Source organism: Janthinobacterium sp. TB1-E2, from assembly GCF_036885605.1.
Lineage (GTDB): Bacteria > Pseudomonadota > Gammaproteobacteria > Burkholderiales > Burkholderiaceae_D > Janthinobacterium > Janthinobacterium aestuarii.
In genome coordinates this window covers 4,579,896-4,695,238 of the sequence record NZ_CP142523.1, presented here as the reverse complement: position 1 = coordinate 4,695,238, position 115,343 = coordinate 4,579,896, and the positions used below count along the sequence as shown (strand labels likewise).

101 protein-coding genes and 1 riboswitch (1 of these 102 only partly in view) are annotated in these 115,343 nt (G+C 62.7%); of the genes, 67 read left to right on the top strand and 34 right to left on the bottom strand.

What is annotated here, in order from left to right; all coding sequences use genetic code 11:
- The 19 genes from OPV09_RS21090 to OPV09_RS21000 all read left to right on the top strand — a co-directional run.
- A protein-coding gene (locus OPV09_RS21090) for an NADH-quinone oxidoreductase subunit D (protein ID WP_034749992.1) crosses the window boundary here: on the top strand, positions 1–449 show its 3' end. Its footprint begins 805 nt before the window's first position; only the last 449 of its 1,254 coding nucleotides appear in the window; the start codon falls outside the window, past its left edge; it ends in the stop codon at positions 447–449.
- 12 nt (positions 450–461) lie between these two features.
- Positions 462–941 (top strand): NADH-quinone oxidoreductase subunit NuoE, encoded by a 480-nt coding sequence (gene nuoE, locus OPV09_RS21085; RefSeq protein WP_034749989.1) that lies wholly within the window; start codon positions 462–464, stop codon positions 939–941.
- Entirely contained in the window at positions 938–2,233 is a 1,296-nt protein-coding gene (gene nuoF, locus OPV09_RS21080; RefSeq protein WP_010399729.1) for an NADH-quinone oxidoreductase subunit NuoF, read from the top strand. The genes nuoE and nuoF overlap by 4 nt, the downstream gene beginning before the upstream one ends.
- 22 nt (positions 2,234–2,255) lie before the next feature.
- Positions 2,256–4,589 (top strand): NADH-quinone oxidoreductase subunit NuoG, encoded by a 2,334-nt coding sequence (nuoG, locus tag OPV09_RS21075; protein WP_338679302.1) that lies wholly within the window; start codon positions 2,256–2,258, stop codon positions 4,587–4,589.
- Entirely contained in the window at positions 4,589–5,671 is a 1,083-nt protein-coding gene (gene nuoH / locus OPV09_RS21070; RefSeq protein WP_034749983.1) for an NADH-quinone oxidoreductase subunit NuoH, read from the top strand. Before nuoG ends, nuoH begins: the two co-directional genes overlap by 1 nt.
- Before the next feature lie 14 nt (positions 5,672–5,685).
- Entirely contained in the window at positions 5,686–6,174 is a 489-nt protein-coding gene (gene nuoI, locus OPV09_RS21065; protein ID WP_010399726.1) for an NADH-quinone oxidoreductase subunit NuoI, read from the top strand.
- A gap of 65 nt (positions 6,175–6,239) precedes the next feature.
- Entirely contained in the window at positions 6,240–6,872 is a 633-nt protein-coding gene (locus OPV09_RS21060) for an NADH-quinone oxidoreductase subunit J (RefSeq protein ID WP_034749981.1), read from the top strand.
- The gene (gene nuoK / locus OPV09_RS21055; RefSeq protein WP_010399724.1) at positions 6,869–7,177 is read left to right on the top strand and encodes an NADH-quinone oxidoreductase subunit NuoK; all 309 of its coding nucleotides are present in this window, start codon (positions 6,869–6,871) and stop codon (positions 7,175–7,177) included. Before OPV09_RS21060 ends, nuoK begins: the two co-directional genes overlap by 4 nt.
- Positions 7,178–7,223: 46 nt before the next feature.
- Positions 7,224–9,323: an NADH-quinone oxidoreductase subunit L gene (gene nuoL, locus OPV09_RS21050; RefSeq protein ID WP_338679301.1), complete on the top strand. Its 2,100-nt coding sequence runs from the start codon at positions 7,224–7,226 to the stop codon at positions 9,321–9,323.
- A 29-nt stretch (positions 9,324–9,352) separates the two neighbouring features.
- Positions 9,353–10,852, top strand: a complete 1,500-nt coding sequence (locus OPV09_RS21045; protein ID WP_034749975.1) for an NADH-quinone oxidoreductase subunit M — start codon at positions 9,353–9,355, stop codon at positions 10,850–10,852.
- 16 nt (positions 10,853–10,868) lie between these two features.
- Positions 10,869–12,371, top strand: a complete 1,503-nt coding sequence (gene nuoN / locus OPV09_RS21040) for an NADH-quinone oxidoreductase subunit NuoN (protein WP_070302186.1) — start codon at positions 10,869–10,871, stop codon at positions 12,369–12,371.
- Between the two features lie 3 nt (positions 12,372–12,374).
- Positions 12,375–12,698 carry a DUF2818 family protein gene (locus OPV09_RS21035; RefSeq protein ID WP_034749970.1) on the top strand — a complete coding sequence of 108 codons (324 nt, stop codon included), beginning with the start codon at positions 12,375–12,377 and terminating at the stop codon, positions 12,696–12,698.
- Positions 12,699–12,755: 57 nt separating this feature from the next.
- On the top strand, positions 12,756–13,328 hold the full coding sequence (locus tag OPV09_RS21030; RefSeq protein ID WP_338679300.1) for an NUDIX hydrolase: 573 nt from the start codon (positions 12,756–12,758) through the stop codon (positions 13,326–13,328).
- A gap of 8 nt (positions 13,329–13,336) precedes the next feature.
- A complete protein-coding gene (locus OPV09_RS21025) occupies positions 13,337–14,032 on the top strand; it encodes a hypothetical protein (RefSeq protein WP_338679299.1) in 696 nt (231 codons plus the stop codon).
- Between the two features lie 12 nt (positions 14,033–14,044).
- Positions 14,045–14,746 (top strand): 2-C-methyl-D-erythritol 4-phosphate cytidylyltransferase, encoded by a 702-nt coding sequence (ispD, locus tag OPV09_RS21020; RefSeq protein WP_338679298.1) that lies wholly within the window; start codon positions 14,045–14,047, stop codon positions 14,744–14,746.
- Between the two features lie 17 nt (positions 14,747–14,763).
- Positions 14,764–15,264 carry a 2-C-methyl-D-erythritol 2,4-cyclodiphosphate synthase gene (ispF, locus tag OPV09_RS21015; RefSeq protein WP_338679297.1) on the top strand — a complete coding sequence of 167 codons (501 nt, stop codon included), beginning with the start codon at positions 14,764–14,766 and terminating at the stop codon, positions 15,262–15,264.
- Positions 15,265–15,425: 161 nt separating this feature from the next.
- Positions 15,426–17,474 (top strand): PKD domain-containing protein, encoded by a 2,049-nt coding sequence (locus OPV09_RS21010; protein ID WP_338679296.1) that lies wholly within the window; start codon positions 15,426–15,428, stop codon positions 17,472–17,474.
- A gap of 113 nt (positions 17,475–17,587) precedes the next feature.
- Positions 17,588–18,763 (top strand): PQQ-dependent sugar dehydrogenase, encoded by a 1,176-nt coding sequence (locus OPV09_RS21005; protein WP_338679295.1) that lies wholly within the window; start codon positions 17,588–17,590, stop codon positions 18,761–18,763.
- A 57-nt stretch (positions 18,764–18,820) separates the two neighbouring features.
- Positions 18,821–19,123: a hypothetical protein gene (locus OPV09_RS21000; protein ID WP_070302176.1), complete on the top strand. Its 303-nt coding sequence runs from the start codon at positions 18,821–18,823 to the stop codon at positions 19,121–19,123.
- 4 nt (positions 19,124–19,127) lie between these two features.
- On the opposite strand, the gene OPV09_RS20995 is transcribed toward OPV09_RS21000, so the two are convergent.
- A complete protein-coding gene (locus tag OPV09_RS20995; protein ID WP_338679294.1) occupies positions 19,128–20,342 on the bottom strand; it encodes an MFS transporter in 1,215 nt (404 codons plus the stop codon).
- 90 nt (positions 20,343–20,432) lie between these two features.
- On the opposite strand from OPV09_RS20995, the gene OPV09_RS20990 reads away from it, so the two are divergent.
- On the top strand, positions 20,433–21,053 hold the full coding sequence (locus OPV09_RS20990) for a TetR/AcrR family transcriptional regulator (RefSeq protein ID WP_338679293.1): 621 nt from the start codon (positions 20,433–20,435) through the stop codon (positions 21,051–21,053).
- On the opposite strand, the gene OPV09_RS20985 is transcribed toward OPV09_RS20990, so the two are convergent.
- Entirely contained in the window at positions 21,054–21,392 is a 339-nt protein-coding gene (locus OPV09_RS20985; RefSeq protein ID WP_072452751.1) for an MmcQ/YjbR family DNA-binding protein, read from the bottom strand.
- Between the two features lie 514 nt (positions 21,393–21,906).
- Between OPV09_RS20985 and OPV09_RS20980 the strand changes: the two genes are divergently transcribed.
- Positions 21,907–22,563 carry a CCXG family PEP-CTERM protein gene (locus tag OPV09_RS20980; protein ID WP_072454057.1) on the top strand — a complete coding sequence of 219 codons (657 nt, stop codon included), beginning with the start codon at positions 21,907–21,909 and terminating at the stop codon, positions 22,561–22,563.
- A gap of 73 nt (positions 22,564–22,636) precedes the next feature.
- Here OPV09_RS20980 and OPV09_RS20975 read toward each other — a convergent pair whose 3' ends face one another.
- From OPV09_RS20975 to OPV09_RS20950, 6 genes are all read right to left on the bottom strand, one after another.
- Positions 22,637–23,617 carry an FHA domain-containing protein gene (locus OPV09_RS20975; protein ID WP_338679292.1) on the bottom strand — a complete coding sequence of 327 codons (981 nt, stop codon included), beginning with the start codon at positions 23,615–23,617 and terminating at the stop codon, positions 22,637–22,639.
- Entirely contained in the window at positions 23,614–25,005 is a 1,392-nt protein-coding gene (locus tag OPV09_RS20970; RefSeq protein ID WP_338679291.1) for a serine protease, read from the bottom strand. Before OPV09_RS20970 ends, OPV09_RS20975 begins: the two co-directional genes overlap by 4 nt.
- Positions 25,006–25,079: 74 nt before the next feature.
- Positions 25,080–25,733 (bottom strand): GTP cyclohydrolase II, encoded by a 654-nt coding sequence (ribA, locus tag OPV09_RS20965; RefSeq protein ID WP_034749940.1) that lies wholly within the window; start codon positions 25,731–25,733, stop codon positions 25,080–25,082.
- A 220-nt stretch (positions 25,734–25,953) separates the two neighbouring features.
- A complete protein-coding gene (locus OPV09_RS20960) occupies positions 25,954–28,197 on the bottom strand; it encodes a PhoX family protein (protein WP_139089900.1) in 2,244 nt (747 codons plus the stop codon).
- 157 nt (positions 28,198–28,354) lie between these two features.
- The gene (locus OPV09_RS20955; RefSeq protein ID WP_070224091.1) at positions 28,355–28,741 is read right to left on the bottom strand and encodes a DoxX family protein; all 387 of its coding nucleotides are present in this window, start codon (positions 28,739–28,741) and stop codon (positions 28,355–28,357) included.
- A 29-nt stretch (positions 28,742–28,770) separates the two neighbouring features.
- Positions 28,771–29,472: a pirin family protein gene (locus OPV09_RS20950; protein WP_034749933.1), complete on the bottom strand. Its 702-nt coding sequence runs from the start codon at positions 29,470–29,472 to the stop codon at positions 28,771–28,773.
- Positions 29,473–29,639: 167 nt separating this feature from the next.
- Here OPV09_RS20950 and OPV09_RS20945 point away from each other — a divergent pair, with 167 nt between their 5' ends.
- Together OPV09_RS20945 and OPV09_RS20940 are read left to right on the top strand one after the other, a co-directional pair.
- A complete protein-coding gene (locus OPV09_RS20945) occupies positions 29,640–30,566 on the top strand; it encodes a LysR family transcriptional regulator (protein WP_034749931.1) in 927 nt (308 codons plus the stop codon).
- Between the two features lie 165 nt (positions 30,567–30,731).
- Positions 30,732–32,888: a putative bifunctional diguanylate cyclase/phosphodiesterase gene (locus tag OPV09_RS20940; RefSeq protein ID WP_034749929.1), complete on the top strand. Its 2,157-nt coding sequence runs from the start codon at positions 30,732–30,734 to the stop codon at positions 32,886–32,888.
- Between the two features lie 11 nt (positions 32,889–32,899).
- Here OPV09_RS20940 and OPV09_RS20935 read toward each other — a convergent pair whose 3' ends face one another.
- Positions 32,900–33,433, bottom strand: coding sequence for a DUF4256 domain-containing protein (locus tag OPV09_RS20935; protein WP_338679289.1), 534 nt, complete (start codon positions 33,431–33,433; stop codon positions 32,900–32,902).
- A 64-nt stretch (positions 33,434–33,497) separates the two neighbouring features.
- Complete coding sequence (locus tag OPV09_RS20930; protein WP_072452767.1) at positions 33,498–34,406, bottom strand: LysR family transcriptional regulator; 909 nt, start codon at positions 34,404–34,406, stop codon at positions 33,498–33,500.
- Positions 34,407–34,503: 97 nt separating this feature from the next.
- Between OPV09_RS20930 and OPV09_RS20925 the strand changes: the two genes are divergently transcribed.
- Positions 34,504–35,736, top strand: coding sequence for an MFS transporter (locus OPV09_RS20925; protein WP_338679288.1), 1,233 nt, complete (start codon positions 34,504–34,506; stop codon positions 35,734–35,736).
- On the opposite strand, the gene OPV09_RS20920 is transcribed toward OPV09_RS20925, so the two are convergent.
- Positions 35,701–36,594 carry a LysR family transcriptional regulator gene (locus tag OPV09_RS20920; protein WP_338679287.1) on the bottom strand — a complete coding sequence of 298 codons (894 nt, stop codon included), beginning with the start codon at positions 36,592–36,594 and terminating at the stop codon, positions 35,701–35,703. The two genes, OPV09_RS20925 and OPV09_RS20920, sit on opposite strands and share 36 nt — an antisense overlap.
- Positions 36,595–36,692: 98 nt before the next feature.
- Between OPV09_RS20920 and OPV09_RS20915 the strand changes: the two genes are divergently transcribed.
- Together OPV09_RS20915 and OPV09_RS20910 are read left to right on the top strand one after the other, a co-directional pair.
- Entirely contained in the window at positions 36,693–37,799 is a 1,107-nt protein-coding gene (locus tag OPV09_RS20915) for an alpha/beta hydrolase (RefSeq protein ID WP_338679286.1), read from the top strand.
- Positions 37,796–38,980 carry an MFS transporter gene (locus tag OPV09_RS20910; RefSeq protein WP_338679285.1) on the top strand — a complete coding sequence of 395 codons (1,185 nt, stop codon included), beginning with the start codon at positions 37,796–37,798 and terminating at the stop codon, positions 38,978–38,980. Before OPV09_RS20915 ends, OPV09_RS20910 begins: the two co-directional genes overlap by 4 nt.
- Positions 38,981–38,999: 19 nt before the next feature.
- Here OPV09_RS20910 and OPV09_RS20905 read toward each other — a convergent pair whose 3' ends face one another.
- The gene (locus OPV09_RS20905) at positions 39,000–39,893 is read right to left on the bottom strand and encodes a DMT family transporter (protein ID WP_319992866.1); all 894 of its coding nucleotides are present in this window, start codon (positions 39,891–39,893) and stop codon (positions 39,000–39,002) included.
- Between the two features lie 76 nt (positions 39,894–39,969).
- Between OPV09_RS20905 and OPV09_RS20900 the strand changes: the two genes are divergently transcribed.
- Positions 39,970–40,458 carry an Lrp/AsnC family transcriptional regulator gene (locus OPV09_RS20900; protein ID WP_338679284.1) on the top strand — a complete coding sequence of 163 codons (489 nt, stop codon included), beginning with the start codon at positions 39,970–39,972 and terminating at the stop codon, positions 40,456–40,458.
- 55 nt (positions 40,459–40,513) lie between these two features.
- Positions 40,514–41,191 carry a GNAT family N-acetyltransferase gene (locus OPV09_RS20895; protein WP_338679283.1) on the top strand — a complete coding sequence of 226 codons (678 nt, stop codon included), beginning with the start codon at positions 40,514–40,516 and terminating at the stop codon, positions 41,189–41,191.
- Here OPV09_RS20895 and OPV09_RS20890 read toward each other — a convergent pair.
- On the bottom strand, positions 41,188–41,703 hold the full coding sequence (locus OPV09_RS20890) for a hypothetical protein (RefSeq protein ID WP_331777977.1): 516 nt from the start codon (positions 41,701–41,703) through the stop codon (positions 41,188–41,190). The genes OPV09_RS20895 and OPV09_RS20890 overlap by 4 nt on opposite strands.
- Before the next feature lie 125 nt (positions 41,704–41,828).
- Here OPV09_RS20890 and OPV09_RS20885 point away from each other — a divergent pair, with 125 nt between their 5' ends.
- Positions 41,829–42,212 (top strand): glutaredoxin domain-containing protein, encoded by a 384-nt coding sequence (locus OPV09_RS20885; RefSeq protein WP_034749913.1) that lies wholly within the window; start codon positions 41,829–41,831, stop codon positions 42,210–42,212.
- A gap of 20 nt (positions 42,213–42,232) precedes the next feature.
- Here the strand turns inward: OPV09_RS20885 and OPV09_RS20880 are convergent, their stop codons facing one another.
- Complete coding sequence (locus OPV09_RS20880) at positions 42,233–42,469, bottom strand: DUF3820 family protein (RefSeq protein ID WP_034749909.1); 237 nt, start codon at positions 42,467–42,469, stop codon at positions 42,233–42,235.
- 250 nt (positions 42,470–42,719) lie between these two features.
- Here OPV09_RS20880 and OPV09_RS20875 point away from each other — a divergent pair, with 250 nt between their 5' ends.
- The 17 genes from OPV09_RS20875 to OPV09_RS20795 all read left to right on the top strand — a co-directional run bounded on the left by OPV09_RS20875 (position 42,720) and on the right by OPV09_RS20795 (position 75,541).
- Complete coding sequence (locus tag OPV09_RS20875; RefSeq protein ID WP_338679282.1) at positions 42,720–44,612, top strand: alpha/beta fold hydrolase; 1,893 nt, start codon at positions 42,720–42,722, stop codon at positions 44,610–44,612.
- Between the two features lie 242 nt (positions 44,613–44,854).
- On the top strand, positions 44,855–46,066 hold the full coding sequence (locus tag OPV09_RS20870) for an MFS transporter (RefSeq protein ID WP_338679281.1): 1,212 nt from the start codon (positions 44,855–44,857) through the stop codon (positions 46,064–46,066).
- An 86-nt stretch (positions 46,067–46,152) separates the two neighbouring features.
- Positions 46,153–47,370 carry a YeeE/YedE family protein gene (locus OPV09_RS20865; RefSeq protein ID WP_338679280.1) on the top strand — a complete coding sequence of 406 codons (1,218 nt, stop codon included), beginning with the start codon at positions 46,153–46,155 and terminating at the stop codon, positions 47,368–47,370.
- 81 nt (positions 47,371–47,451) lie between these two features.
- Positions 47,452–48,930: a sodium:solute symporter gene (locus OPV09_RS20860; protein WP_338679279.1), complete on the top strand. Its 1,479-nt coding sequence runs from the start codon at positions 47,452–47,454 to the stop codon at positions 48,928–48,930.
- 63 nt (positions 48,931–48,993) lie between these two features.
- Entirely contained in the window at positions 48,994–50,868 is a 1,875-nt protein-coding gene (gene sppA, locus OPV09_RS20855; protein WP_338679278.1) for a signal peptide peptidase SppA, read from the top strand.
- Positions 50,869–50,942: 74 nt separating this feature from the next.
- Entirely contained in the window at positions 50,943–51,482 is a 540-nt protein-coding gene (locus tag OPV09_RS20850; protein ID WP_338679277.1) for a GNAT family N-acetyltransferase, read from the top strand.
- 438 nt (positions 51,483–51,920) lie between these two features.
- Positions 51,921–53,288 (top strand): efflux RND transporter periplasmic adaptor subunit, encoded by a 1,368-nt coding sequence (locus tag OPV09_RS20845; RefSeq protein WP_338679276.1) that lies wholly within the window; start codon positions 51,921–51,923, stop codon positions 53,286–53,288.
- The gene (locus OPV09_RS20840) at positions 53,285–56,404 is read left to right on the top strand and encodes an efflux RND transporter permease subunit (RefSeq protein ID WP_070302136.1); all 3,120 of its coding nucleotides are present in this window, start codon (positions 53,285–53,287) and stop codon (positions 56,402–56,404) included. The genes OPV09_RS20845 and OPV09_RS20840 overlap by 4 nt, the downstream gene beginning before the upstream one ends.
- Complete coding sequence (locus tag OPV09_RS20835; RefSeq protein ID WP_338679275.1) at positions 56,401–59,640, top strand: efflux RND transporter permease subunit; 3,240 nt, start codon at positions 56,401–56,403, stop codon at positions 59,638–59,640. The genes OPV09_RS20840 and OPV09_RS20835 overlap by 4 nt, the downstream gene beginning before the upstream one ends.
- Complete coding sequence (locus OPV09_RS20830) at positions 59,637–61,058, top strand: efflux transporter outer membrane subunit (protein ID WP_338679274.1); 1,422 nt, start codon at positions 59,637–59,639, stop codon at positions 61,056–61,058. The genes OPV09_RS20835 and OPV09_RS20830 overlap by 4 nt, the downstream gene beginning before the upstream one ends.
- A gap of 138 nt (positions 61,059–61,196) precedes the next feature.
- A complete protein-coding gene (locus tag OPV09_RS20825; protein WP_219327373.1) occupies positions 61,197–63,791 on the top strand; it encodes a chemotaxis protein CheB in 2,595 nt (864 codons plus the stop codon).
- Positions 63,788–65,902: a PAS domain S-box protein gene (locus OPV09_RS20820; protein ID WP_338679273.1), complete on the top strand. Its 2,115-nt coding sequence runs from the start codon at positions 63,788–63,790 to the stop codon at positions 65,900–65,902. The genes OPV09_RS20825 and OPV09_RS20820 overlap by 4 nt, the downstream gene beginning before the upstream one ends.
- A gap of 86 nt (positions 65,903–65,988) precedes the next feature.
- Positions 65,989–68,136, top strand: coding sequence for a S46 family peptidase (locus OPV09_RS20815; protein ID WP_425324000.1), 2,148 nt, complete (start codon positions 65,989–65,991; stop codon positions 68,134–68,136).
- A 143-nt stretch (positions 68,137–68,279) separates the two neighbouring features.
- The gene (locus tag OPV09_RS20810) at positions 68,280–71,054 is read left to right on the top strand and encodes a type VI secretion system Vgr family protein (protein WP_338679271.1); all 2,775 of its coding nucleotides are present in this window, start codon (positions 68,280–68,282) and stop codon (positions 71,052–71,054) included.
- Between the two features lie 25 nt (positions 71,055–71,079).
- Entirely contained in the window at positions 71,080–73,134 is a 2,055-nt protein-coding gene (locus tag OPV09_RS20805; protein WP_338679270.1) for a phospholipase D-like domain-containing protein, read from the top strand.
- 2 nt (positions 73,135–73,136) lie between these two features.
- Positions 73,137–74,735: a tetratricopeptide repeat protein gene (locus OPV09_RS20800; RefSeq protein ID WP_338679269.1), complete on the top strand. Its 1,599-nt coding sequence runs from the start codon at positions 73,137–73,139 to the stop codon at positions 74,733–74,735.
- Positions 74,736–74,998: 263 nt separating this feature from the next.
- Positions 74,999–75,541: a hypothetical protein gene (locus tag OPV09_RS20795; RefSeq protein WP_338679268.1), complete on the top strand. Its 543-nt coding sequence runs from the start codon at positions 74,999–75,001 to the stop codon at positions 75,539–75,541.
- 11 nt (positions 75,542–75,552) lie between these two features.
- Here the strand turns inward: OPV09_RS20795 and OPV09_RS20790 are convergent, their stop codons facing one another.
- The 3 genes from OPV09_RS20790 to OPV09_RS20780 form a co-directional block, all read right to left on the bottom strand.
- Positions 75,553–76,014, bottom strand: coding sequence for a hypothetical protein (locus OPV09_RS20790; RefSeq protein ID WP_139143316.1), 462 nt, complete (start codon positions 76,012–76,014; stop codon positions 75,553–75,555).
- 115 nt (positions 76,015–76,129) lie between these two features.
- Positions 76,130–76,744: a class I SAM-dependent methyltransferase gene (locus OPV09_RS20785; RefSeq protein WP_338679267.1), complete on the bottom strand. Its 615-nt coding sequence runs from the start codon at positions 76,742–76,744 to the stop codon at positions 76,130–76,132.
- 40 nt (positions 76,745–76,784) lie between these two features.
- Entirely contained in the window at positions 76,785–77,420 is a 636-nt protein-coding gene (locus tag OPV09_RS20780; RefSeq protein ID WP_070302120.1) for a TetR/AcrR family transcriptional regulator, read from the bottom strand.
- Positions 77,421–77,487: 67 nt separating this feature from the next.
- Between OPV09_RS20780 and OPV09_RS20775 the strand changes: the two genes are divergently transcribed.
- The 3 genes from OPV09_RS20775 to OPV09_RS20765 all read left to right on the top strand — a co-directional run bounded on the left by OPV09_RS20775 (position 77,488) and on the right by OPV09_RS20765 (position 79,252).
- Positions 77,488–78,006, top strand: coding sequence for a DUF2867 domain-containing protein (locus tag OPV09_RS20775; protein ID WP_338679266.1), 519 nt, complete (start codon positions 77,488–77,490; stop codon positions 78,004–78,006).
- An 86-nt stretch (positions 78,007–78,092) separates the two neighbouring features.
- On the top strand, positions 78,093–78,704 hold the full coding sequence (gene pnuC / locus OPV09_RS20770; RefSeq protein ID WP_338679265.1) for a nicotinamide riboside transporter PnuC: 612 nt from the start codon (positions 78,093–78,095) through the stop codon (positions 78,702–78,704).
- Complete coding sequence (locus tag OPV09_RS20765; RefSeq protein WP_338682330.1) at positions 78,704–79,252, top strand: ATP-binding protein; 549 nt, start codon at positions 78,704–78,706, stop codon at positions 79,250–79,252. The genes pnuC and OPV09_RS20765 overlap by 1 nt, the downstream gene beginning before the upstream one ends.
- Here the strand turns inward: OPV09_RS20765 and OPV09_RS20760 are convergent.
- Both OPV09_RS20760 and OPV09_RS20755 read right to left on the bottom strand, forming a co-directional pair.
- Positions 79,249–81,396, bottom strand: coding sequence for a TonB-dependent siderophore receptor (locus tag OPV09_RS20760; protein ID WP_338679264.1), 2,148 nt, complete (start codon positions 81,394–81,396; stop codon positions 79,249–79,251). The two genes, OPV09_RS20765 and OPV09_RS20760, sit on opposite strands and share 4 nt — an antisense overlap.
- An 85-nt stretch (positions 81,397–81,481) precedes the next feature.
- Positions 81,482–81,579, bottom strand: a riboswitch (TPP riboswitch).
- 67 nt (positions 81,580–81,646) lie between these two features.
- Complete coding sequence (locus tag OPV09_RS20755) at positions 81,647–82,804, bottom strand: iron-containing alcohol dehydrogenase (RefSeq protein ID WP_338679263.1); 1,158 nt, start codon at positions 82,802–82,804, stop codon at positions 81,647–81,649.
- Positions 82,805–82,947: 143 nt separating this feature from the next.
- Between OPV09_RS20755 and OPV09_RS20750 the strand changes: the two genes are divergently transcribed.
- Complete coding sequence (locus OPV09_RS20750) at positions 82,948–83,253, top strand: hypothetical protein (RefSeq protein ID WP_034750230.1); 306 nt, start codon at positions 82,948–82,950, stop codon at positions 83,251–83,253.
- A 125-nt stretch (positions 83,254–83,378) separates the two neighbouring features.
- On the top strand, positions 83,379–83,858 hold the full coding sequence (locus OPV09_RS20745) for an Imm26 family immunity protein (protein WP_070302110.1): 480 nt from the start codon (positions 83,379–83,381) through the stop codon (positions 83,856–83,858).
- 98 nt (positions 83,859–83,956) lie between these two features.
- On the opposite strand, the gene OPV09_RS20740 is transcribed toward OPV09_RS20745, so the two are convergent.
- Both OPV09_RS20740 and ompR read right to left on the bottom strand, forming a co-directional pair.
- Positions 83,957–85,315 carry a sensor histidine kinase gene (locus OPV09_RS20740; protein WP_338679262.1) on the bottom strand — a complete coding sequence of 453 codons (1,359 nt, stop codon included), beginning with the start codon at positions 85,313–85,315 and terminating at the stop codon, positions 83,957–83,959.
- A 13-nt stretch (positions 85,316–85,328) separates the two neighbouring features.
- Entirely contained in the window at positions 85,329–86,030 is a 702-nt protein-coding gene (gene ompR / locus OPV09_RS20735; protein ID WP_223278807.1) for a two-component system response regulator OmpR, read from the bottom strand.
- A gap of 263 nt (positions 86,031–86,293) precedes the next feature.
- Here ompR and OPV09_RS20730 point away from each other — a divergent pair, with 263 nt between their 5' ends.
- Complete coding sequence (locus OPV09_RS20730; protein ID WP_139248196.1) at positions 86,294–86,683, top strand: hypothetical protein; 390 nt, start codon at positions 86,294–86,296, stop codon at positions 86,681–86,683.
- 160 nt (positions 86,684–86,843) lie between these two features.
- Complete coding sequence (locus OPV09_RS20725; protein WP_338679261.1) at positions 86,844–88,703, top strand: flagellar assembly protein A; 1,860 nt, start codon at positions 86,844–86,846, stop codon at positions 88,701–88,703.
- Here the strand turns inward: OPV09_RS20725 and arfB are convergent, their stop codons facing one another.
- Positions 88,704–89,102: an alternative ribosome rescue aminoacyl-tRNA hydrolase ArfB gene (gene arfB / locus OPV09_RS20720; protein WP_034749850.1), complete on the bottom strand. Its 399-nt coding sequence runs from the start codon at positions 89,100–89,102 to the stop codon at positions 88,704–88,706.
- 196 nt (positions 89,103–89,298) lie between these two features.
- Between arfB and OPV09_RS20715 the strand changes: the two genes are divergently transcribed.
- Positions 89,299–89,781, top strand: a complete 483-nt coding sequence (locus OPV09_RS20715; RefSeq protein ID WP_338679260.1) for a chemotaxis protein CheW — start codon at positions 89,299–89,301, stop codon at positions 89,779–89,781.
- A 36-nt stretch (positions 89,782–89,817) separates the two neighbouring features.
- Here OPV09_RS20715 and OPV09_RS20710 read toward each other — a convergent pair whose 3' ends face one another.
- From OPV09_RS20710 to dapC, 8 genes are all read right to left on the bottom strand, one after another.
- Positions 89,818–91,809, bottom strand: coding sequence for an ATP-binding cassette domain-containing protein (locus tag OPV09_RS20710; RefSeq protein WP_070302106.1), 1,992 nt, complete (start codon positions 91,807–91,809; stop codon positions 89,818–89,820).
- 135 nt (positions 91,810–91,944) lie between these two features.
- Complete coding sequence (gene prmB, locus OPV09_RS20705) at positions 91,945–92,835, bottom strand: 50S ribosomal protein L3 N(5)-glutamine methyltransferase (protein WP_219327359.1); 891 nt, start codon at positions 92,833–92,835, stop codon at positions 91,945–91,947.
- Between the two features lie 56 nt (positions 92,836–92,891).
- Positions 92,892–94,028: a succinyl-diaminopimelate desuccinylase gene (gene dapE, locus OPV09_RS20700; protein WP_034749837.1), complete on the bottom strand. Its 1,137-nt coding sequence runs from the start codon at positions 94,026–94,028 to the stop codon at positions 92,892–92,894.
- Positions 94,029–94,074: 46 nt separating this feature from the next.
- Positions 94,075–94,431 carry an ArsC family reductase gene (locus OPV09_RS20695; protein ID WP_219327357.1) on the bottom strand — a complete coding sequence of 119 codons (357 nt, stop codon included), beginning with the start codon at positions 94,429–94,431 and terminating at the stop codon, positions 94,075–94,077.
- A gap of 133 nt (positions 94,432–94,564) precedes the next feature.
- The gene (locus tag OPV09_RS20690) at positions 94,565–96,112 is read right to left on the bottom strand and encodes an FAD-dependent oxidoreductase (RefSeq protein WP_338679259.1); all 1,548 of its coding nucleotides are present in this window, start codon (positions 96,110–96,112) and stop codon (positions 94,565–94,567) included.
- Positions 96,113–96,167: 55 nt separating this feature from the next.
- Positions 96,168–96,608: a hypothetical protein gene (locus OPV09_RS20685; protein WP_338679258.1), complete on the bottom strand. Its 441-nt coding sequence runs from the start codon at positions 96,606–96,608 to the stop codon at positions 96,168–96,170.
- Positions 96,609–96,707: 99 nt separating this feature from the next.
- Positions 96,708–97,535 (bottom strand): 2,3,4,5-tetrahydropyridine-2,6-dicarboxylate N-succinyltransferase, encoded by an 828-nt coding sequence (dapD, locus tag OPV09_RS20680; protein WP_035820379.1) that lies wholly within the window; start codon positions 97,533–97,535, stop codon positions 96,708–96,710.
- A 23-nt stretch (positions 97,536–97,558) separates the two neighbouring features.
- Positions 97,559–98,791 (bottom strand): succinyldiaminopimelate transaminase, encoded by a 1,233-nt coding sequence (dapC, locus tag OPV09_RS20675; RefSeq protein ID WP_338679257.1) that lies wholly within the window; start codon positions 98,789–98,791, stop codon positions 97,559–97,561.
- A gap of 186 nt (positions 98,792–98,977) precedes the next feature.
- Between dapC and tsaB the strand changes: the two genes are divergently transcribed.
- The 4 genes from tsaB to OPV09_RS20655 are packed head-to-tail and all read left to right on the top strand — an operon-like array spanning position 98,978 to position 102,018.
- Positions 98,978–99,703, top strand: a complete 726-nt coding sequence (gene tsaB, locus OPV09_RS20670) for a tRNA (adenosine(37)-N6)-threonylcarbamoyltransferase complex dimerization subunit type 1 TsaB (protein ID WP_338679256.1) — start codon at positions 98,978–98,980, stop codon at positions 99,701–99,703.
- Positions 99,703–100,191: a ribosomal protein S18-alanine N-acetyltransferase gene (gene rimI, locus OPV09_RS20665; RefSeq protein ID WP_425324061.1), complete on the top strand. Its 489-nt coding sequence runs from the start codon at positions 99,703–99,705 to the stop codon at positions 100,189–100,191. The genes tsaB and rimI overlap by 1 nt, the downstream gene beginning before the upstream one ends.
- The gene (locus OPV09_RS20660) at positions 100,188–101,087 is read left to right on the top strand and encodes a uracil-DNA glycosylase (protein WP_338679254.1); all 900 of its coding nucleotides are present in this window, start codon (positions 100,188–100,190) and stop codon (positions 101,085–101,087) included. The genes rimI and OPV09_RS20660 overlap by 4 nt, the downstream gene beginning before the upstream one ends.
- Complete coding sequence (locus tag OPV09_RS20655) at positions 101,080–102,018, top strand: DUF1853 family protein (protein WP_338679253.1); 939 nt, start codon at positions 101,080–101,082, stop codon at positions 102,016–102,018. The genes OPV09_RS20660 and OPV09_RS20655 overlap by 8 nt, the downstream gene beginning before the upstream one ends.
- 35 nt (positions 102,019–102,053) lie before the next feature.
- On the opposite strand, the gene lplT is transcribed toward OPV09_RS20655, so the two are convergent.
- The gene (lplT, locus tag OPV09_RS20650; protein ID WP_034749808.1) at positions 102,054–103,316 is read right to left on the bottom strand and encodes a lysophospholipid transporter LplT; all 1,263 of its coding nucleotides are present in this window, start codon (positions 103,314–103,316) and stop codon (positions 102,054–102,056) included.
- Between the two features lie 248 nt (positions 103,317–103,564).
- Here lplT and alr point away from each other — a divergent pair, with 248 nt between their 5' ends.
- The 4 genes from alr (at position 103,565) to fliD (ending at position 108,186) form a co-directional block, all read left to right on the top strand.
- Positions 103,565–104,656 carry an alanine racemase gene (gene alr, locus OPV09_RS20645; protein ID WP_338679252.1) on the top strand — a complete coding sequence of 364 codons (1,092 nt, stop codon included), beginning with the start codon at positions 103,565–103,567 and terminating at the stop codon, positions 104,654–104,656.
- Positions 104,657–104,742: 86 nt separating this feature from the next.
- Positions 104,743–106,119 (top strand): DNA repair protein RadA, encoded by a 1,377-nt coding sequence (gene radA, locus OPV09_RS20640; RefSeq protein ID WP_034749799.1) that lies wholly within the window; start codon positions 104,743–104,745, stop codon positions 106,117–106,119.
- Between the two features lie 75 nt (positions 106,120–106,194).
- Positions 106,195–106,569: a PilZ domain-containing protein gene (locus OPV09_RS20635; RefSeq protein WP_307788848.1), complete on the top strand. Its 375-nt coding sequence runs from the start codon at positions 106,195–106,197 to the stop codon at positions 106,567–106,569.
- Between the two features lie 231 nt (positions 106,570–106,800).
- Positions 106,801–108,186 (top strand): flagellar filament capping protein FliD, encoded by a 1,386-nt coding sequence (gene fliD, locus OPV09_RS20630; RefSeq protein WP_034749793.1) that lies wholly within the window; start codon positions 106,801–106,803, stop codon positions 108,184–108,186.
- On the opposite strand, the gene OPV09_RS20625 is transcribed toward fliD, so the two are convergent.
- The gene (locus OPV09_RS20625) at positions 108,183–108,983 is read right to left on the bottom strand and encodes an AraC family transcriptional regulator (protein ID WP_034749790.1); all 801 of its coding nucleotides are present in this window, start codon (positions 108,981–108,983) and stop codon (positions 108,183–108,185) included. The two genes, fliD and OPV09_RS20625, sit on opposite strands and share 4 nt — an antisense overlap.
- Before the next feature lie 100 nt (positions 108,984–109,083).
- Here OPV09_RS20625 and OPV09_RS20620 point away from each other — a divergent pair, with 100 nt between their 5' ends.
- The 3 genes from OPV09_RS20620 (at position 109,084) to OPV09_RS20610 (ending at position 111,624) form a co-directional block, all read left to right on the top strand.
- Positions 109,084–110,319: an MFS transporter gene (locus tag OPV09_RS20620; protein ID WP_051991020.1), complete on the top strand. Its 1,236-nt coding sequence runs from the start codon at positions 109,084–109,086 to the stop codon at positions 110,317–110,319.
- Between the two features lie 32 nt (positions 110,320–110,351).
- Positions 110,352–110,846, top strand: a complete 495-nt coding sequence (gene rraA / locus OPV09_RS20615) for a ribonuclease E activity regulator RraA (protein ID WP_034749787.1) — start codon at positions 110,352–110,354, stop codon at positions 110,844–110,846.
- A gap of 136 nt (positions 110,847–110,982) precedes the next feature.
- Complete coding sequence (locus OPV09_RS20610; protein ID WP_254671511.1) at positions 110,983–111,624, top strand: choice-of-anchor C family PEP-CTERM protein; 642 nt, start codon at positions 110,983–110,985, stop codon at positions 111,622–111,624.
- Between the two features lie 57 nt (positions 111,625–111,681).
- Here the strand turns inward: OPV09_RS20610 and OPV09_RS20605 are convergent, their stop codons facing one another.
- Positions 111,682–112,110, bottom strand: coding sequence for a DUF4952 domain-containing protein (locus OPV09_RS20605; protein ID WP_338679251.1), 429 nt, complete (start codon positions 112,108–112,110; stop codon positions 111,682–111,684).
- Positions 112,097–112,480, bottom strand: coding sequence for a MerR family transcriptional regulator (locus OPV09_RS20600; RefSeq protein ID WP_070302076.1), 384 nt, complete (start codon positions 112,478–112,480; stop codon positions 112,097–112,099). The genes OPV09_RS20605 and OPV09_RS20600 overlap by 14 nt, the downstream gene beginning before the upstream one ends.
- Positions 112,481–112,563: 83 nt before the next feature.
- On the opposite strand from OPV09_RS20600, the gene OPV09_RS20595 reads away from it, so the two are divergent.
- Together OPV09_RS20595 and OPV09_RS20590 are read left to right on the top strand one after the other, a co-directional pair.
- Positions 112,564–113,007, top strand: coding sequence for a hypothetical protein (locus OPV09_RS20595; protein WP_338679250.1), 444 nt, complete (start codon positions 112,564–112,566; stop codon positions 113,005–113,007).
- Positions 113,008–113,063: 56 nt separating this feature from the next.
- Complete coding sequence (locus tag OPV09_RS20590; protein WP_338679249.1) at positions 113,064–114,908, top strand: DUF4153 domain-containing protein; 1,845 nt, start codon at positions 113,064–113,066, stop codon at positions 114,906–114,908.
- Positions 114,909–115,343 lie beyond the last annotated feature (435 nt).

The window sequence follows — 115,343 nt, the reverse complement described above, 5'->3', positions numbered from 1 at the left end:
ACATTCCTATCGGCACCAACGGCGATTGCTACGACCGCTACCTGGTCCGCGTGGAAGAGCTGCGCCAGTCGAACCGCATCATCAAGCAATGCGTGGAGTGGCTGCGCAACAATGAAGGTCCTGTCATGACCAGCAACCGCAAGGTGGCGCCTCCAGGCCGCGTCGACATGAAGACCAACATGGAATCCTTGATTCACCACTTCAAGCTGTTTACGGAAGGTTTCCACGTGCCGCCAGGCGAGGCCTACAGCGCCGTGGAACACCCGAAGGGCGAGTTCGGCGTGTACCTGGTGTCCGATGGCGCCAACAAGCCGTACCGCATGAAACTGCGCGCGCCAGACTACGCCCACTTGCAGTCGCTCGACGAAATGGCGCGTGGGCACATGCTTGCCGACGCCGTGACCATCATCGGGACGCAAGATATCGTGTTCGGCAGTATTGACCGCTAAGAGGCAAAAAGTATGTTGTTATCAGAGCAATGCTATAAGAAAATTGACCGCGAGCTGGCCAAGTACCCGGCCGACCAGCGTCAGTCGGCCGTCATGGCCGCGCTGGCCCATGCCCAGGATGAACTGGGCTGGCTGGCGCCGGAAACCATGAAGGAACTGGCCGATTACATCGGCATGCCGGCGATTGCCGTGCAGGAAGTGGCCACGTTCTACAATATGTACAACGTGAAACCCGTGGGCAAGCACAAGATCACCGTGTGCACCAACCTGCCATGCGCCCTGTCGGGCGGCGTGCGCGCTGCAGACTACCTGAAGCAGAAACTGGGTATCGATTTCCGCGAAACCACCGCAGACGGCCAGTTCACCCTGGTTGAAGGCGAGTGCATGGGTGCTTGCGGCGATGCGCCTGTCTTGCTGGTCAGTAATAAAACCATGTGCAGCTGGATGTCGAACGAGAAAATCGACGCCATGCTGGAGGAACTCAAGAAATGACGTCACTCCACAACCGCCATATCGATCCATTGATCCTGAAGGATCTGGATGGCAAGAACTGGCATTTGCAAGATTATGTGAACCGCGGCGGCTACAGCGCCCTGCGGCGTATCCTGGAAGAGAAAATCACGCCGGAACAGATCATCGCCGACCTCAAGGCGTCGTCCTTGCGCGGCCGTGGCGGCGCGGGTTTTCCTACCGGCTTGAAGTGGAGCTTCATGCCGCGCCAGTTCCCGGGACAGAAATACCTCGTCTGCAATACAGATGAAGGCGAACCGGGCACTTTCAAGGACCGCGACATCATTCGTTACAATCCCCATGCGCTGATCGAAGGCATGGCCATTGGCGCTTATGCGATGGGCATCACCGTGGGCTACAACTATATCCACGGTGAAATCTTCCAGGAATACCTGCGTTTCGAAGAAGCGCTGGAAGAGGCGCGCGCCGCCGGCTTCCTGGGCGACAAGATCATGGGCAGCGAGTTCTCGTTCCAGTTGCATGCGCACCATGGTTATGGCGCCTACATCTGCGGCGAAGAAACGGCCCTGCTCGAATCGCTGGAAGGCAAGAAAGGCCAGCCGCGCTTCAAGCCGCCTTTCCCTGCCTCGTTTGGCCTGTACGGCAAGCCGACGACGATCAACAACACGGAAACCTTCGCGGCCGTGCCATTCGTGCTGAATATCGGTCCAGAGAAATACCTGGCGATGGGCAAGCCGAACAATGGCGGTTCGAAGATCTTCTCGATCTCGGGCGACGTGGAAAAACCGGGCAACTATGAAGTGCCGCTCGGCACCCCGTTTGCGACCCTGCTGGAACTGGCAGGCGGCATGCGCGGTGGCAAAAAGATCAAGGCCGTGATCCCTGGCGGTTCGTCCGCTCCGGTGATCCGCGGCGACATCATGATGCAGACCGACCTGGACTACGACTCGATCGCGAAAGCCGGTTCGATGCTGGGTTCGGGCGCCGTCATCGTGATGGACGAAACACGCTGCATGGTAAAGGCGCTGGAACGCCTGTCCTACTTCTACTTTGAAGAATCGTGCGGCCAGTGTACGCCTTGCCGTGAAGGCACAGGCTGGATGTACCGCATGGTGCACCGCATCGAGCAGGGGCAGGGTCGTCCAGACGACCTGGACATGCTCAACTCGATCGCCGACAACATCCAGGGCCGCACGATTTGCGCGCTGGGCGATGCGGCTGCCATGCCGGTACGGGCCTTCATTAAGAATTTCCGTGAAGAATTTGAATATCATATCGAGCACAAGCATTGCTTAGTGCCCGCATATATCTAAGCTGCGTCAGGTAACGATCACCATGGTTGAAATCGAAATAGACGGCAAAAAAGTCGAAGTCCCTGCTGGTAGCATGGTGATGGACGCCGCCAACAAATTGGGAACCTACATTCCGCACTTCTGCTATCACAAGAAATTGTCGATCGCAGCGAACTGCCGCATGTGCCTGGTCGAAGTGGAAAAGGCGCCCAAGCCTTTGCCCGCTTGTGCGACCCCGGTCAGTGCCGGCATGATCGTGCGTTCCGCCAGCGATAAAGCTGTGCAGGCGCAAAAGTCGGTCATGGAATTCTTGCTGATTAACCACCCGCTCGATTGCCCTATCTGCGATCAGGGCGGCGAATGCCAGTTGCAAGACTTGGCAGTGGGTTACGGCAAGAGCGAATCGCGCTACAAGGAAGACAAGCGCGTCGTCACGCCGAAGGAGGCCGGTCCGCTGGTCTCCATGCAAGAGATGTCGCGCTGCATCCAGTGCACCCGCTGCGTACGCTTTGGCCAGGAAGTGGCCGGCGTGATGGAGCTGGGCATGATCGGCCGCGGCGAACACTCGGAAATCGTGTCGTTCGTCGGCCAGTCGGTCGACTCCGAACTGTCGGGCAACATGATCGACCTGTGCCCGGTTGGCGCACTGACCTCGAAGCCGTTCCGCTACAGCGCCCGTACGTGGGAACTGTCGCGCCGCAAATCGGTCAGCCCGCATGACGGTCTCGGTTCGAACCTGATCGTGCAAGTGAAAGCTGGCAAGGTCAAGCGCGTGCTGCCGCTGGAAAACGAAGCCGTCAACGAGTGCTGGATCTCGGACAAGGACCGTTTCTCGTACGAAGCGCTGGACAGCGCCGAACGCCTGACTTCCCCGATGCTGAAACAAGGCAACGAGTGGAAAGAAGTCGATTGGCAAACCGCGCTGGAATACGTGGCGCACGGCCTGAAAAACATCAAGCACGAACATGGTGCCGACGCCATCGCCGCGCTGGCAACGCCGCATTCGACGGTCGAAGAGCTGGTCCTGCTGCAAAAAGTGGCCAACGGTCTCGGTTCCGAGAACGTCGACTTCCGCCTGCGCCAGACCGACTTCGCGCTGGACGCCGGCGTCAAGCCATGGCTGGGCATGCCGATCAGCGAATTTGGCCAGATCAAGCGCGCCTTTGTCATCGGCTCGTTCCTGCGCAAGGATCACCCATTGCTGGCCACGCGTTTGCGCGCGTCCGTCAAGGGCGGCGCCAAGCTGTCGATCCTGCACGCCTCCGACGATGATCAATTGATCACCATCGCCAACAAGATGATCGTCGCACCAAGCGATTGGCTGGCGGCCTTGTCGGAAGTGGTCGCCGCTGTTGCGAAAGCCAAAGAAATCGCCGCGCCAGCCGGTTTTGAAGCGGTTGCCGCTTCGGACGTGGCAGTGGCCATCGCCGCCAGCCTGATGGCTGGCGACCATGGCGCCGTGCTGCTGGGTAACGCGGCAACGCAACACCCGCAAGCGTCGCAACTGCATGCTGCCGCGCAATGGATCGCCGAACAGACGGGCGCCAAGCTCGGTTACCTGACGGAAGCGGCCAACACGGTTGGCGCGCACCTGGTCGCCAAGCCGCGCGCCAATGTGCAAGCTGCGTTTGCCGTACCGAAAAAAGCCTACGTGCTGTTGCACGCCGAGCCGGAACTCGATGCCGCCAATCCACAAGCGGCCCGCGCCGCCCTGGATGGCGCCGATATGGTCGTGGCCATGTCCGCCTTCAAGCACGGCATGGATTACGCCGATGTCTTGCTGCCGATCTCGCCGTTCGCTGAAACCTCGGGCACCTTCGTCAATTGCGAAGGCCGCGCGCAAAGTTTCAACGGTACCGTGAAACCGCTGGCGGAAACCCGTCCAGCCTGGAAAGTGCTGCGCGTCCTGGGCAACATCCTGGGCCTGGCCGGTTTCGACTACGACACTTCCGAAGCGATCCGCGACGAAGCGTTTGGTGCCGGCGTGACCGATCTGTCGGCACAGCTGAACAACATCGCCAAGAACGCACCGGAAGCGGCAACGTACGCACCGGCTTCGCCAGCGCTGCAACGCATCGCCGACGTGCCGATCTACTTCGCCGACGCGCTGGTACGCCGCTCCGAACCGTTGCAACGCACGGTCGATGGCGCCACGCCGCAAGCACACCTGTCCGCCGAACTGGCTGGCAAGCTGGGCATCAAGGCGGGCGACAAGGTCAAAGTGGCGCAAGGCTCCGGCAGCGCCATTCTGGTGGCGGCAATTCACGCCGGCCTGCCAGCCAATGTGGTCAAGGTGTCGGCGGCGCATGCCTCGACGGCTGGCCTGGGCGGCATGTTCGGTGACATCACAGTTGAAACAGCAGAGGGGAAAATCTGATGGCTCTGCCTGAATTTGTAAACGTCATCAACAGCAGTGGCCAGGATTTGCTGGGCGGTTCTTGGCCGTTCTTCTGGACCCTGATCAAGATCCTGTGCGTGCTGTTGCCGCTGATGGGCCTGGTTGCCTACCTGACCTTGTGGGAACGCAAGCTGATCGGCTGGATCCAGATCCGCGTCGGCCCGAACCGCGTGGGTCCGCTGGGCTTGCTGCAGCCGATCGCCGATGCGCTGAAACTCTTGTTCAAAGAGATCATCATCCCGTCCAAGGCCGCCAAGGGCCTGTTCGTGATCGGTCCGATCATGACCATCATGCCGGCCCTGGCCGCCTGGTCGGTCGTGCCGTTCGGTCCGCAAGCCGTGCTGGCCAACGTCAACGCGGGTTTGCTGATGCTGCTGGCGATTACCTCGATGGAAGTCTACGGCATCATCATCGCCGGCTGGGCCTCGAACTCGAAGTACTCGTTCATGGGCGCCATGCGCGCGTCGGCGCAGATGATTTCGTATGAAATCCCGATGGGCTTCGTGATGGTCATCGTGCTGATGGTCTCGGGCAGCCTGAACTTCATCGACATCGTTGGCGGCCAGCAGATCGGCTACTTCGCCGACAAGGGCGTGAACTTCCTGTCGTGGAACTGGCTGCCGCTGCTGCCGATGTTCGTCATCTACATGGTGTCGGGCCTGGCTGAAGCCAACCGTCACCCGTTCGACGTCGTCGAAGGCGAGTCGGAAATCGTTGCCGGCCACATGGTCGAGTACTCGGGCATGGCCTACGCCATGTTCATGCTGGCCGAATACGCCAACATGATCCTGATCGGCGCGCTGACTTCGCTCATGTTCCTCGGTGGCTGGTCCGCACCATTTGCCTTCCTCGAGTTCTGGGGTGGTTTCGGCGGCTTCTTCTGGCTGTTCGCCAAGACCTTCTTCATCGTGTCGGTGTTCATCTGGGTGCGCGGTACTTTCCCACGCTACCGTTATGACCAGATCATGCGCCTCGGCTGGAAAGTGTTTATCCCGTTGACGCTGGTCTACCTGGTCTTCGTCGCTGCCTGGATGCAGACATCCTGGAATATTTGGAAGTAAGAGAGTGCATACGAATGGATAAGGTAAAAGATTTCTTCAGCAGCCTCTTGTTAGGCGAGCTGATCAAGGGCATGGCGTTGACAGGCAAGTACATGTTTTCGCGCAAGATTACGGTGCAATTCCCGGAAGAGAAGACACCGATCTCGCCGCGTTTCCGTGGCTTGCACGCGCTGCGCCGCTACCCGAACGGCGAGGAACGTTGCATCGCCTGCAAACTGTGCGAAGCGGTTTGCCCGGCGATGGCCATCACGATCGAATCGGAACAGCGTGACGACGGTTCGCGCCGCACCACGCGTTACGATATTGACTTGACCAAGTGCATCTTCTGCGGTTTCTGCGAAGAGTCCTGCCCGGTCGATTCGATCGTCGAGACGCAAATCCTGGAATACCACGGCGAGAAACGCGGGGATTTGTATTACACGAAAGAGATGTTGCTGGCCGTGGGTGATCGTTATGAAAATGACATCGCCGCTGCGCGCGCCGCCGACGCACCTTATCGCTGATGGATGCGCCGTAGCCACTGGCTGCGGCGCGCCCCTCGTTCATCTGTACGTCTATTGGGTTTTTTATGGACTTTAAAACAATTTTGTTTTACGCCTTCGCGCTGATCTTGATTCTGGCAGCGACGCGCGTTATCACGGCCCGTAATCCGGTCCACGCAGTACTGTTCCTGGTACTGTCCTTCTTTTCCGCAGCGGGCATCTGGATGCTGCTGCAAGCTGAATTCCTGGCCATCGTGCTGGTATTGGTGTACGTCGGCGCCGTGATGGTGCTGTTCCTCTTCGTCGTCATGATGCTCGATATCAATATCGACCGCATGCGCGAAGGCTTCTGGGGCTACCTGCCTTTGTCGGTGACGGTGGGCGTGATCATCGTGCTGGAAATGGCCGCTGTCCTGTGGCACGGTTTCCGCAACTTTGCGCCTAGCATCGCGCCGGTCAACGTCAACCTGGGCGGCACCAAGGAACTGGGCCTGCTGATCTACACGGAATATGTGTTCGCCTTCGAGATCGCCGCCGTCGTGCTGCTGGTGGCCATCGTTGCCGCAGTCGCGCTGACCCTGCGCAAACGCAAGGACACCAAGCACTTTGCTCCAGGCGATGCCGTGCGCGTCAAGCGTAACGACCGCCTGAAGATCATCAAGATGGACGCGGTTGTCGAGCGTCCTGCGGCTGAGCCGGAAGTTAAGGAGGCACCATGACATTATCGCTCACACATTTTCTGGTCCTGGGCGCGATCCTGTTCGCAATCTCGATCGTCGGTATTTTCCTGAACCGCAAGAACATCATCGTATTGCTGATGGCAATCGAATTGATGCTGCTGGCGGTGAATATGAATTTCATCGCGTTCTCCCATTTCATGGGCGACGCGGCCGGTCAGATCTTCGTTTTCTTCATCCTGACGGTTGCCGCCGCTGAGTCGGCTATCGGTCTGGCTATTCTGGTGGTGATGTTCCGTAATCTGGATACCATCAACGTCGAAGACCTGGACAGCCTCAAAGGCTGATGTTTTTCAGACTCGATCTCTCGAATAATAACGATTAAGGTTCATCATGGCGGGGCAACTCCTCAACCCTAACCTCCTTCTTGCCGTACCGCTGGCGCCGCTGGCCGGTGCCGCGATTGCAGGCTTGCTTGGCACCCAGTTCCTGGGTAATTTGGTCGGACGCAAGACGTCGCATACCGCGACGATCCTGGGCGTACTGATTGCGTTCATCCTGTCCGTGCAGACACTGCTGGCAGTGATGGATGGCGCGACATTCAATGGCACGATCTATAACTGGATGACGATCGGCACCCTGAAGATGGAAGTGGGCTTCCAGATCGATTCGCTGTCGGCGATGATGATGTGCGTGGTCACCTTCGTCTCCCTGATGGTGCACATCTACACGATCGGCTACATGAAGGACGACGAAGGCTACAACCGCTTCTTCGCCTACATCTCGCTGTTCACGTTCTCGATGCTGATGCTGGTCATGGCCAACAACTTCCTGCAACTGTTCTTCGGTTGGGAAGCCGTGGGCCTGGTCTCTTACCTGCTGATCGGTTTCTGGTACCAGCGTCCGACGGCCATCGTGGCCAACATGAAGGCTTTCCTCGTCAACCGCGTGGGCGACTTCGGCTTCATCCTGGGCATCGGCTTGCTGCTGGCTTACGCCGGCACCATGAACTACCAGGAAGTGTTCGCCAAGAAGGACGAACTGGCGCTGTTGAGCCTGCCAGGTACCGACTGGGCCCTGCTGACCGTAGCCTGCATCTGCCTGTTCATCGGCGCGATGGGCAAATCGGCGCAGTTCCCGCTGCACGTGTGGCTGCCTGACTCGATGGAAGGTCCTACCCCGATCTCGGCACTGATCCACGCCGCGACGATGGTGACGGCCGGTATCTTCATGGTTTCGCGCATGTCGCCGCTGTTCGAACTGTCCGACACGGCACTGTCCTTCATCCTGGTGATCGGCTCCATCACGGCGCTGTTCATGGGCTTCCTGGGCATCATCCAGAACGACATCAAACGCGTCGTTGCTTACTCGACCCTGTCGCAGCTCGGCTACATGACCGTGGCGCTCGGTTCGTCCGCGTACTCGGTAGCCGTGTTCCATCTGATGACGCACGCATTCTTCAAGGCACTGCTGTTCCTGGGCGCCGGTTCCGTCATCATCGGCATGCACCACGATCAGGATATCCGCAACATGGGCGGCCTGCGCAAGTACATGCCGATCACGTGGATCACGTCATTGGTCGGTTCGCTGGCCCTGATCGGCACGCCGCTGTTCTCCGGTTTCTACTCGAAAGACAGCATCATCGAAGCCGTTGAAGCGACGCACATCTGGGGTGCTGGCTTTGCCCAGTTCGCCGTGCTGGCTGGCGTGTTCGTCACCGCCTTCTACTCGTTCCGCATGTATTTCCTCGTCTTCCATGGCAAGGAACGTTTCGGCCAGGCGCATGCGCACGGTCACGACGACCATCACGCACCGAAAGCGGCCCATGGCGCGCACGGCGATGCACATGACGATCACCACGAGGAAGAGGAAGACGACCACGCGCACCACGGTCTGGAACCTGGCCAGAAGCCGCACGAGTCCCCATTCGTCGTCTGGCTCCCGCTGGTGATGCTGGCGATCCCGTCGCTGATCATCGGTTACCTGACGATCGGCCCGATGCTGCATGGCGATTTCTTCAAGGGCGTGATCTTCGTCGGCGAAAACCATCCAGCAATGGAAGAGTTGTCGCATGAATTCCACGGCGCAATGGCGATGGCGATCCATGGCCTGTCGACAGCACCGTTCTGGCTGGCATTGTCCGGCGTGGTGGCAGCCTACTACTGCTACATGGTCAACCCGCGTGTACCGGCCTGGTTCTTTGCCAAGTTCCACGCGATCCACACCCTGCTGGACAACAAGTACTACATGGACAAGTTCAATGAAGTCGTGTTCGCCGGCGGTGCCCGCTTGCTGGGTAATGGCCTGTGGAACTTCGGTGACAAGAAGCTGATCGATGGCCTGCTGGTCAACGGTAGCGCCAAGGTCGTCGCCTGGCTGTCCTCGCTGTCGCGAGTGCTGCAGACCGGCTACATCTATCACTATGCATTCGTGATGATCCTGGGCGTGCTGGGCTTCCTGATCTATTTCCTGCCATTCTGGCCCGCTAAGTAAGCTGACCTGATAAAAGAATACTGAGAACCATGATGCAGTCTACGATTTCTACATTACCTCCTTACCTGAGTCTGTCGATCTGGGTGCCGATCATTTGCGGCGTCCTGATCTTGGCTCTCGGCCGTGACAGCAAAGCGGGCTTTACCCGCTGGCTGTCGCTGGCTGGCGCCGTGCTCAGCATGCTGTGCACCTTGCCGCTGATCCAGCATTTCGACAACGCCGCACACGGCATGCAATTCGTCGAAAAAGCACCGTGGATTGAAACTTTCAATATCTGGTACTCGCTGGGTATCGACGGCCTGTCGCTGTGGTTCGTGCCACTGACGGCCTTCATCACGGTCATCGTCGTCATTTCGGCCTGGCAAGTGATCGAGAAGCGCATCGCCCAGTACATGGGCTCCTTCCTGATCCTGTCGGGCCTGATGATCGGCGTGTTCTGCGCGCTGGACGGCTTGCTGTTCTACTTCTTCTTTGAAGCAACCCTGATCCCGATGTTCATCATCATCGGTATCTGGGGCGGTTCGAACCGCGTGTACGCGTCGTTCAAGTTCTTCCTGTACACCTTCTTCGGTTCGCTGCTGACCCTGGTTGCCATCATCTACCTGCGCAATGTGTCGGGCACCTTCGACATCCTGGCCTGGCATGCGTTCAAGCTGACGATGAACGAACAGATCTTCATCTTCCTGGCCTTCCTGATGGCGTTTGCCGTCAAGGTGCCGATGTTCCCCGTCCATACGTGGTTGCCGGATGTCCACGTGGAAGCGCCTACGGGCGGTTCCGCCGTGCTGGCCGCCATCATGCTGAAACTGGGCGCCTACGGCTTCCTGCGTTTTTCGCTGCCGATCACGCCGGACGCCAGCCACTACCTGTCGGGCTTCATGATCGCCTTGTCGCTGATCGCCGTCATCTACATCGGTCTGGTTGCCCTGGTGCAAACCGACATGAAAAAACTGGTCGCCTATTCGTCGATCGCGCACATGGGTTTTGTGACCCTGGGCTTCTTCATGTTCAACGACATCTCGGTGCAGGGCGGTATCGTGCAGATGGTCTCGCACGGCTTCATCTCCGGCGCGATGTTCCTGTGCATCGGCGTGCTGTATGACCGCATGCATACCCGCAACATCGCCGACTACGGCGGCGTCGTGAACCGCATGCCGAAATTTGCCGCCTTCTTCGTGCTGTTCTCGATGGCCAACTGTGGTCTGCCAGCGACGTCCGGCTTCGTCGGCGAGTTCATGGTGATCCTGGGCGCGGTGAAATACAACTTCTGGATCGGCCTGCTGGCTGCAACGGCACTGATCTGGGGCGCGGCGTACTCGCTGTGGATGGCCAAGCGCGTAGTGTTCGGCAAGATCAAGAACAAGCATGTGGCCGAACTGACCGACATCAACAAACGTGAATTCTTCATGCTTGCTGTACTGGCCATCGCCGTGCTCGTGATGGGTCTGTATCCAGCCCCGTTCACCGACACGATGCAAACTTCGGTTGCTGACCTGCTGCAGCATGTCGCCACCAGCAAGTTGCCTTAAATAGAAGACCGATAACATGACTAATGCACCTAATCTGGTACCGCTGTACGCGGAAATCTTTCTGCTGATCGCCACGTCGGCGCTCTTGCTGATCGATATGTTCTTGCCTGCGGCGAAGCGTTCGATCACCTATGCGCTGTCCTTGCTGACCTTGGCAGGCTGCGCCTTGCTGACCGTGGGCGACTTCAACGCGGGCACCACCGTCTACACGTTCCATAACATGTTCGTGTCGGACCCGATGTCGCAGCTGCTGAAACTGTTCTCGTACGGCGCCGTGGCGCTGACCCTGATCTACTCGCGTGCCTATGCCACCGACCGCAACATGCTGTCGGGTAACCTGGGCGGCGAGTTCTACGTGCTGGCCCTGTTTGCACTGCTGGGCCAGATGATCATGATCTCGGCCAACAACTTCCTGATCATCTACCTGGGTCTGGAACTGATGTCGCTGTCGCTGTACGCGCTGATCGCTCTGCGCCGTGACAATGCCAAGGCCACGGAAGCGGCCATGAAATACTTCATCCTGGGCGCACTGGCTTCCGGTTTCATGTTGTACGGTATCTCGATGCTGTACGGCGCCTCCGGCACGCTGGATCTGGGCGAACTGCGCGTGGCGCTGGAAAACGGCAAGACCAACGGCACCATCATGGTCTTCGGCCTGGTGTTCCTCGTAGCCGGCCTGGCCTTCAAACTGGGCGTCGTGCCATTCCACATGTGGGTGCCTGACGTGTATCAAGGTTCGCCGACGGCCGTGACCCTGCTGCTGGGCGGCGCGCCGAAACTGGCCGCGTTTGCCATCACCCTGCGTTTGCTGGGCGAGGGCTTGCTGCCGATGGCGCATGACTGGCAGCAAATGCTGCTGGTGCTGGCCGTGATGTCGCTGGCCATCGGTAACTTCACCGCCATCGCGCAAACGAATCTGAAGCGTATGTTGGCGTACTCGACCATCGCGCAAATGGGCTTCGTTCTGCTGGGCCTGCTGTCCGGTACCGTCGACGCACCGAACAACACCCTGAACGCGGCTGGCGCAGCCACCGCCTACGGCGCTTCGATGTACTACGTCATCACCTACGTGTTCACCACCCTGGGTACCTTTGGCGTGATCATGTTGTTGGCACGCAGTGGTTTCGAAGCGGAAGAACTGGCCGACTTCAAGGGCCTGGGCAAACGCAGCCCGATCTTCGCGCTGGTGATGACCCTGTTCATGTTCTCGCTGGCTGGCGTGCCGCCGCTGATGGGCTTCATGGCCAAGTACTCGGTGCTGGCCTCCGTGCTGGCCACGGGCCAGCTGTGGCTGACGATTGCCGCCGTGCTGTTCTCGCTGATCGGCGCCTTCTACTACCTGCGCGTCGTGAAAATGATGTGGTTCGACGAGCCGACCGATACCAACGCGCTGGTCGTGCATGGCGACATGCGCGTCGTGCTGGCACTGAACGGCGTGTTCGTCCTGGCGCTGGGCGTGATGCCTAACAGCATCCTGGCGGCCTGCGCTTCGGCCATCACCAAGACCCTGGCGTCCTGACCGATGGATGTCACCGTCTCGAGCTGGCTGGTGATCGCCTTGGGTATCCTGGGCGCCAACCTGCCTTTCCTGAACGAGAAACTGTTTGCCGCCGTGCCCCTGAAAAAGGCGGCGCAGGCGGAGCAGGGCTGGCGCAAGCCGCTGGCGCTGCGACTGCTGGAGATGGTGATTCTGTACTTCATCGTCGGCGCCGTGGCCTTCGCGCTCGAAGCGCGCATCGGCAACGGTTTCCCGCAAACGTGGGAGTTCTATGCCATCACCGGCTGTCTGTTCCTGGTGCTGGCTTTCCCAGGCTTTGTCGGACGCTACCTGCGCAAACGCCGTTAGCAACAACGACCGAAATCGGCGCCTCTGGCGCCGTTTTTTATTGAATAAAGGAATTCCATGGATACCCAAGCCACTGATACGCAATTGATTGAAACCAAGGTCGATGGCGAGCTCGTCTACCAGGGCGGCTTCCTGCGCGTGCAGCGCGACCGTGTTGCCCTGCCGGACGGCAAGATCACGGCGCGCGAATTCGTCCTGCATCCGGGCGCCGTCGTGATCCTGCCGCTGCTCGACGATGGCACGGTGCTGATGGAGCGCCAATACCGCTATCCGCTGAACCGGGTCTTCATTGAATTCCCGGCCGGCAAGATCGATGCGGGCGAATCGCACCTGGCGTGCGCCCAGCGCGAGTTGCTGGAAGAAACAGGCTACACCGCCAGCGACTGGCAATTCGTCTCCACCATCCACAACGCCATCGCGTATTCCGATGAACATCTGGAACTGTTTTTGGCGCGCGGACTCGTGGCCGGCGAACGCCAGCTCGACGAAGGCGAATTCCTCGAGACATTTACGGCCACGGTGCCGCAGCTGCTCGACTGGGTCAAGGATGGCACGATCACGGACGTGAAAACCGTCATCGGTATCTTCTGGCTCGACAAGATCACCAGCGGCGTGTGGCAGCCGGCCTGATACAGCGCATGCGCACGGCAATCTTCCTGCTGCTGGCGGCCGCCAGCCTGGACACGCTGGCGGCCGCGCGCACGCCGTTCCAGGTGCGCTGCGAAGACACGATCAGCAAGACGGTGTCCGTGCTGACGACGCAGCAGAATGGCTATTCCATCGACACGCATCTGCCGTACAAGGCCCTGACGGTGATGAAGGGCATGGCGCGCGCCAATACCTGGGTACTGGGATTGACCAAGACGGATTCGCGCGTGGCCATCGCCCTGGCCGGCCCCATGCTGCAAGACCCGGCCAGCGGCTATGAATGCGTGGCGCCGCAGATTACCGTGAGCCTCACGTATGCGCCCGTGGTGATCTATATCGGCCGCGAGTTTACCCCCGGCACTTGCGCGTATGATGAGATACTCGCGCACGAGCTGCGGCACATGAAAACGTATATGGAACACTTGCCGCGCGTGGAAAAGACCGTGCGCGCCGCGCTGGCCAAACGCTTCGAGGCGCGGCCCCTGTACGCGCCCAGCGGCACAGCCAAGGCGGCGCTGGCGCGCGAGATCGACACGGGCTGGTTGCCGTATATCAAGGCAGAAATGCGCAAGGTGGAAACCTTGCAGGCGGCCATCGATTCTCCACAAGAATATGCGCGCCTGGGCAAGGCGTGCAAGGGCGAAATCCAGAACATCCTGGCGGGCAAGGCAGCGCCCGCCAACTAGACAAGGAATGGCATGACAGCAGCACCGAATACCGTCCGCTACTTTGCGCTGATCCCCGCCGCCGGCGTGGGCGCGCGCATGGAAGCGGGCAGTCCCAAGCAGTATTTACCCATCGCCGGCAAACCCATGCTGCGCCATGCGCTCGACGCCTTTCTCGCCAGCCCCCTGATCGCGCACACCTATGTCGTCGTCAGCGCCGACGATGGCGTGATCGACACGGTCGTGCCGGAACAGGGCGTGACTGTGCTGCGCTGCGGCGGCGCCACGCGCATGGAAAGCATCCTTAATGGCTTGCACGCCATGCACGGCAGCATCGCTGCCCACGACCAGGTGCTGGTGCACGACGCGGCCCGTCCCGGCCTGACGCCGGCGCTGATCGAAAAGCTCATCACCGAAGTCGGTGAGCATGCGGCCGGGGGCCTGCTGGCCTTGCCCGTGGTCGACACCGTCAAGCGGGCGGGGCAGGGCGCCTTGTCGGCGCAGACGGTGCCGCGCGACGGCCTGTGGCTGGCGCAGACGCCGCAAATGTTCAGCTATGGCTTGCTGCACAAGGCATTATCCGAAGCGCCCGATCCGCAAGCGATCACGGACGACGCCAGCGCCGTCGAAGCGCTGGGCCTGGCGCCCAGGCTCGTCGAAGGCCACCCGCGCAACCTGAAGGTGACCTTGCCGCGCGACATACACACGGCCGAGCTGTATTTGGCCCATCCTTGAATTCCTGAGAGACACGCATGAACCCAACGACTCCCGACCTCCCATTTCGCATCGGCCAGGGCTATGACTGCCACGCGCTGGTGGAAAACCGCGACCTGATCATTGGCGGCGTGAAGATTCCCCATCACCTGGGCTTGCTCGGCCATTCCGACGCGGACGTGCTGCTGCACGCGATCACGGACGCCATCTTCGGCGCGGCCGCCCTGGGCGACATCGGCCGCCACTTCCCCGACACGGACGCGCAATTCAAGGGCGCCGATTCGCGCACCCTGCTGCGCGAAGCTGTGCGCCGCGTGCAAGCCACCGGCTATGTGATCGGCAACATCGACGCCACCATCATCGCCCAGCGCCCGAAAATGGCGCCGCACATCGCCGCCATCTGCGCCAACGTGGCAGAAGACCTGGGCGTGAGTGTGGGGCAGGTCAACATCAAGGCCAAGACGAATGAAAAACTCGGCTACCTGGGCCGGGAAGAGGGCATCGCGGCGGAAGCCGTGGCCTTGCTGCTGCGGGCCTGAGCGTACCCGGCAGCGCTGTTTTAATGATTCCTGAAAATTAATATTTCTAAAGTGAAATTTGGTGAAAATTTAACGTTATTGTCATGATAATATTTGTCCGCTTTTTGGACGCGACAAGACGTCACCTTATAACCACGGGAATATTGAGAGAACGGAATCATATGCGCAGTCGTATGCAAGGGCCAGTCGTGCGCTGGTTGGGCGTTGGGATGCTGGTCATGGTCATGCTGGCCGGGTGTGGCGGTGGTGGAGGTGGTGGTGGCGGCGGAAACGATACTATATCGCCTCCGCCGGTCAATACGGCACCAAAAGCCGCTGTCTACTTTGCTGGCACGGTCAGCAATGGCAGCAACGGTGCCGACGCTACCGCCACCACAGGCGCCGATGTGGTGCTTGATGCGTCTGGTAGCAGCGATGCGGAAGGCGATGTACTCAGCTATATTTGGAGCCTGGTCGCCAAACCTGCTGGCAGCGCCTACGTGCCCGTTACTCCCACCGGTGTCAAGCTCAGTATCAAGCCCGATGTACTGGGTAACTATGTATTCAATTTGCGTGTGACAGACAGCAAGGGTGCGTTCTCAGACAAGAGCGTAACTGTGATTGCCGACAATACCCCACCGAATGCGGTCACTGTGATTCGGGCTACCTTTACGGCGGTGCCAGTGAATCAGCCGCCCCTGACCGTGTCGGTCGGTTCTGGCGTGGCCCTCGACGCCTCAGGCAGTACGGATGTCGACGGCGACGTCGTCAGTACGACATGGCAATTGATAACAAAGCCGGTCGACAGCATGTCCACGCTGTATGCCACGGGACAAGGCGCCGTCTTCTCACCCGATGTGATGGGCATGTACCAAGTGCGCGCCCACACTACCGATGGCAAGGGCGCATATGCAGACACGGTGTACCAGATCAGTGCCGCCAACAGGGCACCGGTCGGCGTCATCCGCGGTACGGTGGCTGTTATCAGCCGCGACACGCAAATGGTGCCGATAGGCCAGCCGGTGGTCACCAGCGGCATCCTGAGCTATGACGAGGGTGGTGCTCCGCTGAGCTATGCCTGGGCGGTCGATACCCGTCCGTCCGGTTCTGTTGCCGTTGTAGGTGCAGCGATGGCGGCGATTCCTGCATTTACGCCGGACGTGGCTGGTGCTTACGTATTGTCGCTGACAGTGAGCAACGGCCGCCAGACGGCCGTCGCTTACCTGAAGCTCAATGCGGTCACGTCGACTTCGAGCGTGGTCGCATTGCCGTTCAAGCCGGTTGAAATGCGTTATAGCCAGGCTGTTGACCGCCTGGTCGTGGTGACTGCGGAGCCGTACACAATCAAAGTCATCAATCCGGTCGATGGTGCGACCACCAGCATTGATCTGCCGACAGCGGTCAAGACCTTCAATCTGAGTCCGGACGGCAAACTGGCTGCTGTGTTGCATGATGGCGTGGTCAGTCTGGTTGATCTGGTGTCGGGGAGCCTGTTGAAATCGTCCGGCACCGGTGGCATGCAAACGGAAGTATTCGTTACCAACGCCGGCGTGGTATTTCTCTCGGGCCAATCGACTGTTTCATACGCACGGCCCGCTGTTGCTGTTATCAACGCACGTACGGGACAGGCGATGCCTTCGCTTGAGTTTGGCAATAGCGGTTTCTATGGCGCCCTGCGCGGCGTGTTTGCGGCATCGAAGAACAAGGCATTTCTCTCGCAGGGTAATTACGCGACTCTCTCGTATTTCACCATTGACCCGCAAACGCACGCCATCCTCACCAACGGCACTGTGTATAGCGACTATTACATTTCGTCACCGTTCTTCCTGTCTCCGAAGGAAGATTTGTTGTTTACCGCAAACGGTACCTACTTTAGTACCGATACGTTGCAATACATGGGGCGCTTTACCTTTGGTTCAAGCAGCAGCGGCGGCAGCAACAGCATGCAAGCGATGAGTTATTCGCCCGCCAGAGCGGAAGTGCTGCTGATGGAAAGTTCGCTTGACTACGCTTATCCAGCCAACGATACGGTATATCAGACCAGCTACAAGAAATATAGCGGTGAACTGCTGTTCCCTGCAGGCAGTGTTAGCCTGCCGGTGATTGGCGGCGAACAAAGTTACGGCATCGGCATCTTCCACACGGCCGCTGGCGACCCCGTGGCGCTGGTGCAGACGGGTGGCGCACAGAAGGGCACCGCGCGCGCCAAGTACTATCTGGTGTATCGCTGATCGCATGAGACGGCGGCGCGTCCGCCGTGTAATTTGTGCTATTTTTAAAGGCGGCGCGATGGCAAAGACCATCCCGGCCGCCTTTTTTCATTGACGACACAGGAGAATTTCCGATGCCAACCATCAAGCGCACACGCCTTGCCACCGCACTGTTGCTGGGAGCTTTCGCCGCTTGCGCCATACCCGCCCACGCCGAACTGCAAGCCACGGGCGAACCGCCCGCCGCCAGACAGGGCTGGAAGGCCGAGACCGTCGCGCAGGGCGTGCGCCAGCCGTGGGGTATTGCCTGGCTGGGCGAGGGACGCGCGCTTGTCACCAGCAAGCAGGGAACCTTGCATCTGCTTAATGGCAAAAAGTTCGAGGACGTTGCGCTGGAAGGCATGCCCAAGGTGTTTACGGGCGGTCAGGGCGGCCTGCTCGACATCGTCGTTCATCAACAGGATGCGGCCAAGCCGAATCCGCGTGTGTACATGACGGTATCGACAGGCAACAACGACGCCAACCGCACGACCCTCGTGCGCGGCGTGTTCGACGGCAAGAAGGTGACGGGCATCCAGACCCTGTTCAAGGTGGCAACCGACAAGAGCGGCGGCCAGCATTTCGGTTCGCGCCTGCTGTGGCTGCCGGATGGCACTTTGCTGATGAGCGTGGCCGATGGTGGCAACCCACCGCTGCGCATCGGTGACCGGCTGGCGCGCGAGCAGGCGCAAAACCTGGCCACGCACCAGGGCTCCATCCTGCGCCTGACGGACGAGGGAAAACCGGCGCCCGGCAATCCGCTGGCGGCCAAGGGGGCCTTGCCGGAAATCTGGTCGTATGGCCACCGCAACGTGCAGGGCCTGGCGCTCGATCCTGTTTCCGGCCGCGTGTGGGCCACGGAACACGGGCCGTATGGCGGCGACGAGCTGAACCTGGTGACGGCAGGCGGTAATTACGGCTGGCCTTTGCAAAGCTATGGCGCCGACTACAAGACGCATGAGCCCGTTGGCAAGCACGAAGTGGCGGGCATGCTCAATCCGAGCGTGGCCTGGGTGCCGTCGCCGGCGCCGTCGGGACTGGCCGTCTACACAGGCGACAAGATCACCGCCTGGCGCGGCAGCATCTTCAGCGGCGGCCTGGCAGCCAAGGATATCCGCCGCATCGCCGTTGACGCGAACGGCAAGGTGATGGGACAGGACCGTCTGGACATCGGCGCGCGCGTGCGCGACGTGCGCCAGGGGCCGGACGGCTATCTGTATGCGTTGACCGATGAAGACAATGGCCGCTTGCTGCGCATCGTGCCGCGGTAACACGCCAGGCGCCCACTTCGCTTAAGATGGCGCCTTTACTTTATTCAAGGTGGCGGCATGGCCCGTGATACTTATGCATACCGGCACGTTGCCGTCGAATCGCGCGCCATAGATGGCCACGTGGAAATCCGCCCCGTGCCGGGCCAGGCTTTCTCACCCGAGCTGGCCGTGCAGTGTTCGCGCCGCCTGGCCGACCTGCAGCGCTATCCGTTGGGCAGCCGTTTTTTACTGTTTGCCAAGCTGACGGACCGCTTGGGTGGCACGCCTTTCCTGTATGCATATCACGGCGACGCGGACGTCGTGATGACGCCGGCCGAAGTGACGAAATTCCTCGGCGAATTTCGCCGCGGCCGCATCTGATTTTCTACGAGGCGACGCAGGCCGCGCCAGCCTTGGCATTGGCTTGCGGCTTGCCGAAGATCGCGATCGTCAAGGCGCAGCCGAGGGCGAACAGGCCACCGACCACCATCGCGCTCGATACGCCCAGCCGGTCGACGGCCATGCCTCCCAGCAACGCTCCCGACGCCAGCGACACTTGCACGATGGCGACAAACAGCGCGCTGCTGCCTTCCATCAAATGCGGCGCCGCCTTGAACATCCAGGTCTGCACGGCGATCGGCATGGCGCCGAAACCGAAGCCCCACACGGCCACCAGCAGCATGGCGGTGAGTGCATGGCTGCCGAACGCGGCCAGGGCCAGGGTGGACAAGCCCAGCACGGCGCCCGTCACCATCAGCGCGGCCCGTTCGTAGCGGCCGGCGGCCCAGCCGCCCACGAGGTTGCCGATGAAACCGGAAGCGCCGTACACGAGCAGCATCGCGCTGACGGTGCCGGCCGCCAGGTGCGACACTTGCGTGAGGAAGGGCGCGATATATGTGTAGGCGGCGAACTGGCCCGTGAAGATCAGGGCCGTGGCGATCAGGCCCAGCCTGGCTTTACGGATGCCGAAAATCATCGGCAACTGGCGCAAGCGGATGGCCTGTGTCGGCGGCAGCCTGGGCAGCAGCAATAGCTGGCCGATGAAGACCAGCACGGCAATGGCGCTGGCCGCGCCGAAAGCGACCCTCCATCCCACCAGTTCGCCTACCAGCGCGCCGGCCGGCACGCCCGCCACCGTGCCCAGCGAGACGCCGGCGAAGATGATGGACATGGCGCGCGACGCATGCTGCGGCGACACGAGGCGCGGGCCGATGGCGCTGCCGATGGCCCAGAAGCCGCCCACGCCCACACCCAGCATGGCGCGGCCCAGCAGTATCCAGCCATATGACGGCGCCAGCGCCACCAGCAGGTTCGAGGCGATCAGCAGGGCGGTGAGGGCCAGCAGCACGATGCGGCGGTCCAGGCGGCCCGAGCCGACGGTGACGAAGATGGCGGCAAACGCGGCAACGATGCCGGGCGTGGTGATCATCAGTCCCGCCTGGCCCTTGCTGATGGCCAGTTCGGCGGCCATGGCCGGCAGCAGGCCGACGGGCAGGAATTCGGAGGTGACGAGGGCGAAAGCGCCGATGCCGACCGACAGGACGGCCAGCCACGGCGCCACGGTGGTATCGTCGCCAGTAGTGTTGGAGGGTGTGTGCATAGGGGTTCCTGAAAAGCCCGGAGGTTTTTAACCGGTCGGTATATAATATCTGGAAACGAACATCGTTGTCATAATTTTTTACCGATCGGTATGAAACAAGAAAAAACAGCTGAGACAGCCAAGGCAAAAACGGGCCGCCCACGCACCTTTGACGCGGACGAGGCGCTCGATTGCGCCATGAAAGTGTTCTGGGGAAAGGGCTATGAAGGCAGTTCCCTGCCGGAATTGACGAAGGCCATGGGCATGAACCGGCCCAGCCTGTATGCCGTCTTCGGCAACAAGGAGCAGCTGTTCCACAAGGCGCTCGAGCGCTACAGCGATACGCGCATGCGGTTTTTCGATGCGGCACTGGAACAGCCGACGGCGCGCCAGGTGGTGGAAGCGTTGCTGACGCAGTATGTCGACGCGCAAACCATGCCGGATGGCCCGCACGGCTGCATGGGCGTCAATGCGGCGCTCGCCTGCAGCGACGATGCCCTGCCGATCCGCGATGAATTGTTCGCGCGCCGGCTGCGCGGTGAAATCAAGCTGCGCGACCGCTTGCGGCGCGCCAAGGAAGAGGGGGATTTGCCGCCCGATTCCTGCCCGGAGCAGCAGGCGCGCTTTGTCGTGACCCTGTCGCAGGGCATGGCCATCCAGGCGGCGGCCGGCGTCTCGCGCGAGCAATTGCAGCAGATGGTGGGTTTGCTGCTGCGTAATTGGCCGATGTAACTATCCTGTCGGGGCGATGGTCTTGGCCAGGTCGCTGGGCGCCTTGCGCCGCCAGGCGGCCGTCAGGGCGGCGGCCAGCATGTCGAGCTCGGCGTCCGCCAGGCACACCGTGATGCCGGCCAGGCGTTCGCCCCACCATAGTTTCTCGCAGCCCGCTGGCGTGATGACGGTGGCGATATGCGCCGCTTCCGCATCGAGCAGCACATTGATGTGCTCGTCGTCGGGCAGGGTGGCGAAGATCTTCCCGCCCACGCGGAATGATGGACGGTCGTGGTGTTCTTCCTCGGTAGTGTCGGGAAACGACAGTGCCAGATAGCGTAGTTCTTCCAGGTCGACCATTCCTCTTTCCCCCTCATCGGACAGATAGCAGCGTGACTACATTTTGCCATGCTGTTTCGCCCCGTGGTGCAGCGGCATGCGAAAAGAAATGCGCAAGATGCGACACTGACGGACTGGTCTGTGGTGCCGCCGCGACACGCCGCGCACCGCGCACGGTCGTTGCGACAGAGTGGAAGATGGTGCTTTTCTGCCGCTGGACAGACGCTTGCCAGAAAAATATCTTTCATGGCTAAAAGAAAAATACTTTTCTTCCTGGAAATTTAAGCTAGAATAGCTCCAACGTCTTACCTGACCCGTCAATTGTCTGGCCTTGTCCCGGGAACCCGAACCCTTTCCAGGACGCTTGCAGTGCCGCCATGGCACGCCGCAAGTCCGCGCTGTTTTGTGGAAGCCACGTCCCCGACCGCTCATTCACGCAATCCCTAGCGCTACGCCGACACGCCTCAATGCAGCGTGTATTCAGCTCCAGCGCCCCTTGCTGCGCCCACTGAATACTTACTTACTGGATACCATCATGAAAAACCTGCCTAAAATCGCCCTGTCCCTGATCGCCGTCGGTGTGTTTGCCCACGCGAACGCCAGTACCATCACCGTCTCCACCGGCTATTCGGGCGCCGGCGCGCAAAGCTCGGCCGCCGACTACCAGTCCGTCGTGAATGCCGCCGTGGCCACGCCAGGCGCCGGCTATGGCTCGACGACGATCGCCAGTTACGACAACGTCAGCAACAGCGGCCTGTTCGGCAGCGGCTCGAACATCGCCTTCAAGTCGGTGATCAACTTTGGCGTCAGCGCGGCCGATGCGGGTGCCTGGAGCTTCCGCAGCGGCGTCGACTTCGGCAAGGGCGGCGCCCTGTTCCTCGACGGCGTGGCGCTGGACTTCAAGAGCAACGACATGTGGTGGGCAGGCAACTACAACAATGGCAGCCAGTTCTTCAGCGGTTCGAGCGCCTTGTCGGCCGGTAACCACACCCTGAGCATCTACGGCCTGGAAGGCTGCTGCGATGGCGGCCAGCAAGCGCAGTTCAAGGCGGGCAACAACAATTTCGCCAGCTTCGGTGCCAATGACGGCTTGATCTCGGCCGTTCCTGAGCCAAGCACCTATGCCATGCTGCTGATCGGCCTGGGCTTGCTGGGCTTTACGGCGCGCCGCAAGCAGGAAGCTAAGTTCTAAGCAGAGTTTCCAAGCAATAATAAAAAGCCCGCCGGTCTGTCAAGACACGGCGGGCTTTTTGCATGTCGGCCTCTTAATCGCCGCTGTCTTCGTCTTCGTCGGCGCCCTTGGCCGCCTTGCCCCGTTCGGCATCGACGGCGCGCTGCAGGCCGGCCGCGTCGCGGAAGAAGGCGTCCGTCGTGTGATCCGGGCTCAGGCGCAAGGCCGGCGGGTAGATCACGGACATGTAGGTCTCGTCGGCCAGGCGGCCGCTGGCCTGCAGGTTGCTCAGCAGGATCAGGCTCGAGCCGAGGGTGGCCAGCACGACGGCGACGAGGCCGAAGCGGCGCGGGTGCTGCGGTTTGATCGTGCACAAATGGTAGTAGATCATGGCGCACACGATGATGATGAACATATGCCGTCCGTAGCGCGTCAGCGCTTCCAGCGACAGCGCGTACGCCGCCACGTTGCTGGCCAGCTCCCACACTTCCATGGCTAGCAGGCCGCAGCCGATGATGAACAGGTGGCGGCCGAAGCGCGCCACATGGCCGAACAATCGGTTTGCCACGGCCCAGATCGACGCCCATACGAGGCCGCCGGCCAGCGCATAGGCGACGATCATCAGGTAGGAAATCGGCTCGAAGGCGTCCGCATCGCTGAGCCAGTTGCTGAAGGCGGCCGAGGCGCCGATCATGGCCAGGCCGGCGACGGCGGGGCGCAAGCCTTCCCAGTCGTGCCGGGTCGTGTCGCCCAGTTCGGGCGCCACCGGATGATCGCTGGCACGCACGCGCAGGCGCGTGTGGCCGAGGCGCACGATGCTGTTGCCACTCAAGGCCACTTGCGGTTGCCGCTGTCCCCGGTGGATCACGCCGTTCTGGCTGCCCAGGTCGCGCAGCAGCAGGCCGTTTGCGCCGTCGTCTTCCACAATGGCGTGCTCGGCCGCCGTATGCGGGTCGTCGAGGATGAAGTCGTTGCCGTAGCCGCGGCCGATGCGGATCGGCAGGGACTCGATCCGCTGGCGCCGCTGCACTTCGCCATTCTCGGCGAGGATTTCAAGGTAATAGGGTGGCTTCATGGCTTGCGGCCGCTTTCTCGCGACAGCGCTTCGAGGAAGGTGCGCGTGACGCGCATGCCGTTGGCGTAGGACACGCCGCGCGCGTCGATGCGGCTTTGCAGGCTCATCAGTGGCTCATCGGTGCTGGCGGCCAGCAGGGCAAAGTCGTACAGTCCCGTAAATTTGCGGTAGGCGCGCACGCACAGGACGGCGCGCAGGGGCAGCGTCTTGTTCTTGACGAACTGTTCGGTGCATTGCGGGCCCGTCAGATTCACGCTCTTGTAGCTGCCGAAACTTTCATTCTTGAACGAGGCGCTGGCCAGCTCGGAAAAGCGCAGGGCGCCCAGTTCGCTGCTGCGCAAAAATTCGTGGCGCATCGACACTTGCCCGGTCTGCAGGGCGCCGGAAATGAAGATGGCCGATTCCATGGCACAGCTGGTGTTGTCGAGCATGTAGGGCTTGTCGGACTTGACGTTGGAGCGGCCCCAGCAGCGCATCTGGTCGGACTCGCGCACGGGTACGCGGTACGGGCCCATGGCTTTCAGGCTCAAGGGCGTGTCGAGCAGGCGCGCCAGCATGACTTCCTGGTGCGCCAGCAGCTGCGCCGTCACCAGCGGCTTGAAGTCTTTCGGCGGCTTGCCTTGCTGCGCCACCTTGGCCAGCAATTGCTGGGCATAGCGGGCCGGCACGAGAAAACTGACGAGTTCGCCATCGAGGCGTTTCGACACGTTCACGCCGGCCACGTCGCCATTCGCCGTGACGCTGGGGCCGCCGCTCATGCCGGAATTGATCGGCCCCGTAAACATCAGCTGGTCGTAGAAGCTGCGCGTGACGACGCCGTTGTACGAGCCTTCCGAAATGGCGAAGCCCAGATCCAGCGGATTACCCATCGAATACAGGTACTGGCCTTGCGTCAGCGGCGCCAGCGTTTCCGGCATCTTGAAGAAACCCGTGCCGTGGCGGTTGACGCGCAGCACGGCCAGGTCGTGCAGCACGTCGACGGCCAGCAATTCCACGTTACCGCGCTGGCCGCTCGTGTCGACCCATTCGCCCACATAGGTATCGGGGTCGAGCGCGAACTGGGACACCACGTGATAGTTGCTCACCACCAGGTCGCCCGTGCCGATCAAGAAGCCCGAGCCGACCGACGACTGCGTGCGGCCGTTTTTCAGCAGCACGCGCACTTGCAGGATGTCGGCACGCGCGGCCGTGTACAGTTTTTGCGCGGCCGACGAGGGTGGCGGCAGGGCCGCATGTTCGGTGGCGGCGGGCGCGGCGGTGGCCGGCGGCGGTTTGGCGGGAGGAGTCGAAGCGGCGGGGGCAGCGGCTGGCGCAGGCGCCGGGGCCGCGTGTGCGCCTGCGCCAGCGCACAGGCTGGCCAGCAGGAAGGCGTAGTCAGATAATTTCATGCATCCTTTGTGCGTGAGCAGGAGCGCGGCGGACGAGGGCCGGCATGCGCCGGCCCGGCAAGCCGGAGCGGCAATTACAGGGCGCCGTCTTCCAGCGCCGGGGCCGTTTCCGGCGTCATCATGTGACCCAGCTTGCTTTGCTTGGTATTCAGGTAGTGCTGGTTGAAGGCGTTGCGGTTGACCAGCAGCGGCACCCGTTCGGCCACCGTGATGCCCAGCGCTTCCATTGCCGCGATCTTGCGCGGGTTGTTCGTCATCAGACGCAGGCTGTGGATGCCGAATTGCGCGAACATGGGCTTGCACAAGGTGTAGTTGCGCGCGTCGGCCTTGAAGCCCAGCTGTTCATTCGCCTGCACCGTGTCGGCGCCCGCTTCCTGCAGGCGGTAGGCGCGGATCTTGTTGATCAGGCCGATGCCGCGCCCTTCCTGGCGCAGGTACAGCAAGATGCCGCGGCCTTCTTCGGCGATGCGTTTCAGGGCGCCCTCGAGCTGCGCGCCGCAGTCGCAGCGCTGCGAAAACAGCACGTCGCCCGTCAGGCACTCGGAATGCACGCGCGCCAGCACCGGTTCGCCGTTGCCGATATCGCCGAGCACCATGGCCAGGTGTTCCTTGCCCGTGGCATGTTCGACAAAGGCGTGCAAGGTGAACTGGGCCCACGGCGTCGGCAGTGCGCAGGAAGTCGTGTAATCCAATTCGCCTGTCGCCAGGATGTCTGCGCCGCTTTGCATGGTTGTGCTCATATAAGTAATTATCAAAAATAAAAGGCGCGCGACACCACTCCGGTGCCGGCGCGCCTTGCCATCATACCAAAAAGCAGGGAAACGTTTTCCCTGGCTGCCATTCGGTCGTTGCAATGTCTGGTGATAAGCCTTACTTAGGGGCACTTCCTCCTTTTACAAGGTGAATTGCTGGCTTTGCCTGGCGGATGCCGCCGCCAGGCACGGGACATCAGCTGCCGATGCGTCCACCGTCGTTCTTGGTGATCACGATGGTGGCTGAACGAGGGCGCTTGCCGGCGCCATAGCCGGCGTTGGCCGGCCACTGGCTCGTGTATTTGGACGGATCGCCGATATTCGCCAGCGAGGTGTTTTCGCCCGGGTGCTGGATGTTGATGAACATGGTCTTGCCGTCTGGCGTTTCGCTGATGCCCGTGATTTCCGAGCCGACCGGTCCCACCAGGAAGCGCTTGAGCGTGTCGGCCGTGGGTTTCTTGCCGATGAAGGTGTCGACCGCTAGGTTGCCGCCGGCCGCTGTCGCGTAGTTCAACGTGGACTTGGCGCCGTCGCCGACCTTGCCGGGAATGGCGGCCAGCATCATGCAGTTGGTCACATCCGTGTACGCGCCATCGTCCGTCTGGATCCAGCAGATGCCCGTGTACGGGCTGAAGGCCAGGCCGTCAGGGCTCGAGAAATCCTGGTCGGCCGTCAGGTTCGACAGGTTGATCTTGCTGGCGTCGGCGCCGCTCTCGGCGCCAAACAGGTAGACGTCCCACGTGAAGCTGGTGGCCGCGGCCGCGCCCGTGCCTTCCTTGAAGCGGATGATGTGGCCGTTCGGATTGCCGTTCTGCGCGCTGCTGCCCTTCATGTCCGTGTAGGCGCGCGGATTGGCGCTGTCCGGCGCCAGCTGCGACGAGCCGCTCGGATTGACGGTGCGGTTCGAGTTATTGGTCAGCGTGTAGTAGATCTCGCCATTGGCCGGGTTGACCGAGCACCATTCCGGACGGTCCATTTTTGTGGCGCCCACGGCGTCGGCCGCCAGGCGGGCGTTGACCAGCACGTCGGCCAGGTCGGCGAACTTGTAGGCGCTGTAGGCCTGGATCAGCGCGTTCGACATGGCCAGCTCGATCCACTGGCCCGTGCCGTCGGCGGCCAGCTTGGCCACGTACAGCTTGCCCGAATCGAGGTATTTGTCGCCGGTGGCGATACGGTCGGCCGGATTGGCATCGGCGGCGGCCCAGACGGCCGTCGTGACGAACTTGTAGATGTATTCGTTGCGCGAATCGTCGCCCATGTAGACGGCCAGCTGCTGGCCCACGGCCGGCACGCTGAAGGCGGCGCTTTCGTGCGCGTAGCGGCCCAGCGCCGTGCGCTTGCGGATGGCTTTGGTCTTGTCGTACGGATCCATTTCGACGATGTAGCCCATGCCGTTCAGCTCATTGCGGTAGTCGTCGCTGCCGTTGGTCGACGCGCCGATCTTGCTCAGATTCCAGCGCGCGTACTTGTCGTCGCTGCCGCCCGTTTCCCAGCCGTGACGCGAGGCGCCGCCCTGGCTGCGGCCATAGCGGTTCAGCGACACGACGGACTTGTCGCCGCGCGCCGCGTTGTCGGTGGACGAGCGCGTAAAGTAGCCGGCCCAGTTTTCTTCGCCGGACAGGTAGCTGCCCCAAGGAGATTTGCCCGTGCCGCAATTGTTGATGGTGCCGCGCGTCTTGGTGCCGGTTGGCGAATACTTGGTGACCACGAGGGCGTTGCCGCGCACGGGGCCGGCGATCTCGATGTCCGTCAGCGGCGTGACGCGGCGGTTGAAGGCGGAATCGTTGACGGTGGCCCAGGCGCTGCCCGTCTTCTTGACTTCCACCACGCTCAGGCCGTGGACGGCCACTTCCTTGTCGACTTCGGCCGCAGGGCGCGGCAGCGAGGTGGTGCCGCCATTCACGTGCAGGAAGTGCGAGGACAGTTTTTCGTCCGTCGTCGCTTCGTGGTTCATCGCCAGCAAGCCCCGTTCGGCGCCGGATGCCAGCGGTGCGCCGGCGGCGGACAGGCCGTAGTATTCCATGCCGTCGTGGTGGTCGCCGGCGCGGTTGTCGAAATCGGTATCGCTGCCGTCATTCTTGTACGCTGGCGTGGCCGCGCGCAGCGAGTCGCCCAGCGCGTACAGGGCCGTGGCCGTGTAGCCGGCCGGTACCGACACGACGTCGGCCAGGCTTTTTGGCACGGCCGTGAAGGCCAGCAGTTTTTCAGGCGTTGGCGTCGGCGTCGGCGTGACGGCGACCGCATCGCTGCCGCCGCCGCAAGCGGACAGGCCCATCGACCCCATGACGGCGGTAGCGGCCGTGACGGCACTGCCGCGCAGCCAGTTGCGGCGGCTCAGGCGGGCGTTCAGGATGCTGTTGAAATGGTTGTCGTGGGACGCGTTGCTGTCAATGTCGTTCAGATCGGTGGCGCTGATGGCCAGATCGTTGGGCTTGTTCATGGGCTGCGATGTCCTGTGGTTGCGTGATTTAAATGGCAACCGCATGATAGTTGGCGAATGTGACAGTGCCATGTCAGCTTGATGACAAAACGGTGACAGGCTGCCGGCCGGGCGGGCCGCGTCGATGACGGACCCGTCCGGTCAGGCAGCCTTGGCCTTACTTGGCCTGGCGAAAGCCGCGTTCCACCAGCAAGAGCATGCCGCCGAAGATGGACAGGTTCTTCAGGAAGTTCGTCAGCTGGTCCTGGAAGTGGGCCGCATCGGCGCTCCAGAAGGCGTGGAAGATCACGGTGGTCGGGATCAGGAACAGCGCCAGGGCCAGCGCCGCCCAGCGCGCCTGCCAGCCCGTGATCAAGAGCAAGCCGCCGCCCACTTCCAGCACGATCACGCCCACCAGCAAGATATTGGCGATCGGCAAGCCCTGGCTGGCCATGTAGCCGGCCACACCGGCAAAGCCGCCGATTTTCAGCAAGCCCGAGACAAAGAACAGCACGCCAAGGGCGGCACGGCCGAGGGGCAGCAATACGTTGGTTCTGTTTTCCATGATTTTCTCTTTCTTAATATATTTATCAATTATTTAGGCAGGTCGAAGAGCAGGAATTCCGCATCTTCCGGCTGAGTGATGATCACGCTGGCTTCCTGCGTCAGCTTCAGCGCATCGCCCGCTTTCAACGGCGTGCCGTTGACGACCAGGCTGCCGCGGATCAGGTGCACATAGGCGAGGCGGCCTTCTTCCAGCGCATGTTCGGCCTGTTCGCCTTCCTGCAGGATGCTGGCGTAGATGGCCGCATTCTGGTGGATCAGCACGGAACCCTGGCGGCCGTCGGAGGAGGCGATCAGGCGCAGCTTGCCCCGTTTGCTTTCCGGCGTGAAGTGTTTCTCTTCATAGCTGGGCGGAATGCCCGTCACGTTCGGCTGGATCCAGATCTGCAGGAAGTGCAAGCCCTCCGTTGCCGAGTGGTTGAACTCGCTGTGGCGCACGCCGCTGCCGGCGCTCATGCGCTGCACATCGCCGTAGTGCAGGACGGAGCCCGTGCCCATGCTGTCCTTGTGTTCCAGCGCGCCGTCGAGCACATACGAAATGATTTCCATGTCGCGGTGGCCGTGTGTGCCGAAACCCTGGCCAGGCGTGACCCGGTCTTCATTGATCACCAGCAAGGGGCCAAAGCCCATGTGCAGCGGATCATGGTAGCTGCCGAAGGAAAAGCTGTGGTGGGAATTGAGCCAGCCGTGGTTGGCTGCGCCGCGTTCTTCGCTATGACGAATCTGTAACATGGTGGACTCCGTTTCTAAAGGTTAATGTGCGATAATTTCGAAGGACCGTTGCCTGGCGTTACGCCGTGGCTTCTTTTCTGCCCTTCGCTGTACGATGAACAAAGTATAGGCCCCCCAGCAGAGAAAGAAAAACGGAAAATCTTGCGACCTATGATCGAAAAAATCGAATGTTAAGACTGAGCCTGGAAGCCCTGCAAATCGTTGACGCCATCGACCGCCGCGGATCGTTCTCGTCGGCCGGCAAGGAGTTGCATAAAGTCCCGTCCACTATTTCCTATACGGTGGCCAAGCTGGAAGACGACCTGGGCGTGCAAGTGTTCCAGCGCAATGGCCCGAAAGTCATGCTGACGGCGGCTGGCCAGGAATTGCTGAAAGAGGGCCGTTATCTATTGAAGGCGGCGCAGGACCTCGAGCACCGCGTGCGCAGGGTGGCGTCCGGCTGGGAAACGGAATTGTCGATCGGCATCGATTCCATGTTTTCCGCCGTGGCTCTGGCTGACGACGTGCGCGCCTTTTACGACGTGGCGCAGCAGACGCGCCTGCGCCTGTCGCAAGATACCCTGTCGGGCACGTGGGAAGCGCTGCTGGACCGGCGCGCCGACTTGCTCGTGGGCGCGCCCGGCGACGGACCGGCGGGCGGCGGCTATATCGCGCAGCCGATCGGCATGCTCGACTTCGTCTTTACCGTGGCGCCCACGCATCCGCTGGCGCAGGTGCGGGAACCGTTGTCGCGCGGCCACCTGCAGCAGCACCGGGCCGTGGTGGTGGCCGATTCGGCACGCCAGATGGCGCCGCGCACGGTGGGTCTGCTGCTGGGGCAAGATGCCTTGAGCGTGCCGAACATGCAGGTCAAGTTCGATTACCAGGTGCTGGGGCTGGGCTTTGGCTTCCTGCCGGGGCCGTGCGCGCGCGCCGCCATCGCCCGCGGCTTGCTGGTGGAAAAGGCCGTGGAAGAGCCGAAACCGTCGGAAACGTTTTACCTGGCCTGGCGAGTGGGCGAGGATGGCGCGGCATTGCGCTGGTGGATGGCGCGCATGCGCGAACCGGATGTGTTTGCCCGCCTGGCGCAGCATCTGCCGGGCCATTCGGCGTAGGCCTTAAAATGTTGACATACGCCAACATTTTTAAGTTACCATATTCGCAGTATTGCAATCGTATTTCTTGCCCGACCTCCATGCCCCACAGTGGGATTTTGATGATTACACACACCGCAGCGCCCCTGATACCTTCCCCTGACCTGGCCCACGAGTGGGGTTGCCATGCTTGAGGCGAAGGTCGCGCTGTGCCTGCGCCTGGCTCAGGATGCCCGTGAACAGGCGGGGCCGCAGCAGGCCGCCACCCTGGCGCGGCTGGAGGAAGAGCTGGAGCGCCTGCGCGGCGCGAGCCGGCCCGTGGTGCGCGTGGCGCCCCCCGACGCCTTGCTGGAAATCGATCCCGACGGCTTTTTGATCGGCTGGAACCATGGCGCCGAACAGATGTTCGGCTATTCCGAAATCGAGGCGCTGGGCCAGCACATCCTGTTTTTGTATCCGGAAGACGACGCGGAAGCGAGCGTGCTGGAACTGCATTTCATGCAGGGCGACGTGGCCACCGATGTGCGCCGGCGCAAGAAGTCGGGCATGGTGACGTGGCTGCGCATGCACCGCCACGTGATCCACGACCAGGCGGGCAAGGCATGCGGCATGGCCGTACGCCTGTCGGCCATGAGCGAGCCGCTGTCCGACGTGGACAAGGTCAGGTTGCACGCGCGCATCATCGAAGACAGCGAGCAAGCCGTGCTGATCACGGATGCGGAAGAGCGCATCGTCTCGATCAACAGCTCGTTCAGCCGCATCACCGGCTATTCGCCTGCCGAAGCCATCGGCCGCACGCCGGACTTGCTGCGCTCGGGCGTGCACGACCCCGATTTCCGCGCCAAGGTGCGCGCCGCCATGCGCGGGCACGGTTCCTGGCGCGGTGAAATCATCGGCAAGCGCAAGAATGGCGAACTGTTTCCGCAAGACGTCACCATCAGCGTCGTGCGCGATGAATTCGGCGAAATCAGCCACGTGTTTTCCCTGTTTTCCGATATCTCGGTGCACAAGGATGCCGAAGCGCGCATGCAGCGCATGGCCAACTACGACAGCCTGACGGGCTTGCCCAACCGCTGCCTGCTCAATCAATTGGTCGACCAGGGCCTGGCCGAAGCGAAACGCCAGGGCACGCATGGCGCGCTGATGGTCATCGACATCAGCCGCATCGGTTCCATCAGCGACACCCTGGGCCATGAAGTGGGCGACCAGTTGGTGATCGCCATCGGCCAGCTGTTCCGTGGCGCCCTGCGCGACGCCGACATCCTGGCGCGCGTCGACAACAGCAAGTTCGTCGTGGCCCTGCTGCATATCGAAAAGCGCGAACATGCGGCGAATGTGGCGCAAAAGCTGCTCAACCTGCTCGAGGCGCCGATCAATATCGATGCGCACGCGCTGCACGTGGGCGCCAGCATCGGCATCACCGTGTATCCGGAAGACGGCCTGGAAGCGCCGGCCCTGTTCCGCTTTGCCGACGTGGCCGTGTCCAAGGCGGGGCAGACGATCGAATCGACCTTCCTGTTTTACCGCGAAGACATGAACCGCAGGGCCAAGGAGCATTTGCGCCTGGAAAGCGAAATGCGGCTGGCGCTGGGTGACAAGGAGCTGGAATTGCATTACCAGCCGAAAGTGAGCCTGGCCAGCGGACGCATCGTGGGCGCGGAAGCCTTGCTGCGCTGGAAGCATCCGATGCGCGGCATGGTCTCACCCGGCGTGTTCATCCCCGTTGCCGAGGAAACCAGTTTGATTCTGGAGCTGGGCACCTGGGTGCTGGACGAGGCATGCCGCCAGATCCGCAGTTGGGAAGACCGGGGCCTGCACATGCCGGCCATCGCCGTCAACCTGTCGGCGCGCCAGTTCGATGAACAGTTGCCGGCGCGCATAGCGGCCGTGCTCGAGCGCTACGGCGTACGGCCCGACCAGATCATGCTGGAAATCACGGAAAGCCTGCTGATGCGCGGCGCCGACAAGGTCATCGACATCATGAACCAGCTGGTGGCCATGGGCCTGGCGCTGGCGCTGGACGACTTCGGTACCGGCTATTCCAGCCTCGCCTACCTGAAGAAATTCCCCATCAGCACATTGAAGATCGACCGCTCGTTCGTCATCGGCTTGCCGTTCGAGGAAAACGATTGCGCCATCGCCCGCGCCATCGTCACCATGGCGCAGCAGCTGCGCCAGGAAATCGTCGCCGAAGGGGTGGAAACGGCCGAGCAGATGCGCTTCCTGCGCGAACTCGGCTGCGACCAGCTGCAAGGCTATCTGTTCAGCCCGGCCGTGCCGGCGGCGGAATTCGAGCTGATGCTCGATGAAGGCCGGCAGTTGCGCCTGGAAGAGGCAGTCTGAAGTCGTAGCGGTCAGACGCGCAGCAAGCCACGGAAACCCCGGCTCGCATAATACGAGTCGGCGCCATTGTGATAGACGAAGACCTGCTCATAGCGGCGGTCGCAAAACAGGGCGCCGCCCAGCGCACGGATGCTGTCCGGCGTCGCGATCCAGCTCGAGGTCTTGCGGTCGAACGGTTCCAGCTCCTGCAACTGGCGGTATTGCGTTTCCGTCAGCAGTGTGACTCCCATCGTTTGCGCCATGGCCATGGCGCTGCCGGCCGGCTTGTTGGCCTTGCGCGCGGCCAGGGCATCAGCATCAAAACACAGGCTGCGCCGGCCGAGCGGGCTTTCTCCCGAACAATCGCAAAACGTGACGGTGTCCGTGTCGCCGGCGTGCCCGATGACGTCCGGTTCGCCGCCCGTGTCTTCCATTTGCTCCAAGACCGCCAGGCTGGCGGGAGCGGCATTCAGCCGCGCCAGCACCTTGTCCCACGTCCATCCCGGATGGCGGTGCATGTGCTGGCTGAAGCGGGTTTGCAAGGTATGGATCAAGTCATCATGCATGGCGCGGCTCCCTGGAAGTTCAATGGTACGGCCGATTATAAGACGCGATGTGGGCAGGCGGCGCTCACCCCAGCTGCACTTTTTCCAGCAGATAATCGAGCATCACGCGCACCCTGGCCGGCACTTGCAAGCCCGGTCCCACGAAGACGGCGTGCACGAGTTCCTTGTCGCCCGGATTGTAGTCCTGCAGCACGGGAATCAAATCGCCCCGCTCGATATCGCGCAGCACGTGATGGCGTGAAAAGCGTCCCAGTCCCATGCCGGCCAGCACCAGCTGGCGCATGCTTTCGCCATCGCTGACGCAGGTATTGCCCTGCGGCGCCACCTGCAATGTTCCGCCCGCGCCATCGAGGAAGGGCCAGGTTTCGTTCTGGCAGCGGAAGTTGAACGCCAGCAGATTGTGCGTGGATAAATCCTGCGGCGTGCGCGGCAGGCCGTGCCGCGCCGCGTAGGCGGGCGAGGCCACGACGACCATCACATCTTCACCCAGCTTGCGCGCCACCAGGTTCGATTCCTTCAGCTTGCCCGTGCGGATGGCGATGTCGGTGCGGTCTTCCAGCAAGTCGACGATGGCGTCGCTGACGACGACGTCGAGCACGATGTCGGGATAGCGCTGCGCGAACTCGGGCAGGATGGGCAGCAGATGGCGCACGCCGAACGGCACGAAACAGTTGATGCGCAAGCGTCCGCGCGGCGCCGCGCCCTGCGATGCTTCGCGCTCGGCGCCGTCGATGTCGTCGAGGATGCGCTTGCACTGCACGAAGAAGGCGTCGCCCTCGGGCGTCGTGTGCAGCTGGCGCGTGCTGCGCTGGAGCAAACGGGCCCCGAGCCGCGCTTCCAGGCGGTTGACGAGCTTGCTCACGGCCGACGGCGTCAAGGCCAGGCGGCGCGCGGCGGCGGAAAAGGCGCCCGTTTCCACCACGGCGACAAACACGGCCATCTCGAACGCGCGGTTGATGTCTTGCCTGGCCATTATTGAATCCATTTCACAGGTGTTTCCATTATCGGAGTCTATATCAAAAGCGGAATGCCCGATACACTGGCTGGATTGAACTCAGCCGGAGAATGCCATGACCACCGCAAGCCCTGTTTCCCCTCAAACAAGCAAGATGCCGCCCGGCGTGCTGGCGCTGGCCGTCGGCGCCTTTGCCATCGGCGTGACCGAATTCATCGTCGTCGGCATCCTGCCAAGCATCGCGAAAGATTTGCGGATTTCCATCGAATCGGCCGGCTCGCTGGTGAGCCTGTATGCGCTGGCGCTGGCCATCGGCACGCCGCTGCTGGTGCTATTGATGTCGCGCCTGCCGCGCAAGGCGGCCCTGCTGGGGCTGATGAGTGTGTTCCTGGCAGGTAACCTGCTGGCAGCGTTTTCCCACACGTTCGAACTGTTGCTGCTGGGGCGGGTCATCACTGCCGTGGCGCACGGCACCTACTTTGCCATCGGCGCCACCGTGGCCGCCAGCCTGGTGGACAAGGCGCAGGCGGGCAGGGCGATTTCCGTGATGTTCGCGGGATTGACCCTGGCCATGGTGATCGGCGTGCCGTTCGGCAGCTTCCTCGGCAACCTGATGGGCTGGCGTTTGCCCTTCTTTGCCGTGGTGGTCTTGGCCGCGCTGGGCCTGGCCGCCATGGCGCGCTGGCTGCCGGCCGGTTTGCAGCAAGGCAAGGGCGGCAAGGCCATGACGCAGCTGGCGGCCCTGGGCAGCGGTCCCATTATCACCATGATGGCCGTGACGACGTTCGGTTTCGGCAGCAGCTTTGCCGCGTTCACGTTTATCACGCCCATCCTGACGGACGTGACGGGTTTTTCCGCCACCATGGCCAGCGCCTTGCTGATCGTGTTCGGCGTCGCCACCTTTGCCGGCAACCTGGCGGGCGGCTACCTGACGAGCCACCTGGGCTGGCAAAAGGCCTTGCGTGTGATGCTGCTGTTGCTGGCCGTCACGCAAGCGGGCGTGGCGCTCAGCATCAGCTCGCAGTGGATGATGACGGTGATGCTGTTCGTCTGGGGCGTGTTTGCCTTCGGCCTGTCGCCCGCATTGCAGGCCGGCATGCTGGCCACGGCCGAGCGCTACACGCCGCACGCCGTCGATTTCGCCTCGGGCCTGAACATTTCCGCGTTTAATCTCGGCATTTCCTTCGGTTCCATGCTCGGTGCGCTGATGGTCTCGCGCCACATGATGGCGTCGTCGCCATGGGCCGGCGTGGCAGCGGCATTGCTCGCCTTGCTGCCGCTGGCCTGGCTGGCGCGCAGGAACGTGGCGAAATCAGGCGCGGTAGCGCAGCGCCTCCACGAAGGCTGAAAACGCGGGCGTGGCCTGGCGCCGGTTCGGGTAGTACAGATGGTAGCCCTGGAAGGTGGGACACCAGTCGGCGAGGATTTCGACCAGGCGGCCATCGGCCAGGTAGGGCGCCAGCAGGGGCTCGGGCACATACGCCAGGCCGATGCCGTCGAGCGCCGCATTGAGCACGTGCATGATGCTGTTGAACACCAGCTGGCCTTCGGCCTTGACGGCAAAGGCTTGCCCATCCTTTTCGAATTCCCAGGCGTAGATGGCGCCAGAGGGCCGGTGGCGGATATTCACGCAAGCGTATTCGGTCAGCGCATGCGGCGTCGCGGGCGCCCCATGGCGCGCGAAATACGCGGGCGATCCCACCACGGCCAGGCGCCAGTCGGGGCCGATGCGCACGGCGATCATGTCCTTGCTGATCGCTTCGCCCAGGCGGATGCCGGCGTCGAAGCGCTGCTCGACCACATTCGTAAAGCCGTAGTCGACCACCAGTTCCAGGCTGATGTCGGGATAGTCGCGCAGGAAGCCGGCCAGCATGGGGCGCAGCAGCAGTTCGATATGGTCGTCGGTGCAGGTGACGCGGATAGTGCCGCGCGGCTTGTCGCGCAGCGCGCCCAGCGCCTCGACCTCGGCGGCGATCTGCTCGAACAGGGGCGCGATGGCCAGCATGAGCTTTTCGCCCGCGTCGGTGGGCGCCACGTTGCGCGTGGTGCGCGCCAGCAGGCGCACGCCCAGCCGTTCTTCCAGGGTGCGGATGGTATGGCTGAGCGCGGACGCGGTGATGCCCAGCCTGGCGGCGGCCTTGGTAAAGCTGCGTTCCCGCGCCACGGCGAGGAATGCTTGCAGATCGTTGACTTTGGTTTGGCTCATTGCTGAATTTTTCTCATAACTACATCAAGATTGTACCCGCTAATCAAAAGAGCTTGCCTGCGTCAAGATGGTGCCCTGACTTTTAAAGGAGCATGGGCATGAAGACAACACGCATGAAAACGACCGCTGGCCGCCGCGAATTCGTCAAGGCAGCGGGCACGGGCATGGCGGCACTGGGCGTCCTATCCGTCCTGGGCGCACCCATTTTCGCCACCGCCGCGCCGGCCTTGCCAGCCATGCCCGATGGCGCCGACAATTTCTACAAAAGCGGCAAGGTGACGGTACAGCCGGTGCGCTTCCGCAACCAGTACCAGATGACGGTTGCCGGCAATCTGTTCCTGCCGGCGCAGCTGGATCCCGCTCGCCGGCACGCCGCCATCATCGTTGGCCACCCGATGGGCGCCGTCAAGGAGCAAAGCGCGAACCTGTATGCGACCAGAATGGCCGAGCAGGGTTTCGTCGCCCTGTCGCTGGACCTGTCGTTCTGGGGCGAGAGCGAAGGGCAGCCGCGCAACGCCGTCTCGCCCGACATCTACGCCGAGGATTTCAGCGCGGCCGTCGATTTTCTCGGCGCACAAGCGGTTGTCGACAGCGAACGCATCGCCGCCATCGGCATTTGCGGCAGCGGCAGCTTTGTCATCAGCGCGGCCAAGATCGACCCGCGCATCAAGGCCGTCGCCACGGTGAGCATGTACGACATGGGCAGCGCCAGCCGCCATGGCTTGCGCCGCACGCAAACGCTGGCGCAGCGCCAGGCTTATATCGCTGCGGCCGCGCGCCAGCGCCAGGTGGAATTTGCCGGCGGCGCCACCGCGTACACGAGCGGCACCTTGCCCGAGCTGAGCGCCAACCCAAGTGCTATCGAACGCGAATTCCACGACTTCTACCGCACGCCGCGCGGCGCCTACCTCCCTGCCGGCCAGCTGCCCGAGCGCGCCACCCGTCCCACCTTGAGCAGCAACGTCAAGTTCATGAATTTCTATCCCTTCATCGATATCGAGACGATCTCGCCCCGTCCGCTGCTGTTCATCACGGGCGACCAGGCGCACTCGAAGGAGTTCAGCGAGGATGCCTACCGGCGCGCCGCCGAGCCGAAGGAGCTCCATTACGTTGCCGGCGCCGGCCACGTCGACCTGTATGACCGCGTGACCCTGATCCCGTGGGACAAGCTGGCATCGTTCTTTCAGCGCGCCCTGGCGGCATGAGCGCGGTCCGCAGCGAGGCGGCAGCGCCCGCGTTCTGGGGCGGCATCTTTGCCATGACCCTGTGCGTGTTCACCCTGATCGCTTCCGAATTCATGCCCGTCAGCCTGCTCACGCCCTTGGCGGCGGACTTGCGCGTCAGCGAAGGCCTGGCCGGCTATGGCATCGCCATCTCGGGCGCCTTCGCCGTGCTGGCCAGCCTGTCCATCGCTACCCTGGCGGCATCGATGAACCGCAAGACCTTGCTGCTGCTGTTGACGGGCCTGATGTGCGTGTCGGCGCTGGTGGTGGGGCTGGCCACCAGCTACGCGATGTACATGGCGGGGCGCGCGCTGATTGGCGTCGTGGTGGGCGGCTTCTGGTCGATGTCGGTCGCGGTGGCGATGCGCCTCGTGCCCAGCCACAGCGTGCCCAGGGCGCTGGCCATCTTCAACGGCGGCAATGCGCTGGCGACCGTGGTGGCCGCGCCGCTGGGCAGCTATCTGGGCGCCAGCATCGGCTGGCGCGGCGCCTTCCTGTGCCTGGCGCCGGTGGCGCTGCTGGCGCTGGCCTGGCAGTGGCGCAGCCTGCCATCGATGCCGGCGGCGCCGCGTTCGGCCCGTTCCGGCCAGGTCTTGCGCCTGCTCGAACGACGCCAGGTCGCCCTGGGCATGCTGGCCGTCGGCGCGTTCTTCATGGGGCAGTTCGTGCTGTTTACCTATGTGCGACCGTTCCTGGAAAACGTCACGCGCGTCGGCGTGCCCACCTTGTCGATGCTGCTGCTGGCGATCGGCGTGGCCGGCTTCATCGGCACGGTGCTGATCGGCGTCGTGCTGCAGCGTGGCCTGTACCGCACGCTCATCGCCATCCCCTTGCTGATGGCCGCCATCGCGCTGGCCTTGCTGGCGTTCGGCGCCGAGCTGGCGCCCGTCTTCGTGCTGCTGGGGCTATGGGGCTTGCTGGCGACGGCCGCGCCCACGGGCTGGTGGTCGTGGCTGGCGCAGACCTTGCCCGCCGACGCCGAAGCCGGCGGCGGCCTGATGGTGGCCGTCGTCCAGCTGTGCATCGCCTTCGGTTCGACCGTCGGCGGCATCCTGCTCGATGGCCACGGTTTTCGCGCCACCTTCATGGCCAGCGCCGCGCTGCTCGTGCTGGCCGCGCTGCTGGCCTGGCGCACGGCCAGGCTGCACGAGGCATCGTCATGATCTATGCCAGCTTCACGACTTATATTCGGGCCTGAGCACCAGCTGGCGCAGCGCGTCTCTGGCGCTGCGCCATGTACGAACTGCCCATCGACGCGGCCATGATCATGGCAATCGCCAGCCATTGCCCGGCACCGAGGCGCTCGTCGAGCAGGATGTACGCGAGCATGGCGGCCACGGCCGGCTCCATGCTGCTCATGATGCCGAACGCTTGCGGCGTCAGCCGCTTCAGGGCCACCATTTCCAGCGAGATCGGTATCGCGCTGGAAATGAGGGCCACGCCCAAGCCTACGCCCAGCACGATGGGCGAGAGCAGGGCGGCGCCGCTGTGCATCACCCCGACGGGCACGACCACCAGCGCGGCCATGGCCAGGCCCAGCGAGACGGAATGGCCCGCATGCAGATGGCTGGCGCGCTTGCCGAAGACGATGTACGAGGCCCAGCAGACGGCAGCGCCCAGGGCGAACAGCACGCCCGTCGGATCGAGGTTGCTGACGTCGTGGCCGAGCGGCAGCAGCAGCGCCAGTCCCGCCACGGCCAGCGCCACCCAGACGAAGTCGAGCGGGCGGCGCGAGGCCAGCAGAGCCACGGCCAGCGGGCCGGAAAACTCGATCGCCACGGCGATGCCGAACGGGATCGTGCGCAAGGCCATGTAGAAGCACAGGTTGGTCAAGCCCAGCGCGGCGCCGTACAGGGCCACGGTGCGCAGGTCGGCACGGCTCAGCTGCCAGCGCCACGGGCGCCAGAACAGCAACAGCAGCAGCGCGGAAAAGCCCACGCGCACGGCCGTCGTGCCCTGCGCGCCCACGAGCGGGAACAGGCTGTGCTTGGCCCATGACGTGCCCAGTCCCAGGCAGGTGACGGAGCCGAGGATGGCCAGCAGGGGAATCAACGAGGAATAGCGGCGTAATGGCATGTGATAAAAGGCTTGATATCGGAATAGTGAAAGTTTATTGTGTCTGCTCCGAGTTTTGCACTGCATTTTGACCTTCATGACGCAACTTTCGCTCACACCCTCCCTCACGCTCGACGCGTTCGACCTGGCCATCCTCGACATCTTGCAGCGCGATAACACGACATCGCAGCGCGAAATCGCCCAGGCCGTGCACTTGTCTGCACCGGCCGTGCAGCGGCGCATCCGCCGTCTGCGCGAGAGCGGCGTGATCCGCAATGAAGTGGCCGTGCTCGACGCGAGCCGCGTGGGCCGCCCACTGATCCTGACGGTGGAAGTGCATCTGCACGACGAGCACCCGCAGCGCACGGCCGGCATGCGCGCGCGCATCATGGCCGAACCTGCCATCCAGCAGTGCTACGGGATCACGGGCGAGGCCGATTACCTGCTGATCATTACCGCCAGCAGCATGGCCGAATACGAGGCGCTGACGGAACGCCTGTTCGGCGGCGACGACAATATCCGCCGCTACCGCACGTCGGTGGCACTGACTTGCCTGAAGATGGGCTTGCACGTGCCGCTGGGGTAGGCGGAAGATTTTCCCTGGCATAAGCGGGACAGGGACGAATGTAGGAGCATGAAAATTGGAAGAACAAGGAATGTCGAATCTGGCCGATTCCGGCCTGCTTGCCGCCTGGCTGGCGGCACGTTCGATCGCGCGCGGCCTGGCGCTGCCCGTGCCCGATCAGGGCGGATGGCGCGTCGATACGGGCTTGCCGGGCGAAATCCGGCGCCACGTTTTTGCGGGACCTGTTCCAGGCATCAGCGCGCTGGCAGCCGCTATCCACGGCCCGCATATCTTCATCAAGATGTGTGGCGACGGGGAGCAATTGCTGGGGCTGTTACCGCCGCGATGGCAACTTTGCCCCGGCGGCTATTTCATGACCCATCAAGGCACTCTGCAGGCGCCGGATCTGCCTGCCGGCTACCGCCTGGACGTGGCAACATCACAGGAAATCACGACGGCGCATATTCTGGCCGAAGATGGCGGTATTGCCGCCAGCGGCCATGCCGTCGAATATGCCGGTGTCTTTGTCTTTGACCGCATCGTCACCGAGGCCGGCCACCGGCGCCGGGGGCTGGGGCGGGCGCTGATGGCCGCGCTGGCGGCCAGGCAACGATCGGCCAGCGCGCGCCGGGTGCTGGTGGCAACGGACGATGGGGCGAAATTGTATGCGAGCCTGGGCTGGCATAGCGAATCACCCTATTCGACGGCAACGATTGTTCAGGCCGGCATACGGCATCCGCCATCGAGCCGCTAGGGCTGCGCGTCGCGTTCGCGGCAGCTCAATGAGGCGTAATGGCCTTGGGGCAGCCTGGCCTTGATGGCTACCTCGCTCAATGCATGTTGCATATCGACTGGGTCGGTCAGGGTGCAGTGCTGGGCGCTGGCGAACGCTTGCAGGTTTTGCGTGTTGCCGCGTACTTTCACCGTCACGCCGGCCCCGGGGCTGACGCAGCAGCCTATGTATTGCGTGATGTATTCTTCCTCGATGAGCACCAGTTCATGTCCCATGAAGCTGGCCGGTTTCTTCAGCAGGTAGTAATCGGTGTAGTCGAAGCGCTGCTCGGGGCGCTTGCCGATGTAGCCTTCGCGCATGTAGGCGGCGATGGCCTTGCCCGAGGTGCCCACCCTGTCCGTCGTGCCCTTTTTCAGGTGCAGCGCGTGGAGCAGGCCGCTTTCAAGTCCGGGATCGGCGGCGTGGGCGCTGGCGCAGCTGGCGGCCAGCAGAAGAGCGCCGAGCAGGCGGCGGGTGCGACGCCATTCAGGCATGGGGTGGATTTCTTGCATATCTTTGACGCGAAGGGGACGATAGGCGCAGTGTAGCCCACGCCAGGCTGGGTGCGTGGCACAATGCGTGGATCCGCACGCCACGTGCCACTCATCCCAGGACTTTCATGACCCGCGCCATCCTTGACCAAGCCCAGATCCATTCCGCCGCCCGCCCTTTGATCGGTAGCAAGCACAAGGACATCGTGCGCGAGGTGCAGGCTGCCATCGCCGCGCACCAGGTGGTCGTCGTCGGCATGGCGCTCAATCCGTTTCCGCGCAAGGCGCGCAAGATCCTTGACGTGCTGGGCACGCCCTACCAGTACCTGCAATACGGCAGCTATCTGAACCAGTGGCACCGCCGCAATGCCCTCAAGATGTGGACGGGCTGGCCGACGTTTCCCATGGTCTTCGTCAACGGCGTGCTCATCGGCGGCGCCAGCGAACTGCAAAAACTCGTGGAAAATGGCGAGTTCAGCGCCATGCTGGCAAAGAAGGTGCGCGAGTTCTAAGACCCGCCTGACTACTGTCCTTACTCGCCCGGCCGCCACGGCGACTTGCGCGTGCGCAGCGGGTCGAGCAAGCTCCTTAAGTCGTTGTGGTCGAGCTCGTACATCAGCGCGATTAAACTGCCCAGTTCGCCCGAGGGAAAGCCTTCGCGCGCGAACCAGCCCAGGTAGTGTCCCGGCAAGTCGGCCAGCAGCCGTCCCTGATATTTCCCATATGGCATTTCGCGCGTGACCAGCAGCGCCAGTTTTTCTGAATTCATATTACTGCCCTCCCTTGCTTGCGGCGCAGTGTAGCAGACGGGCCGGGACGGCCGACACCCGTCAGTTTGTACACCACGCGCGTGATTTGGTTCCATCGTATTGGGGCCGGCTTTCGCGAAATCAAACTATCATGCATTTCACTACGCGCAAGCGCCGTTGCGCCACATACTGTGTCGTCAGTGCGCCGTGACGCTTACATGCACGGGCAGCAGGTGGCATCCGTGGTCATGGCATGGAAAGGGGGCAAGAATGCGAACAGCTGTCGCACTGCGCCGCCAGCATTGGTGGCTGACACTCATTGCTGCTTGCCTGGTCTTGGCTGCGTGCCACCGTTCGGCCCCTGTGAATGGCGAGGATCCAGGCTGGGTAGAGCGGTCCGATACCAGGCATAAAATCGCGGTCGTGTTCGTGCATGGCATCTTTGGCAGCACGCGAGGTACGTGGACGGACGCGCATGGCGAGAGTTTCTTTCGCCTGCTCAAGAATGATGCCACGCTGGGACCGCAAGTCGATACTTATGCCTTCGGTTTCAGCTCCAACATCATGACTGGCGGCTCGCCTGATATCCGCGAGGCAGCCAACAAGCTGCAAAGCTATCTGCAGCCGTCCGGTGTGCTTGACTACCCGGCCATTGTGTTTGTCGGGCACAGCATGGGTGGGCTCGTCATCATGCGCTATCTGGCCAATAATCTGGACAAGGCCCCCGCACTGGCTGAAAAAGTGCCGCTGATCGTTTTGTTCAGTGCGCCGATGGAGGGAGCACAGGTGGCGCAACTGGCAGGGCTGGTGGCGAGCAATCCTGCGCTGTCGAACTTGAGGCCAGTCGACAGCAATGACATGCTCAAGCAGCTTAGCGACGATTGGGCCAGCCTTGCGGCCAAGCCGCGCGTCGGCTGCGCCTATGAAACGGCTGATGTGGGGGGCGTGCGCATCGTGCAGTGGGGAAGCGCGACGCGCGTGTGCGACGGGCGTCCGGTGGCGATCGATAATGCGGATCACATTTCGCTCGTCAAGCCCGATCGGGCTACGCATCCTGCCTACATGTTTCTGTCCGGGCAGTTGACCGAGCATGTGCTGCCGCTGCAGATGAGTGCCCAGCTGGAGCTGCCCGATTTTCAGCGTGACGAGAATAGTTATATTTTCACCTTGGGCGCGCCCGAGGAAAACGTCCGCCTGATGAATACGGGGCGTGCCCACATGAAGTACTGGATCGGGAAAAAGTCCAGCCGTTCCTTGCTGGTTTCGCCTGGCGCAAGTCCGCAGCTGATCAATGGCAACTCCACTGAGTTGCTGACCGTTACGCTGCGCGTCGATGCCGATGAAAACGCCTACGAATTCACCTTAAAAAGCGATTTACCCTCGGAGCAAACGGTACGCGTGCTGGTGCCTGACTTGTCCCGTCTGCGTACGGGCCACCAGCGCAATGCCATCAAGGTGACGACCGGCCTGGCCCAGTACCTGGGCGATCCTGCCAATGCTGAAAAAATCGCGGCATTACAGCATGATCCCGACCAGCTCAATGCGCAACTGGCGGCTGTCGCGCACGCCGCTCTTGGCGAGCCCATCAAGCGCTTGCCCAGCGCCGAGCAATGGCTGCTGACTGCAGACCTGCTGGCCGCCGCCAATCTGAGGAGCATTGCTTCCGCGGCGCTGGCGCAGAGCGCCGGCATCGATGCCTTTTATCTGCAGGCAGAAAAGGAACTGCGCGACAAACTGCTGGCACAAGGCCGCGCGGAGTTGCTGATACGTTCAGATGCCATGGATTGGTCGCATGCGCTTCCGCACGCTGGGCATCCCGATACGCCGCTGCCTGCCGCCCAAGAGGACCAGGCGCCGTCGATGCCGGCCATTCCGGTGTGGCTCGACACGGTTGCTTACCGCGAGTCGTCGCTGCAACTGGTGCGCAACATGGAAAAAGTAGCTTCGTTGCGGCAGGATGCGGCCAGCCTGGAGGTGGCGACCTTGAAAATGTCGGCCGAGGCGGCGACAGCTAAACTCCAGCAAGTAGAACGGCAAGAAAATGCCACGCAGATGCAGATATTCCAGTCTCCTGCCGCCGAAGCAGAGCGTCAGCGGCGCAGCGAAATTGAACGGGAAACACGCAGCAGGGCACAAAGGATAGAAAGGCCGCAGCTGCGTTAAGGTCCGGGCAATATGCCTTTGTAATCAATATGCCTTTGTAATATTTCCGGTTGTTCAATTCCTTTTGCTCATGTCCAGTCGTTATCGTTTGCATACCGCTCGGCAGGTAGTCAGCGGCTGCTACTGGATCGATATCTTATAAATTGTTGATTTGAGCGCAATTATCTTCTGCCAAGCGAAGTATTTTTCGAAACAAAGAAAACTCCGATACTGCATGCCAACATCATTGATCGGAGTTTTTCATGCCCATTGCCTTGCTCGCGCTGACCCTCAGCGCATTTGCCATCGGAACCACCGAGTTTGTCATCGTGGGGCTGTTGCCCACCATCGCCGCCGACCTGGGCGTGAACCTGCCGTCGGCCGGCCTGCTGGTCAGCCTGTATGCGCTGGGTGTCGCCGTCGGCGCACCCGTGCTGACTGCCCTGACGGGCAAGATCCCGCGCAAGACCTTGCTGTTGTCGCTGATGGTCTTGTTCACCCTGGGTAACTTGCTGGCATGGAAATCACCGGGCTACGAAACCCTCGTCGTCGCCCGCATCCTGACGGGGCTGGCGCATGGCGTGTTCTTCTCGATCGGCTCGACCATCGCCACGTCCCTGGTGCCGAAAGACAAGGCGGCCAGCGCGATTGCGATCATGTTTACGGGCCTGACCGTGGCCCTGGTGACGGGCGTACCGCTGGGCACCTTCATCGGCCAGCATTTCGGCTGGCGCGAAACCTTCCTCGCCGTCTCGGCCCTCGGCCTGGTGGCGTTCATCGGCAGCCTGCTGTACGTGCCATCGAACATCGCCCACAGCAAACCGGCGTCCCTGCTGCAGCAAGTGCAGGTACTGGCCCAGCCGCGCCTGCTGCTCGTGTATGCGATGACGGCCGTCGGCTATGGCGGCTCCTTCATCGCTTTTACCTATCTGGCGCCGATTTTGCAGCAAGTGTCGGGCTTCAGCGCCGGCGCCGTGGGCGTGGTGATGCTTGTGTATGGCGTGTCCGTGGCGTTCGGCAATATCTGGGGCGGCAAGCTGGCCGACAAGAAGGGCCCCGTCAGCGCCTTGAAACTGATCTTTTTGCTGCTGGCGTTTGTTTTGCTGCTGCTGACCTTCACGGCGCCGCATCCGGTGCTGGTCGTCATCACCGTGCTGCTGTGGGGCGCCGTGGCCTTCGGTAACGTGGCCGGGTTGCAAGTGTATGTCGTGCAGCAAGCGGAGCACTTTACGCCCCGCGCCGTCGACGTGGCGTCGGGCCTGAATATCGCCGCTTTCAACCTTGGTATCGCCGGCGGCGCCTGGGGTGGCGGCCTGATCGTCGAACACCTGGGCCTCGTGCACACGGGCTGGATCGGTGCGCTCGTCGTGCTCGGTGCGTTCGGCTTGACAGCCTTGAGCGGCCGGATGGACCGTTTGAGTCCCATACCTGTGCGTGCCGGCGGTGAAAAGTCGATCCATGCGGTGGGACACTAGGCTAGCCTGATCTGCCAGTAAGTTTCTGGCAGAAAACACCGAAACGGGCGAGAATGACGTTTACTTTCCTCTTGCCCATATTTCCCATGTCCGATACAGCAATGTCACCGTTGCGCCTGCGCGCCGCCATCAATCCAAAACCGCTGGGCGTCGCGCTTGTGCTCATCGTGCTCGGCGCCTGGTATCTGGCGCAAACCGTCGGCGCCACATTGTCCGCGCTGTACGTGGTGGGCGCCTTGCTCGGCATCACCCTGTATCACGCGGCCTTCGGTTTTACGTCCGCCTGGCGCGTCTTCATCGCCGATGGGCGCGGCGACGGCTTGCGCGCACAAATGCTGATGCTGGCCGTCGGCGTGGCGCTGTTCTTCCCCGCGCTGTCGGCCGGCACGCTGTTCGGCACGCCCGTCGCGGGCCTCGTTTCTCCGGCCGGCACCTCGGTCATCTTTGGCGCCTTCATCTTCGGCATCGGCATGCAGCTGGGCGGCGGTTGCGCGTCCGGCACCCTGTACACGGTGGGTGGGGGCAGCACGCGCATGCTCATCACCCTGGCCGCCTTCATCGTCGGCTCCGTGATCGGCACGGCGCACATGCCGTTCTGGACGTCGCTGCCACAGCTCCAGCCCATTTCCCTCGTGACGACCCTGGGCCTGGCGCCCGCGCTGGCGCTGAACTGGATCGTCTTCGCGCTGATCGCCGGCATCACGGTCTTCGTTGAAAAGCGCCGCCATGGCAAGCTCGTCGCCACGCCATTGCGGCCCGCGCAGGCGTCGCCCTGGCTGCACGGTCCGTGGCCGCTGGTGGCGGGCGCCGTTGCACTCGTCGTGCTGAACTTCGCCACTCTGGCGCTGTCGGGCCGCCCTTGGGGCGTGACGTCCGCGTTCGCGCTGTGGGGCGCGAAGGCCGCGTCCGTGGTCGGCATCGACACGGCCAGCTGGGCCTACTGGTCCACCAAGGCCAACGCGGCTGCGCTGGCTGCGCCGCTGACGCAAGACAAGACATCCGTGATGGACATCGGCATCGTCTTGGGCGCCATGCTGGCCGCGGCGCTGGCCGGCCGCTACGCGCCCGTGTGGCGCATCCCGCGCCGTTCGGTGATCGCCGCCATCGTCGGCGGCTTGCTGCTCGGCTACGGCGCGCGCCTGGCCTACGGCTGCAATATTGGCGCTTACTTCAGCGGCATCATCTCTGGCAGCTTGCACGGCTGGCTGTGGCTGGTCTGCGCCTTTCTGGGCAACGTCGTCGGCACGCGCTTGCGTCCGTGGTTCGGTCTGGAAGTGGAGCGCGTGAAACGCAGCGGCTGCTGATGCCTGATTGACCGGGGGCATTGCTGTACGCTTTGTTGTATATTGCTGCCCCTGTTCCTTTTTGCCGCCAGCGCAACGCCCATGTCGCCCCTCATCCTGTTTGCCGTCGTCCTCGCATATTTCCTGATCCTGCTGGGCGTAGCGTGGCGCACGTCGCGCCATGCGACCAACGACAGTTTTTTCATCGGCAACAAGGATAGCAACTGGATGCTGGTGGCCTTCGGCATGGTGGGCACGACACTTACGGGTGTGACCTTCATCAGCGTGCCTGGCGCCGTGGGCAGCAACGGTTTCGGCTACATCCAGCTGATGATCGGCTACGTGCTCGGTTACCTGGCCATCACCTTCATCTTGCTGCCGCTGTACTACCGGCTGCAGCTGACCTCCATTTACCGCTACCTTGAACTGCGCCTGGGACGGCGCTCCTACCAGAGCGGGGCGGCGTTTTTCATCGTGTCGCGGCTGTTGGGCGCCACGGCGCGGCTGTATCTGGTGGTCAATATCCTGCAAGCGACCATCCTCGACAGCCTGGGCGTGCCGTTCTGGCTGACGTCGTGCGCCGTGCTGCTGCTGATCCTGCTATACACGTATGAGGGCGGCGTCAAGACCATCGTCTGGACCGATACCCTGCAAACGGCGTGCATGCTGGCCGGTCTCGTCATCTGCAGCGTGTTTTTATTGCGCGCAATGGACCTGTCCTTCGTCGACAGCCTCGAGCGCATGCGCGCGCAGGGCCTCACGCGCATCTTCACCGTCGATCCGGACAGCCCCGCCTATGTCTGGAAGCACATCGTGGCCGGCATGTTCATCACGATTGCCATGACGGGCATGGACCAGGAGATGATGCAAAAGAATATCTCCGTGCGGACCTTGCGCGACTCGCAAAAGAATATGCTCAGCCTGACCGTGGTGCTGACGGGCGTGCTGCTGCTGTTCCTGTTCCTCGGCGGCTTGCTACATCTGTACGCGCCGCTGGCCGGCGTGACGGCCACGGGCGACAAATTGTTCCCCGCCGTCGTGCTCGGGCATTTCCCTGCCGTCGTGCAGCTGATCTTCTTTATCGCCCTCATTTCCGCCCTGTTTCCCAGCGTGGACGGGGCGCTGACGGCGCTCACATCCACCTTCTGCATCGATATCCTGGGCGTGCAGCGGCGGGAGGACCTGAATCCGGCCGCGCAGATGCGCTGGCGCCGCCGTGTCCACCTGGGGTTTGCCGCGCTGTTCCTGATCCTGATCATGGCCTTCAAGTGGTTCGACGATCCCAGCATGATAGGCGTGATCCTCAAGCTGGCCAGCTATACCTATGGTCCGCTGCTGGGCCTGTTCGCCTTCGGCTTGCTGAGCCGGCGCGGCGTGCGCGACCGCTGGGTGCCGCTGGTGGCCGTGGCGGGGCCGCTGCTGTGTGCGCTGATCGAGCGGGAGCAGGCGCTGCTGTTCGAGCATTACCGTATCGGCCTGGAATTGCTGATCCTGAATGGCGCCCTGGTGCTGGGCGGCCTGTTCCTCATTTCGACGCCGCCAGGGCAGGCCATCAAAGGCGCGGCACACTTGTCAAAATAAGACGATTCCGCCCGTTTTCAGTTATATTGATTTCCTTTAGGTACACAACCTCACGGAGCATCAATGTCACTCAACCCCTTCCCGCCGCTGCGCCGCGGTTTTGGCGCATTCTGGCGCGCGCTCGACGCCACCCGCCGCGCGGTCATCAATCTGATCTTCCTGCTGATCGTCATCGCCATCCTGATCGCCATCTTCGGCGGCGGCGCCAAGCCCCTGGCGGAAAAGACCACCCTGGTGCTGGACTTGCAAGGCCCGCTCGTGGAGGAAACCCCGGGCGGCGTGCGCGAGGCCGTGCTGGCCAATGTCAGCGGCGAAGTCAAGAAGACGGTGCAGCTGCGCGATGTGCTGGCGGTGCTCGACACGGCTTCCAAGGACAAGGACATCGGCTCGATGGTGATCCTGCTCGACGAATTGCAGGGCGGCGGCCTCGCTTCGCTGCGCGAAGTGGCGGCCGGCGTGGAACGCTTCCGCGCCACGGGCAAGAAAGTCACGGCCTGGGGTTCCAGCTACAACCAGCGCCAGTACCTGGTGGCCGCCAAGGCCGATGAGGTATTCCTGCACCCGATGGGCGGCGTCATGCTGGAAGGCTTTGGCCGCTACCGCAATTACTACCGCGATGCGCTCGACAAAGTAGGCGTGACGGTGAACCTGCTGAAAGTGGGCACGTACAAGAGCGCGGCCGAGCCTTTCATCGCCAACGGCCCGTCCGAAGCGGCGGCCGAAGCGGACCGCTACCTGAACAACGGCCTGTGGACCACCTACACGACGGATGTGGAAAAGGCGCGCAAGCTGCCGGCCGGCGCCATCATGCAAACGATCGATAACCTGCCCGCCATGATGACGGCTGCCGGTGGCGACATTGCCAAGCTGTCGCTCGATGGCAAGCTGGTCGACGGTCTGAAAACGCGCGATGAACTGCGCCAGTTCATGATGGCGCGCGGCGCGAAGAACACGGAAGGCACGAACTTCCGCCAGGTGAACTACACCGATTACCTGGCGCGCCTGCGCCCCGTGCATGTCGGCGACGCCGTCGGCGTGGTCATCGCTTCGGGCGAAATCGGCGACGGCATCGCACCACCGGGCGCCATCGGAGGCCTGTCCACCTCGCGCCTGATCCGCCAGGCACGCGAAGACAAATCGATCAAGGCCATCGTGCTGCGCGTCGATTCGCCGGGCGGCAGCGCCTTCGGCTCGGAACTGATCCGCCGCGAACTGGAACTGACGCGCGCCGCCGGCAAGCCGGTGGTCGTCTCGATGGGCAACGTGGCCGCTTCGGGCGGCTACTGGATCAGCACCTCGGCCGATGAAGTGATCGCCGACGCGGCCACCATCACCGGTTCCATCGGCGTGTTCGCGATTCTGCCGACGGCCGACAAGGTGGTGGAAAAGCTGGGCATCCACACGGCCGGTTCGCCGACCACGTGGCTGGCCGACGCGGGCAACCCATTGCGCCCGCTCGATCCGCGTTTCGCGCAAGTGATCCAGGGTTCGATCAACCATGTGTATGGCGACTTCCTGAACCTGGCCGCCAAGGCGCGCAAGACGACGCCCGAGAAAATCAATGAGGTGGCGCAGGGCCGCGTCTGGACGGGCTTGCAGGCGAAAGAGCGCAACCTGGTCGACCGCATCGGCAGCTATGGCGATGCGCTGGCCTCGGCGGCCAAGCGCGCCAAGCTGGGCACCGATTACCGCGTGACCTACCTGGAGCAGGAAACGTCGAACGTGGACCGGTTGATCGGCATGTTCGGCTCCAAGGCCATGGCTTCGCTGGGCCTGGGCGAACACGTGAAACTGGGCCTGGCCACGACCGGCTTGTCGGCCGATGCGGCCCTGGGCATGGCGCAGGACCTCTCCTGGCTGTCGGGCATCACGCGCGAACATAAACCGTTCATGGCCCTCACACACTGCCTGTGCGAGGTGCCGTTAGGCGGCAAGTAATCGCAGTAGTGATATGACCTCAAGCCGGCTTCGCCCGGCTTGTTTTCCTTGAGGAGCAGACTATGGCAAGCGATATGAATGCAGACACCGACAACACGATCACCATCCGCCCTTGCGCCAAGGGCGACGAACACGCGCTGGCGCTGGTGGGGCAGGCCACTTTTCTTGAAGCGTTCGCCGGCATCCTCGATGGCGCCGACGTCATCGCCCATTGCCAGCGCCAGCACGACGTGCAGTTGTACCGCGACTGGCTGGCGCTGCCGGCCATGCGGCTGTGGCTGGCCGAGGCCACGCCGGGCGGCGCGCCCGTCGGCTATCTGGTGCTCAGTCCCGCCGGCCTGCCGGTGGCCGACCCGCGCCCGAACGACCTGGAAATCAAGCGCATCTACCTGCTGCACCGCTTCCAGGGCCAGCGCGTGGGCCGGCGTTTGATGCAGGCGGCCGTGGAGCAGGCGCGCGCCAGCGGGGCGGGGCGCGTGCTGCTGGGCGTGTACGCGGAAAACCACGATGCGCTGGCGTTCTATGCGCGCTGCGGCTTTGCGCAACTGGGCCGGCGCACCTTCCGCGTGGGCCGCACCGACTACCAGGACGTCATCCTCGGCATGACCTTGTAAATTCACGTAAAGAATCGCCGCTGTCTCCCGTCGCCTGGGCACCCGCGCGGCGCCAGGTCAAGCCGGCTGGCCGGAGATTTGTAGCGAGTTTGTATCTGCATGCGAGTCGCCCGAGTCACGTGCTCGCTAGGGCGCGGCGCCCCGCAAGCCTGATTTTTCCACCATTCCCCCACAGTGGCGGCCCGCCTGCCGGCCCGTCGGATCTTCCCATGCCTGCCAGGCTGTGTGTAATTGTTTCAGGTAGAAATGAAACAGTTACATGACTATGCTAGAGTCGTTTCACGCTAGGGAGCGATGTTTTTTCAGCTGATTTTCAGCTCTTGACTCCCCCGGCTTTGTACCGAAACAACCCCGAAAAACGGTCGTCCTGCCTGAGTGTGTTCCACCTCGGCCGGCGCCACAGACTCGCCGTGCCAGCGGCCTAGACAAGGATAAGCGATGGATTCGCAGACTACACCCAACAACCCGCGGCGCAGCCGCCGTTCGAAAATCGTCGGCACGGTCATCGCGCTGGCCGTGATGGCGGCGCTGGGGGGCGGTGCCTGGTACCTGACCCATTCCGGCACCAGCGCCCAGGGCGGCCCAGGCATGGGCGCCGGCGGTCCTGGCGGGCCAGGTGGCCCGGGCGGGCGCCGCGGCGGCCCTTCGACCACCGTGGGCGTGGCCACGGCCGTCAAATCCGACCTGCCCGTGGTGCTCGATGCGCTGGGCACGGTGACGGCCGCGTCCACCGTGACGGTGCGCCCGCAAGTGTCGGGCATTTTGAAGGAATTGAAATTCAAGGAAGGCGGCATGGTCAAGGCGGGCCAGGTGGTGGCGCAGATCGACCCGGCCCAGTTCGAGATGGCGCTGATGCAGGCCACGGGCCAGCGCCAGCGCGATGAGGCGCAGCTGGAAAATGCACGCCTGACCCTGAAACGCTATCAGACTTTGCTGGGCCAGGATTCCATCGCGCGCCAGGACGTCGATACGCAGGCCGCCCTGGTGAAACAGCTGGAAGGCACCGTCATGACGGACCGCGCATCCGAAGGCACGGCCAGACTGAACCTCGGCTACACCAAGGTGGTGTCGCCGATCAGCGGCCGCGCGGGCCTGAAGGTGGTCGACATCGGCAACCTGGTCAGCACCAGCGACACGGGCGGCGTGGTGGTGGTGACGCAGCTCTCGCCCATCGACGTCGAGTTCTCCGTGCCGCAGGATAAAGTGCAGACTATCCAGGAGCGCCTGAATGGCGGCGCGGCCCTGGCGGCGCTGGCGCTGGACCGCACGCGCACGCATACCCTGGACAAGGGCAGCTTGACGGCGCTCGACAACCAGGTCGACGTGCAGACGGGCACCGTGCGCGCCAAGGCCCGCTACACGAATGACAAGATGGCGCTGTTCCCCAGCCAGTTCGTCAACGTGCGCCTGGAGCTGGGCAACATCACGGGCGCCGTGCTGGTGCCCGTCACGGCCCTGCGCCACAGTAACAACGGCGACTTCGTCTACGTGCTGAAAGCGGATAAAACCGTCACCGTGCGCATGGTCACGCGGGGCCAGGCCACCACCGACATGGTGGAAATCCGCGCCGGCCTGGAAGCGGGAGAGCAAGTCATCACGGAAGGCGCCGACCGTCTGAAGGAAGGCGCGAAAGTCACCTTGGCGGGCGACAAGCCGGCCATGGGCGGCGCCGGTGGAGCGGGAGCGAATGGCGAACGCCGCCACCGCCGCCAGCACGCTGATGGCGCGGCCAGCGCACCGGCCGCATCGGCTGCTGCACCGGCGCCGGCGACCGCTCCCACTCCCGCTAAGGGCGCAGCGCAATGAGTCCATCGACGCCATTCATCAAGCGCCCCGTCGCCACGGCGCTGCTGATGCTGGCCATCGTGCTGGCGGGGCTGGTCGGCTTCAAGTTCCTGCCGCTGGCCGCCTTGCCGCAGGTGGACTTCCCCACCATCCAGGTGCAGACCTTGTATCCGGGGGCCAGTCCCGAAGTCATGGGGCAGACGGTGACGGCGCCGCTGGAGCGCCAGTTCGGACAGATGTCGGGCTTGCAGCGCATGAGTTCCACCAGCGCGGCCGGCGTGTCCATCATCACCCTGCAATTCACGCTGGGCCAGACCCTGGACGTGGCCGAGCAGGAAGTGCAGGCGGCCATCAACGCGGGCGGCTCGCTGCTGCCGACCGACTTGCCGGCGCCGCCCGTGTACGCGAAGATCAACCCGGCCGATGCGCCCGTGCTGACCCTGGCCATCACGTCGGATACGATGCCGCTGACGCAGGTGCAGAACATCGTCAATACGCGCCTGGCGCTCAAGATCAGCCAGGTCAACGGCGTGGGCCTCGTCTCGCTGTCGGGCGGCCAGCGTCCGGCCGTGCGCATCCAGGGCGACACCAAGTTGCTGGCGTCGTACGGCCTGGGCCTCGACAGCCTGCGCACGGCCATCGCGGCGGCCAACGTCAATAGCGCCAAGGGCAGTTTCGACGGCCCCACGCGCTCATTCACCATCAACGCCAACGACCAGCTGGTGACGGCGGAAGACTACAAGCGCCTGATCATCACCTATAAAAATGGCGCGCCCGTGCGCCTGTCCGACGTGGCCAATGTCGTCGACAGCGCGGAAAACACGCGCCTGGGCGCCTGGTCGGGCAAGCAGCCGGCCATCATCCTGAATGTGCAGCGCCAGCCCGGCGCCAACGTCATCAAGACGGTCGACGCCATCAAGGCCTTGCTGCCCGACCTGCAGGCCAGCCTGCCGGCGGCCATGAAGCTCGACGTGCTGAGCGACCGCACGACGGGCATCCGCGCCTCGGTCGAACACGTGGAAATGGAACTGCTGTTGTCCGTGCTGCTGGTGGTGCTGGTGATCTTCGCCTTTTTGCACAGCATGCGCGCCACGGTGATCGCCAGCCTGTCCGTGCCGATCTCGTTGATCGGCGCCTGCGGCGTCATGTATCTGCTCGGTTACAGCCTGAACAACCTGTCCTTGATGGCGCTGACCATCGCCACGGGCTTTGTCGTCGATGACGCCATCGTCATGATCGAAAACATCGCCCGCTACATCGAGGAGGGCGAAACGCCGATGGCCGCCGCCCTGAAGGGCGCGTCGCAGATCGGCTTTACCATCATCTCGCTGACGGTGTCATTGATCGCCGTGCTGATTCCCCTGCTGTTCATGGGCGATGTGGTGGGCCGCTTGTTCCGTGAATTTGCCATGACCCTGGCCATCACGATTCTGATTTCCGCCGTGGTCTCCCTGACCCTGGTGCCGATGATGTCGGCGCGCTGGCTGAAAAGCCACGCCGATGAAAAAATCAGCGCCACGGGCCAGCGCATCCAGGCCTTCCTCGACCGTGTGATCGTGCAGTACGACCATGCGCTCGTGTGGGTGCTGAAACGCCAGGGACTGACCCTGCTGGTGGCCCTGGCCACCCTGGTGCTGACCGTCATCCTCTACATCACCATCCCGAAAGGCCTGTTCCCCACGCAGGACACGGGGCAGCTGCAGGCGCGCATCGAAACCTCGCAAGCCGTCTCGTACGAACGCATGGCCACCTTGCAGCAGGCGGCCGCCAGCGCGTTGCTGGAAGACCCCGCTGTCGATACCCTGAGTTCCCTCGTCGGCGTCGATGCAGCCAACAACACCATGCTGCACACGGGCAGCATGCTGATCAACCTGAAGCGTCCGCGCAGCGGCAGCCAGGACGAGGTCATGGAGCGCCTGCGCAACCGCGTGGCCAAGGTGGCCGGCGTGACCCTGTATCTGCAGCCGACGCAGGATCTGACCATCGATGCGGAATCGGGCCCGACGCAGTACCGCGTCTCGCTCGAAGGGGCCGACACGGCCACCGTTACCGAGTGGGCCGGCAAGCTGGCCGCGCGCATGCGTGAAAAATCGCAGCTGCGCAATGTCGTCACGGATGCGGGCGCCACGGGCGCCGCCGTCACCGTGGCGATCGACCGCGACAGCGCCGCGCGCATGTCCGTGACCACGGCCACCGTCGACGACGCGCTGTACAACGCCTTCGGCCAGCGCATCATTTCGACGATTTTCACGGAAACCAACCAGTACCGCGTCATCCTCGAAGCACAGCCGGGCATCGTCACCACGCCGTCCGATCTGTCGGACCTGCAGGTGCGCACGGGTTCCGGCAAGTCGACGCCGCTGTCCGCCTTTGCCAGCGTCAGCGAAAAACAGGCACCGCTGCAAATCACGCACGTGGCGCAATACCCGGCCACGACCCTCGGCTTCGACACGACGCAGGGCGTGGCGCTGGGCAGCGCCGTCGACGCCATCCGCCAGGCGGCGAAAGACATCGCCTTGCCGCCATCGGTGACATTGACTTTCCTCGGCGCGGCCGGCGCGTATGAAAACTCGCTGTCGAATCAGCTGTGGCTCATTCTGGCCGCCGTCGTCTGCGTGTATATCGTGCTCGGCGTGCTGTACGAAAGCTACATCCACCCGCTGACGATTCTGTCGACCCTGCCGTCGGCCGGCGTGGGCGCCTTGCTGGCGCTGATGATCTCGGGGCAGGACCTGGGCGTGATCGGCATCATCGGCATCATCCTGCTGATCGGCATCGTCAAGAAGAACGCGATCATGATGATCGACTTCGCCATCGAGGCCGAACGCGATGAAGGCAAGAGCCCGCAGGAAGCCATCCACCAGGCGGCGCTGCTGCGCTTCCGTCCCATCCTGATGACGACCCTAGCGGCGCTGTTCGCGGCTGTGCCGCTGATGCTGGGCTGGGGCGAGGGCGCCGAGTTGCGCCGTCCGCTGGGCCTGGCCATCTTCGGCGGCCTGATCGTCAGCCAGGTGCTGACCCTGTTTACCACGCCCGTCATCTACCTGGGCTTCGACCGCCTGGGACAGCGCTTCGCCTCCAGAACGCGGGGCGTCAACCTGGACAAGCCGGCCGATAACGCGGGGAGCGCCGCGTGAACCTGTCCGAACCGTTCGTCAAGCGTCCCATCGCCACCGTGCTGCTGACCATCGGCATCGCGCTGGCCGGTGTCGGCGCCTTCTTCGTGCTGCCCGTCTCGCCGCTGCCGCAGGTCGATTATCCGACCATTTCCGTCAGCGCCAGCCTGCCCGGCGCCAGCCCAGCGACCATGGCCACGTCGGTGGCCACGCCGCTGGAACGGCGCCTCGGCGTGATCTCGGGCGTGAACGAGATGACGTCGTCGTCGGGCACGGGCTCGGCGCGCATCAACCTGCAGTTCGACCTGAACCGCAAGATCGACTCGGCCGCGCGCGAAGTGCAGGCGGCGATTGCCGCCGCGCGCGTGGACTTGCCTGCTACCTTGCGCAGCAATCCCACTTACCGCAAGGCCAATCCGTCCGACGCGCCCGTGATCATCCTGGCGCTGACGTCGAAAACGCGCACGCCAGGCCAGATCTACGACGCCGTGTCGAACCTGGTGCAGCAGAAGGTGGCGCAAGTCAAGGGCGTGGGCGACGTGGAACTAGGCGGCGGTTCACTGCCGGCCGTACGCGTGGAACTGTTGCCGTACCAGCTCAATCACTACAGCGTGTCGATGGAAGACGTGCGCGCGGCCATCCAGGCCAGCAACGCCAACCGGCCCAAGGGCGCCATTTCCGGCGACGAACGCAGCCTGCAAATCTATTCGGGCGCGGCGACGGCTTCGGGCGGGCGCAGCGCGGCCGACTACCGCAGCCTGGTCGTGGCCTGGCGCGACGGCGCCGCCATCCGCCTCGACGACGTGGCCGAAGTGGTCGACGGCGTGGAGAACAACAATACCCTGGGCCTGTTCAACGGCGACCCGGCCGTCATCGTACTGATCACGCGCCAGCCGGGCGCCAACGTCATCGCCACGGTCGACGGCGTGCGCGCGCTGCTGCCGCAACTGCAGGCGCAGCTGCCGGGCGACATCAAGCTGCAGGTGGCGTCCGACAGCACCAATTCCATCCGTTCCTCGCTGCACGAGATCGAGTTCACCCTGATCCTGTCCATCGTGCTCGTCGTGCTGGTGGTCAGCGCCTTTTTGCGCAGCGTGCGCGCCACCATCATCCCGGCTGTCGCTACCATCGTCTCGCTCTTGGGCACCTTCGGCGTGATGTACATGCTGGGCTTCAGCCTGAACAACCTGTCGCTGATGGCGCTGACGGTGGCCACGGGCTTTGTCGTCGACGACGCCATCGTGGTGCTGGAAAACACGCAGCGCCACATCGAGGCGGGCATGGACCGCTTCAAGGCGGCCCTGCTGGGCGCGCGCGAAGTGGGTTTTACCGTGCTGTCGATCAGCCTGTCCTTGGTCGCCGTCTTCATCCCGCTGCTGTTCATGGGCGGGCAGGTGGGGCGGCTGTTCCGCGAATTCGCCGTGACCCTGTCGGCCGCCGTGATGATTTCGCTGGTCATCTCGCTGACCACCACGCCGATGATGTGCGCCTGGCTGCTGAAAAGCGGCGAGCAGCACAAGCCGCCCGGCCTTGTCGCGCGCTGGTTCGAACGCGGTTTCGAGCGCATGCTGAAAGTGTATGAACACTGCCTGGACTGGGCCTTGTCCAGCGCCGCGCTGGTGATGACCATTCTCGTGTTCGTCGTCGGCCTGAACGTGTACCTGTTCGCGGCCGCGCCCAAGGGCTTTTTCCCGCAGCAGGATACGGGCCAGATCAATGGCGGCATGCGCGCCGACCAGAGCATCTCGTTCCAGGCCATGCAAAGCAAATTGCGCCAGCTGGTCGACATCATCAAGGACGATCCGGCCGTCGCCACCGTTGTCGGGTTTACGGGCGGCGGCAGGGCGGGGGGCGGTTTCATGTTCATCGACTTGAAGCCGGCGTCGCAGCGCACGGACAAGGGGCAAGCCGTGATCGCGCGATTGCGCCCGCAACTGGCCAAGGTGACGGGCATTTCGCTGTTCCTCAATCCCGTGCAGGATTTGCGCATGGGCGGACGCTCGAGCAATTCGACCTACCAGTACACCCTGATCAGCGACAACCAGGCGGACCTCAAAAAATGGGCGGCGAAGCTGGCCGACCAGATGAAGCTGCAGCCGGCCCTGATCGACGTCGATACGGACCAGGCGGAAAACGGCGTGGAAACCTTTGTTTCCATCGACAAGGACCGCGCCACGCAGCTGGGCGTGCAAGTCAAGGATATCGACAATGCGCTGTACAACAGCTTCGGCCAGCGCCAGGTGGCGACCATCTACGATGAGCTGAACCAGTATCACGTGATCATGGAAGTGGCGCCGCGCTATGCGCAAAGCCCCGAAGCGCTGCGCTCCGTGTACGTGCCGGCGTCGAATGCGGCCGCCGTTGCCGCCACAGGCTCCACGACCACTGCCGCCACCACCAGCGTGGCGCCGTCGAATACGACGGCCGCGCGCGACCCGTCCAGCGGCTCGGCCCTGTCGACCACCCTGGCGCACATGGTGCCGCTGTCTTCGTTCAGCAGCTTTGCCGAAAGCTCGACGGCCACGTCGATCAACCACCAGGGCGGCGAACTGGCCACCACCGTGTCGTTCAACCTGGCCGACGGCTATCCGCTCAGCGACGGGCAGGCCGCCGTGGCCCAGGCGGAGTCGGAAATCGGCATGCCCGTGAATGTGCGTGGCAGCTTCCAGGGTTCGGCCAAGAGCGCGCAGGACAGCAACAAGGAGCAGCCGCTGTTGATCCTGGCGGCCATCGTGGTGATCTACATCGTGCTGGGCATCCTGTACGAAAGCCTGATCCACCCGGTCACCGTGCTGTCGACTTTGCCGTCGGCGGGCGTGGGCGCCGTGCTGGCATTGCTGCTGTTCCGTATGGAGTTTTCCATCATTGCCCTGATCGGCGTGTTCCTGTTGATCGGTATCGTGAAGAAAAATGCTATATTGATCATCGACTTCGCGCTGGAGGCCGAGCGTTCGCGCGGCTTGAGTGCTGTGGAGGCGGTGCGCGAGGCATGTTTGCTGCGTTTCCGCCCCATTCTGATGACCACCCTCGCGGCGGCGCTTGGCGCCTTGCCGCTGGCGATCGGTTTCGGCGAGGGGTCGGAGCTACGCCAGCCCTTGGGGGTCGCCATCATCGGCGGCCTGATTGCCAGCCAGTTACTCACATTGCTGACCACCCCGGTGGTCTACATCCTGCTCGACAAACTGCGCACGCGCAGCGCCGACGAGCAGCAATTGAGCCGCATTCCTGGGCCAGATAACCCGAGCACACAATCATGAAGCAAGTAAAACCTATTCCATCCGCCGTCCCCGCACGCCACTTGCTGGCGCTGGCGGCTGCTGTCCTGCTGGCCGGCTGCGCCGTCAGCCCCGCGTATGAAACGCCGACGGCCGCCGCGCCGCAAACGTTCAAGGAGGCGGCCGGCTGGCAGCCTGCCGTGCCGGCCGATACCCTGGAACGGGGTCCCTGGTGGACCCTGTTCGGCGACGCGCAGCTGAACCAGCTGGCCGAGGGCATCGACATATCGAACCAGAACGTGGCGGCCGCCATCGCCTCCTACGAGCAGGCGCGCGCGCTGGTGCGCGAACAGCGCGCCTCGCTGTTCCCCACGGTGAACCTGACGGGCAGCGGCGCCCGCTCCGGTGGCGGGGGCGAGCAGCAGACGAACAACAACTTCAAGGCCGCCATCGGCGCGTCGTGGGAACCGGATATCTGGGGCCGCTTGCGCGCGGGCGTGACGGGCGCTGACGCCAGTGCGGCGGCCAGCGCGGCCGACCTGGCCGCGGCGCGCCTGTCGGCGCAGGGCGAACTGGCCACCAATTATTTTTCGCTGCGCCAGAGCGATGCGCAGATCGCGCTGCTCAATGCCACGATCGACGGCTACAAGCGCGTGCTCGAGATCACCAGCAACCGCTTCAACTCGGGCATCGCCGCCAAGTCCGACCTGCTGCAGGCGCAGACGCAGCTGGCCAATGCGCAGATCGATTTGTCGAGCCAGACGCGTGCGCGCGCCCAGCTCGAACATGCGATCGCCATCCTGCTGGGGAAGGCGCCATCCGACTTCAGCCTGGCCGTGGCGCCGTGGACCCTGACCGTGCCCGAGGTGCCGCTGGGCGTGCCGTCGACCCTGCTGCAGCGCCGTCCCGACATCGCCGCCGCAGAGCGCCGCGTGGCCGTGGCCAACGAGCAGATCGGCATCGCCCGCTCGGCCTACTATCCGAGCCTGAACCTGACGGGATCGTACGGCTCCGGCGCCAGCAAGGTGGGCGACCTGTTCAATGCATCGTCGAGCCTGTGGTCCTTGGGCGTGTCGGCCGCGCAAACGCTGTTCAACGCGGGCGCCACGACGGCCAGCGTGGATGCGGCCAAGGCGGGGCATGAGGCGGCCGTGGCGCGCTACCGCCAGACGGTATTGACTGCCTTTGGCGCCGTGGAAGACCAGTTGTCGGCCACGCGCGCGCTGGCCGAGCAGCTGGCCTTGCGCCAGCAGGCGTCGTCGGCCGCCGACCAGGTCGAGCAGCAGATGCTGAACCGCTACAATGCGGGCCAGGTCGGCTACACGGACGTGGTGACGGCGCAAGTGACGGCCCTGTCGGCGCGCCGTTCGCTGGTGCAGGCGCAGGCGGACCGCCAGACGACGGCCGTGGCCCTGATCCAGTCGCTGGGCGGCGGCTGGCATGCGCCGCAGGCGCAGTAGGGGGGTAGTAGGGGGCAGGCTGGCGCAGGGACAAACCCCTGCGCCAAATTCGCGTTTTATCGCGCATCTTGGGTGCTAGAATGCAAGATTATCAATTTTCAGCCTGACGCTTTGGCCGTGGCTGCTATCTTGCAGACGATGACACGCAGTAAACACAGCAATACTTCCGTTCCCGAAGTGGCCGCCATCGTTTTCCCGGTGGTGGCCATCGGCGCTTCCGCCGGCGGGCTTGATCCCATCGTCGCTTTCCTTGCCAACGTGCCGCAGGAAAGCGGGATCGCCTATGTGGTGATCCAGCACCTCGATCCCACGCAAAAGGCCATGCTGCCGGAACTGCTGCAGCGCGCCACCAGCATTCCCGTCACGGAAATCACGCACCAGGCGGAATTGCGGCCCAATCACATCTATGTGATCCCGTCGAATGCCGACCTGGGCCTGTCGAAAGGGCGTTTCGTGCTCAGCGAGCCGGTGCAGCTGCGCGGCCACCGCCTGCCCATCAATACTTTTTTCGAGAGTCTCGCCAGCGAACTGGGCGAACTGGCCGTCGGCGTGGTGTTTTCCGGCATGGGCAGCGACGGCACGCGCGGCCTGCAGGCGATCAAGCAGGCGGGCGGCCTGACCCTGGCCCAGCATCCCGATACGGCCAAGTTCGACATGATGCCGCAAAGCGCGATTGCCGCTGAAGTGGTCGACCTGGTCGATTTCCCCGACAAGATGCCGGGCAAGATCATCACCTATCTGTTCCGCAGCAGTTTTCTCAGCTTGCCCGGGCATGAGCCGAACGGGCGCAATTCCTTGCAGGAAATTGTTGCCTTGCTGTCCGAACATACGGGCAACAGCTTTACCGATTACAAGATCAATACGGTGCTGCGGCGCATCGAACGGCGCATGAGCTTGTATCAAATGACGTCGATGGAGGAGTACGTGCCGTATTTGCGGGCCAATCCCGCCGAAATCGACTTGCTGTTCAAGGAATTGCTGATCGGCGTGACGAACTTCTTCCGCGACCCCAAGGTGTGGGAATACCTGAAGATGGTGGTGTTTCCGCAAATGCTGGCGGCCCATCCGGACGGGCGGGCCTTCAAGGCCTGGGTGCCCGCCTGCTCCACGGGCGAGGAAGCGTATTCGCTGGCCATGGTCTTCCATGAAGTGGTGGCCAGCATCAATCCGCCGTCGAAATACAGCCTGCAGATCTTTGCCACCGACCTGTCGGCCGACGCGATCGACCGCGCACGGCAGGGTCATTTTCCGCACAGCATCATCAGCGACGTGTCGGCCGAACGGCTGGCGCGTTTCTTTGTTAATGACAAGAACGGCTACCACGTGAAGAAGGAGATACGCAACACGATCATCTTTGCCCAGCAAAACATCATTTCAGACCCGCCGTTTACCAAGCTCGACATACTGTGCTGCCGCAATCTGTTGATTTACCTCAATGCCAAGCTGCAGCAGCGTTTGATACCCTTGTTTCATTACGCGCTGAACCGCGACGGCATTTTGCTGCTGGGCAGCGCCGACACGCCCGGCCATTTTTCCGACCTGTTTTCGCCCCTGACCACGTCGACCCGGCTGTATCGCCGCCTCGACAACCTGGCGCGCCAGCGACTGCCCACGTATTTCCCCACCAAGGTATCGTTGGCATCCCCCCCTACACCTAGCGACACGAGAGAAGTCAGCATGACTGGAAAGATTCAATCCCATGTCGAGCAATTATTGCTCCAGAAATATTCGCCTGCCGCCGCGCTGCTGAACCAGGATGGCGACATCCTGTACATCAACGGCCGCACGGGCGCCTTCCTGGAACCGGCGGCCGGCAAGGCCAACTGGAATATCCACGCCATGGCGCGCGAAGGCTTGCGCTACGAGCTGGCGAGCCTGATCAAGCAAGCCCTGCAAAGCGAAAGCGTGGTGCGCCTGAAGGGGCTGGTGGTCAAGGACCACCTGGGACAATCGCTGGGCGTGGACCTGAGCGCCGAAGCGCTGAGCCAGCCCGAGTCCTTGCGCGGCATGGTCTTCGTGACGTTCTCCAGTGCGCCGCTGGTGACCGAGGTGCGCCGCGGCCGTTCGCCGAATCCGAAGGTGCTGGAACTGGAGCAGCAACTGGCGCAGGCGCGCAATGAAATCCAGGCCGTGCGCGACGAGATGCAGACGTCGCGCGAGGAACTCAAGTCGGCCAACGAGGAATTGCAGTCGACCAATGAAGAGCTGCAATCGACGAACGAGGAGCTGACTACCTCGAAGGAAGAGATGCAGTCGCTCAACGAGGAGCTGTACACGGTCAATGCCGAGCTGCAATCGAAGGTCGACGACTTGTCGCTGGTCAACAGCGACATGAAGAACCTGCTCAACAGCACCGATATCGCCACCATTTTCCTCGACAGCGACCTGCGCATCCGCCGCTTCACGGCGCCGGCCACGCAAATCTACAAGCTGATCCAGACGGACCTGCGTCGCCCGCTCAGCGACATCGTCAACGACCTCGACTATCCTAGCCTGGAAGACGATGCGCTGGAAGTGATCCGCAGCCTCGTGTTTTGCGAGCGGCAAGTGGAAACCAAGACGGGGCGCTGGTACAACGTGCGCATCATGCCGTATCGCACGATCGAAAACGTGATCGATGGCGTGGTGGTGACCTTCATCAACATCACGGAATCGAAACTGCTGGAAGCCCAGTTGCGCCAGATCCAGTCCGGCGCCGCGGCGGCCGGTAATAGCGGCGAGAACGTGTCATGAACGAGCCATTCGACGAGGAGGGCGCGCCGGCCAGATTGCGAGAGCAGGCCGAGCAACTGGCGGCGCAGCAGCGCCAGCCCGTGCCGCAGTCGAATGAAGACGTGATACGCCAGCTGCATGAGTTGCAGGTCAGCCAGATCGAACTGGAAATGCAGAACGCGGCCCTGGCAGAGCTGGAACAGCTGAAGAATGAATATGAAAGCAGCCGCGACCGTTATGCGCAGCTGTATGAACAGGCGCCCGTCAGCTATTTTTCGCTGGCGCGCGAGGGCGTCGTCACGCGTGTCAACGTGGCGGCTTGCGGCTTGCTGCAGCGCGACAAGAACCAGCTGCTGGGGCGGCGTTTCGAGCAATTCGTCGCGCCCCAGGCGCAAGGCAGCTTCCGCGGCTTCCTCGACGCCGTCTTTACGAGCGGTGCGCGGCAAGTGCTCGAGGCGCAGCTGTTCGGCGGATCGGCGGGCGGCATGGTGCGCATCGAAGCCAATTTCGACGCGGCCAGCGACACGGCGCGCATGCTGGTGACGGACCTGGGTGACGAGCACGCGCGCGAATCGGCCTTGCGGCGCGCCTTCGTCATCCTCGACAGTATCCGCGAGGGCGTGCTGGTGACAGACAGCGACAACCGCATCATTTCCGTCAACCCCGCCTTCACCACCATCACCGGCTACCAGGCCGAGGAAGCCATCGGGCGCGATCCATCCTTCCTCGGCGGCGGCACGCATTTGCCGCATTTCTATGAAGCCATGTGGCGCAGCCTGCACCGGGATGGCAGCTGGTATGGCGAACTGGTGAACCGGCGCAAGAATGGCGAGCGCTTCGTGGAATCGCTGTCGATCACGCCCATGCGCATGGCGGACGGCACCATCAGTCATTTTGTCGGCGTGTTTTCCGATATCACCGAGCGCAAGCTGGCCGAGGCGGACTTGCGCGAACTGCACCGCGAGCTGGACCAGCGGGTCATCGACCGCACGGCCGAATTGCTGCACGCCAACCAGCATCTGCAGCTGGAAGTGCAGCAGCGTGAGCGGGCCCAGGAAGCCTTGCGCGATGCCGAGCGTTTCTTTCATGCCACCATCGATTCGCTGACGGACCGGGTGCTGGTGCTGGACCAGGCGGGCAGCGTCGCGCATGCCAACCAGGCGTGCCTGGATTTTGTCGGGCAGATGCAAAAACCGCTGCATTACCTGGAGTTTTGCGAGACGGACCCGCGCTGGCAGCGCAGCGCCGGACGCGAGCTGGCCGCCGGCATCCGCTCCGTCATTGCCGGCCGTGCCGACACGTTTGCGCTCGAATATGAATTTATCACGCGCTCAGGCCCCCGCTGGTCGCAGGCCAGGGTCAGCCGTTTCCTCGGCGAAGGGCCGCTGCGCGTGGTGGTGGCGCACACGGACATTACCGAACGCAAGTTGATGGATGGCGCCCTGCGCCAGTCGCACGCGCAGCTGCGCCAGCTGGCGCTGCACCTGGAAACGGCCAAGGAAGACGAGCGCAAGCGCATTTCGCGCGATATCCACGATGAACTGGGGCAAAACCTGTTGGCGTTGCGCATCGATATTTCCATGCTCAGCGCGCGCACCGAAGGTTCCCATCCGCGGCTGCACCGCCGGGTCGGCGCCGTGCTCAGCAATGTCGACACCACCATCAAGAGCGTGCGCGGCATCATCAACGAGCTGCGTCCGATGGCGCTGGACCTGGGCTTGCAGGCCGCCATCGAGTGGCAAGTGGGCGACTTCCGCAAGCGCAGCGGTGTTGCTTGCCGCCTGCTGATCCGCGACGAGGCCCTGTTTGCCGCCATCGGCAGCCAGGCCGAGATCGTGCTTTTCCGCATCGTGCAGGAAGCGCTGAGCAACGTCATGCGCCATGCCCAGGCCAGCCAAGTCGAGATCGAGCTCAGTTCGGATGCCTGCGCCGTGTACGTGGCCATCAGCGACAACGGCATCGGCATCACGCCGCAGCAGCAGCGCAAGAAACAGTGCTTTGGCCTGATCGGCATCGCCGAACGGGTGACGGCGCTGGGCGGCCACTTCGAGGTGGGCTTGCCGGCCTCGGGCGCCGGATGCCGCCTGGCCTTGCAGATACCCCTGCAGGGAGTGGGACGGCCGGCCGCCTGATACAGAAATTGTAATCGGTTAATTTTTGCCGACTCAGCTCGCCTGGACAGGCTATACTTTCGCCTGCTTTTATGGAGGGGCATATCTTGTTCAAAACAATCGTTTTACCAGTCGCCTTGTTGGGCGCGTTCGCCGGCGCACACGCCGACGAAGGGCAATGGCAACCACACCAACTGCCACAGCTGAAAGCCGAACTGAAACGGGTCGGTATCGAAATTCCTGCAGAAAAACTGGCTGACCTGAGCAAGCACCCGATGAGCGCCATCGTGTCGCTCGGTGGCTGCTCGGCCGCTTTCGTCTCCGACGCCGGCCTGGTGGTGACGAACCACCACTGCGCGTATGGCGCCGTGCAGCGCAATTCCACGCCGGAACACAATTACATCACCAACGGCTTCCTGGCCAAGACGCGCGCCGCAGAGCTGCCGGGCGGTCCGAACAGCCTCGTGTATGTGACGGACAAGGTGGAGAACGTCAGCGACCGCGTGCTGAAAGGCTTGACGGCCGACATGAGCGGCCGCGCGCGCCACGAAGCCGTGGAAAAGCGCGTCAAGGACTTGATCGCCGAATGCGAAACGGACAAGATGTACCGCTGCTCCGTACCCGCCTTCCATCGCGGCCTCGAGTACTATCGCATCCGCCAGATGATGATACGCGACGTGCGCCTGGTGTACGCGCCATCGGACAAGATCGGCAACTTCGGCGGCGACATCGACAACTACGAATGGCCGCGCCACACGGGCGATTACTCGTTTCTGCGCGCCTACGTGGGCAAGGATGGCCGCCCGGCCGATCCGTCGCCCGACAACGTGCCGTACAAATCGAAGGATTTCCTGGTGGTCTCGGCCGAAGGCTTGAAAGCCGGTGACGGCATCTTGCTGGCGGGCTACCCCGGCCGCACCAGCCGCTACAAGCTGCCGGCGGAAATCCGTTTTGCGCGCGATACGGCTTTCCCGCTGAAAGTATCGGAACTGCAGGCCGACCTGGCCGTGATGGCCGATGCGACGAATGGCGACGCGGCCGCTGCCGTGCGCTATGCGAGCGTGGTGAAAAGCATCAACAACGTGCTCAAGAAAACCCAGGGCTTGCTCGACGGTTTTGCGCGCAAGGATATCGCCGCCATCAAGGACGTGCAGGATGCCGAGTTCCGCGCCTGGTACGCGAAACAGCCGAACGTGTCGCCGACCCTGCTGGCCGAACTGGACGCGGCGATCGCCAGCGACATGGCCTTGAGCGAAGAAGAGTTCGCCTGGAGCGTGGCCACTAGCAGCGACTTGCTGAAAAGCGCGCGCACCCTCTACCGCTTGTCGCTGGAGCGCCAGAAAGCGGACGCCGAGCGCGAATCGGGCTTCCAGCAGCGCGACCTGGCCTTCATCAAGGCCCGTCTGGCCCGCCTGGAGCAGTCGTACGTCAACAAGGTCGACCAGGCACGTTTTGAAGCTGGCCTGAAGCGTTACGCGCAACTGGCGGCGAAGAGCCATCCGCAAGGCCTGGACGCGCTGCTGCCGGCCCCAGGCGCCGTGGCCGCCCTGTACCAGCAGACGCAACTGGCCGACACAGCCAAGCGCCTGGCCTGGCTGGAAAAGGACCAGGCCGCCGTTGCCCAGTCCGACGACGCCTTCATGCAACTGGCCGTCAAGCTGCATCCGGTGGACGTGGCGCTGGAAGAGCGCCGCAAGGAAATCGACGGCAACCTCGAACGCGTGATTCCGCAATACATGCAAGCCGTGATCGCGTGGAAGAAGTCGCAAGGCAAACCTGTCTATCCTGACGCCAACTCGACCTTGCGCGTGACGTACGGCACCGTCTCACCATACTCGCCGCGCGACGGCTTGACCAAGGGACCGTTCACGACCGTGGAAGGCATCGTCGAGAAAGTCACTGGCAAGGCCCCGTTCGAAGCGCCGCAAGGACTGATCGACGCCGTCAAGCAAAAGCGCTACGGGCAGTTCCGCGACCCGGTACTGGGCACGGTTCCCGTCAACTTCCTCACCAGCGCCGACACCACGGGCGGCAACTCCGGCTCGGCCGTGATGAACAAGCGCGGCGAACTGATCGGACTGAACTTCGACTCGACGTATGAATCGATTACCAAGGACTGGTACTTCGACACGGCCATCACGCGCGCCATCCACCTCGACATCCGCTACATGCTGTGGGTGATGAAGGAAGTGGACCACGCGGATAACTTGCTGCAGGAAATGAGCATCAAGTATCCGAAAGCTGCCAAGAAATAATATTTCTTGGTTGAAATAAAAGCCGCATCCGCCGCAGGGCTGATGCGGCTTTTTTGCGTATGGGCAACTAGTTTGAGTTCCATCAATATGCCAGCGTTCACCATGGTTAGCATGGGTTAGGGGAACTATCCGAAGGAGGAAAAATGGATGATGGCGAGCTGGCAGCTGATCTGGCGCGCCTTTTCGGAGCGAGCTGGGGAGTCCAGGACAGCCGCTTGCTGCGCATGGATTTTCCGCGCAACGATGGTCCGCCCGATACCGCGCTGCTGGTCAACAGCTTGCGGGCACACGAGGAAATGTCACGCGACTTCCGCTTCGAGGCCGAACTGCTGTCCGACAATCTCCACGTCCCCTTGACAGCGATGATGGGCCGGATGGTCACGATTTCGATGGTGCGTGATGACGGCAGCTTGCGCTATTTCAATGGTTATGTCGGCGAATTTCGCTTGTTGCGCAGCGATGGCGGTTTCGCGTTCTACCAGATGGTGCTGCAACCCTGGCTGGCATTTTCCAGGCTGCGCATGGACAACGTCTCGTTCCACGAACGCACGGTCATCGATATCAGCGAAACGACCTTCGATCACTATTTGCAGCGCGACTGGCAAAACCGGCTGCATGAGGAAAAAGCGATATTAAGCTGCGCCAACCAGCATAATGAAACCGATTACAACCATCTGCACCGGCGCTGGGAAGACCAGGGTATCCACTATTGGTATGAACATCGCGCCGACGGTCATACGCTCTGTTTGGGCGACAATACCTGGCTGAGCGACAGCATCGACCCAGGCGATGGCCATGCCAGCGAAGCCGACGAAATGATGTTTCGCGGCGACGCGGGCTCGCTGGAGCGCGACGGCATACGCGATTGGCAGGCAATACGGAAGATCGCTTCAGGCTCGCTCACGCTGGCCAGCTTCAATTACAAGCAGCCGTATGCCAACCGCGCCAGCGGCCATGCGCTGCACCAGCAGGGCGACGTGTTTGCCCATGAACTGTATCAGGATACCGGCTATGGCTATACCGACATGGGCGACGGCGAAGCGCTGGCGCAACGCCGCCTGGAGGAGAATAACTGCCGGGTGCAATACTTCGACGCTGGCGGCAATCACCGCTGCGCCCAGGCCGGGCGCAGTTTCACGCTGGGCGGACACTTCAGCGGCAAGCAATCCATGCCGGCCAGAGGTGAACCGGCGCGCCCGGACATCGGCTCGCGCGAATACCTGATCTTGTCGGTCGATCATATCGCCAGCAACAATTACCAGGCAGGCACGGGCGCGAAGTCGCATTATGAAAACCGTTTTAGCTGCATCCGCAAGAGCGTCCGCTGGTATCCGGGGCGACAGTTCAACAGCACGCCTTGTGCGTTGCCCGGCGTGCAGACGGCGATTGTCACCGGGCCGGCAGGCGAAACCATCCATACCGACGGTCTGGGCCGGGTGAAGGTGCAATTTCACTGGGACCGGCTGGGCAAGTTCGACGCGGGCAGTTCGCCATGGATCAGGGTCATGACGCCATGGGCGGGCCAGGCGTTCGGCCAGATCGCGTTGCCGCGCATTGGCCAGGAAGTGTTGATCCAGTTTCTCGACGGCAATATCGACCGTCCCGTCATAGTCGGTGCTGTGTACAACGGCAACCATGCGCCGCCGTGGAATTTGCCGGGGCAACGCATGCTTGGGGGCTGGCGCAGCGCCGAGCTGATGCCTGGCGGCGGCTACGGCGTGCGCGGCAACCAGTTGGTGCTCGACGACACGCACCAGCGCATCCAGGTGCAACTGAAAAGCGATCATCAGCACAGCCAATTGTCGCTCGGCTGCATCAGCCGCATCGAAGACGCCAACGGGCGCAAGGATGCGCGTGGCGAGGGCTGGGAACTGGCGTCAGACGCCTGGGGCGTGGCGCGCGCCGGCCGCGGCATGTTGCTGACCACCGAAGCGCGCCCCGGTGCCGGCTCTCATATCAAGAGCATGGATGAAACCTTGCGCCGGTTGGCCGAGGCTGCTGAGCGGCACAAGGCACTTGCCGCCTTGGCGCAGCATTACGGTGCGCAAGAAAGCGCCGCCCAGCAGGGCGCCGCCGCCGATGTGCTGAAAGCTCAGCATGCCGGGATCCAGGGCGGTGGCGGCAATGGCGAAAACGCGTTTCCCGAATTATCTAAGCCGCATCTGGTGCTGGCCAGTCCGGCCGGTATCGAAACGACGACCGCGCAATCGACGCACATCGCCAGCGCCGAGCACACCGCGCTGACGACAGGGTGCGACCTGTCGCTGGCGGCCGGCGGCGGCCTGTTCGCCAGCATCGGCGCAGCGTTCCGCCTGTTCGTCCACAAGGCTGGCATGAAACTGATCGCCGCAGCTGGCCCGGTGCAGATCGCGGCGCAAACCGATGCGGTCGATATCGTCGCCAACAAGGTTCTGGAGTTGATCAGCCAGACCGACTGGGTGGATATTCGCGGCCGCAAAGGCGTGCGCCTGCATGGCGCCAATTGCATGCTTGAAATTAGCGACAAGGTGCAGTTTTTTACCGCGTCGCCGACGCTGTTCCATGGAAACCTGGAAACGCTGGCACCCAAGAACCGGCCGCAACCGGAGCTGGAACCGCCCATCGCGCCGGTAGCGGGGCAATTGCAGCATACGATCCAGGCCCATGCGGATGGTGGTCAATACGCGCACGTGCCGTACACGCTGTACAAGGGAGACGCCGAAGTCGAACGCGGCTTGACCGACGAATTCGGCCGCATCCTGATCGCGCATCAGGACGGCACGCCGCGCTACCGTGTCGTCCTTGGCAATGGTGAAGAGTTTTCATTGCAGGCCAGCGCACGCTTCGCCCCGAACGCGGCGGTGGATGGTGAACAGAAGCTGTCGAACCGCGGTTTGCGCGCGTTCGACGACACCGCCGATGGCCGCTGGGTTCAATGATGCACGACACTGACTGGAGAGCGCCATGCAGGAATCGAGCGGCCGCATCGAAACCACCCATATCGACGAAGTCGGACGGACTGCGACGAGTTCGCTCCAGTGGCTGCTGGAAAACCGCAACCTGAAAGGCAAGGCCAGCCACCCGATTACGCATAACAACAAGCTGACGTTGTTCATTTGCGGACAGGAAGCGTTCGCCGACATCGCCGCGGAGATCGCCAAGGCTAAACATTCGGTCGACCTGTGCTGCTGGGGCTTCGACCCGGGTATGGAACTGGTGCGCGGCAACGGTGCCACCTGGCCGCGTGGCGACACGTTTGGCGACTTGCTGATCGCCGCCGCACGGCGTCACGTCAGGGTACGCCTGCTGATCTGGCATGATCGGATCGGTTCGCCGATGGTGCACAATATGCCGGGCCATTCGCACGGCACCTCACCATGGAAAACCGATGGACGGCGCGCCGACGACATCAGCGCCAAAGCCAGCCTGGCGATGTTGCAGGACGCGGTCGCCAGGAAAGCGATGTTCAGCGGCGGTTTCAGGGGCGATAGGGTCCGGCTCGAGGATATTCCGATGCTGGCGCGTGAAGAATATTGCTACAACTGGTATGTGGCGGCGTTTAAGGGCATGCTGAGTGGTATCACGATTCGTTTGCGCCACGGCGACAGCGGCGCAATCAGCAAGAGTATCTCGACCGAAATAAACCAGCCGCGCGGCTTGACGATGGGGGAAATCGAAAAGCCCGGCATGCAATACCTGGGCACGCACCACCAGAAGCCTGTCCTGATCGATTTCGACCACGAAGAGGGGGCCAAGGCCGTTGGTTACGTGATGGGCCTGAACTCGGTGACCGATTATTGGGACACGACGGCCCATCTGCTCGACGATACGCGCCGCGAACAGGGCGGCGTCAACGAGCGGCGCGAGTGCTTGCAGGGAATGGCCGCGGACGGCGGGTTCGCCACCTTGAAGCCCTATCAGGATTACGCCTGCCGCATCGACGGCGGCAAGGCATTGATCGCGCTGTACAACAATTTCGTGAAGGCATGGGACCGCGCTATCGACGACCGCACGCGTTCGGCTTCCACCGACTGTGTTAGCCAGGAGTTGCCATGTGGCAGCCCACCGGCGCGGCTGTTGCGCGAGGCCGGGCCGGACGACGCCACCGTGCAGATCGTCCTGACGCAGCCCGAGGAGCAGGACAAAACCATCAAGGAAACCTACTTTCGCGCCGTGACCCAGGCCAGCCTGGCGGCCGGCTACCTGTATGTGGAAAACCAGTATTTCCAGTATGAAGATTGGGCCGCGCACTTGCTTGCCGAGCGCAAGAAGGTGGTTGCCGCCTGGAAGGCCGGCAGCGTGAAAGCGGGCAAGACCATGCGTGATATGCCCGTCATGCACGTATTCATCGTCATCCCGGTGCCGGAGCGGGCGCAGATGGTGCCGCGCACCCACGACACGCTGGCGGCGCTGGGGCAGCACGATGGCATGACAGGGCAAAATACCATGATCGACGACTACAACAAGCGACCGAAAACCCGGCGTGTCAGGGCAGGGTTCGGCATTTCCACCGAGGCGGAAGTCAAGTTGCCCGACGTGGTGCGGCATTCCAACGGCATCAACAAACCCGGCGTGATGACGCTTGAAAGCGAATTCGGGCTGAAGGTGTCGGTGGCCATGCTCAATGTCAGCGCGTTCGATAACGACCGCTGGCGCTACCGTGAAATCTACATCCATTCCAAACTGATGCTGGTCGACGACGTGTTCATGACCTTGGGCAGCGCCAACCTGAATCAGCGCAGCATGGCCGTCGACAGCGAAATCAATATCGCCACCGTCGATCATCGCGTGGCTCGGGACTTGCGCAAGCGGGTGTGGCGCATGCTTAGCGGCGGACTGGTCGATGGCGGGGGTGGGACGAAGGGGGAGATTGTGGATGCCTTTGAAAAGTGGGGAAACTTAATGAAAGCCAATCGAACGAAAAAGCTGGCAAAACAAGGCGGAGAAAAATTAAAAAAAATGATTGGTTTTTTGTTGCCATTAGAAGATAGCCGAAGTTCTACTATACGTCTGGGGTGAGCATGAAACAGTATCAAAATATATTCATTCGTCTGCCATGTTCCGTATTGGTAGTTCTCCTGTATATCCCTTTATTCGCCTGCAAAATGCCAAACGACAAAGAAGAAGTCTTGCCACGCAACCAAAGCCTGCCCCTCTTCAATCCGCATGTCCCTGATTTCATTTGTGAAATCGAATCGAACAAGGTGCCGCCCATCGATGCGCAAGCCGAGGACTGGTTTCTCGAAGCACGCGCCTTGGAAGATCCTGAAATTTTTGTGGAAGACCGCGATTATAAAAAAATCATCGATCTGACGCGTCAGGCGGCGCAGCGTTTGCACTGGAAGGCGATGCTCAATCTGGCCAGCCTGTATGTGGAAGGACGCGATCCTTTAAATGGTGAGGAAGAAGCGGTGCAACTGGTGGAAAAGGCGATGCGGCTGGGCATACCGGCGGCCTACGACCGGATGGGAACGTATTATGCGAACAGTACGGGTGTGACAGGCGATACCACCCGGGCTTATGCCTTCTGGCAAAAGGCGGCTGTCATGGGAAATCCTCAGGCGATGGCATTTTTAGGAGAAAAATTAAGAGCGGGAACAGACGGTGCTATTCCTGGATATTGGGCCAATATTCCTGTAGCGATAAAAATGATGGCGTGTGCGCTTTCTCAAGGATATGGGCCTGCTGCGTTTAACCTGCACTATTTGTATGCAATACCAAGAGCTGCAAATGGCGATGAGATTGGCGATCGAACTCCTGCAACCAAACAGCGTGCTCTAAATGTATTGCATGAGGGAGTCAAGTTTGGCTGCGCAGAATGTGCGAGCGCATTGGCAATTGAATTCGGTTCTCCTTTTGATCTTGCCGATATGCTGGCGCCATACGTGGACAAAGCTCGCGGCGAACGTTATGCCGTACTTAATCGTGAACTGGGATTCAATCCCAATGCGCGCTTTCCTAATCTGGACAAGGTATTGCCACTGCCCCCCGCCGACCTGCCACCCTGGAATGGCGACAGGGATACCTTGCTGCATGAAGCCAAGGGTGTGCGCCCACCGCCAGTCATCCCGAAGCCAAGCGCCGCCTCGCTGTTGCAAAAACCATATTTCCTGGCCGCCGGCTATGCCCTGCGTCCCACCGGCTTACACAGCGACGCGCCGACCGCGCCATTTTCCGCATATTGGCAACCTGTCGCTGGGCAGGGTTTGACGGAACCGGCCTGGCTGTTCGGTGAAGGCGAAGAGTTCCGCCATTTCAGCGTGCTCGATGCCGCTGGAAAGAGCCGTTACGGCCCCGTGACATGGGAGCAGTGCCTGACGATACGGCACAACCATGGGGCAATGGAGCCGCGCGCGGCGCGCGGCTTGCTGCGCGAGGTTGCGCGGCCCGAGCCATGGTTAAGCTGCGCTTGCGACCAGGTCTGTCCGGTCAGCGGTGTCTGGCAACCGTGGGTGGCGGCCGACCATCCGCTGCAGGCCATCGTCAACCAGTACTGGCGCCAGGCTTGGCTGACCCAGGGCGCGCCGTTCCCGCGACCGCACCGCGACTGGCTGCTCGATTTGTCAGACGACGATGTGACGTGGCATTTGATGGATGCGTCCCTTGCAGATCTCGGCTAAGGCTGAACGTTAGCGATATCTCTCATAGGCGACCCTGTCCCAGCCTAAGAAATAGTTTCTATCTGCATATCCGACCTGGCCCCGGCTCCCTAGGCGGGTGCGGTCTTTTTTTTCGCCGCGCTGACGATGAAGGGCCGCTCTGAGTCACCGGTTTGTGCTCCCGGCATCGTCCGCACTGTTCACGCACCACCGCCTGCCGCCTTGGCTGTGCCACGTATAATTCCTCGCACTATCCACCGCTATTCTTTTTCGACAGGCCCATCATGTCCCTGACTCCCGATTCGCTGCCTGACTGGCAAACGTTTGAAGCGGCATACGCTGTTGAAGAAACCTGGTTCAAGCTGGCCAGCGCGTCGCTGGCAGTGCTGGGTGCCTCCCCATTCAAGGACCAGGCATTTTCAGCGTTTGCCTTCAACGCCGTATCGTTCCCGTCCCTTTCGCTGAGTTTTGACACCGCCCCCGATAACCGGGAGCGTGGTGATTACCCGCCGGACTGGTCGAACGAGTGCATGGAAGTCGATGTGCCGGAAATCGGCCAACTATGGGAAGAGGGGCATGCAACGATAGAAGGCGCGCTGCTCGAGCTGATCGACGCTGCCGATGACGACTTGCTCGATGCCATCGAGGAAGGCTATCTGCACAGCCTGAGGAAAACCATGGTGCGGCTTGAGACGCGCCATGCTTTCGAGCAGATCAGGACCTGCGCGCGATTCTGGACCGTGGTCACGCAAATCGATGCCGATACGGATGAAGAGGAACGGCTGCTCGACCAGGTGCGGCTGGCGGCAATGGCCAGCCATGCATGAGGGGCTGACTGCTATATCAGGGCTTTCCAGGCCCTGACTTCGGCGTCCGTGAGCATCGGCCCCCAGCCGCCGCGCGGCGCCGTATCGTGCTGCGCATAGTGCGCAAGTTGCGGTACCGCCACATCATGCCGGACACAGATGTCAAGCACGGCTTCCAGCTGGCGCCGGCTTGCCGGAAGGTCGTCGGCATGCCAGGTACAGGCGCTCGTTTCCAGCACATGCTGAACAAGCTGCTCCAGCGTGCCGAGCAGGTGCCCGGGTATTGCCGTGCGGATGTCGTCCGGCCAGGGATCGCCCATGCCCGTCACAGCCAGGGAAGCAAAGCCGCGCTCCCAGGCCGCAAAATCCCCAGGCGCGACCTGCGTTACTTTCCATATGTGGCCGGCGAACGCGGACAGCGCCGGATGGTGAATGTCGAAGCGCAGGCAAAAGCGCTGCAGGCACGTCACGGCAATGCATTGCCTGGCGATCACGGAGAGAGTGTCTATTGATATATTGTGCATAAATTGACGGCGTTTCAAAAATAATGGCTGGTCTCGGCTGAATGCCTGCCTCTCAGCTGCCTGGCGCACGCTGCTTCAGCTTGAATCATTTCTCAAAGACCAGCCAGGACCAGCTCACCCCTGCCTGGCGATTCTGCGGCTGGATGGATGGCGCCTGCGTGCTCAGTATGACCTTGAGTCCATGCCGCATCGCCAGGTCTGCCGTTTCACCAGCGGATACGTCAAAGATGCGGCGGCCTTCCGGGGGCGGACCATGCCTCAGGGAAATGACGAGTACTGCGCCGGGCTTGAGCAATGCGCTGATATTGCCCATCGCCTCCATCCTTTCTTCCGCCGCCAGATGCATCCAGACGGCAGCGACGACAATCAGGTCATACCTGGTGTGGCGCGCGCCTATCGTGGACAGGGCGGGCAGGCTATCGTTGATCCATTCAAGGTTGGCCAGGGCATGCGCCTGCATGCCCGCTGCGCGGAAGGCGGCAACGGGCTCAAGCGCGATCACCGTGTGTCCCAGGCTTGCCAGCCACGCCGCGTCGCCGCCGGTTCCGGCGCCGATGTCGAGCACGGCGCCTGATCGCGTCGGCAAGAGATGGGCAACGGGGCGGTATTTATCCAGGAAGGCAACGCTTTCATATCGGGCGATGAGCCGCTCTGCATGGTCTGCATAGCCCTCGGCGCCCGGGACAGTGGATGAGTCCATGGCATTCTGCATGATCAGCGGGCGCATCTGGCGATGGTCATCATGGCTGCTCTCCCGCTTGCTGGCGCGCCTGCCGCAAGGCCTCCACGGGCAACTGGAAAAACCGCGGCACCATGGCCGGTGACAAATCGTCGCCACCGTCCGCCATGGCCAGCCGGCCACTGAGCAGCAGCATCACGTAGCCGTGGCCCAGCGACCAGCCGGCGCTGGCGGCGGCCTTGTCCCAGCGCGGATCGAGACCCGCTTCGCGCACTGCCGCGCCGGCCGTCTGCAGCACGTACTGGAAGCACGCTTGCGCCGCTTCCAGCAGGGCGGGGAACTGGCGCACGTCCTGGTGCTCGAACATCAGCCGGTAGTGGGCCGGTGCGGCCAGGGCGAATTCGATGTATTGCTGGCCCAGCAGCTGAAACCGCTGTTCGGAGGGCAGGCTGCCCTGCGGCGGCAGTTCCGCTTCCCATTTGGCGATCAGGCTGGCGAAACCGGCGGCCGCCACGTCGGCCAGCAAGGCTTCCTTGCTGGGGAAGTGGCGGTACACGGCGGCGATCGACACGCCCACCGTGCGCGCCAGTTCTCGCAGCGAGAGCGTGGCGTCGTGCTGCTGCGCCAGTTGCGCGATGGTGGCGGCGACCAGGGTGTCGCGCAGGTTGCCATGGTGATAATTGCTGCTTGTGTTCATTCTATGTTATCGCTGTTCACATTGTCGTGTATGATGGTCATGTTATCACTGAACACATGGAGAGCACATGCAAGAGATTAGCAACGTGGTACGCGCCGTGGCCATGCCGCCCGGCGCCAGCATCGCCCCCTTGTACCAGGGCAGCAACCTGGCCGACGCGTATGCCGTCGGCCTGCCCAGCGCTGGCGTGCGGCAGATGGATATGCAGGCCCTGGCGCGCGTGGTGCTGTGCAGCCAGCCGCGCTGGGCGCAGTGGCTGCTGGCGCTGCGCGACATTATTGTCACGCCCTTCGGCATCAAGACGGCGAAACAGCTGGCGGCCAAGCCTGATGGACGCATCGGCATCTTTCGCATCTACGCTGTCAGCGATGATGAAATCATCGTGGGCGAGGACGACAGCCACCTGGACTTCCGTTTGTCCGTGCTGCGCAACCGGGACGCGGGGCTGCATGGCAGCATCACCTTTTCCACCGTCGTGCATTGCCATAACTGGATAGGGCGCAGCTACATCCTGCTGATCCGGCCATTTCACAAGCTGGTTGTGCGGCGTACGCTGGCGCGCGCCGTCAAGGGAGGCTTTGCCTGAGCAGGGAAGGGCTGCGGCGCTGCGGGCAATCTTGCTTATTCATGGCCGGTATTGCATACTGCACCACCAGCCTCATCACGATTCCCATGAACGATACGCTTCTCCTGCTGGGTTTTGCCACCACGCCGCTTGAACTGATTTCCTTTGTCCTGGCACTGACAACCGTTGCGCTGAACATCCGCCAGAATCACTGGGCGTGGCTGTTCGCCATCATTTCCTCGGCCGCCTACGGTTTCGTGTTTTTCGAGTCGCGTCTGTACGGCGACATGGCCTTGCAACTGCTGTTCATCAGCGTCTCGTTCTGGGGCTGGTACCAGTGGCTGCATCCGGCCAGCGGTGGCAAGACCCTGCCCGTCACGCGCCTGAATGGCCGCAGCTGGCTGGCCTGCGGCGCGGGCTGGCTGGTCGGCTTCCTGTTGATCGCCTGGCTGCTGACGACGACGGATACGGACGTGCCCCACGCCGATGGTTTCCTCACGGCAGGCAGCCTGGTGGGCCAATTCCTGCTGTCGCGCAAGAAGCTGGAAAACTGGATCGCCTGGATCATCGTCGACGTGCTGTACGTGTGGCTGTACCTGCACAAGGGCCTGACGCTGACGGCCGTGCTGTACGCGTTCTTCGTCGTGATGGCCATCATCGGCTTGCTGGCGTGGAGAAAGTCGGCGCCGGCCGCTCCCGATGCGATGGTCCTCAAGTGATGGGCAACTGCGTGCGCGTGGCCATCCTCGGCGCGGAATCGTCGGGCAAGTCGACCTTGGCGGCCGCCCTGGCCGAGCGCTACGGCACCGTCTGGGTGCCCGAGTATTTACGTGAATTTGTCGAGGCGCAGGGCAGGGTGCCCGTCGCGGCCGACCAGTTTGGCATTGCGCGCACACAAGTCGAGCGCGAGGCGGAAGCCGCCGCGCAAGCGCGCAACTTCCTGTTTTGCGACACGACGCCGTTGATGACGGTCGTCTACAGCCGCCATTATTTCGATGGCGCCGATGCGCCGCTGGCGGCGCTGGCCGATGCCACGCAGTACGATTTGACCCTGGTGACGGCGCCCGACAGCCCGTGGGTGGCCGACGGCTTGCAGCGTGAGTCCGAAGCCGTGCGCCAACTGATCTACCGCTACCTGCTCGACGAGCTCGACGCGCGCGGCATCGTCTACCACGTGCTGCACGACAGCCTGGAAGCGCGCCTGGAACAGGCGGCGCCTTTGCTGCAGCAGGCGCTAGCTGCAGCGCCTGCCATTTCCCTCAATTAAAAGTCGAACTGCGCCGACACTTTGAACGTGCGGCTGGCGCCCGGATACAGATAACCATCGGACTCCGGCGTCACGTCGCGCCAGTAGAACTTGTCTGCCACGTTGTTGACGCTGGCGCGCAGCACGGCGCGCGTGTCGGCGATGCGCGTGGCCCAGGCGGCGCCCAGGTTGAACACGTTGTACGACGGCACGAAGGTCGTGTTGTTGTACTCAAACGCTTTCTTGCTAGCAAACTCCCAGCTGCCATTGACGCTCAAGCCCGCCACCTGTTGTACGGCGTAGTCCGCATGTACGGCTGCCTTGAAGGCCGGCACGTTGGGCACGCGCTTGCCATCGAGGGCGGCGTTGCCCGTGCCTGACTGCTGGCTGTTCAGGGCCGTCAGGGAGGCGCCCAGGCTCAGGTTGGACGATGCCTTGCCCTGGGCCGACAATTCCAGTCCACGGTGCTGTGCCTGGCCTTCGCGCACGAAGTAGCCGGCGGCATTCTGGAATTCCAGGCCCTTGCGGATCTGGAACAGGCTGGCCGCCACCATGAAGTCCGGCGTCACATCCATCTTCGCGCCAAGCTCGATCTGCTTGGAGCGGCTGGGCGTGAGTTCCTCGTTGGCATTCATCGCCTTGCGGTCGGCCGTGCCGCCATGTTCCATGCCTTGCGAATAGGCCGCATACACGGAGACATTGTCGAGCGGGGTGTAGACGAGCGACACGTTGGGCAGCAGGAAATCGTGCTTGGCGCGGATTTCCTTGTCGGCCTTCAGCACATACTGGTAGCCGTCGACGTCGATATGGCGCAAGCCGCCATGCAGCTTCCAGTTCGGCGCCAGGCTCACGATATCCTGCACGAAGACGGAGTTTTCCGTGTCCTTGCGCACCAGGCGCACGGGGCCTTGCACACCGGTCGACATGTCGACGATCTGCGGGTGGTAGATGTTGCTCACGCCAGCCCAGTCGTACACGTACAGTCCCGCGCGGTCCTTGCGGCGGAAGGTCGAGACGCCGGCCGTGAATTCATGGCGCAGGCTACCGGTGGCGAACTTGCCCTGGATCATGGCTTGCGCGCTCAGCGGCTTTTTCGTCTCGCCCAGGCTGCGGTAGTCATACACGTCGTAGTCGCCATTGCCGCAAAAGCCGGGGTACAGCTCCTGCCCGCTGCAGCCGTACGGGAAGGCCGTGTAGTCGTCGCGCTTGAACGAGTGCTGGTTGGCCGACAGGGTGGCGCGCCAGTCGTCATTGAATGCATACTGGAAGCGCAGGCCGATATTGCTGGTGACGGTTTCCACGGGGCGCGTCCACGGCTGCAGGTTGAGCATGGCGTCGGCGCTGATGCCGGTTGGCAAGGTCGTGTTATTCAGCAGCTGGAAGCCGGGCGCCGTCGCCTGCGCCTTGTCTTGGTAGTCGGCATCGAGTTGCAGCAGGGCTTGCGGCGAAATCTGCCAGTCGAAGGCGCCGGAAATGAATTTTCGGTTGCCATCCGCGCCCTTGATGTAGGAGCGCAGGCGCTCGGCCGCCACGTTGACGCGGTAGCCGAAGCGCGTGTCTTCCAGGCGGCCGCCCAGGTCGACGGCGCCATACAGGGTGCCGCGCTCGCGCGTTTCCACGGTGACGGTGCGCAGCGGTGCGGCGGTGGGGCGCTTGACGATGAAGTCGATCACGCCGCCCGGCGCGGCCACGCCAGCCTGCAAGCCTGCCAGGCCCTTCAGTACTTCGATGCGTTCCTTGTTTTCCAGCGGAATTTGCGTGTCGCCAGGAATGGCCACGCCATCCTTGCGGTAGCTGGAATTGTTGTCGAGCTTGAAGCCGCGGATGGAAAACTGTTCCGCATAGCCGACGGCGTTGTAGGCGTCGTTGATGCTGGCGTCGAGCTTGACGGCATCGCTGAAATTACGGATCTGCAAGTCCTGCATGTCTTTTTGCGAAATGACGGTGACGGACGCCGGTGTCTGCAGCAGCGGCGCGTCGGAAAAGCCGCCCACGGAGGCGCGCTTGGCGGCCGGCGCCTTGCTGGCCGTGACGACGACTTCGGCCATGCTCTGGGCCTGCGGGTCGGCGGTTTCGGCGGCGTCATTCGCGGCAAAGGCCGGTGCGGCAAACGCGTGCAGGATCGCCAGGGTCAATACAGAAACGGATAAATTCGGTGTGGACATAGATTGCTCGTGGTTCAAGCCGTCTCTGTAAAGAGCACGGCAGGCTGCTTGTTCGGCTGGCGCCAACGCAGGAGCTATCAAAGGAGGGAGGTACTTTGCGCTTTCCTTCGCTGGCATTATCCAGATCAGGTACGAAGGGTATCTCTCACCCGGATGACTGCTCCAGGACCCCTAGCGAAACGACAGCTTAGCATGAAGCACGGCCAGCTGTCCCACCCTGCTGACCGTTTTACAACAGTGTGGTGCGAATCTACAGGCTCAGTTCCAGCACCTTGCGGCTGATGGCGGGCGTGATTTCACGCTGTTCGCCCAGCGCCGTCATGCCGTGCGCTTCCAGGGCGGACACGACGGCGTCCACGCTCGCATGGTTCAGGCCGTAGTCGGCCAGGCGCGTCTTGACGCCCATGTGGCGGAAGAAGAATTCCGTGCGCGCGATGGCCGCCTCGATGCGGCCATCTTCGTCGCCGCCGTCCAGGCCCCAGACGCGGGCCGCATACTGCAGCAACTTGGCGCGCTTGGCTTGCTTGCGCACGCGCAGCATGCTGGGCAGGATGATGGCCAGGGTTTGCGCATGGTCGAGTTCGTACAAGGCCGTCAATTCGTGGCCGATGGCGTGCGTGGACCAGTCCTGCGGCACGCCCACGCCGATCAGGCCGTTCAAGGCCAGGGTGGCGCTCCACATCACGTTGGCGCGCACGTCGTAGTCGTCCGGGTGCGACAGCGCCTTCGGGCCTTCCTCGATCAGGGTCAGCAGGATGCCTTCGGCAAAGCGGTCCTGCACGGAGGCGTTCACAGGGTAGGTCAGGTATTGCTCCATCACATGCGCGAACGCGTCGACGACGCCATTGCCTACCTGGCGCAGCGGCAAGGTGAACGTTTTCGACGGGTCCAGCACGGAGAATTTCGGATATACCTTGCGGCTCATGAACGAGCGCTTTTCCTGCGTGGCCTTGCGCGTGATCACGGCCGAGCCATTCATTTCGGACCCCGTGGCCGGCAAAGTCAATACGGTGCCGAAGGGCAGGGCGGCCTCGACGATCTTGCCGCCCTTGGCCAGGATGTCCCACGCCTCACCCTCGTGCAGGGCGGCGGCGGCGATGAACTTGGTGCCATCGACCACAGAGCCGCCGCCGACGGCCAGCAGGAAATCGATGCGCTCGCTTTTCACGAGGGCCACGGCCTGCATCAGGGTTTCATAGCTGGGATTGGGTTCGATGCCGGCAAACTCGATCATCGTATGGCCGGCCAGCGCCGCCTTGACTTCATCGTAGACGCCGTTCTGCTTGATGCTGCCGCCGCCATACGTCATGAGCACTCTGGCATGGGGCGGGATCAGTGCCGTGATGGCGGCGATCTGGCCCTGGCCGAAGAGGATTTGCGTCGGATTGTAAAAGTCGAAATTGAACATGGGGCTCCTGCCGCTGGGGTTTAGGCTGTTGCTGAGCCATGATTATGGCCGAACGGGTGGAAACGTGTCGTGGACGCTTGAGCTTTTCGCCCGCGCGGTGGAGAATGCAGCCGATGTCACCACCACGCGAAAAAGGAATGCGCATGACCACCGTCCCACTGGAAGAATCCGGCTTGCCGGCCACCGCGCTCGACATGCACCGCGCCATCGGCGCCACCATCGCCGCGCTGCAGGCGCTGGACTTGAACAGCCAGCGTTTTGAAGCGTGCACGGACCCGGAACTGCGCCGCGTGCTCGCGCATGCGGGCGACACGAGCCGCAAGGAAGCGGCCATGCTGCTCGAATGGATGCGCCGCCGCGATGCGCGCCTGGACACGGCCATGAAGGAGGCGCTGTTCAAGGCGGGGCCGATTGTTGCCCAGTATCACTATGACGAGAAAATATTGTAACTATTGGTTTGTTGTTGTGGCGTACCATGCGCCACTTTCGCATCGCTTCGCGTAGACTGTGCCCCTAATTAAATTTAACGCCGGATAGCAGCGGCTGTCCGGTGTATTACAGGGGGCTTTTAGAAATGAAATCATTACCATACCGAGAAGGCAGCTGGTTTGCCGTGCCCCTGCCGGGCGGCGGTTATGCCGTCGGCGTGGTGGCGCGCAGGGCGCCTGCCGGGCGCATCATGCTGGCATATATGTTCGGACCGAAGCGCGACAGCTTGCCCACGCTGGACGAGCTGGAAGGCTTGCGGCCGGAACAGGCCGTGCGCCGCCTGCGCACGGGCGACATGGCCCTGCTCAACGAGCGCTGGCCCCTGCTGGGCGACAGTCCCCACTGGAATCGTGACGACTGGCCCATGCCGGCCTTTATCCGCCGCAACGAATCCTTGCAGCGCGCCTGGCGCGCCAGCTATGCGGACGCCGATCCTGCCAAGCTGAACCGCGAGGAATCGATCCCCTTCGATACGCCGGGCATGGAAAGCGATTCCCTGTACGGCTACGGGGCGACGGAATTGTTGATGAGTAAATTGCTGGCGCAGGAGCAGGCGTCGGCTTGATTGCTGCTGGGTGGCGGTGATGTTGGCGCAGTGTAGGTCGGATTACGCGGTTCCCGCTAATCCGACCTACCTCGCCTGCACCGCTGGCGCGATTATTTTTACGCCGCTGGCAAGCTGATCTGAAACGCCAGGCCGCCGCCTTCGCGGTTGCGCACCTGTAATTCGGCGCCGTGGCGCAGCAGCACGCGGTCGACGATGGCCAGGCCCAGGCCGGCGCCGTTGGCCTGCCCGCGCGCCGTGTCGAGGCGGGTGAACGGTTTCATCAGCTGCTCGATCTTTTCCGCCGGCACGCCCGTGCCGTGGTCCTGCACCTCGATGATCACCTTTTTTGCGCCGTGGCTGGTACGTACGTGGCAGGCGATGTCGATTTCCGTCATCTCGCTGCTCGGCGTCTTGCCATAGCGGCGCGCATTCTCGATCAGGTTGTTCAGCACGCGGCGCAAGTCGGTGGGGTTACCCATCGCATGTGCGCCATCGGCGATGGTGGCGTTGATCTTCACGTCCGGCAGGCGCATCGCTTCGCGCGTCATGTCGTTGAGCAAGCCGCTGAGGTCGACGTCCGTAAAACTCGACGCTTCCGTCGGCTTGGCATAGTCGAGGAACTGGCCGATGATGGCGTCCATTTGCCCGATATCGGACTGGATGCCTTCGCGCGCCTCGTCCGACAGATTGGCCATTTCCACTTCCAGCTGCATGCGCGCCAGCGGCGTGCGCAAGTCGTGCGAAATGCCGGCCAGAATCACGGCGCGGTCCGATTCCACCTGTTTCAGATCATCGACCATCTGGTTGAAGCTGCGGTTCGCCTCGATGATTTCGATCGGGCCCTTTTCCGGCAGCGGCGCCGGCTGCTTGCCCTTGGCGATGTCGCGCGCGGCCGCCGTCAAACGCGACAGCGGCAGATTGATCAGGCTGGAAATGATGGCCGCACCCAGCAGGGACAGCAGGGACACCAGGCTGGCCCAACCCAGCCACTGGAAGCCCGTCAGGCCGCGCAGGCGTTCGCGGTCCAGCATCAGCCAGTATTCGTCGTCGTCGATCTTGAAGCTGACCCAGAAGCCGGCCACGCCGTTGACGCGCGCGGAAAAGCGCGTGTCCTTGCCCAGCTTGGCCTTCACCAGCGCCTCGATGTCGGGCATCAGGTAATTGTCTGGCGGCGGCTCGATGCGGTCGTCCTCTTCCAGCGAGAAGATGCGGATGCCTTCATTGCTGACGAGGTCGAACAGCAGCTCGCGCCGCAGCTCGGGAGCCGAGTGCGTCAGTGCCGCATGCGTGATGGTGACGACGGAAATGATCTGGGCGGAAATCTGCTGCGCCTGCGGCTCGCGCTGGATGACGGAAATCATGCCGATCCAGGTGATCATGCTGACGGTGGTCAAGGTGCCGAGCAGCAAAAAGGTGCGCCAGAACAGGCCGCTTTTCAGCCGCGCCAGGCTGATATCGGGAACAAGCTTCATCATGCCTCGCCTGCGATCAGCGCGGCTGTCCGTCCGGGATGAAGACGTAGCCGAGACCCCACACGGTCTGGATGAACAGCGGGCTCGACGGGTCGGGTTCGATCAGTTTGCGCAAGCGCGAAATCTGCACGTCCAGGCTGCGGTCGAACACTTCATATTCGCGGCCGCGCGCCAGTTCCATCAGTTTTTCGCGCGACAGCGGTTGGCGCGCATGGCGGGCAAACACTTTCAGCACGGAAAATTCACCGGTCGTCAGCGGCACCGTTTCGCCATTCTTTTTCAGGGTACGCGTGCCCAGGTCCAGCACGAAGTCGCCGAACTCGAAGGTTTGCGGCGTTTCCGACGGCGCGCCCGGGATTTCATCGGGACCCTTGCGGCGCAGCACGGCGCCAATGCGGGCCACCAGTTCGCGCGGATTGAATGGTTTCGGCAGATAGTCGTCGGCACCCATTTCCAGGCCCACGATGCGGTCCACGTCCTCGCCCTTGGCCGTCAGCATGATGATCGGCGTCTGGTCGCCCGCGCCGCGCAGGCGGCGGCAGATCGACAGGCCATCTTCACCGGGCAGCATCAGGTCGAGCACCAGCAAGTCGTAGCGTTCGCGCAGCCACAGCTTGTTCATGGCCGTCGCGCTCTCTGCCGTGAAGACATTGAAGCCCTGTTCGGTCAGGTAGCGCCGCAGCAGGTCGCGCAGGCGCACATCGTCGTCGACCACCATGATTTTTGCCTGGTGGCCGTGGATCGATTGCGTTGTTGTATTGCTGCCGGTAGTGGAGGTTGTGGTCATTTAAGGTGTCGTGTTATCTTATATTAGTTGCTATAGTAACGCCTCGCGCGGCGTCGGCAAGGGGCTGTGGCGACCCATTACAAAGTGTTACAAACTTTACCCAATTACTCTTACTGCACCGTGTAAAGCATCATACACTGGGGCCACAGTGGAAATCAGCTTTAGTTTATACGGCATCGCGGAAGAGGAACTCAATGAATATCTTTACTAAAAAAATTCACGCCGCTCCCAGCGCAGCTATTGCCGCACGTACATCTGTGCTGTCCGCATTTGCCGTGTGTTCCGTGTTTGTCGCCAGCCTGGCGTCGGCACAAAACCAGCCGCCACCGCGCCGTGACGACCAGCAGCAAATGCAGGCCCAGCGGTATGAACAGGTACAGCGCAGCAACAGCAATGATACGCGACTGCGCGAGCAGCGTGATGCACGCAGTTTCGACACGCGCGCCGAAGAGCAGCGCCGCGCCAACGAAGGCGCCGACGCTTCGCGCCGCACGGGCCGCATGACGCCCGACGAACGCCGCGACCTGCGCCGCCAGATCAACGAAGTGGGCCAGGACATCTACTCGAATCCGCCGCGCCGCTAGGCACCATGCACCCCATCCGACAGGGCCATCTCGCAAGACATGGCCCTGTCTGCATTTGGCCGCCAACATTATTGCTGAGCCAGGCACACGGCGCCGCCCCGTGATATTGTTCTAACGCAATGAGGTAATTCTCTGACATTGTTGCTGGGGGAGGCAAGTGGTGAGCGACGACGACACACCGGTTCCGGATGCGGCACCCGCAGGCGGCTTGCCGCATGGCCTCGTCCAACGCGACGAGGGCGTGTTCCTGGACCTGTCGCTGGCGCCGGCGCAGCTGCGCGCCGCCGTCGACCAGCTGTTCCAGTCGGGCCAGTTGCTGGCCGGCCTCGATTACGGTTTGTTCCTGCTGACCTTGTTTCACGCCCCTGTCCCCCGCGCCGCGCCGAAGGGCGATGCCTTGCTGCGCATCGCCGTGCGCGTGGCGCCGTTCCCGCCTCCGCGCCGCGCGCTGTACCAACAGGTCAAGATCCGTGGCGACAGCGCCGAGTTTTACTTTGAAACCTTGCTTGCGGACGCGGATGGCCAGGTGGCGGCGCGCCGCGAGTTTGACGAGCTGGTGGCCGATCTGTGGTGCAAGGGCGTGCACTACGGTATCGATAGCGTGGCCGTGCGCGCCATGCTTGCCAGCGGCAAGGCCGAGCGCATCACGGTGGCGCGGGTACTGCCGCCGCAGCCGGGCCGGGACGCCCAGTTCGTTGAAGTGTCGCAAGGCATCCACCGCGACGATGCGCCGCGCGAACGCTCCGATGGCCGCCTGGATTTGCTCAGCTTCAAGAACCGCTTTCCGCAAGTGAAAAAACACGCGCGCCTGCTGCGTCTGCTGCCCGGTACGCCCGGCTTGCCCGGCTACGACCTGGCCGGCAAGGCGCTGCCGCCGCCCGCGCCGCAGGAACTGGACCTGGCCACAGTGGCGGGGCCAGGCACGGCGGTCGAGCATTTCAGCGATGGCAATTTCCTCGTTGCCACCCAGGATGGCTATGTGAATGTCGATGAGCACGGCAAGATGGCGATCGAAAACAAGATCGTCAGCCGCGAAGGCGTCAGCAGCCGCACCACGGGCAATCTGAAGCTGCGCGCCGCCTATGAGGAGTACGGCGAAGTGCAGGAGCAGCGCCAGCTCGACGGCAGCGATATCACCATCCATGGCGACGTGTATGGCCATCTGCACTCGCATGGCGGCTTGATCTTACTGCACCGCAACCTGGTGGGCGGCACGGCCTTCAATGCGCATGGCGACGTGCGCGTCGAGGGCGTCGCTTCCGGTTCTGTGCTGCAGGCGCTGAGCGGCGAAGTACACGTGAAGCGTGCGGAAAGCTGCGTCATCGCCGGCACGCGTGTGGTGATCGACAGCGCCAGCAATTGCGAGATCATCGCCGACGAGGTCGTCATCGAGCTGGCCGAAGGCTGCGCCGTGGCGGCGCGCACCATCCGCATCGGCAGCGCCGGTCCCCGCAAGCAGGTGGAGATGCTGCTGTTTCCCCTCGTACCCGACCTGAGTGCGCTGGAGCAAAAGATCGCCGAAAGCCTGGCGAAGGCGGCGCAATTCCTGCAGGTGCAGCACAAGCGCCAGCAGGAAATCGATGCCATCGCGCAATTGCCCGAGGTGCGCAATTACCTGACCCTGGCGGGCCAGCTGCGGCGCGGCGAATTGCAACTGCAGCCAGCGCAACAGCTGCAGTACGACAAGCTGGCCGCGCGCATCGCTCCCGTCCTGAAAGAGGTGGCGCGGCTGCGCGTGGAGGTAAAACAGTCGGAAATCCTGCACGCGCAGATGCTGGCGCTGGTGGAACAAGTACGCCAGGAGCGGCAAGCGACGGCGGGCCAGTCGCGCTGCAGCCTGGGCCTGGTCGATGGCGAGACGACGGTACGCACCCTGGTCGTGCCGCCCGGGCCGGCCAAGGTCTACGACCGGCCGCCGAAGGAAATCAAGGCCTTGCTGCGCAGCGCTACGCCGGCCACGCAGCCCGTATTCGCGGACAGCACGGGCAGCCTGGACTGGACCTATCAGCCGCCGCCGTAATCAGTCCGTGACCTTGCCGCGTGATTGCTTGAGCACGCTGTGCGTGCTCTTGCTGTCGAGGCGGCGCCGCTGCGAGCTGCGCGTGGGCTTGGTGGCGCGGCGCACGGCGGGCAGGAAGGTCACGCTGTCGATGATTTCCTGCAAGCGCCGCAACGCTTCTTCCTTGTTCTGCTCCTGGCTGCGCGATTGCTGCGCCTTGAGCACCAGCACGCCATCCTTGCTGATGCGGCTGTCGCGCAGGGCCAGCAGCCGTTCCTTGTACGCTTCCGGCAGCGACGAGGCGGCGATGGGGAAGCGCAAATGGATGGCGCTGGACACCTTGTTGACGTTCTGCCCGCCCGGGCCCTGGGCGCGGATGGCGGAAAATTCAACTTCAGCGGGATTGACGAGGTGTTGCATGGCCTGCCTGTGGGGGAATGATGTGGGTATTGTAAGGGAAGATGGCTGCGCCGGCGCAAGGGCGGGATCGCCAGCCGATGATGTCTTCCGGGAAAGTTGATGTTTCTCAACGCCGCTTGCGGCGATGCTGGTTAGCATGGGGCCAACGTTGCGCCACTGCGCATCCTGGCAGCGCTTACCGGATGAAAGGAACACCATGCAGCCCACGATCACGCCTGGCGCCGCAACCGCGCAATCCCTGACGCAGTACCTGAGCTTCCGGCTGGGCGGCCTGGAATACGGCCTCGACTACCGCTGCGTGCGGGAATTGCGTCCGCTGAAGGAACTCGACCGTTTTTCCTCGGAAGGGGAAGTGTTGCACAGCGTGGCCGTCTCGCGCGGCGTGATCATCCCCATCGTCGACATGCGCGCCGCGTTCGGCAGCGCCCAGGGCGTGCCCGATCCGGCCACCGACGTGATCATCCTGCAGCTGAGCAATGGCGTGATGGGCATGGTGGTCGATGGCGTCACCGATATCGTCAGCCTGGCGCCCGGCGACATCGCCGCCGTGCCCGGCCTGGGCGAGGCGGAAGCCGATTACCTGCTGGGCCTGGGGACGGTGGCGGGGCGCCGATTGATCCTCGTCGACATCGACCGCCTGATGGCGATCCGCAGCCCCAGCCCCATGCAGGCGGCATAAAAAAAGACGACCCTGGGGTCGTCTTTGTGTTTGGTGTTAGCCGAGCTTTTCCAACTGATCCTGCAGATCGAGCCATTCCGCTTCCAGCTGTGCCAGGTCCTTGGTGAAGAAGGTCTGGTCGGCCAGCAGTTGCTTCAATTTCGCCTTGTTGGCCGCGTCATAGATGGTCGGTTCGCCCAGCTTGGCATCGGTTTCCGCCTTTTGCGCATTGCGCTTGGCGATCTGCTCTTCCTGGCGCTTGATCTTGTTTTCGATCGGCTTGCGCAAAGCGGCGGCTTTCTGGCGCTCTTCCGCTTCCTTGCGCTTGTCGCGCACGGGCGCGGCAGGGGCTGCTGCGGCAACGACGGGCGAGACCACGGGGAAATCGGTCTTGTTGGCCTTGCCGGCGGCCGGCAGCACGTCCGTGCCTTTGCCCAGCTTGGTCTTGAACAGCCAGTCCTTGTAGTCATCGAGGTCGCCGTCGAACGGTTGCAGCTTGCCGTCGGCAACGATGATGAATTCGTCCGTGGTGGCGCGCAGCAAATGGCGATCATGAGACACGACGACCAGGGTGCCTTCGAACTGGGCCAGCGCTTCCGTCAGCGCTTCGCGCGTTTCCAGATCCAAGTGATTGGTCGGTTCATCGAGCAGCAGCAGGTTAGGACGCTGCCAGACGATCAGGGCCAGCGCCAGACGGGCTTTTTCGCCGCCCGAGAACGGCGCGATCGAGGCGGTCACCATGTTGCCGGGGAAGTTGAAGCCGCCCAGGAAGTTGCGCAGTTCCTGCTCGCGCACGGTCGGGGCGATCTTCGACAGATGCCAAAGCGGCGATTCGTCGTGGCGCAGCATTTCCACCTGGTGCTGGGCGAAGTAGCCGATGTTGAGGCCCTTGCCCATGGTGGCGTCGCCCGTCAACGGCATCAGTTCGCCGGCGATGGTCTTGATCAGGGTCGATTTGCCGGCGCCGTTCTGGCCCAGCAAGCCGATACGCTGGCCGATCTGCAGCGAAAACTTGATGCCGTTGACGATGGTTTTATGCGTGATCTCGCCCGTCGCTTCGTTCTCGATCTTGTAGCCCGCATCGACGTCTTCCATCACCAGCAGCGGGTTCGGCGCGCTCAGCGGCTCGCGGAATTCGAACGAGAATTCGGCGGCGGCGCGCAGTGGCGCCAGTTCTTCCATCTTCGCCAGCGCCTTCATGCGGCTTTGCGCCTGGCGGGCCTTCGACGCTTGCGCCTTGAAGCGGTTCACGAACGATTCCAGATGGGCACGCTTGCGCTGCTGCTTTTCCAGCGCACCGGCGGCCAGGATCATCTGCGCCGCGCGTTGACGCTCGAAGCTCGAATAGTTGCCCGAATAGCGTTTCAGCTTGCGTTCGTCGATATGCACGACGACGTTGACGACTTCGTCGAGGAAGTCGCGGTCATGGGAAATGATCAGCAGGGTGCCGGCGTAGCGCTTGAGCCAGTCTTCCAGCCAGATGATGGCGTCCAGATCCAAGTGATTGGTCGGTTCATCGAGCAGCAGCAGGTCGGACGGGCACATCAGCGCTTGCGCCAGGTTCAAGCGCATGCGCCAGCCGCCCGAGAAACTCGCTACTGGCTGCTGCATCTGGTCCAGGGTAAAGCCCAGGCCCAGCAGCAATTGCTCGCCGCGCGACTGCACGGTATACGCGTCGGCATCGGCCAGCGCGCTGTAGATTTCGCCGATGGCGATGCCGTTTTCCGACGTGGCCGGTTCCGATTCCAGGCGCGTCAGTTCCGCTTCCAGTTTGCGCAGGGTGATGTCGCCATCGATCGCATAGTCGAGCGCGGCACGGTCCAGCGGCGGCGTTTCCTGCGCCACGTAAGCCACGCGCCATTTGGCGGGGAAATCGATCTCGCCCTGGTCAGGGTGCAATTCGCCACGCATCATGGCGAACAGGCTCGATTTGCCCGCGCCATTGGCGCCGATCAGGCCGATCTTGTCGCCCGGATTGAGGGTGACGTCGACTTGTTCGAGCAACGGTTTGATGCCGCGCATCAGGCTTACTTGTAGGAAACGTATCATTTTTTTCTTTGTAAAGGCTGGGGTTTAACCCTCGCCGTAAAATTCAGGTAGGTCGGATTAGCGTAGCGTAATCCGACAAGTGGCGCCGTGCCCGTCGGATTACGCCCTTCGGGCTAATCCGACCTACCAAGTCGATCAACCCAGCTTCAGCTGCTCGGCCGTCAGCAGGAATACCATGTCGTCGCCCGCGCTCGTCGTCAGCCAGGTCAGGCCCAGCTCGCCGAAGGCCGCTTCCGCGTATGCGCGTTCGTTGCCGATTTCAATCATCAGGATGCCATCGTCCGTCAGGCGCTCGGCCGCACCGGCGATGATCTTGCGCACCAGGTCCATGCCGTCGCTGCCGCCGTCGAGGGCGATTTGCGGTTCGGCCAGGTATTCCTGGGGCAGGGCGCCCATCGAGGCGGAATTCACGTATGGTGGGTTGCTGATGATCAAATCATATTTCTTGGCCGGCACGTTCGTGTACAGGTCCGATTCGATCAGGTTCACGCGGTCCTGCAGCTTGTACGTGTCGACGTTGCGCTTGGCCACGGCCAGCGCGTCGGCGGAAATGTCCACGGCGTCGACCGCGGCGTTCGGGAAGGCGTCGGCCATCATGATCGACAGGCAGCCCGAACCGGTGCACAGTTCCAGGATGTTTTCCACCGCTTCCGGTTCCGCCACCCATGGCGAGAAGTATTCAGGGATCAGCTCGGCGATGAAGGAGCGGGGCACGATTACGCGCTCGTCCACGTAGAAGTTATACGTACCCAGCCAGCCTTCCTTGGTGATGTAGGCGGCTGGCACGCGGTCGATGCTGCGACGGTCGATGACGCTCATCACGCTGGCCACTTCCGATGGCAGCAGCTTGGCGTCGAGAAACGGTTCGAGCTTGTCGAGCGGCAACTTCAACGTGTGCAGGATCAAATAGGCCGCCTCGTCGAACGCTTCGGCGCTGCCGTGGCCGAAAAACAGCTTGGCGGTATTGAAACGGGTAACGGCGTAGCGCAGCAGGTCGCGTGGCGTGGAAAACGGGTTCGGGGTCATGGCATTCTCGAAAAGACGGTGTTCTGGCCCGCCGTGACGGGCCTCGGTATTCTGGTTCAGACGGGCAGCAAATGCTCCAGCGTGCGCCGGTAAATATTCTTCAGGGGATCGATGTGGCGCAGTTCGATGTGCTCGTCGATCTTGTGAATACTGGCATTGGGCGGCCCGAATTCTATCACTTGGGGGCAGATTTGCGCGATAAACCGGCCATCCGAGGTGCCGCCCGTGGTCGACAGTTCCGTCGTGAGGCCCGTTTCTTCAAGGATGGCGGACGACAGCGCATCGCTCAAGGTGCCGCGTGGCGTGAGGAAGGGCAGGCCGCTCAGGGTCCACTGCAAATCGTATTGCAAGTCATGCTTGTCGAGGATGGCGTGCACCCGTTCCTGCAGGTTTTCTGCCGTGCTGGCCGTGGAAAAGCGGAAGTTAAAGTCGATCACCATGTCGCCGGGAATCACGTTATTGGCGCCCGTGCCCGCGTTGATGTTGGACATTTGCCACGAGGTCGGCAGGTAATACTCGTTGCCGGCGTCCCATTTTTCCTCGACCAAATCGGCCAGCGCCTGCGCCGCTTCGTGGATCGGGTTTTTCGCCAGGTGCGGGTAGGCGATATGGCCTTGCACGCCCTTGATCGTCAAGCGGCCCGACAGCGAACCGCGGCGGCCGTTCTTGATCATGTCGCCCAGCTGCGCGCTCGACGTCGGCTCGCCGACCAGGCAATAGTCGATCTGCTCGCCCCGTTCCTTCAATTTGTTGCACACGATGACGGTGCCATCCGTGGCCGGGCCTTCCTCGTCGCTGGTGATCAGAAAGGCGATCGAGCCCGTATGCTCGGGCGTGGCGGCGATGAATTCCTCGCAGGCGACCACCATGGCGGCGATCGATGTCTTCATGTCGGCCGCGCCACGGCCGTACAGCTTGCCGTCGCGGTGGGTGGGAATGAAGGGCAGCGAGCGCCATTGCTCGACGGGGCCGGTCGGCACCACGTCCGTATGGCCGGCAAAGACGAACACGGGAGAAGTTGTGCCACGGCGTGCCCACAGATTGGTGACGTCGTTCGACTGTATCGTCTCGCAGACAAAGCCCAGCGGCGTGAGGATGTCGATCAGGTGCTGCTGGCAGCCCTTGTCGTCGGGCGTGACCGAGGACAGGGCGATCAGTTTTTCGGTCAGGGCGAGGGTTTTGGAGGTGGTCATGGGTAAGGTCGTGCCGGCAACATCGTTCCGGTGGTCAACTAGAAGGTTACAGCGAGAAAATGGTCTTGTACTGCGCATCCGAAAACGCCACGCTGAACTGGCCATCCTTGTCCAACACGGGGCGCTTGATGATGGACGGGTTTTCCAGCATCAGCTCCAGGGCGCTGTCCGCATCGATAGTGGATGCCTTGCGCTCGTCGGACAGGGCGCGCCAGGTCGTACCTTTCTTGTTGACCAGCACGTCCCACGGCAATTGCTGCAGCCACGCTGCGACTGTCGCGCGTTCCAGGCCCTGCTTCTTGAAGTCGTGGAAGGTGAAATCGAGTTGCTGCGCGGCCAGCCAGGTGCGGGCCTTTTTGACGGTATCGCAGTTGGGGATACCGTAGAGTGTAATGGTCGTCATGGGTAGGGCTAAGGGGAATGAATGCGGTTCGCTTGATCGCGGCGCTTGCGCCAGGGAAAAATGCGATGGTCGCCGCCATTATACAGTTGATGCGCAGTCAATGCGGCAGTGCAACACGGCCCGGTGATTTTTCCTACACAGGCCGTGGTGCCGCCTTGCCCGATTCGGTCGGACCGAAATGCAGGCCCAGCCGCAAGGCCAGGGCGCGCAGGGCGCCGCTTTCCTGCAGGTGCAGGGCCAGCGCGATGTGGCCATCGGGGCGCACGAGGTAGGCCGCGTCGCGGCCCAGGCCCGCCAGCTTGGCGGCCACGTTATAGGTGTAGCAATGCACGGGCAGTTTCAGCACGCGTGCTTCGTCCAGCAGTTCGGGCGCCGCTTCGCCATAGATGTGCAATTGCCAATCCATGCTGCGCAGGGCGATAAAGTTGTCTTGCGTGCCGTCGGAAAACCATGGCAGGCGGTCACCGCCGCGCAGGTATTCCGCGTGGCCGGCGGACAGGGCGCTGTCTTCATAGCTGATCTGGATCTGCGACACTGTTTTGAACAGCAAACGGCGCGCCCGCCCGAAGCCCGAGAGGAAGGGCAGTGCGTGCGGTACCAGCCAGCGGCGCAGGAATTGCCCGGCCATGCCTTGCGCGACGATGGCCTGGAAGGCGCGGTCGGTGGTGGCGACGAGCTTGCGGGCAAACACGATGCGCTCGCTTTCATAGGTATCGAGCAGGGCGTCGTTGCTTTGTCCGCGCAGCTTTTGCGCCAGTTTCCAGGCCAGGTTGACGGCGTCGCCCAGGCCCGTGTTCATGCCTTGGCCGCCCACGGGGCTGTGCAAATGGGCCGCGTCGCCGAGGATGAAGCAGCGCCGTTCGCGGAACTGCGCCGCCACCCGGTGATGGACTTTATACGTGGAAAACCAGTTCACGTGTTCGACCTCGATGCCCAGCAGGGTTTGCACCTGCTCCCGGACATCGTCGAAGACGGGCGCGGGCGGGCCGTCCGGGCGGTCGGGCAGGATGCCGATCAGGCGCTGCATGCCGCTGGTGCGCACGGGCAGCATCAGGGCGAACGAGTTCGCGCCCAGGTGGGCGTGCAAATCCGTATTCTTGCCCGCCACTTGCGCGTCGGCCACGTAATACAGGTGGTCGTAGGTGCCGCCGGAGAACTCGAAACCGGCGATCTCGCGCACCTTGCTGCGGGCGCCGTCGCAGCCGCAAATATAGTTAAACGTGCAATATTGGCGTTCGCCGTCCTTGAGCAGGATGGCTTGCACTTCGCTATCGTCCTGCGTCCACAGGTCCAGCGCGACATTCCATTCCACGTGCACGCCGGCCGCCGCCAGTTTGCTGATGAGAAAGCGTTCATGCTCGTCCTGCGGCAGGCTGAGCACGAAAGGGTAGGGGCTCAAGCCTTCGCCAATCTCGCCCAGCGCCAGTTTCGCCAGCTCCTCGCCGCCTTCGTGGATGTGCATGGCATTGATCTTGATGCCCAGGCTGACCAGTTCATCGGCAAAACCCAGCTGCTGGTAAAACTCCAAGGTGCGCGCATGCACGGCCATGGCCCGCGACGCCTGGCCCGGGCCGCTGTTCTTGTCGATGATGCGGCAATCGACACCATGGCGCGCCAGGCGCAAGGCCAGCATGAGACCGGTAGGACCGGCGCCGACGATCAGGACGGGAGGTGTATTCATGCCATCCAGTATAGGACAGGATGGGAGCGGACAACGGGACAATTGAAGATGGTATTCAGATGCGGTGCGGGAGATGTGCGGTGCTGGCCATGATGCCAATTTGACTGTTGCGCAGTTTTTTCAGTGTGGCAAATTGCGCACCGTCTTTATCTATCCGATAGTCTTTGAGCAGAGTGCCCTGCGCGTCCCACACTTGTTCCAGGATGCATATTCCGAGTTCATAGCGTCCGTCGGATTTGCGCGCGCCATTGTCGTGCCATTCATGCGCCGGGCCATGTAACGCGTTCAGGGCAAACCATTCTTCGCGAATAAGTCTGCTCGCAACCGACCATTGCCGGGAAATACCGTTTTTCTGGCCATCAATAAAACTCGTTTCTGTTATCAATACGCCATCCGTATCGTTTTCAAATGCCACGCCGCTAAACGGTATGCCTGCGTAGCACATTAGCAGGTAATCCTCTGATGGCTTCAACGCTTCGTAATCGACTCTGGACATGCTTTACCTTCAACAAGTGTTGCACTGGCGTGGACAGAAACGACAATGTCCCGCCGGGGCGGGACATTCGGATGTTACCGATACTTCGCAGTGCGGTAATTAAATGCCGCGCAGCAGTTCGTTGATACCGGTCTTGGCGCGGGTTTTTGCATCCACGCGTTTGACGATGACGGCGCAGTACAGCGAGTACTTGCCATCTTCCGAAGGCAGGTTGCCCGAGACCACGACGGAACCGGCTGGCACGCGGCCGTAGGTGACTTCGCCCGTGGCGCGGTCGTAGATCTTGGTCGACTGGCCGATGTAGACGCCCATCGAGATGACCGAGTTTTCTTCGACGATCACGCCTTCGACGATTTCCGAACGGGCACCGATGAAGCAGTTGTCTTCAATGATGGTCGGGTTCGCTTGCATTGGCTCCAGCACGCCGCCGATGCCGACGCCGCCGGACAGGTGGACGTTCTTACCGATCTGTGCGCAGGAGCCGACGGTGGCCCAGGTGTCGACCATGGCGCCTTCATCGACGTAGGCGCCGATGTTGACGTAGGACGGCATCAGCACGACGTTCTTGGCGATGAAGCTGCCGCGGCGGGCGACGGCTGGCGGCACGACGCGGAAACCGCCTTTGACGAAGTCTTCCTTGGTGTAGTTGGCGAACTTGGTCGGAACCTTGTCGTAGAACTGCATCGTGCCATCGGACGGCAGGACGACGTTGTCTTCCAGGCGGAACGACAGCAGCACGGCTTTCTTGACCCACTGGTTGACCACCCAGTCGCCCGTGGTTTTTTCGGCCACGCGGATGCTGCCGTTGTCCAGGCCATTGATGACGTGGGAGACGGCGTCGCGCAGTTCGGCCGTGCCGTTGCCTGGATTGATCTCGGCGCGGTTTTCCCAGGCCTGGTCGATGATGGTTTGCAGTTGTTGGCTCATGATGATGTCTTGTTTATGTAGGGTTAATGCGTGGTTGATGCGGATGCGGGAAGCTGCTGGCAGAATTTTACTATGCGCAGGGCGGCTTCCAGCCCTTCGGCCGTTTCGGCCACGAGGGCCATGCGGATGCGGTTGCGGCCCGGATTGATGCCGTGCGCGTCGCGCGCCAGGTAACTGCCAGGCAATACCGTCACATTATATTCGGCGTACAGGCGTTGCGCGAATTGCGTGTCGGACAGTCCCGTGCGGCTGACGTCGGCCCACAGGTAGAAGCCGGCGTCCGGCAATTGCACGTCCATCACCGATTGCAGCAGCGGCGTGATGGCGTCGAACTTGGCGCGGTACTTGGCGCGATTTTCCTCGACATGGGTTTCGTCGTTCCAGGCCGCGACGGAGGCCGCCTGCACGGCGGGGCTCATGGCGCCGCCGTGGTAGGTTCGGTAGAGCAGGAATTTTTTCAGTACTTCCGCGTCGCCGGCGACAAAGCCCGAGCGCATGCCCGGCACGTTCGAGCGCTTCGACAGGCTGGAAAACACGACCAGGCGCGCATATGGGCGCTCGATGGTGGACAGGCCCAGCATGTGCGCCGCCTGCAGCGCGCCCAGCGGTGGCGTGTCGCCGTGGTAAATCTCGGAATAGCACTCGTCGGCGGCGATGACGAAGTCATAGCGCTCGGACAGGGCGAACAGGTGTTCCCAGTCCGTCAGGGTGAGCACGGCGCCCGTCGGGTTGCCGGGCGAGCACAGGAACAGCAGCTTGACCTTTTCCCATACGGACGCGGGCACGCTGTCGTAGTCGCAGCCGAAATTGCGCGTGGGATCGGAATTGACGAAATACGGTTCGGCACCGGCCAGGTAGGCCGCGCCTTCATAGATCTGGTAAAACGGGTTCGGGCTGATCACGAGCGAGCCGGCCGATGGATCGATCACCGTTTGCGCCAGCGCAAACAGCGCTTCGCGTGAACCGTTCACGGGCAGGATTTGCGTGGCAGGATTGAGCTTGGGGATGCCATAGCGGCGCTCGAGCCAGCCAGCGATGGCGGTGCGCAAGGCTTCCGAACCGATGGTGGTCGGATAGCTGGCCAGGCCATGGATATTGTCGGTCAATGCCTGCTCGATGAAGGCTGGCGTCGGGTGCTTGGGTTCGCCCATGCCCAGGCTGATGGGCGCGTAATCGGGATTGACCGTTACGCCGGCAAACAGCTGGCGCAGCTTTTCAAAAGGATATGGTTGCAGTTTGGCAAGAAGTGGATTCACGGAGCGGACCAGGGCAAGAGTGGGGTGATAGTGTTGCGTATGGATTGCCAGGCATGGCGCAATGACGCCGGTCAAGCAATCAGCTTAGCCTTTTATTATAGCCGTCCTCGCGCACGGCCTGTGCAAGTGGGCTGTTGTTGGCCGGCACGGCATGCCGTTCCCGGGCCTGGCAAGGTAAAATACGCTATGTCTACCTTACTTCCCACCTTACTTGCTATTGAAACGTCGTCCGAACTCGCCTCCTGCGCCTTGTTGCGCGGCGATGTCGTCCTGTCCCGCGCCTCGTCGGGCGTGCGTACCCATTCCCAGTCCATCCTGCCGATGGTGCAGGAATTGCTGGCCGAGGCTGGCGTGACTCTGGCGGACGTCGACGCCATCGCCTACGGCTCCGGCCCCGGCTCGTTTACGGGCGTGCGCACGGCTTGCGGCATCGCGCAAGGCCTGGCCTACGGCGCCAATCTGCCCGTCGTGCCTGTCGTCACGCTCGACGCCATGGCGCTCGCGTGCCACCAGCAGCATGGCGCGCAGCGCATCGTGACCGTGCTCGACGCCCGCATGGGCGAAGTGTACTGGGCGCAATATGATTACCAGGATGGCTTGCAGGCCGTGTTGCCGCCGGCCCTGAGCGCGCCGGCCGGCGTAGCGCCGCAAGGCGACGTCACCGGCTGCGGCAACGGTTTTGCGGCCTATGCCGACGCATTGGCCGCGCTGCCATGCGCCGCCAGCGCGGACGCGGCCATCATGCCGCACGCCGTGCAAGTGGCGCAGCTGGCGCGCATCGCGTTTGCGGCAGGTCATTTTGTGACGGCGGCCGAGGCGCAGCCTCTGTACTTGCGCAACAAGATCGCTTACACAAGTGCCGAGCGTCTCGACATGCAGGCCGCCAAGGCCGCTGCGGAGTCGGCGCAATGATGGAAGCGGGCAAGGACAGCGCGGCAGGCTGGGACTTGCTGCGCTTCGACTATCAACCGATGCAGGAAGCGGACCTGGTCGAAGTGCTGGCGCTGGAACAGCGCGTGTATCCGCATCCCTGGACGCATGGCAACTTTGTCGATTCCCTCAAGAGCGGCTACCCTGCCTGGATCTTGCGCGACGTGGATGGCACCTTGCTCGGCTACTTCTTGCTGATGCTGGTCGTCGATGAAGCGCATTTGCTGAACGTGGCCGTCGAGGGCGCCATTCAGGGACAGGGACTGGGGCGTTTCCTGCTGAACCAGTCCTGCGCCTGTGCGCGCCAGCTGGGCATGGAATCGATGCTGCTGGAAGTGCGCCCGTCGAACGTGCGCGCGCTCGATATCTACCAGCGCTATGGATTTGAACAGATCGGGCGGCGCAAGGGATATTATCCTGCCGCCAATTCGCAACGTGAGGACGCCATTGTGATGCGTTATACCTTATGAGCCGCAGCGCCGTTTTCCTCGATGAGATGGGCGTCGGCCCCCTGTGGCGCTTGCGCCAGGGCGCAGTACCCGAGGCCGTTGACGTCGTCGGAGCGCCCGTGGAAATGGAAGCGGCCGTGGCAGCGCCCGTGCTTGAGGCAGTGATTGAGGTCGTCACAGAGGTGGTTGCCGAAGTCGTCGAGATGGCTGCCGAGGCGAAGGTCGAGGTGCAGGCCGAAGCGCCCGTCGCCGTTGCCGCGGCGCCAGTCCCCGCCGCCGAGCCCGACGACACGGCCTGGTTCGACGATGCGCCGCCACCGCCGCCCGCCAGACAGTTGAGCGATGCAGACATTGCCGCCCTCGACTGGGATGGCTTGACGGCGGCCGTGGCCAAGTGCGCGCGCTGCGACTTGTGCAAGACGCGCAAGGGCGTCGTCATGGGCCGTGGCGACCGCCAGGGCGATTGGCTGATGCTGGCCAGCAGCCCCTCGCGCCTGGAAGAGCGGGAAGGGCGCGCCTTGCCGGGCGAACAGGGCAAGCTGCTCGACAATATGCTCAAGGCTATCGATATCGACGCGGGCAGCGATGTGTACATCACGCACTTGCTGAAATGCCGTCCGCTCGACGAGGCCGGGCAGGAACGTCTGCCGACAGAAGCCGAGTCCGCCGCCTGCCGTCCGTACTTCGACCGCGAACTGGCCCTGCTGCAGCCGCGCACCATCGTCACCCTCGGATCGATGGCCGCCGCTGGCATCAATCCCGGTGAAAAGCCCGTACGCGGCAAGGTGCGCCAGCTGGGCAATGCGTCCGTCGTGGCCACCTTCCACCCAGAGCAACTGCTGCAGGATGGGACGGGCAAGGCCAAGGCGCGCGCCTGGGCCGACCTGTGTCTGGCGAAAAGCACGCACGGTGATTGAGACGGACGTCGGCGCTTTCCAGGCCCGCTTCGAGCGCCGCTGGGGCCATTTGACGCACCCCCGCGTGCGTGCGCTGGCCTGGCTGCTCGACTCGCCCGACTTGCTGGACCCGACCAGCCCCCATTGGGGCGGGCGCATCGCCAGCCTCGCGCCCGTCACGCCCGCCGTGGCGACGTGGCTGGCGGCGCTGCAGGATGACCCGTCGCCGCTCGATGCGGCGCTGGGGCCGAAATTCTATTCCCGCCTGGGCCTGTACGCTGAAAAGCTGCTGGCCTTTTATTTTGAGCAGCATGGATTGCTGGTTGCGCATGGCTTGCAAGTGCAGGTCAACCGCAACGACACGGTGGGCGAGTTCGATTTCCTGCTGCGTGACGGGAATGAGCTGTTGCACTGGGAATTCGCCACCAAGTTCTACTTGCTGGAAGGCGCGCCCGATCCCGGCGTGTTCAACCACTTGATCGGTCCCAACCTGGCCGATACTTTGGGCTTGAAGATGCGCAAGATTCTCGACAAGCAATTGGCCTTGTCCCGCCATCCTGCCGCGCAAAGCCTGCTGGCGCACCCAGTGCGCGCGGCGCAGGCGCTGGTCAAGGGCTGGCTGTTCTATGCGGCAGGCGCCACGTCCGCCATGGACGGTATTTCCCCAGGGCACGGACACGGCTTCTGGTGCACGCCTATGCAATTGACGCAGCAGCGCTATGTCGTGCTGCCGCGCTTGCAATGGCTGGCGCCGTTCAAGGGGCGCGACGTGGAAGTGCTCGATGTCGACGTCTTGCAGGCGCGCTTGTTTGATCTGGCGCAACCGGTGCTGGTGGCCACGGTGGACAATGTCGAAGGCTGGGAAGTGGAGCGCACGCGTGGGTTTGTTGTGCCCCATGACTGGACGGAGCAGGCCGCCGCGCGGCGGCTGTTAGGTACGCTGCCAGCGTAATGCTGGGGTCAGACCCGTCGGGTCTGACCCCAAAATTAGTGTTTCTGCTCGCCGATCAAGGAAAGATTGTCATGCTCCGCCTGGTTCAGCTTGTGCTTGCGCATGATCATGTACATGGTGCCGGCGACGAACAGGCCGAACAGGGTGATGATGATGTTGAGCGGCAGGTGCAAGCGGATCATGATCGAATACACGGCCAGCATGGTCAGAATCGACAGGTTTTCATTGAAGTTCTGCACGGCGATGGAGTGGCCTGCGCTCATCAGCACGTGGCCGCGATGTTGCAGCAGTGCATTCATTGGCACGACGAAGAAGCCGGACAGGGCGCCGATCAGTATCAGCAGCGGGTAGGCGATCCACACGGAGTGCACTTGCGTCATCATCATGACGATCACGCCCATGGCGATGCCGAGAGGAATGACGGTCAGCGATTTGCGCAATGGAATGAAACGGGCCGACAGCACGGCGCCGGCGGCCACGCCGATGGCGACCACGCCTACCAGGCTGGTTGCCTTGTCGAACGGCATGTTCAGCGACTGCTTGGCCCATTCCAGCACGATCAGCTGCAAGGTGGCGCCAGCGCCCCAGAACAGGGTCGTTACGGCCAGGGTGATCTGGCCCAGCTTGTCTTTCCACAGGATGGAATAGCAATTGGCAAAATCGGTAATCAGTTTGATAGGATTGCGTTCCTGATGCGCATACACGCAGCCCGTGTCGGGAATCTTCAGGTTGGCCAGGGTCGCCAGCGCATAAATGCCCACTACCACGCACAAGGCCGCTTCTGTCTTGCTGGTGATGCCCGTATTGATCAGGGGAATGTCGATGGACAGCAGCATGTCGGACACGTGGCCGCTGACGAGCGCGCCGCCCATGACGGTGCCGAGGATGATGGAGGTGACGGTCAAGCCTTCGATCCAGCCATTCGCCGCCACGAGTTTTTCCGGCGGCAGCAGTTCCGTCAGGATGCCGTACTTGGCAGGCGAATACACGGCAGCGCCAAAACCGACGACAGCGTAGGCCAGCAGCGGATGCACGTGGAAGAAGACGAGGGCGCAGCCGAAGATCTTGACCATGTTGGCGATGAACATGACCTTGCCTTTTGGCAGTGCATCTGCGAAGGCGCCGACAAAAGCGGCCAACAGCACGTAAAACAGCACGAACGACAGTTTGAGCAGCGGCGTGATCCACGCCGGGGATTTCATGGACACCAATAAATCGACGGCGACAAAAAAGAGGGCGTTATCTGCCAGCGAGGAAAAGAACTGCGCCGCCATGATGGTATAAAAACCACGATTCATTCTGGATTGCCTGAAATCATATCTGGCTTGCTTTATACCACGAAAAAACGGCAAACCCCAAGTTTGGAAGGGGCTGCTTTGCATCCTCTTGCCTAAGCGAAGCTTAATTTTTCTGCCGTAGAAAAATACACATACATGTGAGCATTTTGTACATGGTGTCCTGCGCGCCTATTCTGCCTCCGCTAGCGGCGCGCGCCTGCGGCCCATCCGGTAAAATACGGCTTTCCCACTTGCCGTGTGTCACGCTTATGCCCAGGCCCCTCATCGCCACCATCCATCTCGATGCCATGCAACACAATCTGGCGCGCGCCCGTGCCGGCGCCCGCGGCGCCAAAGTGTGGGCCGTCGTCAAGGCAAATGCCTATGGCCACGGCCTGGAGCGGGCCATGCGGGGCTTTGCCGACGCCGATGGCCTGGCGCTGGTCGAGGTCGATTACGCCGTGCGCTTGCGCGAACTGGGCTGGACCAAGCCCATCTTGCTGCTCGAAGGGTTTTTCGACGCCAGCGATTTGCCTGCCATGGCGCAGCACAAGCTTAACGGCAGCGTGCATTGCGAGGAACAGATCGACATGCTGGCGGCGGCGTGCTTGCCGCACGCCATCGACGTGCACCTGAAAATGAATACGGGCATGAACCGCCTGGGTTTTACGCCGGGCGCCGTGGCGGGTGCGTATGCGCGCCTGCGTGCCATGCAGCACGTCGGCACGATCACCCTGATGACGCATTTCGCCAATGCCGATGAAGCGGCGCCCACGCGCTTGCCCCTGGCCCAGCAGATGCTGCGTTTCGAAGCTGGCGCGGCCAGCATTGGTGCTGCCTTGCCGCGCAGCCTGTGCAATTCGGCCGGCGTGCTGCTGCACCATCTCGATAGTGACTGGGTGCGGCCCGGCATCATGCTGTATGGCGGCACGCCCAGCGGCGCTCCCGGCGGCATGTCCGCGCAAGCGTTCGGCTTGCTGCCCACCATGACCTTGCGCAGCAAGATTATCGGCATTCAGGATATCGCCGCCGGCGAAGTGGTGGGCTACGGCAGCCGCTATGAGGCGGCCGGCAATATCAAGGTCGGCGTGGTGGCCTGCGGCTATGCGGACGGCTATCCGCGCCACGCGCCCGAAGGCACGCCCGTGCTCGTCGATGGCGTGCGCACTGGCCTCATCGGCCGGGTGTCGATGGACATGCTGATGGTCGATCTGACGCAGGTGCCGGAAGTAAAAGTCGGCAGCGCCGTCACCTTGTGGGGCCAGGGCATGCCAATCGACGAGGTGGCCCTGGCCGCCGGCACCATCGGCTACGAGCTGATGTGCGCATTGGCGCCGCGCGTTCCGGTGATCGAGGCGTGACAGTGACGTCGGCCCGCCGTTTGTATATACTGTGAATTTACTGTATATATAGACAGCAGTTTCACCTTACCCGGGCAAAGTACACCATGGCAAAAGTCAAGACCACCTATACCTGCAGCGATTGCGGCGCCATCAGCAACAAATGGATGGGGCAATGCACCTCGTGCAACCAGTGGAATACCATGGTGGAAACCCTGCCCGAGACGGGCGGCAACAACCGCTATTCGAATCCGCAGCACATGTCGCTGGCGCAGACGGCGCCCGTGTTGTCGCTTGACGATATCGACGCCATCGACGTGCCCCGCTTCGGCACGGGCATCGAGGAATTCGACCGCGTGCTGGGCGGCGGCATGGTGGCCGGCGGCGTCGTGCTGATCGGCGGCGACCCCGGCATCGGCAAGTCGACCCTGCTGCTGCAGGCGCTGGCGAACATGTCGCACCACAAGCGCGTGCTGTACGTCAGCGGCGAGGAATCGGGTGCGCAGATCGCCCTGCGGGCCAAGCGCCTCGTCATCGACGCCAAGGAACTCAAATTGCAGGCCGAGATCCAGCTGGAAAAGATCCTGTCCACCTTGCACGACCTGAAGCCGGAAGTGGTGGTGATCGATTCGATCCAGACCGTGTATTCGGATGCCCTCAGCTCGGCTCCTGGTTCCGTGGCGCAAGTGCGCGAATGCGCGGCGCAATTGACGCGGGCGGCCAAGCAGACGGGCGTGACCATCATTCTGGTCGGCCACGTGACGAAAGAGGGCGCGCTGGCCGGTCCCCGCGTGCTCGAGCACATTGTCGATACGGTGCTGTATTTCGAGGGCGACGCCCATTCCAGCTTCCGCCTCGTGCGCGCCATCAAGAACCGTTTCGGCGCCGTCAACGAACTGGGCGTGTTCGCCATGACGGAAAAGGGCTTGAAAGGCGTGTCGAATCCGTCCGCCCTGTTCCTGTCGCAGCACGACAACCAGGTGCCCGGTTCCTGCGTGATGGTGACGCAGGAAGGCACGCGTCCCTTGCTGGTGGAAATCCAGGCCCTCGTCGACACCAGCCACTTGCCCAATGCGCGCCGCTTGTCTGTCGGCCTGGAGCAGAACCGCCTGGCCATGCTGCTGGCCGTGGCGCACCGTCATGCGGGCATCGCCGCGTTCGACCAGGATGTGTTCATCAATGCCGTCGGCGGCGTGAAGATCACGGAACCGGCGGCCGACCTGGCTGTCTTGCTGGCAATTAACTCGTCGATGCGCAACAAACCCCTGCCACGGGGATTGGTCGTGTTTGGCGAGGTGGGGCTGGCTGGTGAAATTCGCCCCGCGCCACGGGGCCAGGAGCGCTTGCGCGAAGCGGCCAAGCTGGGCTTTACCTTGGCCGTGGTGCCCAAGTCCAATTTGCCGAAACAGCTCATCGAAGGCCTCAAGGTCATCGGCGTCGAGCGCATCGACGAAGCGTTCAATAAACTCCGCGACTTGGAGTAAAAGTTGGTATGGCTTAAATGCCAAGCTTGAGACAAGTCAAACATAATTTCCGTTTGGAACTATAATATTTGTCCGATGAGTTCGCATGGCGAATTCGTATCGACAATGCATAGAGAGAAGCGGAATACAGTGTCAGTAGAGCAAAGGCAGGGCGCACGCAAGATTTTGCGTGCCAAGGCAATGTTGGTCATCGATGGCGCGGGTCCCGTGGCGGCGCGCACCCTTGATGTGGGGCCCGGTGGCATGGCGGCCGTCATCGCTGAGCCGGTGCCGACAGGCAAGCAGGGCAAGGTGCTGTTCGAGCTGTTTTACGATGGCGCGGCGCACATCATCGAGGCGCGGGTGTCCGTCTCGCACTGCATTTTCAGCAGTGCCGGTTTCAAGGTGGGACTCACTTTCCTGCAGCTGGACATGGCTGTCAGCAGCGCCATCTCGAAGTTCATGCGCTGAGGCGCGCACGAGATAAGCGGCAAGTGAAATGCGCTAGAATGGTGCATATGGGTTTGCAGTCAGGAAAAACTTGTTCTGTTCACTGTTTTGATATTCCGGTAATACTGCATAATTATCAACCAGAAGAGGGATGCCGCCGCGCCACGCGCGCCTGCCGTCCGTTTCTAGCGCAGCACGCGGTCAAGACCTGAACCGCGTGTCATGACCTTACACCCGACGGGAACGCCTACCATGTTTAATTCGACCATCAACAGCAGGGCTTACACCAACAACACGCAGCAGACGACGCAGGGCAATATCTCGGCCGATGTGTATGCGAAGGTGGAGCGCCAGATGCAGTCGCAGAACACGGGCGTCGTCAAGCTCAACGCCAGCCTGGCGCGCGACCAGGCCAAGTTTTCGGGCCTGGGCCAGCTGCAATCGGCGCTGGCGAAATTCCAGACCGTGGCCAAGAACATGGCCGGCAGCGGCCTGGCCACGTCGGCCACGTCGAGCGCCAAGGATGTGCTGAGCGCCACCACCACGGACAAGGCCGCCAGCGGCAGCCATGAGCTGAACGTCAAGCAGCTGGCGCAGGGGCAGACCCTGCTCAGCGGCGCGCAGAAATCGTCGAGCGCGGCGATCGGCACGGGCGCGCCCGCGCTGGTCAAGATCGAAGTGGGCACGGCCGATGGCAAGCAATTTACGCCCGGCAGCGGCAAGGTCATTTCGCTGACGATAGACAGCAGCAACAATAGCCTCGACGGCATCGCCGCCGCCCTGAAACAGCAGGGCGTCGACGCCAGCGTCGTCAAAGGCCCCGATGGCTACTCGCTGGCCATCAATGGCAAGAGCGGCGCCGACAGCAGCATGCGCATCAGCGTGTCCGGCGACGCGGCCGTCAGCAATTTTCTCAGCTATGCGCCCGGCGCCGGCAAGGGCCTGCAGCAGACGGCCGCCGCGCAGGATGCGTTGCTGACCGTCGATGGCAAGGACATCAAGAGCGCCACGAATACCTTGACGACGGCTGTCGAGGGCGCCACCATCGAATTGAAGAAAAAGGGTGTGACCGACCTCGTCATCGCCAAGGACAGCAGCCAGATCGCGACCAACGTGGCCAGCTTCGTCACGGCCTACAATGAACTCAACAGCAAACTGCAAAGCCTGCAGCAGGGCGACTTGAAGTCCGACACGGCCCTGGGCCAGGTGCGTTCGCAGATGGAGCAAGTGCTGCGCACGGCCAGCACGGGCGTGCCCGCTTCCATCCTGAGCAGCGCCGGCGTGACCTTGGGCAAAAGCGGCGAGCTGGTGCTCGACGATAAAAAACTCAAGGCCGCCATCGCTGCCGATCCGGATGCCGTCAGCAAGCTGTTTACGAATAACGGCAAGGGCGTGGCCGACCAGTTCTCCAGCAAGATCGGCGAGCTGACGGGCGAAACGAGCATCATCCGCAAGGAAGTGCAGACAGTGGGCAAGGACATCACCACCCTGACCAACAAGAAAGCCGTGCTGGCCAAGGCCCTGACGGCCCAGGCGCAGGCGCTGATCAAAGCCTATTCGGCGCAGGAACAGATGGGTACGAACTCGGCCTTGCCGGGTTATACCGGCAAGAATTCTTTATTCGACTTCATGGCTTAAGAGCGCTCGCCCTGGGCAAAGAAGGCTGACGGCGAACTGCCGAAAGTCTTCTTGAACATGGCGGAAAAGGCCGACTGGCTGGCGTAGCCCAGTTCTTCGGCCACTTGCGACAACGGAACGCCGCGCGCGATAAGGGGCGCCGCGTGCGCCAGGCGCACTTGCTGGCGCCACTGGCCAAAACTCATGCCCAATTCCCGTTCGAACAGCCGCGCCAGGGTCCGCTCCGAGGCGCCGACCAGCTGCGCCCAGTGTTCCAGGGTCTGGTTCAAGCCCGGTTTTTCGATCAGGCTGTCGCACAGGGTTTTCAGGCGCTTGTCGCTGGGCAAGGGGACGCGGATGGGGCGCGTGTCCGAGCGTTTCAATTCATCGAGGATCAGTTCGGCCAGCAGCGCTTCGCGCGCCGGTTCCTCGCCCGGGTCCAATTGCTCCAGCGCCATGATCAGCTGGCGCAGCAGGTTCGACACTTCGAGCACCTTGCAGTCGCGGCCCGCGAACGGCGCGCGCGCGGCATGGATGCACAGGGGGCGCAAGCGGGTTTTTTCCAGGATCGTGACGGCATGCTCCACGTTGGGCGCGATCCAGATGGCGCGCATGGGCGGCAGCACCCAGCTGCTGTTGTTGGCGGTAATGCGCAGCACGCCTTCGAGCGCCATGGTCACCTGACCCCATGGATGGCTGTGCGGCAAGAGAAATTCATCGGGTTGCAGGTCGCGCGCGACCATGGTCACGGGGATGGTCGCGCTGGGCGCTTCCCGTGGCGGACACATGCGCGTATGGTGGAGGATAGGTACACCCATCAGCTTGGCCTTAATTCGATAAATTATGTCGTTCTGTCGGAAAACAGACGATGGTATTTTGCATACACTTGAGCTTCACCAGTATAAGACAGGGTATGACATGATAACAACTAACTCGGCATCCGAACTTCCCACCTTGCGCAGCGATGCGCGCGTCATCGCCCTCGTGGGGCTGGCGCATGGCGTGTCGCACTTCTACCATCTGATCCTTGCGGCCCTGTTCGTCTGGCTGAAACCGGCCTTCGACCTGTCGTATGCGGAGCTGGGCCTGCTGATGACGGTGTTCTTCATCATCTCGGGCGTGGGGCAGGCGCTGGCCGGCTTTGTCGTCGACCGCTTCGGCGCCCGCGCCGTGCTGTTTTCCGGCATTTTCCTGCTGGGCGTGTCGGCGCTGGCCCTGTCCACCGCGCACAGCTATGCGGCGCTGATGCTGGGCGCCATGCTGGCCGGCATGGGCAACAGCGTGTTCCATCCGGCCGACTACACCATCCTCAACCAGCGCGTGTCGGCGGCCCGCGTGGCCTACGGCTTTTCCGTGCATGGCATCAGCGGCAACATCGGCTGGGCCCTGGCACCGCTGTTCATGACGTACGTTGCCACCCATTATGACTGGCGAGTGGCGCTGCAGTGCGCGGCCGTGCTGCCGTTCGGCGTGCTGTTGATCCTGTTCCTGAACCGCCACGCCATCCGCCCCGAGCCCGTGAAAAAGGCCGCACCGGGCCAGGCGGCGGGCGGCGAGGGCACCTTGGACTTTCTGCGTTTGCCGGCCGTGTGGATGTGCTTTGCCTTCTTCTTCATTACCGCCATCGCCCTGGGCGGCATCCAGAGCTTTGCCAGCGTGGCCCTTGTCAAGCTGTACGGCATGAGCCTGGCGCTGGCGACCAGCGCCTACACGGCCTATATGCTGGCCTCGGCCGTGGGCATGCTGGCCGGCGGCGTGGTGGGTGCGCGCAGCAAGCAGCCGGACCGCAACGTGGCGATCGCCTTTTCCGCTGCCGCGCTGCTGGCCGTGCTGCTGTCCATGGCCGCCGTGCCGGCCTGGGGCGCGGTGGTGCTGATGGGCGCCATCGGCCTGACGTCGGGCGTGGCGGGGCCGTCGCGCGACCTGATGATACGCGCGGCGGCGCCGAAGAATGCCACCGGGCGCGTGTATGGCGTCGTGTATTCGGGCCTCGACAGCGGCCTGGCCGTCGGTCCGCTGTTCTTTGGCGCGCTGATGGATGGCGACCATCCGGCCCTGCTGTTCGTGTTCATCGGCCTGTTCCAGGCGCTGGCGATTGCCACTGCCGTGGGGGTGGGCGGCAAAACACGTGCCGCGGCGTTGCAAAAGGCATAGAATCGTTGCCATCAGCCACGAAAGGAATCCCCATGACCTTTGCCACCACCGACCTGTGCGACGACTATGCGGCCATGCTCGACGACGGCACCCTGGCCGTGCTGCCGCCCGTGTACCGCGCTTTCGGCCAGCGCGTGCGTTTCAGCGGCCCCGCCACCACCTTGCAAGTGTTCGAGGACAACGCGCTCGTGCGCAGCACCCTGGAAACACCGGGCCAGGGTCACGTGCTGGTGATCGATGGCGGCGGCAGCCTGCGCCGCGCGCTGGTGGGTGGCCAGCTGGGAGTGCTGGCCGAAAGCAACGGCTGGGCCGGCATCGTCGTCGATGGCTGTATCCGCGACAGCGAGGAAATCAATGTCTGCCAGATCGGCGTGCGCGCCCTGGCCACGCATCCGCGCAAGAGCAACAAGACGGGCGCCGGCCAGCGCGATGTGCGCGTGCAGGTCAGCGGCGTGGCCGTGCATCCGGGTGACTGGATCTACGCCGATGCGGACGGCATCCTGGTGGCGCGGCAGGAACTCGATTGACGGCGCAGTGCACCTGAAGACGTTGCAAATTATCTACATTAAATATATTTTTGCAAAGTTCTTTGATTTTTATCATGGCTGAGATATGATTTCACTTAAGGAAACTTTAATGCCTATAAGGCAAGGAAATCAGATCATGAAAATCGCCACCATCGCAGCAGTTGTTGCCCTGTTCGCCGCCGGCACCGCCAGCGCCAGCCCCGTCAACCTGATCACGAATGGCGATTTTGAATCGGTCGCGCCCGGCTATACCTTTTCCAGTGGCTATCATGTTGTCAATGGCGGTTCCTCGGCCATCGGCGGCTGGACGGTGGGCGCTTCCTCGGTCGACCTGATCCGCAATGCCTATAACGCTATCGACGGCTACAGCATCGACATGCTGGGCACGCCTGGTCCTGGTTTCCTGTCGCAAAGTTTCAACGTCGTTGCCGGCCAGACGTACAACCTGAGCTTTGACATGGCGCGCAATTCCGGCGGCCCTGCCGGCCAGGGCGTGGCCGTCAATTTTGGTGGCGTGGCAGGTAATTTCTACTCGACGGCTGCCGCCTCGAACACCTTGTACAGCAACACCTTGAGCTTCACGGCTGCTTCCAGCGGCCTGGCGACCCTGTCGTTTGCCAGCGCCGCCCAGGCCGGCACGCCGTTCGACAATTACTCGGGCGCCGTGATCGACAACGTGGCCGTGATGGCCGCCGTACCGGAACCGGAAACCTACGCCATGCTGCTGGCGGGCCTGGGCCTGATGGGTTTCCTGCGCCGCCGCAAGGCCGCCAAGTAAGTCTGATTTTGTCCGAGATCAAACCGCCTGCTGCCATGCACAGGCGGTTTTTTTACGTCAAGGGTCTTGTGCGTAGCCGTCCACCTGCACGACAAAGCGCTCGATCCGCGGCCAGTCTGCGCGCGTCCTGACCAGCGTTTCGCCCGTGGCCATCAGCAGCACATAGCCGTAGCCGGTGCGGCGGTCGCGCCAGGAGTGGGGCGTGCTGTCCCAGGCGCAGCAATAGCGCTTGAGCTTGGCCAAGCCATACGCGCGCCGCAGATATGCTTCCGCCTGCCGGGCATGCTTGCCGTCCACTGCGTAGCGGGCTTCGAACGGCTGGTCCTGGCGTTCCGTGTTTTGCTGGCAACCCAGGTAGACGATGTAGGCGGGTTTCTGGCCCAGCTGGGACAGGAAGTCGCCACAGGCCAGCCCGGCACCCTGCGCGCCGCCAGCGCCCAGCAGGAATAGCCACGGCAGCAGTGTAGCGAGTTTAGTGACTGGCATCGGCATCTCCCCGCAACGGACACGCTGCCGCTGCCGGCCCCATACGCAGCACCAGTTCGCCGCGCAACTGCGTCAATCCGGCGATGCGCGCATCGATTTCACCCAGCTTGCGCGCCAGCGCCGCGCGCAGCAGGTCCGCCGTGGCGGGATCGCCGGCGGCCGCCAGCAGCGGCATGTCGGCCTCGATTTCGGCCAGGGTAAAGCCCAGCTGCTGCGCCGTGCGCAGGTAGCGCAGCCAGTCGGCCGCCTCGGGCGGGTAGTCGCGGTAGCCATTCGCGCCGCGCCGTGCGCGCAGCAAGCCCCGCTTTTCATAAAAGCGCAGGGTATCGCGGCTCAAGCCCGTCGCCTGCGCCATCTCGCCGATCTGCATGGTGATTTTTCTTTCATAAAATGCTTGACCATGGAGTGTACTCCAACCCTGATCATGGGCGCTTTCCATACACAGGAGTTCCCATGTTGTCCGTTTCCGCTTTCCGCCGCGTGGTGCGCGCCAGCGCCATTTATGATGTGCTCATGACGGCCCCGTTTGCCACGCCGTGGACGTTTTTGCTGCTGCACGAGCACTTGAGCGCCATCAACGTGAGCCTGGGCGGCCTGCCGCTGCCCGTCTTCGGACCGTTTCATCTGCTCATCAGCAGCTTGTTTGGCAGCGTGGTGATGGTCTGGTCCGTGCTGCGCATGCTGGACCCGCAGCCGCGCTTCGGCCGCTATGACGCGGCAGCGCGCTACCTGTTTTCCACCTGGATGGCGTGGGCGCTGTTCACGACGGGCCAGCCCCTGCTGTGGCTGTTCTTCGTGCCTGAACTGGCCTGGGGCCTCGCGCAAAGCTTGCCATTGCGCCGCAGCGAGGGCGCGCCGGCAGGGTGCGCGCACGAATCGTTGTTGAGATGGCGATAACGAAATGCAATAATGGCCGTGCTTTACAGCAATAAACGACTATTAAGGAAATAATTATGCAGCAGGATGCCGCTGGAAAAAACATGGCGTTGCTCGATCCGGTGGTGGCGCCGCGCATCGCGGTGACGCGCCTGGTGGCGGGCCTGCTGCAAGGCTTGCTGCTGTACTGGCTGTACAGCACGGCGCAAGACAAAGTGTGGCCCGCCACGGAAGCCTATCTGCTGGCGCCGCTGATGCTGATCAGCCTGCTGCTGCCCATCCTGCTGGTTTCCAGCCTCGGCCATATGTCGGTCAAGCGCATCGGCCTGTGGATGGCGGGCGCCGCCGTCGTGATGGCCGTGCTGGCCTGGCATGACGTGGCGCGCGGCGCCGAGCATGTGATCTGGGGCAACTATAAGCCGGGCGCACCGCTGCGCGTCATTTCCGCGCAGCTGTTCGGTTTCTGTGTCGTCGGTTTTTATATCGCCCACGCGCTGGTGCTGGCCAGCGCCCAGGATGGCCAGCGCATCGCCCGCTATCCCACCTACTTTGAAATCGCCTGGAAGCTCGGCATCCAGCTGCTGTTTTCCCTGCTGTTCGTGCTGGGCCTGTGGCTGGTGCTGTGGCTGGGCGGGCAGCTGTTCCTGCTGATCAAGCTGAGTTTCCTGAAAAAACTGCTGGGCCAGGCCTGGTTCGTGATTCCCGTCATCTGCTTCGCGTTTTCGTTCGCCATCCACATCACGGACGTGCGCCCCTCCATCGTGCGCGGCATCCGCACCTTGCTGCTGGTGCTGCTGTCGTGGCTGATGCCTATCGCCGCCGTGCTCGTCTCCGGTTTCCTGCTGACCTTGCCTTTCATCGGCTTCGAGCGCCTGTGGGCCACGCGCCATGCGGCGTCCGTGCTGCTGGGCATGGCCGGCGTGCTGGTGGTGCTGATCAATGCCGCCTTCCAGAATGGCGAAGTGGGCCATGGCGTGGCGCGCGGCATCCGCCTGGGCACACGTCTGGCCTGTCTGCTGTTGCCGTGGGTGGTGGGCATCGCCATCTATGCGCTGACCTTGCGCGTGATGTCGCATGGCTGGACTTCCGACCGCCTGATCGCTGCCGCCTGCCTCTTGATCGCCACCTGCTACGCCGCCGGTTACGCCTGGGCGGCCAGCAAGTATGGCGACTGGCTGCACCTGATCGCCAACGTCAACGTGGCCACCGCCTTTGTTACCCTGCTGGCGCTGTTCGCGCTGTTCTCGCCGCTGGCCGACCCGGCGCGCATTTCCGTGGCCAGCCAGATGGCGCGCCTGAACAGCGGTAAGATAGACGTGGACAAGTTCGATTTCGAATACCTGCGCTTCCAGGGCGCCCGCTATGGCCAGGCGGCCTTGCAGGAACTCAAGACGCGCACGGCGGGCCCGGACGCGGCCATCGTGCGGGCCCGCGCCGACGCCATGCTCAAGCGCCAGAACCGCCTCGACGAGACGGGCGCTCTCAGCGACGTGTCGATCAACCTGACCCTGCGCCCGGCCACGGCGAAGTTGCCGGAGAGTTTCCTGCGTCAGGACTGGACGCAGGTCGGCCCGGCCTGGCGCCTGCCCGCCTGTTTGAAGCGGGCAGGGCCGCAGTGCGACGCGTATCTGCTCGATTTCGATGGCGATGGCAAGCAGGACGTGCTGCTGATCAGCAACGACCCGCGGGCCTCGTCGGTGCTGCTGGCGGAAAAGGAAGACGGCAGCTGGACCGCGCGCGGACAAATCCCCACCGATGCCCTGCGCTGCAAACCCCTGCGCGAGAAATTGCAGGCGGGCGAATTCCAGCTGGTGCCGCCGAAAGTGCGCGAACTGGAAATCGACGGCCAGCGCGTGCCGATGACCTTATATACGCCAGAGGATGAGGTCGCCTGCCCGGATGAGGCGGAGCCGACGCCGTAAATGGCAGAAGAAAGGATTTGCCGCGCTGAACAAAACCGATTGCTTGCCATGAAAGCAATCACTTCGTGGGCTGAGCGACTCCGTCCGTTATCGGGCAGCAGCAGACATTGACGCATATGCGCTTAAAGGGATATGACGTGGGTAATTTGAATGAAGGTGCCAAGGAAGCACGCAGTGAGATCAAACGCTTCCAGGAATACATCAATGCGCCGAGTTTGGTGCCAGACCAATGCTACCGCATGGCTAGTCCGACTTATGGGTTAGTGTGCTATGTGAACCAAGTTACGGCTCTATTCTTGAGCAAGAACTACTCCGTGATTCCAATCTTTCTGAAGAGGTCATACGATGCGCTTTTGGCAGTCACTCATGCTCGAGTAAGTGAGCCATACCGGAATCTCGTCATCCATTATCTTAGCCACGTTGCTCATTTTCTGG

Coding starts and splice junctions, on each gene's coding strand:
- nuoE (WP_034749989.1), top strand. CDS start 462: ATGTTGTTATCAGAGCAATGCTATAAGAAAATTGACCGCGAGCTGGCC.
- nuoF (WP_010399729.1), top strand. CDS start 938: ATGACGTCACTCCACAACCGCCATATCGATCCATTGATCCTGAAGGAT.
- nuoG (WP_338679302.1), top strand. CDS start 2,256: ATGGTTGAAATCGAAATAGACGGCAAAAAAGTCGAAGTCCCTGCTGGT.
- nuoH (WP_034749983.1), top strand. CDS start 4,589: ATGGCTCTGCCTGAATTTGTAAACGTCATCAACAGCAGTGGCCAGGAT.
- nuoI (WP_010399726.1), top strand. CDS start 5,686: ATGGATAAGGTAAAAGATTTCTTCAGCAGCCTCTTGTTAGGCGAGCTG.
- OPV09_RS21060 (WP_034749981.1), top strand. CDS start 6,240: ATGGACTTTAAAACAATTTTGTTTTACGCCTTCGCGCTGATCTTGATT.
- nuoK (WP_010399724.1), top strand. CDS start 6,869: ATGACATTATCGCTCACACATTTTCTGGTCCTGGGCGCGATCCTGTTC.
- nuoL (WP_338679301.1), top strand. CDS start 7,224: ATGGCGGGGCAACTCCTCAACCCTAACCTCCTTCTTGCCGTACCGCTG.
- OPV09_RS21045 (WP_034749975.1), top strand. CDS start 9,353: ATGATGCAGTCTACGATTTCTACATTACCTCCTTACCTGAGTCTGTCG.
- nuoN (WP_070302186.1), top strand. CDS start 10,869: ATGACTAATGCACCTAATCTGGTACCGCTGTACGCGGAAATCTTTCTG.
- OPV09_RS21035 (WP_034749970.1), top strand. CDS start 12,375: ATGGATGTCACCGTCTCGAGCTGGCTGGTGATCGCCTTGGGTATCCTG.
- OPV09_RS21030 (WP_338679300.1), top strand. CDS start 12,756: ATGGATACCCAAGCCACTGATACGCAATTGATTGAAACCAAGGTCGAT.
- OPV09_RS21025 (WP_338679299.1), top strand. CDS start 13,337: ATGCGCACGGCAATCTTCCTGCTGCTGGCGGCCGCCAGCCTGGACACG.
- ispD (WP_338679298.1), top strand. CDS start 14,045: ATGACAGCAGCACCGAATACCGTCCGCTACTTTGCGCTGATCCCCGCC.
- ispF (WP_338679297.1), top strand. CDS start 14,764: ATGAACCCAACGACTCCCGACCTCCCATTTCGCATCGGCCAGGGCTAT.
- OPV09_RS21010 (WP_338679296.1), top strand. CDS start 15,426: ATGCGCAGTCGTATGCAAGGGCCAGTCGTGCGCTGGTTGGGCGTTGGG.
- OPV09_RS21005 (WP_338679295.1), top strand. CDS start 17,588: ATGCCAACCATCAAGCGCACACGCCTTGCCACCGCACTGTTGCTGGGA.
- OPV09_RS21000 (WP_070302176.1), top strand. CDS start 18,821: ATGGCCCGTGATACTTATGCATACCGGCACGTTGCCGTCGAATCGCGC.
- OPV09_RS20995 (WP_338679294.1), bottom strand. CDS start 20,342: ATGCACACACCCTCCAACACTACTGGCGACGATACCACCGTGGCGCCG.
- OPV09_RS20990 (WP_338679293.1), top strand. CDS start 20,433: ATGAAACAAGAAAAAACAGCTGAGACAGCCAAGGCAAAAACGGGCCGC.
- OPV09_RS20985 (WP_072452751.1), bottom strand. CDS start 21,392: ATGGTCGACCTGGAAGAACTACGCTATCTGGCACTGTCGTTTCCCGAC.
- OPV09_RS20980 (WP_072454057.1), top strand. CDS start 21,907: ATGAAAAACCTGCCTAAAATCGCCCTGTCCCTGATCGCCGTCGGTGTG.
- OPV09_RS20975 (WP_338679292.1), bottom strand. CDS start 23,617: ATGAAGCCACCCTATTACCTTGAAATCCTCGCCGAGAATGGCGAAGTG.
- OPV09_RS20970 (WP_338679291.1), bottom strand. CDS start 25,005: ATGAAATTATCTGACTACGCCTTCCTGCTGGCCAGCCTGTGCGCTGGC.
- ribA (WP_034749940.1), bottom strand. CDS start 25,733: ATGCAAAGCGGCGCAGACATCCTGGCGACAGGCGAATTGGATTACACG.
- OPV09_RS20960 (WP_139089900.1), bottom strand. CDS start 28,197: ATGAACAAGCCCAACGATCTGGCCATCAGCGCCACCGATCTGAACGAC.
- OPV09_RS20955 (WP_070224091.1), bottom strand. CDS start 28,741: ATGGAAAACAGAACCAACGTATTGCTGCCCCTCGGCCGTGCCGCCCTT.
- OPV09_RS20950 (WP_034749933.1), bottom strand. CDS start 29,472: ATGTTACAGATTCGTCATAGCGAAGAACGCGGCGCAGCCAACCACGGC.
- OPV09_RS20945 (WP_034749931.1), top strand. CDS start 29,640: ATGTTAAGACTGAGCCTGGAAGCCCTGCAAATCGTTGACGCCATCGAC.
- OPV09_RS20940 (WP_034749929.1), top strand. CDS start 30,732: ATGCTTGAGGCGAAGGTCGCGCTGTGCCTGCGCCTGGCTCAGGATGCC.
- OPV09_RS20935 (WP_338679289.1), bottom strand. CDS start 33,433: ATGCATGATGACTTGATCCATACCTTGCAAACCCGCTTCAGCCAGCAC.
- OPV09_RS20930 (WP_072452767.1), bottom strand. CDS start 34,406: ATGGCCAGGCAAGACATCAACCGCGCGTTCGAGATGGCCGTGTTTGTC.
- OPV09_RS20925 (WP_338679288.1), top strand. CDS start 34,504: ATGACCACCGCAAGCCCTGTTTCCCCTCAAACAAGCAAGATGCCGCCC.
- OPV09_RS20920 (WP_338679287.1), bottom strand. CDS start 36,594: ATGAGCCAAACCAAAGTCAACGATCTGCAAGCATTCCTCGCCGTGGCG.
- OPV09_RS20915 (WP_338679286.1), top strand. CDS start 36,693: ATGAAGACAACACGCATGAAAACGACCGCTGGCCGCCGCGAATTCGTC.
- OPV09_RS20910 (WP_338679285.1), top strand. CDS start 37,796: ATGAGCGCGGTCCGCAGCGAGGCGGCAGCGCCCGCGTTCTGGGGCGGC.
- OPV09_RS20905 (WP_319992866.1), bottom strand. CDS start 39,893: ATGCCATTACGCCGCTATTCCTCGTTGATTCCCCTGCTGGCCATCCTC.
- OPV09_RS20900 (WP_338679284.1), top strand. CDS start 39,970: ATGACGCAACTTTCGCTCACACCCTCCCTCACGCTCGACGCGTTCGAC.
- OPV09_RS20890 (WP_331777977.1), bottom strand. CDS start 41,703: ATGCCTGAATGGCGTCGCACCCGCCGCCTGCTCGGCGCTCTTCTGCTG.
- OPV09_RS20885 (WP_034749913.1), top strand. CDS start 41,829: ATGACCCGCGCCATCCTTGACCAAGCCCAGATCCATTCCGCCGCCCGC.
- OPV09_RS20880 (WP_034749909.1), bottom strand. CDS start 42,469: ATGAATTCAGAAAAACTGGCGCTGCTGGTCACGCGCGAAATGCCATAT.
- OPV09_RS20875 (WP_338679282.1), top strand. CDS start 42,720: ATGCGAACAGCTGTCGCACTGCGCCGCCAGCATTGGTGGCTGACACTC.
- OPV09_RS20870 (WP_338679281.1), top strand. CDS start 44,855: ATGCCCATTGCCTTGCTCGCGCTGACCCTCAGCGCATTTGCCATCGGA.
- OPV09_RS20865 (WP_338679280.1), top strand. CDS start 46,153: ATGTCCGATACAGCAATGTCACCGTTGCGCCTGCGCGCCGCCATCAAT.
- OPV09_RS20860 (WP_338679279.1), top strand. CDS start 47,452: ATGTCGCCCCTCATCCTGTTTGCCGTCGTCCTCGCATATTTCCTGATC.
- sppA (WP_338679278.1), top strand. CDS start 48,994: ATGTCACTCAACCCCTTCCCGCCGCTGCGCCGCGGTTTTGGCGCATTC.
- OPV09_RS20850 (WP_338679277.1), top strand. CDS start 50,943: ATGAATGCAGACACCGACAACACGATCACCATCCGCCCTTGCGCCAAG.
- OPV09_RS20845 (WP_338679276.1), top strand. CDS start 51,921: ATGGATTCGCAGACTACACCCAACAACCCGCGGCGCAGCCGCCGTTCG.
- OPV09_RS20840 (WP_070302136.1), top strand. CDS start 53,285: ATGAGTCCATCGACGCCATTCATCAAGCGCCCCGTCGCCACGGCGCTG.
- OPV09_RS20830 (WP_338679274.1), top strand. CDS start 59,637: ATGAAGCAAGTAAAACCTATTCCATCCGCCGTCCCCGCACGCCACTTG.
- OPV09_RS20825 (WP_219327373.1), top strand. CDS start 61,197: ATGACACGCAGTAAACACAGCAATACTTCCGTTCCCGAAGTGGCCGCC.
- OPV09_RS20820 (WP_338679273.1), top strand. CDS start 63,788: ATGAACGAGCCATTCGACGAGGAGGGCGCGCCGGCCAGATTGCGAGAG.
- OPV09_RS20810 (WP_338679271.1), top strand. CDS start 68,280: ATGGATGATGGCGAGCTGGCAGCTGATCTGGCGCGCCTTTTCGGAGCG.
- OPV09_RS20805 (WP_338679270.1), top strand. CDS start 71,080: ATGCAGGAATCGAGCGGCCGCATCGAAACCACCCATATCGACGAAGTC.
- OPV09_RS20800 (WP_338679269.1), top strand. CDS start 73,137: ATGAAACAGTATCAAAATATATTCATTCGTCTGCCATGTTCCGTATTG.
- OPV09_RS20795 (WP_338679268.1), top strand. CDS start 74,999: ATGTCCCTGACTCCCGATTCGCTGCCTGACTGGCAAACGTTTGAAGCG.
- OPV09_RS20785 (WP_338679267.1), bottom strand. CDS start 76,744: ATGGACTCATCCACTGTCCCGGGCGCCGAGGGCTATGCAGACCATGCA.
- OPV09_RS20780 (WP_070302120.1), bottom strand. CDS start 77,420: ATGAACACAAGCAGCAATTATCACCATGGCAACCTGCGCGACACCCTG.
- OPV09_RS20775 (WP_338679266.1), top strand. CDS start 77,488: ATGCAAGAGATTAGCAACGTGGTACGCGCCGTGGCCATGCCGCCCGGC.
- pnuC (WP_338679265.1), top strand. CDS start 78,093: ATGAACGATACGCTTCTCCTGCTGGGTTTTGCCACCACGCCGCTTGAA.
- OPV09_RS20765 (WP_338682330.1), top strand. CDS start 78,704: ATGGGCAACTGCGTGCGCGTGGCCATCCTCGGCGCGGAATCGTCGGGC.
- OPV09_RS20760 (WP_338679264.1), bottom strand. CDS start 81,396: ATGTCCACACCGAATTTATCCGTTTCTGTATTGACCCTGGCGATCCTG.
- OPV09_RS20755 (WP_338679263.1), bottom strand. CDS start 82,804: ATGTTCAATTTCGACTTTTACAATCCGACGCAAATCCTCTTCGGCCAG.
- OPV09_RS20750 (WP_034750230.1), top strand. CDS start 82,948: ATGACCACCGTCCCACTGGAAGAATCCGGCTTGCCGGCCACCGCGCTC.
- OPV09_RS20745 (WP_070302110.1), top strand. CDS start 83,379: ATGAAATCATTACCATACCGAGAAGGCAGCTGGTTTGCCGTGCCCCTG.
- OPV09_RS20740 (WP_338679262.1), bottom strand. CDS start 85,315: ATGATGAAGCTTGTTCCCGATATCAGCCTGGCGCGGCTGAAAAGCGGC.
- ompR (WP_223278807.1), bottom strand. CDS start 86,030: ATGGTGGTCGACGACGATGTGCGCCTGCGCGACCTGCTGCGGCGCTAC.
- OPV09_RS20730 (WP_139248196.1), top strand. CDS start 86,294: ATGAATATCTTTACTAAAAAAATTCACGCCGCTCCCAGCGCAGCTATT.
- arfB (WP_034749850.1), bottom strand. CDS start 89,102: ATGCAACACCTCGTCAATCCCGCTGAAGTTGAATTTTCCGCCATCCGC.
- OPV09_RS20715 (WP_338679260.1), top strand. CDS start 89,299: ATGCAGCCCACGATCACGCCTGGCGCCGCAACCGCGCAATCCCTGACG.
- OPV09_RS20710 (WP_070302106.1), bottom strand. CDS start 91,809: ATGATACGTTTCCTACAAGTAAGCCTGATGCGCGGCATCAAACCGTTG.
- prmB (WP_219327359.1), bottom strand. CDS start 92,835: ATGACCCCGAACCCGTTTTCCACGCCACGCGACCTGCTGCGCTACGCC.
- dapE (WP_034749837.1), bottom strand. CDS start 94,028: ATGACCACCTCCAAAACCCTCGCCCTGACCGAAAAACTGATCGCCCTG.
- OPV09_RS20695 (WP_219327357.1), bottom strand. CDS start 94,431: ATGACGACCATTACACTCTACGGTATCCCCAACTGCGATACCGTCAAA.
- OPV09_RS20690 (WP_338679259.1), bottom strand. CDS start 96,112: ATGAATACACCTCCCGTCCTGATCGTCGGCGCCGGTCCTACCGGTCTC.
- OPV09_RS20685 (WP_338679258.1), bottom strand. CDS start 96,608: ATGTCCAGAGTCGATTACGAAGCGTTGAAGCCATCAGAGGATTACCTG.
- dapD (WP_035820379.1), bottom strand. CDS start 97,535: ATGAGCCAACAACTGCAAACCATCATCGACCAGGCCTGGGAAAACCGC.
- tsaB (WP_338679256.1), top strand. CDS start 98,978: ATGTCTACCTTACTTCCCACCTTACTTGCTATTGAAACGTCGTCCGAA.
- rimI (WP_425324061.1), top strand. CDS start 99,703: ATGGAAGCGGGCAAGGACAGCGCGGCAGGCTGGGACTTGCTGCGCTTC.
- OPV09_RS20660 (WP_338679254.1), top strand. CDS start 100,188: ATGAGCCGCAGCGCCGTTTTCCTCGATGAGATGGGCGTCGGCCCCCTG.
- lplT (WP_034749808.1), bottom strand. CDS start 103,316: ATGAATCGTGGTTTTTATACCATCATGGCGGCGCAGTTCTTTTCCTCG.
- alr (WP_338679252.1), top strand. CDS start 103,565: ATGCCCAGGCCCCTCATCGCCACCATCCATCTCGATGCCATGCAACAC.
- radA (WP_034749799.1), top strand. CDS start 104,743: ATGGCAAAAGTCAAGACCACCTATACCTGCAGCGATTGCGGCGCCATC.
- OPV09_RS20635 (WP_307788848.1), top strand. CDS start 106,195: ATGAGTTCGCATGGCGAATTCGTATCGACAATGCATAGAGAGAAGCGG.
- fliD (WP_034749793.1), top strand. CDS start 106,801: ATGTTTAATTCGACCATCAACAGCAGGGCTTACACCAACAACACGCAG.
- OPV09_RS20625 (WP_034749790.1), bottom strand. CDS start 108,983: ATGGGTGTACCTATCCTCCACCATACGCGCATGTGTCCGCCACGGGAA.
- OPV09_RS20620 (WP_051991020.1), top strand. CDS start 109,084: ATGATAACAACTAACTCGGCATCCGAACTTCCCACCTTGCGCAGCGAT.
- rraA (WP_034749787.1), top strand. CDS start 110,352: ATGACCTTTGCCACCACCGACCTGTGCGACGACTATGCGGCCATGCTC.
- OPV09_RS20610 (WP_254671511.1), top strand. CDS start 110,983: ATGAAAATCGCCACCATCGCAGCAGTTGTTGCCCTGTTCGCCGCCGGC.
- OPV09_RS20605 (WP_338679251.1), bottom strand. CDS start 112,110: ATGCCAGTCACTAAACTCGCTACACTGCTGCCGTGGCTATTCCTGCTG.
- OPV09_RS20600 (WP_070302076.1), bottom strand. CDS start 112,480: ATGCAGATCGGCGAGATGGCGCAGGCGACGGGCTTGAGCCGCGATACC.
- OPV09_RS20595 (WP_338679250.1), top strand. CDS start 112,564: ATGTTGTCCGTTTCCGCTTTCCGCCGCGTGGTGCGCGCCAGCGCCATT.
- OPV09_RS20590 (WP_338679249.1), top strand. CDS start 113,064: ATGCAGCAGGATGCCGCTGGAAAAAACATGGCGTTGCTCGATCCGGTG.